Origin of the sequence: Legionella fallonii LLAP-10 (assembly GCF_000953135.1) — a bacterium.
Classification (GTDB): domain Bacteria; phylum Pseudomonadota; class Gammaproteobacteria; order Legionellales; family Legionellaceae; genus Legionella; species Legionella fallonii.
This window is the reverse complement of the sequence record NZ_LN614827.1, coordinates 928,701-1,044,043: the sequence shown is the minus strand read 5'-3', so window position 1 is coordinate 1,044,043 and position 115,343 is coordinate 928,701. Positions and strand designations below refer to the sequence as shown.

The window sequence follows — 115,343 nt, the reverse complement described above, 5'->3', positions numbered from 1 at the left end:
TTGGATTGTTAATTTTTCACTACGGAGAACTTTATGTTACGAAAAATAGGTTTTACCCTTCTTTGCGCAGCAGCTTCTATAAGCGCTCCCTGCTATTCAATGGCAACTCATGCGCTGAGACCAGGAGTCACTTTGGAATACGACTTACCTCCTCACCAACCTCAGCTATTTGTAAATTATATGTTTTGGTCTGTTGAGGCAAATTGTAAAATTGCTATGGAAGATGAGGCGGTTGACTTATTTGCTGAAGCGTTAGCAAAAAAAGGAAAAATAAATGACATTCCTATATTGGCAGGAGACACAAGATTACTTCATGTTCTTGCAGGCGATACATTAAAATTAGCCGCCGATTCTGGAGCGAAAGTTCAAATAACCAATCAGAGCGATCGCATGGTACACGCAACTTGTACTTCTTAATTTCTAATTATGGGTTAATTAAATCCACCCTCCTCAAAAATCAGTGAAACGAGATAATATCTGTTACCTCAATAGCCGAGAGAATCCCCTCATTGTGATACAAAATTTTGCTCTAAGCGGATTCTCTTTTTTTTAAGAAGACTATTCTTTGATAACATGTGTTTTCCTTTTTTAGTTTATTTAAAAATTTTTTATTGCCTATTTTTTCGATTTGATTGCTAATATCGTTTTGCTAATGACCAATAAAATAACGATGTGCTCGCAATCAGTCCGCATTGGAAATGCAATAACACAAGGGAATGTTTATAAGCAACCGATTTTTAAAAAAAATAGAGTAATTGGTTGCGATCAAAGGGCTTTTCTACAATTTAGCCTAGTGTGTTAAATACACTATAAGTTTGGTACTTAATGCTCTTCAGGACGTGTGGATAAGCCATGGATAACGCAAAAAAGATGCGCCACCCACACCGCTTGTTAAGTTGTCATTATTAAAACATTACTCGCCAAAGCTTTAATGCTCTCTGGTCGCATGGAAATCAATTTTTGGATAACGTTCTTCTGCCATTGCTAAATTCACCCGTGTAGGAGCAAGGTAAGTTAAGGTGTCACTACCATCTAAAGCCAGATAATCATAAGCCTTAGTGCGAAGTTCTGTCATCGCTTTTTCATCATCAGAATAAACCCAACGAGCACATGAAACGTTTACCGTTTCATAAATACAATCCACTTTATACTCATGTTTCAATCGATGAGCGACCACATCAAATTGCAGTACACCTACCGCTCCCAAAATTAATTGGTTGCTATTTAATGGTCTAAATACCTGGGTTGCACCCTCTTCAGAAAGTTCAATTAATCCCTTGAGTAAGGCTTTACTTTTTAATGGATCTTTTAAGCGTACTAAACGAAATAATTCTGGAGCAAAGTTGGGAATACCTGTAAATTTTAATTGTTCACCCTGAGTAAAGGTATCACCTATCCGAATCGTGCCATGGTTATGTAAACCAATAATATCCCCTGCTAAAGCCATTTCAGTATGCGATCTATCTCCAGCCATAAAGGTTAATGCATTAGAAACTTGCACCTCTTTGCCAATACGCAAATGACTTAATTTCATCCCTTTTTTATAGGTTCCAGAACAAATACGGACAAAAGCGATTCGGTCTCTATGCTTAGGATCCATATTTGCCTGTATCTTAAATACAAACCCAGTAAATGCTTCTTCTTGAGGGGAAACCATTCGCTCATGAGTAGCTCGAGACTGCGGGCCTGGCGCATATTGGGCAAAATCGTCTAATAACTCCTTAATACCAAAATTATTGATAGCAGAACCAAAATAAACAGGGGTCATTTTTCCTGCTAAATAAGCTTCCAAATTAAACTCATGAGACGCGCCTTTCACTAACTCAATTTCATCACGGAGCTCTTGAGCACTATCCCCTAATAATTCATCTAATTGTGGATTATTTAATCCTTTAATTTGTAACGCTTCTTGTTTTTGAGCATTTTTTCCTGGTTGATATAGATAAACAATGTCCTGATAGCGATGATAAATTCCTTTAAAACGTTTACCCATTCCCACTGGCCAGGTAATAGGAGCACATTGTATGCCCAATACAGATTCTACTTCGTCTAATAAATCAATGGGGTCTCTTCCTTCCCTATCTAATTTATTAATAAAGGTCATTATAGGAGTATCGCGTAAACGACAAACCTCCATTAATTTCACTGTTCTGTCCTCAACACCTTTAGCAACGTCTATAACCATCAATGCAGAATCTACAGCAGTTAACGTACGATAAGTATCTTCAGAGAAGTCTTCATGCCCAGGGGTATCCAGCAAATTCATCACATGCTGATTATGAACAAACTGCATCACTGAGGTCGTAATGGAAATACCCCTTTCTTTTTCCATTTCCATCCAATCGGATGTCGCATGCCGATCTGCTTTACGACCTTTAACTGTTCCTGCTAATTGAATAGCACCCCCAAATAGAAGCAGCTTTTCAGTAACGGTTGTTTTCCCTGCATCAGGGTGCGAAATAATGGCGAAGGTACGTCGTTTATTAAAGTCTTGATAAAAATCAGACATAGTGTTCTCTAATTATAAATAGGATTTGTATGATGAGATGGATTTTAAGTGAAAATATGAAAAGTCACAATTTTTTCCTCGCTTAATTGAACTATAATTTTCTTATGTGTCTTTATGAAAACCTCGCATAACTACTTGCTCCGTCATCTCGATGATGACGTAAAATTTTATTCGGTAATCCTTCGCCATGCTCAGGATGACAGGCAAGGAGAGTCGGATATAAGAACCGAATGATAGAGAAAAGAGCGGATATAAGTACACATAAACTAATGGATTTAATTAAAAAAATAAAAAGGAGTTTGCCATGAGACATAAGTACTTACTTCTTTCTGCACTCTTGCCACTATGTGCTTTTAGCCAATCTAATCTTTCCACTGATACTATGATTTTTTCAGAACAACCAGCAGGTAAACATTCTGTGGTCCACTCCTACTCTAATGAATCTGTACTACCTAATCAAGAAAGTACAGTGGAGCGCAGTATCGACTTCCCAACGCAAATAATCCGTATATCCAGTAGCTTGAAAGACCAACAAGTGGATTGTGATCAAGTGAATCTGATAATAGATAAAATACTAATACAAAATATCACTCCAGATAAATTTACTTATAACATTTACATTGTTTGTGAGTATGACCCAGAGACAAATTTTGCCATTGATTTTAAGCTTCATAGTTATTTTGACCCTATAAATGATAAAGCGGTTGAATACTTGAAATCTTATCTCAGTGAATATAATGGTGCTGATTTCTTAGGAACAAAATTAAACATTGAGTCAGCGAAAGGCTTAGTTATTTCCTTAAATATTATTGCTGGGTTCAAAAAAAACCCTAATACCCCACCTTTTTTAGAATACAGAAAAGATAGAAATAATTTTTATTTTAAAAGTAATTATGAAATGAAAAATAAATTAATTGCGGATATCTATCAGAATTTCTTTAGCAATGATCCTGACGTAATCCTCCCTTTCATTAATAAATGGTTTTATACTTATGCCGACACTATTTATAAAGCGGTGCTTAGAGATGCAAATTATGTTGAATTGCAACCGGAAAGAATCTTTCTTATGGAGAGTGGAAATGAAATTTTTGTATCCGATTTAAAATATTATTTTATCCATAACTGCAATAAGTACGAAAATAAACGATGCTTGGAACAAGGGTCATTGACAGAAGAAACATCACTTTGACTAACATTTAAGAACATCCTGGAAAATTTAATGTTCTTTGAAAAGCAACCGTTCACATAATGGCGTCATAACGTATAGCCCATATTAGCGCAGCGTAATACGGGAATGATCCTTCAATCCGTATTACGATCTCCTCTCATCCGAGTTACAATTATTCTATAAGCTCTAATTCTGTTGAACGCTCAAAATAGTTAACCACCCTATCTTCAGATACCAAGTCTAAACGAGCCGGATTCCATTGTGGATTTTTGTCCTTATCAATTAATAATGCCCTCACTCCTTCATAAAAATCATTATCTTTCATAAAATGACCAACCAAGTCAAAATCCATTTTCAGACATTCAGCTAAGGATAATCCTTTAGCTTTTTGCAGTTGATGCAGCGTTATTTTAAGACTTAAAGGACACTTTTGATTTAAAGTATTATCAATTTTCTCAGCCCAAGCATCCTTACAACTGCTTAATGATTTTCTAATTGACTCTACAGTGGATTGTGAAAAACAACTATTAATTAAAGGATTAATTGAGGTTAATTCTTCTTCACCAAGTACTTTATTGTATTTATTGAGACATTGAGTCACGCGAGTATGGACCTCTTTTGATAAATCAATGCTGAGAAGATCATTAATCACCGATTGCATTTGCTCCGATGCAATCGTGTATTTTACTAAACCGGCTTGCAAGGCATCTTGAGAACCTAATCTATTACCGGTTAATCCAAGATACATACCCAAAGAGCCTGGACAACGAGCTAATAAATGACTGGCTCCAATATCAGGAAAAAAGCCGATACTAGTCTCCGGCATAGCAAATACAAAACGCTCACTGGCCACAGGATGACTACCGTGCAGGGAGATACCTACTCCTCCTCCCATGGTAATCCCATCCATTAAAGAAATATAAGGCTTACCAAATTGGTGAATAAAATGATTTAGTCTATATTCATGCCAAAAAAACTGCATTTGCTCTGCTTGATTGTTGCGCCCTGTATTATAAAGCCAGCGGACATCTCCTCCAGCACAAAAAGCGTTGCCGGAGGTAGCGCGCACAACAACAGCGCAAAGGCTATCATCCTCTTTCCATAACACTAACTGCTTTTGCAGTTCCATAATCATAGATAAAGTCAACGCATTTAATGCTGTAGGTCTATTTAAAGTAATAACCCCTAATTGACCCTCTCGGGTAAAAAGCACTTCATCAGTCATGGTTATTTTCCTTTAAATTCCGCGGAACGTTTTTCAAGAAAAGCGGTTACACCTTCTTTCTTATCTTCTGTAGCACATACTTTAGCAAAATGTATTGCCTCCATATGCAATGCATCGGTCAATGATAGATCATAACCATAATCGATTACTTCCATAACACCCGCTATGGCTAAAGGCCCCATGCTTAAAATACCTTTTAACATATTTTTGCCGTGTTCTATTAACTGTTCTGGTTCAACTACCTCACTGACGAGTCCCCAATTTAGCGCAAGTTCTGCATTAATAAATCGGCCGGTTAAGCACAGTTCTAAGGCTCGACCTTTGCCAATGAGGCGCCCTAATCGCTGAGTGCCGCCATATCCGGGAATAACTCCTAATTTAACTTCAGGTTGACCAAACATTGCCTTAGTCGAAGCAATTCTCATAGTCGCAGAAATAGCTAGCTCACAACCACCGCCAAAAGCAAACCCGTTAACAGCTGCAAGAGAAGGCTTCCCCATAGTTTCCAAAAGTCGGAACGTATTTTGGCCGTGACAAGCGAACTCATAACCTGTTTGAGCAGTGCATTCTGCTAACCGATTAATATCTGCACCAGCACAAAATGCTTTGCCATTTCCAGTAAGAATTAAAGCTTTTACTTTAGAATTTGATTTTGCTGAGTTAAATACTTCCGCCAAAGCATTTAAAAGATCAGTACTTAAGGCATTCAGCTTTTCAGGTCTATTTAAAGTGATTGTTAAAATGCCATCATTATCTAAATTTTGTTCTATTAGGTTCATCAATTAACTCCTTTTATTCAATAGAGAATTCTTCATCCAAACTCGCTTTAGCGATAATTTCACGCATTATCTCATTAGTTCCTTCAAGGATTTGATGTACCCTTAAATCCCTAAATATTCTTTCTATATGATAATCGCGTAAGTAACCATAACCACCGTGTATTTGCATGGCTTTATCACTAATACGAAATGCCACATCGGTAGCCAAGCGTTTGGCCATAGCACAATACATAGGAGCATTAGGATGGTCTTTATCCATAGTACTCGCTGCTCTGTAGACCATTAATCGTGCTGCTTCATAATCAGTTAACATATCGGCAAAATAAAAACGCAAACCTTGCATTTGTGTCAAAGGTTTACCAAATTGTTTGCGCTCCTCCATGTAATTTTGTGTTAATCGCAAACAAGAAAGCGCCCCGCCCAAAGAGCAAGAAGCGATGTTGATGCGCCCTCCATTCAGCGCATTTAAAGCTATCTTAAAGCCCATCCCCTCATCACCAACGAGATTTGCAGCAGGAATTTTGCAATCTTCAAAATAAAGCATACAGGTGGGCTGATTACGCCAGCCTAATTTTTTTTCCAACTTTCCAAAGCTTAGTCCGGGAGTGTCTTTTTCAATTAATAAACAACTAATTCCATGATGAGATTCATCGCCCGTGCGTACCATACACAAATAAACATCACTGACACTAGCGCCAGATATAAACGCTTTTGTGCCATTGAGAATATAATGTTCCCCTTGCTTCACTGCTTTGGTTTTCAAAGATGCAGCATCTGAACCTGAGCTTGGTTCGGTAAGACAATAACTGGCAATAACCTCCATTGAGGTTAATTTAGGCCCCCAATAAGCACGTAACTCTTTTCCTGCATAACGATCAATTAAGGAAGCAACCATGTTATGGATAGAAAGATAAGCGCTTGTGGTAATACAACCCGTGGCTAATTGTTCAAATATAAGAGCGGCGTCCAAGCGTGTTAATTGAGCTCCGCCAATATCCTCTCGAGCAACCATCCCAGCCATACCTAGTTGTGCCGCCTCGCGCAATACATCCACTGGAAAATGACTATGCTCATCCCAATACTCTGCCATAGGGGCTAATTTATTATTGGCAAACTCAGCTGCCATCTCCCTAAATGCCAAATGTTCTTCTGTGAATTCAAAATCCATAAACCATCCTTAGAAAGTTTGTTTATGACACTAAGTCAAAGAATGATATTATTGCGGATTTTCAGCGCCGGCGAAAGAAGAACAAGAATAATCACATGGATATTTTAGCGCAACCTATAGATACAGATAAAAATGCACTGACAGTGTTGAAAAACTATTTCGGTTTTGATTCATTCAGAGCCCCCCAAGAAGAAATCATTAATCAGGTCATCGCAGGACAAGATGTACTTGTGCTCATGCCTACAGGTGGTGGCAAATCGCTTTGCTATCAAATACCGTCTATTGTCAAGACAGGAGTGGGTATTGTTGTTTCTCCTTTAATTGCATTAATGGAAGATCAAGTAGCGGCTCTTAAATTACAAGGTATTAACGCAGCTTATTATAACTCTTCTCTAAGTAGTGATGAAGCCAGAAAAGTATTAGCGCAATTGCATAATAATGAATTAGATTTGCTCTATATTGCCCCGGAACGGCTTATCAGTACTTCTTTCTTAGAGCGATTAGACGAATGCGCTATTGCTTTATTTGCTATTGATGAGGCTCATTGTATTTCTCAATGGGGCCATGATTTTCGCCCTGAATATGCCTCGTTGGGTTTATTAAAAGATCGTTTTCCCTCAATCCCAATTATTGCCTTAACTGCGACCGCAGATAACCAAACCCGCCAAGACATAGTGGTGAAATTAAATTATCAACCACAACAGTATGTTGCTTCTTTTAACAGACCCAATATCCATTACAAAGTGGTTCCCAAGATTAATGCCGTAAAACAGTTGAGTCATTTTTTAGAATCTGAAGTACAACAACAATCAGGCATTATTTATTGTGGTACCCGTAATGGCGTGGAACGTCTTGCAGAAAAATTACAGGACTTGGGGTTTAAAGCGCGGGCTTACCATGCCGGCCTTAGCCATAATGAGCGACGTGAGGTACAAAATTTATTTAGATATGACCGTATTGATATAGTAGTAGCTACTGTAGCCTTTGGTATGGGCATAGATAAACCTAATGTACGCTTCGTTATCCATTATGATTTACCTAAAAACATTGAAGGTTATTACCAAGAAACAGGACGAGCTGGACGTGATGGGTTACCTGCGCGAACACTTTTGCTCTATGATGCAGCCGATAGTGCCAGGTTACGCTCTTGGATAATTAATACTCCTCTTGATGAACAAAGAAGAGTAGAAACGAATAAGCTCAACCATATGCTTGCCTTTGCCGAAGCCTCCCATTGCCGTCGGCAAATCTTATTACGTTATTTTGATGAGCCTTGTGACACTGAATGCAACTACTGTGATGTCTGTGACAATCCGCCTGAAACAGCTGATGCAACAATTGAAGCACAAAAATTATTGTCCTGTATTTACAGGTTGAAACAAAGCTTTGGATTAACACACACCATCGATGTGCTTAGAGGAGCCTCAACTGATAAAATAAAACAATTCGGCCATGATCAGTTAAGTACTTTTGGCATCGGTAAGGATAAATCAGCTAATTATTGGAAGCAATTAGCCTGGCAACTCATTCACAAAGATTATTGTGCACAAGATATAAACCACTTCAATGTGCTAAAATTAAATCCTAAGGCCATCCCATTGTTAAAAGGCGAGGAAAAAATTTCCCTCACCTTACCGCGGAACGATCTGGTAAAAACCAAAAAGAAAACTAAAGAAAAAACTACGTTTACTTCCAGTAATAGTCCCTTATTTGAGATGCTACGTAGTTTAAGACGCCAGCTAGCAGATGAAGAAAATAAGCCGCCATTTATGATCTTTAGTGATGCCACCTTACATGAAATGACTCAGCGAAAACCGCAAACTATGGAACAACTGCTAACAGTATCAGGGGTAGGTCAGCACAAACTGTCCCATTATGGTCATCATTTCCTTAAGGTATTAACAGAATTTAGTGAAGTTGAGTAAATGCTAATGATGTACCAATTACCAAGATCATTCTATGAACGAGATACCATTATCGTAGCGAAAGAACTGTTAGGAAAATACTTAGTACATCATGATGGAGAACAAGAGCGGATTGGAAAAATCGTAGAAGTAGAAGCCTACCTTGGCGAGCATGATTTAGCTGCCCATTCATCAAAAGGATTAACTAAAAGAACTGAAGTAATATTTGGTCCTGCAGGATTTGCCTATGTTTATCTCATTTATGGCATGTATTACTGTACCAATGTGGTGACGGAAACCGCAGGCATAGGTTCGGCGGTATTATTGCGTGCTTTGGAGCCTTTAACAGGCATTGATGGACGAACTCAAGGCCCAGGCTTATTATCCAAAGCCATGGGGATAGATAAAAGATTAAATAGCCATGATTTGATTAGCAACACCTTTTATATTGCAGAAATAAAAGATCAACCCTCCTTTACCATCGTAGAAAGGCCAAGAATCGGTGTTCACTATGCCAAAGATTGGGCTGATAAATTATTACGTTTTTATATAGAAGGAAACCCTTTTGTTTCTAAAAAGTAATTTTAAAGCAACGCCCACATAGATTGTCATCCTGAGAAGCTTGCAACGCAAGATTTCCTGATTATGGCACAATCACTTGCGAGTTCACTGCGTCTTCCAATTAGCCTTAAGTTTTAGTTAGAATTCTATAATAAGTGTGTTTAGGATTCATTCCTCAACCATTCCAGTTGAAGAGGAGCAAAGCAAGAGCCATCAAAGGATCTCGAAGCATTCACGCAAAAGCAAATTAATGGAGTTAAAGTATGTTTTGGGGTTATATTTTTTAATGTGGTGATAAAAGTTATTACACTGGACATACTGATAACTTAGAGGGACGACTTGCTGCCGAAAAGCAAATACAAGGGTGGAGTCGAAGGAAAAAAGAGGCTTCGAGACGGCGTAAACGCCTCCTAGGCCCGAACGGAATTCTATTGAACATTAAGGCAAAAACCCCTTAACTTGACGGCTCTGGGCTAGAAATAGCCCGACACAAGATGTTTTCTTGTTCTTATAAAGTTGGGCTATCTGTTGCCGACATTGCATTTACAGATTATTTACTATAACCAATCTTCAGGTGAACTTGATAATATTTCACTTTATTATCATCAATGAAACCTCTTGTTTCTAGCACTTCAAACCAATCCAACTTACCATGTAATTTTGCCGCTTGGTTAATTGCATTACTAATAGCTTGTTCGATACTGTCCTGAGAAGTCCCTACCAACTCAACCAGTTCATACACTTTATCAGTCATTTTTTTCTCTCCTTAGATCCATTTGCTCCTGTGCTTTAGCAATAGCCTTACGGATGGCTAAAGCCTCCTCTGATTGTTCAGGTGCCAATTGTAATAGTCGTTGCCAATACCCTATAGCATCCTCATAAGCATGGCTCATGAATGCATTCATAGCAAGCATAGCCAAAGCATCAGGTTGCTTAGGATTCTTTTTTAATAGAGTATTAAAAATTTCTATAATTTCTGGATTAAATTGCTGATGATTTAACTGCCATAAACTATGGGCATAATTAACGGCAAACTGTTCTTCTTGAGGTTCAAAATGATAAGCCTTGGCAAAGGCTTGGGCAGCATTCTGCTCATCGTTTTGACTGGTATACAGTCGCCCTAAAAGATACCAACCCTTAGCACTTTCAGGACTATCACTGAGCCTTGCTTTAAGTTTATCAATTAACTCCGCAGGACTTTTTATAGACTTAAGCATTTCTTGTGCTAAAGCCTGAGAGTTTTTTTGCTGAATGTAATTCTGCCATTGAGGAAAACTACCCCAAACAAAATATCCTGCAAATACCAATATTCCAATAAAGGGTACTAATACTATACTTGGCTTAAAATTGAGGCGTAAAGGATAAATAATTAAAACACTTGCTCCCAGCACTAATAAAATCAATACACCAACTAACCACCATTCATTCATAGGACGTTCGCTTAAAACAAGTTCGCCAAAAAATAATACAGCCTAATATTAAAAATAAAAAAGGCCCAAACCAAAGTAATAGAGTTACAGCCTTTACCGGGGGTTTAAAGAGAATAAAATCTCCATAACGTGAGGTAAGATAGTCCCTAATTTCTGTATCTGTTTTCCCATCCCTAACTAATTGATAGACCTGTAATCGTAAATCCTTGGCCAATTCAGCATTAGAGTCTGCCAAATCTTGATTTTGACAGACTAAACAACGTAAGTCCTTTAGAAGATGGTTAAATTGCGCTTCTTTTTTGGCAGTATCTAAGGGATAAATACTGTTTGCATGAGTTACAGAAATCAATAGGCTCATGATAAGTCCCGAAAAGAGGAGGTGAGCTTTTGTCATGACTCCTGCTCCAACTTTTTTATCAAGGGCGAAATATCTTTAGACCATGCCTCTTGATTCATAATGCCTACGTGTCTGTAGCGTATAATACCTTTCTTATCAATGACAAAGGTCTCTGGAGCTCCATAAACACCCAGGTCGATAGCAGCTTTACCTTCTCTATCTTGAACAATCAGTTTATAAGGATTACCCCATTGTACCAACCATCGTAAGGCATCTTCAGGTTTATCTTTATAATTTAAACCATAAATAGGCACCCCTTCACGTGCCAATTGCATCATAAAGACCTGCTCGTCGACACAAGCTGCACACCAACTCGCCCACACATTAAGTAATGCAACTTGGTTACGTAATTGGGTAGAACTAAAAGTAGAATTAGGTTCTTGTAATTGCGGTAAAGTAAAAACAGGTAAAGTTTTACCTAATTGCACTGAAGGCAAACGATGAGGATCTAAAGACAATCCTCGCCATAGAAAAACACTTAAAAGTAAAAAAAGAACTACAGGTACTATCTTCCATCCAATTGTTCTCATGCGTTGAGCTCCTGAGTACAAGTAACAGCAACTTTTCTTTTTTGATAATATCGTCTGTCAGTTAAAGCAAAAAAGCCACCGGCTAAAATGAGAAAACCACCAGCCCAAATCCAACGCACAAAGGGCTTATAATAAAGACGGACAGACCATGAACTATCAGTTAGGGGTTCTCCCAAGGCCACATAAATATCGCGAAATGGGGTAACATCTATTGCTGATTCAGTCATGGCCATTTGACCAATAGTGTAGAGCCTTTTTTCAGGATAAATCAGCTTGCTTTTATCCCCATAGCGTACTTTGAATTGAGTCCTAGTTCCTTGATAATTTGGACCATTTAACGGCTCTTGGCTGATAAACTCAATATTGTATCCGGCCAAATCTACGCTATTTCCAGGCGCCAATTTTACATCATCTTGTACGCCATATGCTGTAGATACCGCAATACCAATAACTGATGCAGCAACACCGCAATGGGCTATAACCATCCCCCAATAAGCTTGTCCAACATCAGCCAACCCCCTGTCTTTGATTCGCTTATAAGCGGCTTGAAAAGTGCTTAAAATGACCCAAGTAGCAAGCATCAAGCCAATAAAGGCTGAATAATTAAACTCTTTAGCCGTACTAATCAACAGAGCAATTGGTAGGAGAAGGCTTAATACAGCAGTACTACCGAGTTTTTTAAATACGGCAGACAAACTGTCTTTATTCCATTTTAAATGAACTCCTATCCCCATCAAAAGCAGCATAGGAATCATTAAAGGAACAAACACCGCATTAAAATAAGGTGCTCCTACTGATAATTTTCCTAAACCCAATCCGTCAACTAATAAAGGATATACAGTCCCCATTAACACCGTCAGCATGATCACGACTAAAAAAACATTATTTAATAATAAAGCACTCTCGCGGGAAAAAGGGCTGGGATTATTGTCTACTTGCAAGGTTTGTGCTCTAAACAGAAATAAAACTAAAGAACCGCCAATAACAGCTAATAGAAAACCTAAAATATACAACCCACGCTGAGGATCCACTGCGAAGGCATGTACCGAGGTCAATACACCTGAACGCACTAAAAAAGTCCCAATAAGACTTAACGAAAAAGCGGCAATAGCGAGCAGCATAGTCCATGCTTTAAACTGCCGACGTTGCTCTGTTACCGCTAAGGAATGAAGTAATGCCGTACCTACTAACCAAGGCATAAATGAAGCATTTTCAACGGGATCCCAAAACCACCAGCCTCCCCAGCCTAATTCTCTGTAAGCCCACCAACTCCCAAGAGTAATTCCTGTAGTTAAACAGCACCATGCGGCTAAAGTCCAAGGTCTAGTCCACTTAGACCAACTGGATTCAACTTTACCAGCCCATAAAGCAGCAATGGCAAAGGCAAAGGCAACTGAAAAGCCAACATAGCCCATATATAACATAGGGGGATGAAATAAAAATCCAGGATCTTGTAATAAAGGATTAAGATCACGTCCCTGGCTATCTAAAATCTGAAATTGGCGTAAAAAAGGATTAGAGGTCGTTAACAGAAATAATATAAAACCTATGCTTAACCAGCCAAGTACGACTAAAACACGTGTACGCATTGCTTTATCAAGACTCGAACTAAAATAACCGACCAAAATCATCCAAACACTAAGAATTGCTACCCACAAAAGCATGGAACCTTCGTGCCCTCCCCAGACGGCACAAAGTTTATAAAACCAGGGTAATAAAAGACTGGAATTAGAGAGCACATAAATGACAGTAAAATCATCTTTTAAAAAGCACAAGGTTAAACAAAGGTAGGCTAAAGCAACAAAGAAAAACTGCAGACTGACATAAGTTCTAGCTGCATCCATCCATTCTACACGCTTTTTTCGTAATCCAATTAATGGGACTATAGCTAACATGATGGCAGCAACTAAAGCCAGTATTAAAGAAAAAAGCCCTATCTCAGCAATCATGACTTCACCTTTTTAGCCAAGGCAGCTTTCACTTCCGGAGGCATGTAGTTAGCATCGTGTTTGGCTAATACCTGTAATGCACGAAAATTAAGATTGTCAGTAAGTAGGCCCTCAGCGACCACCCCCTGCCCTTCACGAAATAAATCAGGAAGAATGCCGTGATAAGTCACGGTAATGCTCTTATCAAAATCGGTTATTTTAAATTGCACGTCCAATCCCTTCTCAGAACGAATAATACTGCCTTTTTCAACCATTCCTCCTACGCGAATTGAGTGGTTGAGAGGGGCATGTCCCTCGACAGCTTGAGTCGGAGTATAAAATAAACTGATATTCTGTCTTAAAGCATATAAGACTAATGCCGAAGCTATGGCTAAAATAGACATAATAAAGAGCAACATCAGCATTTTACGCTTTCTAGCGGGTACCATAGACATTATTTCTTAAACCATCTTTGCAGTTTTTGACGGGTGCGAGTCTTTTGCCACTTAATCCCCAAAATATTCATGACTAATACGACACAAACAAGACCATAAGCTGGCCAAACATAAATGGAGTAGCCTCCCATAGCTAGCCACTCAAACAACTGATTCATTAACATTCGCCCTCAAATTGAGTTCTAACCCAAGATTGTCGTCGCTCACGGATCAATACCTCATTACGAGCCTTTTCTAAAATAATCCACAAACAATATAAGAAAAATCCAACTAAGGTTAAAAGTAAAGGATATAGCATGCTGCCAGCAATTTTAGGTTTTGCAAAAGCAGACAAAGTAGCCCCTTGATGTAAAGTATTCCACCAATACACTGAATAATGGATAATGGGTAAATCAATTAAACCAACTAATGTTAATATGGCAATTATCTTATCCCCATCTTCCTTATTTTTTACTGCTTGATGTGTTGTTAAAATTGCCGCGTAAAGCAACAAAAGAATTAATTCAGAAGTTAGACGGGCATCCCAAACCCACCAGGCTCCCCACATTGGCTTACCCCAAATACTACCTGTTACCAAAGCAAGAAATGCCATACTAGCGCCCACTTGAGCCACTAGACTAATGAGTAAGCCTGCAATTTTGATACGCCAGACTAAAAGCAATACAGCAAGAAACCCCATCCAGGCATAAAGCGCCATCGATAAAAAAGCACTAGGCACATGTATATAGATAATCCTATAAGCTTCACCCTGTTGATAGTCTGGTGGAGCAAATACCAACCCCCATATGATGCCAATGGTTAGAGTCACTGATGCACTCGTAGCTAACCAAGGAATGAGGCGCCCTGATAGAGTATAAAAAATCTTTGGAGAGGCTAATTGATATAAAAACTTCCACATAGGAAACATTAAAATCAGGAAAAGAACGGGATTTTATCACGCCTGAGAACTTTCGCAAAATTTAATAGACTTCTTTCCAAACTCTAATGAAACTCCCCTCCTCCTTCGGCGAGCATCTCATGACCATCATCTGCTTTCAAACCAATAAAAATACCTGCTGAAAGCATTGTAATAATACTCATGGTAAAAAAGGCATGATGAAATACTGTTGTCGTGAGCACTGCATGCGATGAATAAAAGCGCAGCAGAATAGCTCCAAAGGCCACACCAAATGTTTGAGCTAATACTTGAGTAGTGCTAGTAATGCTCGTTAAAGCACTCAAGTCGTCATCATTGATTTCAGCAAAAGCAAGTGAGTTCATCGCCGTAAATTGAGCGGCAGTAAACAAACCGAAAATAAAAGTTAAGCTGGCAATAATATAAGTTGGAGTATCGTTGTTAATTATTTGAAAAGCGCCTAAAACTACTCCCATAAGCAGCGTATTTATTAGCAAATAGCGTTTATATCCAAGCTGACGCAAAATACGAAAAGTAATCAGCTTGGAACAAATAATACCGAAAGCAATAGGAGTTAATAAAAACCCTGATAATTGAGCACTAAAACCAAGGCCGATTTGTTGTAGCAAAGGCAACAAAAACGGCATTCCGCCAAAACCTAATCGTGCGCATAAATTACCGAACACGGAAACACGAAAGGTGCGAAAACGAAAAAGCTTAGTATTGATTACGGGATGAGGATAATTTTTTGCATGAATAAAATAGGAGATAAACATAAAAAGAGAAATCAAAAGCATTAAGACAATTGAATGTATGTTAACCCCTGACTCACTCAATTGAGATAATGAAAAACACAATAATGCTAAACTTCCTCCAAACAGGATAAAACCAAGAGCATCAAAAGGACGTGCTCGTTTTGGAGCCGTATCCTTTAAACCATAAACAGCAAGGATAATGGCCAAAATTCCGGCAGGAATATTAATCCAAAAAATCCACGGCCATGATAAATGTTCCGTAATAACACCACCTACAAATGGCCCTATCATCACCGCAAGAGAAACAACGATAATTACCGTATTCATTGCTTCAACCAATTGATGCCTTTCAAAAGTTCGTGCAACAATTAACCGACCTAAGGAGATCATAAAAGCCCCGCCAATTCCCTGGAAACTGCGAGCAATAATGAGGTCAGACAAAGTATGTGCATAACCACAGCCAAAAGAGCTTAGGGTGAATAGTGCTATCGCGCTGATATAAATTCGTTTAATGCCGTATTTATCGGCAGTCCAACCACTAATAGGAATAAATAACGCCAAACTTAATAAATAACTAATAAGTGCAATTTTTAAATCAACTGGATTGACCGAAAAATCACGTGCCATAGTAGGAATAGCCGTATTAATAATGTTGGTATCCAATACGTCCATAAACAATGCCAAAGAAACAGTAAACATTGTTATAAGTTTTTTAGATCGTGTCATAGTGTTCGTAAATCATCGCTTTAAAACTCTATCCCATTATTGTAGATTGGCTAAGAGAGCAGTTTTGCTATATTGCTTGTAACCTATCACTTTAACAGCATCCTCAGAGTCAGAAAAGAAATTTCATGATATTCCAAGGTAGACATCCCCGGCCACTTTAACAAAATAATAATTATAAGCAATAAGTTATAAGCTACTTGTAGACGAATTATCGGTGCAAACCGGTATCCATTGAAGTTTAAACAACTACTGGATGTCGACTTTCGTCGGCAATTCAAAAATGAGTCATGCAAACGATATAAGCCTCAAATGTTCAAAAATCAACCTATATTATGTAGTGCCTCATTAAAAAACAAAATGATCTCAATGGATATTGACTGACAAATATTTATTCGTGATACTGGGGAAGTAAGAATTAAATTTGTTCAGTATTACAAATATTTGAAACTTACTTTAATCAACAAGGAGGTTCCCATGTTAACACGTGAACACATTCAGAAAATTATTAAAGAATGTCGTGAAATAGGCAATGATGGGCTTGATAATGGAATACACGCATCCATCCCTGATTTGAACGTAGATATAGTAACGCCACCTATTGATTTTCTAGGTGCCGGGGGTAATCCTGCTGTTTTTGTTAATAAAAATACATTTAAACTTTTAGGTTCATTACATCGTGATTGGATTGTAGACCGCACTATTGCTTTAAAAATTAGCTTGTTTAATCAGGCGCCAATTCAAATAATAGGAGCCATCGTCCATGAAACAGGTCATGCGTTTAATGTGGCAGCCCAAATAGATAATACTGAAACAAACGCCTATATATTCGAAATTGAAGCCATCCTCCACTTGCTAAAATCAGGCTACTTACTTTCTTATGGTTGTACGGAAACAGATGTATACTTTTACTTTGACTCTCGATTAAGTTATTACCGCCAGGGAGTTCACGAGAGTAAATATCTGGCCTCTCTAATGGAAAAAATTAAAGTTTCACCAAAGCCAGAACCTGAAGCGTCTCCGCTACCCTCAATAAGCCTAGTTTCTACACCTATTATTGCCTCTACAAATGTTAGTACGCCCCAACGCAATACTCTTTTTGCCCAAAAATTGATTAAGACCTCTCTTCCCAAAGACTCACCATTCTCTGACTGTGAGGAGTTTATAAACGCAGGAAAAACGCTAACAGCGCCTTTTATTAGAAGTAAACTTTAGGTATTAGAAAATAATCGAGGCTCTGGAAAGAGCCTCGAAATTTAAATCGCATACGTTGAATCAATCAACCATAAATAGGTTATCGTTATATTGAAAAACAAAATGGCAGAAATCATACAAAAAAAGAGAATTTTGGTACGCGTACTGCAAATAGCTAAAAAAATATAAATTGCATAATTAGCAAATAAAAACCTGGTAATCCCCATTAAATTCTGTGATAAAACGGCCATTAACCAGCACAAAAGCAGGAAAAGAAACTCATTATATCGTTTTTGTCTATAGAAGTAGAAAATAGGAAGCATAGATAAGATAGCAAACACTGTATCTATTGCATTTCCATGAATTGATTTAATCGCCTTCACGGGATGCAACCAACTGGTATGAAATCGCGCCCATTGTTGTTGAATGTTATAGAAAGCTAAAAAATCACCCGTTTGAAATTTTAAATAAACCATATAAATCAATAAGCCAGATAGAGATAAAACGAGCAGAACCAATAAAGATAGAACACGTTTTTTGGTAAATGCAAAGTTACCGCTTCGTGCATAGCACAATAACAAAGGCAACGACATGGCAGCCCCCTGAACCTTTGTTGCGCTGAGTAAGCCGCAGCAAATAGCTGCAGCAACATATTTGTTATTGGTAATAAGATGAAGGGTTAGTAACGAAAGAAAAATAAATAATGATTCTGTATATAGTGACAATATATAAATATTTTCACTACTAACTCCTAAAATCAATGTAGCAATAAGAGCAATATTTTTTGAATAATTTGAAGCACAAAATTGATACAATAAAATCATCGATGCAAAAAATAGTATTTGATTCAAGACAATAACACTAAATTCGCTATTAAAAATCTGGATAAGACCTCTAGAGATCAGAGGAAATAATGGAAAAAAAGCCCAGTTCGCTTGACCTGAAAACATGCTATCGTCAATAGGATAAGCAACCGTGTCGTATCCATGAGAAATTAAATTCTTATACCATTGACAATCCCAATGACATACGTTGTTTATTAAATTATTTTCAATAATCTGTCCTTGTAACAAAATAAAATAAGTAAAAACATAAAGTAATTTGCCCAAAACAAAGAAAAATACTATAGAAAGCAGATAATGTTGAGACAAAAATTTAATAGCAGGCTGATTGAATTGCCTACATTCTATCTCTCTAAAAAAATTCTGTGGGTAGTGGGTATTGAGTTGAAATGCCATCTTACATTTAATCCATTATTTATCAGTTTAATTTAATCGACATGGCTTATACGAATCACTCCGGCAATAGCATAAGGTAAAAATCCTACTGCAATAACAGACATAGCTAACAGCAAAGCCAAATATCCTTTAATAGGCAAGCCTTGCATAGCAATATTTAAAGTCGCGCTACCAAATATGAGTAAAGGCAGGGTTAAAGGTAATAAAATTAAAGCCATCAAAGCGCCTCGTTGATTGACCCCTACTCCAAAAGCGGCAGCCAGGGCGCATAAAAATAATAAGGCGGGTGTTCCACATAAAAGACTAAGTATTAATATCCAGGTTTCCCATGGACTAAAGGAAAATAGAATAGCAATAAGAGGACATAAAATAACTATGGGTAACAAATTGAAAAGCCAATGAGCTGTTACCTTAGCAGCAACCATAAGATTTAATGGTAGCCCTGAAACAAGCCATTGCTCTATTACTCCATGCTCGTAATCTTGTTGAAATAAACGCTCTGCTGAAAGTAACATCGATAACAACATAGCCATCCATATCAACCCCGGAGCAATAGTTCTCATTAAAGCTAACTCCGGTTTTAACGTCAGTGGAAAAATAAATAACAACATCAAAAAAAATAAACAAGAGTTAACTAAAAACTTAATTTGTCGCACCTGAATAAGTAATTCTCGTTTAAATAACCTTAAAAATAATGAGAACCCGGAAGTCACAAATGATACTCCTGATAATCGGAACTACTCATAGGCAAGCTTTGATGAGAAGTTAATAATACAGCCCCCCCCTGCTTTCGGTGATTCTCTATTTTAGCCATAATAATTGATAAAGCAGCATCATCCAACGCAACCAAAGGCTCATCCAGAAGCCACAATTTAGCATCAGACATCCATAATCGAAGCAATCCCACCTGCCTTCTTTGTCCAGCAGAAAGCAAACCACAAGGGGAATCAAGATGACTTCCCAATTTAAAAATTGAAACCAGTGTATCTATATTGCTATCAACGTCTTGATAATGAAGATCAAAGAAACAATTTTCTCTCAAACTGAGATAAGGATTAATGCCTGTCTTATGACCTACAAAACATATCTGACGCTGATAGGCTGCTAAATGATTTGCTATATTTTGCTTTGCAAAGAGAATTTGTCCTTGTTCCGGTTGATATAAGCCTGCAATTAACTTGATTAACGTGGTTTTTCCAGACCCATTAGCACCTCGCAAGTGCAGCAGTCCCCCAGAAGGCACATGAAAAGTAACCTTTTTTAGCAAAGGCTGCTCTTGGTAGTCAAAATCAAGATCAATAACGTCAAGCATAGGTCAAATCATTCACTTTAAAAGTGGAGACTAACTATAAATAAAAAACAAAACAAGTTTTTTGAATTCAATATCCTAGTTTATCTTGCGAAGTCGTTATAGGAGCGCCATAATCTGTTTTATTTTTTTAAGGGATATGATGGAATTTCTTAGTCAATATGGGTTGTTTCTATTAAAAACAGTCACTCTTGTTATTGCCATATTAGTTCTTATTGCTGGCGTTTTTGCTCTAGGCCGAAAACCTAAGCATAAATTGGATGTTACCTCGCTCAATGAACAATACGAACACATTCATTCACTAATGCAAAAGGAGGTTTTAGGTAAAAAAACTGAGAAAAAGAAAAAAGATAAAAGTAAAAATAAACAGCCCACCCTTTATGTCCTGGATTTTCATGGAGACATTAAAGCATCACAGGTTGAACAACTCAGAGAGGAAGTATCTGCTATTTTAAGCATTGCTAAGCAGGAAGACGAAGTACTTGTTCGACTAGATAGCCCCGGAGGTTCCGTTAACGGCTATGGACTTGCTGCAGCCCAACTGCAACGAATTCGCGAAAAAAATATTCCTTTAACCGTCAGCATCGATAAAGTAGCGGCAAGTGGAGGGTATTTAATGGCCTGTGTGGCAAACAGTATTATTGCCGCCCCTTTTGCAATCATAGGATCTATAGGTGTAGTGGCACAAATCCCTAATTTTCATCGCTGGTTAAAGAAAAACAATGTTGATATAGAGCTGTTAACGGCAGGGGAATATAAGCGCACTTTAACTCTTTTTGCTGAAAACACAGAAAAGGGAAGAAAAAAATTCCAAGAAGATCTGGAAAAAATACATACAGCGTTCAGAGAATATGTTCTATCTAATCGTAGTCAGCTTGACATAGACAAAGTCTCTACAGGGGAACACTGGTTAGCCAAAGATGCTTTTGATCTACGTTTAGTAGATAAATTGGCCACTAGCGATGACTACCTCATAGGAAAAATGGCAAACTTTAAAGCGTTTAAATTAACGATTCAGCCTAAAACTTCTTTAGTAAATAAGCTCATTAAACCAGTAATGAATTTAATGCATCCATGGGCCTAGTCAATTATTTTTACTAGTACTTCTTAGGGGAACTCCCCTAAGAGCTTGTTAATTAATTCGCTAAAAATAGAACAATGCTGTCATTTACGGGCATTGCGGCGCAGTGTACATAGAAATACATAAGCAACGAAGCAGGCTCGTGTTCATTTTTAGTAGAGTTAATTAACAAGCTCCAAGAAATGCCAAAAATTAAATAAAGATATATACTTATTATAAATATATTTTTTTACGAGGAAATAAACCATGAGCGATTTCAAATCTAAATTGCCGGACTTTAAAGAACTAACCTCAATGACCACTAAACTCTATAAAGGCCTCAAAAATAGCGTGCAAGAAATAATTCAAGACTACAAACAAAAAAGAGCCGAAACCGAGGCAACACCTGCTGAAGAAAATAAAGAATCCACAAAACCAGAGGAAAAAAAAGCGACACCTCCAACTAAACCTCAAGAAAAACCAATTACTACTCCAGAAGAAAACAAGGACGAGGTAGAGAAAAACTCCAACAAAGAATAAAAATGATAACTTAATCCAGTCCCAGCGCAAAACCTGAAAATGTGGGGAGTAGAACCCAGAACGATTTAAAAGATTTCTTCCTCTGTATTTTGCTTAAAGCTTATGCGCTGGAAAATGAAGGTATTGAGGCAGAAAAAGAAATGACTGTCTCGAATTATGATATGTAATGCCAACTGATTTTTAATTCTTAACTAATAATTCGTTATAGTAGCAAGCACTGTCCCTGGTGCCATTAGTGTTGCATTGGTAGGATCAAATACAGGGGCAGTAAACTGACCAACAACCAGCTGTGTAGAATAATAACTAGTACTAATTATAGAGTCCGCTGGAGCTTGATAAACCAACCCAATAGGTCCGGCAATCGGAGTAATCGCTATATCTGTTACCGGAGCAACACAATTTTGACCGACACCAGACCAGACAGTAACCGCCCCTTGAAACTGGAGGGTCGTGGTAAAACAAGGTTTTGAAGCACCATTATAAAAAGATAGAGTTACAGCCGTATTAGTCAACCCTCCATTCCCCCCCACAGCACTGTTCCACAATAAATTGACAACATCAATTCGTTGCATTGGCGCATTGGCCAAAGCAAAAAGATTAGTTGACACACCCCAAATAGAGAATGCTGCATAAATCTTCCATTTTTTTTTCATATAAGTCCTTTTTTAACGAAGTTATAACATTAATCTAACAATACCGATCCTATGCTTGTATCGGTATTGCAAAGCAATTATTCACATTAAATGGGTTCGTTTGATCAAGATTGGTAAACACAATATATCCTGTGGATGGATTAGTGAATTTCCCCGCAATAACAGCTATATTATGACCAGGGATTAATTGATCTTGCATGACGTAATTACCGTTAAGGCTATAAGAAATAATAGTACTGGTAGTGTCAGTGAAACTACTGCCTAATAATACATACTGAAATGGATAGGAGGTATCTATATAACAAACCACATTATAGGTAACGGAAGGAACTACTCCATTAAGTGATATGCTTACACTAGTATTTGCAGCCACATTACCACCGCCGCTTAGAGGAACAACAGAACTATTAATAGCCGCGAACCCAGTTGCTGAGGCCAAAACAAACAAAAAAACAGCAATGATATTTTTTCTCATCATTAATCTTCCTTGAATAATTTTATAAAAATCAAGTAAATGATTCTAACTCTGGCAGATATGTGCTCACTACTCCTATTGATCTTCTTTTTTTTCTAATGTCGAAGTAAACAACATGAGAGCCATCCCCATGAGAGCGCCGACAGCAGAACCAATGCCCGGTAATTTTAGGCTGCCTATTATAGCTCCTAAACCCATACCAATAGATAACTCAATGCTAATCCAAAATGCATTGAGCATTACTGCCGATATATTTTCTGGAGAAAGATTAAGTAATTGCAGCGTTCTTTTATGAATTTTATAGACAGTAATCAATCCAGTAATTACCCCACCTAATGCAGCCCCAATAACACCACCAATAAGCACACCAACGGTAATATCTGGATTAACATCAAATAAAGGAGTCATGCACCCGCTGCATACTTTATACGCATAACCAATAAACCCACCGGAAAATACCCCGACAACACCTCCAGTCAAAATCCCAATTAACGAGCCTATTATGGCTGCAACATAGATATTAGGATTATTGATTATACTAAGAATTTTAGTAAAGAAAGATTTAATATGTTTTATAATACTCATATACAGCTCAATTCATTTATCAGTTCAGATAACTTAGCATATCGCATTTCTCTTTAGAGCTACAAGCAACCTTATTTTAATCACTCAACTGAAAGCTGCCAATCAAAGCAAAATATGCTACTTTAGTATCTTGATTTCACGATCAGAATAATGCTTGGAATTTATGTGTGGCAAAAATAATACAAAAAAAATAAACCGTGATACTGTAGTTTTACTCCAATCACTCATCGTATTGTTAGGAGCTCCCTTTTTTTTATTTATAGACAGTCCGTGGATAACTCCATATTGCCCTTATGGACAAGACGTCACTAATATCATTATGGTTTTTATCTACAGTTGGTTTTTATTTGTTGCCCGAGGCAGATTATATTGGATAATATTATTAATGACTATTTCTAGTTTATTTGCCGAGGCAATTGGCTCTTTGCTTTTAACCCTATATCAATATCGTCTAAAAAATATTCCCATGTATATTCCTTTGGGACACGCAGTAATTTACGCCACGGTATATCATGTTTGTAGGCAACCGCTAATTTGGAAACACCACAAAGCGGTTGAAAAACTTTTAGCCAAAGTTATTTTCGTAATAGTATTTATGTCCCTTTTTGTCTTAAATGATGTCGGCGGGTTCATCACCTATATTATATTTTTAATTATCTTTCGCCAAAGAACTCAGCCTATTTTTTATTTAACTATGTTTGTCATGGTTTATTATATAGAATTATGCGGCACTGTTTGTTCTACTTGGGCGTGGTATGTGGTTGTCGGAAATCACCCTTCTTATCCAACAATTGGCTATACTCCTTCGGGTATGGCAGGACTTTATATCCTTATAGATTTGACCAGTAATTCTATCTATTATTATCTGCAGCGAATAAAAAAATATCTGAATACTTTAGGCCTAAATTTTAAATTAGGTAATCGCGCTCAACTAATGGAACCGACTTAAAAGGGATTATTTTTTACGTTTTTTTGTTTGGAAAAATCCGCTCATACATAACTGGGACATACCAACAGCCCCTGAAACAGCAAACATTATTGGAATTAAAAAACTAAAATTAACTCGTGTCAGTTCAAACATTAAAATGATTGTTGTAATAGGCATTTTCTGTCCAGCGGCAAGGAAAGCTGCCGCACCAACAATAGCAAAAGCACTTAATGGAGTTCCAGGCCATAGAAAACTCCAAAGCCCTCCCAAGGCAATAGCTAGTAAAGCGCCATTTGCAAGAGAAGGCGTCAGCAGCCCCCCTTGAGCCCCTGTTCCTAAGCTGCTCCAACAAATTAATGTCCTCAAAACAAGAAGAATCAGACTTAATTCAATTCCTGCTCCATTTTCAAATCCTAGTTGTACAGGACTTTTGCCATTACCTAATAAAACGGGAAAATAGATAGCAAGAAAACCAATAATCGAGAAATTAATAAAACATAATATGGGCATATGCCAATCATGTCGCGCATTAACACGAGCCTTATTCGCTACTAATATAAACCAGTAAGCAGCATATCCAAACAACGGCCCAATTAATATAGACCAAACAACCAATGAATAACTAATATCTAATGGAAGAACATGATAAAGAGGATCATTACCAAGCCCTATCCAGGAAATCACCACAGCAATTGAACTACTTGCCAATGCCGGCAGAAGAACTGACTTTTTGAAAGTACCTAATAATACTTCCATTGTAAATAGTGCTCCACCTAAAGGCACATTATACACCGCAGCCAATCCTGCCCCGGCTCCGCAAGCCAACATAATAGTGCACTCTTCTGGATTAAGCTTAAATTTGGTTGCAAGCCAGTAAGAATAAATGGAGCCAATTTCTCGAGGAGCCACTTCACGGCCTAAGGGAGAACCCAATGCAATAGTTACAATTTGTAGTAACGCATGGAGTATTGTGGCGCCAACAGGCATTTTTTTCTTGGATTGCACGGCGTCAGCAATACTTACTAATGGTTTCCCGTAGTTATAAAGAGCCCACCATCCTATTCCTGCAACTAAACCACATAGCATAAGAATCATAACTCTTCTTTGCGGGGAACATGCTTGCACCCCTTCTAAGAAACTTTCTGGACTAATAATTTGGCTAAGGCTATATCCATAAGCAATATGTTGAATATCATGTAACAACAAGACCAGGAGCATTGCTAAAAAGCCTGAACCTACTCCTACAAAAATAGTAGCAAAAAAAAGATTTGTATATGGGGTAGTGGAGTGCTGAATATTTTTCGAAATTGCATTCATTATTAGCCCACCACGATTAGATTATTCATGTTATGTTTAGGTTAAATCTCAAGATTTTTTATCAAAAGTAATTGCTTTATTAACTTATCGTTCAAGTCTTTCTGGCCGAGTTAATCCATATTTACGCATTTTTTCAACCAGGGTTGTTCTTCGCATATTAAGATAACTGGCTGCATGTGCAACTACCCAATCAGACTCATCCAATGCTTGGCTGATTAAAGCAAGTTCTGTCTTAACCAAATGCTCCTTTAAATCAATTCCATCGCTATTGGGTATTGGCTCTTGGCTAATAATTTGCAGTAAAGTCTCCCGTTCGGAGCCGGATGAGTTAACTTCAACGTAAGATGGTTTATATTCTCCTTGGAAACGGCGAGGAAGATCCTCTTTACAAACAATACCGTTAGGATAAAGAATGGATAATCGCTCTACCATATTGGCTAGCTCTCTAACATTTCCTGGCCAGTTGTATTGAGTTAAAGCATCCATTGCATCGGGCATTAATCTAACTATGGGCCTATTTTCTCCTTCAATACGCGATATAAGCTCATTAAACAGTAGTGGAATGTCACTGCTTCTATTGCGTAAAGGAGGCATTTCTATGGGAAAAACATTAAGCCTATAAAATAAGTCCTCTCTAAATTTTCCCTCTTGAATTGCTACTTCCAAATTTCTATGAGTAGCAGCAATAATTCTAACATTGACCTCAATGCTTTTGTTGGAGCCGACTCTTTCAAAGCAACGCTCTTGAAGAACTCTTAATAGCTTAACTTGCATTGCTAAAGGCATATCGCCTATTTCATCAAGAAATAAAGTACCGCCATTGGCTAACTCAAAACGTCCTTGCCGTGATGTAATAGCTCCTGTAAATGCCCCTTTTTCATGACCGAATAATTCGCTCTCTAATAACTCCCCTGGTATCGCACCACAATTAATAGGCACAAAGGGCTTATTCGCTCGGTATGAAAGAGCATGTATATTGCGAGCAACTACTTCTTTACCTGTTCCTGACTCCCCTAGAACTAATACACTAGCCTCTGTACCTGAAACCTGCTCTATTAATTTACGCACCTGACGTATGCTATCACTATTACCTACTAAACTGCGAAATAACGGAGTTTTATGACTGCTTGCTGTAATTACTTTTACTGCTTCTCTTGCAATTTGGCAGCGATGTAACGCTTCAAGCATTTGTGCATAACTAAATGGAAAAGACAGACAAGCCACCACGTTTCTGTCGACACATTGATTGGTATTTAATTGAGCATCAATGACTAAAACAGGAGCTTTTGAAAATTGTTTCACTAATGAATCAAGTTCATCTAGTGTTTTTTCAAAAGAAGTATGGGCACCTAAAATAATAACACTTGGGTTCACGGTAGTAATGATTTGCCAGGTAGCAAATTTAGTCACCTCTATTGATTGACCAATGAAATTAAATATCGTACGCAACTTATCACAACGATCTTCGTTATCGTCTATGATAAAAATTCTTTCATTGCTACTCATAAACCCATCCTTAAGGTTGAGATGTTTATCTTAATAAATATTGGACACTAATTAAACATCTGTCAAATCCATGACATTAAATAAATGCAACCGTCATAAAAATATCACTAAATTATATTTATGCCAAGGTAACAGAACTGTCTGAAGCCCTTTATTATCTGTAACAAACTATCATTTTAAATGCATTACATTGATTGCCGAAACACAATTGTTGACTGCCAATTGCTTTAGTAGCACTGACTTGAGTCTCTTTAACAAAGCGTTTTGCCTGAATAAAGCCCATTCGACTACAAAAGGAATTTGCGGCCTTGGCACCACAACCATGATTTCGGTCATAACACCAGTCTATGCGATAATCATTATAACGAGGATCTGCGAATCGCTTTTCCCTATAATGATATGGCTTAGGTGGAACATGTGACAAACCTGTCGCGCATCCTATAGTCATAAACCCATTACATCTCCAGCCTTTGCAAGTGGCTCGCTTATCCAAATAATTTGTTAAGCCCACATTATAAGCAATCACATTCTGACTGGAATAATCGTAACCCAATAATTGACAATAACGATCTGCTACAACTTTACCGCATTCATTGCCAACAAAAGTACAATAATCCAAACGCTCACCAAGAAATGTAGGGTGCCAAAAGTTTCTATACGCTTTATTATGTTGATCAGAAGCATTTAATTGGCTATTTAATAAACATAAAAAAAATAGATACCCAAGATACTTCAAACTACGAAAATTGATCATTATAACAATCCGTTAGCAGCAATATGCACATGTTAGCCTAGTATGCCCAATAGGCACAAGAGTGATGAGTGTTGACTGGATCATATATTCAACTTAAAGATTAAAATAAACTCTTATTGAGCCAATTAAAGACCATGACTTAGAGCAAATTTACAACAAGAAAACTCAGGTAAGACAACAAATCGCCCGACGTCATTAGAAAGGTGAACAATATCTTGTCAGGCTCTGTAGTAACCATTTATGTCGTTGAGCAACCGACGTAGCCGTGATGCTGCCAGGAAACGGATCGAGGCAAATCAGGAAGCAATCATTTTATCCCAACCTATATTATCTTCTAGATGGGATTATCACTGTCTAAAAACAAATGCTCCAATTTAAAATAGCTTGCAAGATATTCACCCAAAGCCTGAATTCCATAGCGCTCAGTTGCGTGATGTCCACAAGAATAATAATGAATACCTAATTCTTTAGCTTGATAGTAAGTACGCTCGGAAACCTCCCCGCTAAGATAAGCGTCTACTCCTAATTTCCATGCGTCCTCAATATAGTCTTGTGCAGCGCCGGTACACCACGCTATTGAACTAATTATCTTATCATTTCCTGCAATATGCACAGGTCGGAGGGCAAATGTCTTTTCAAGAAAATCCGCCAATAACGTACCTTGCATTGGCTGAGTTAATGTCCCTGACCAAAGAAGGTTATCCATCTTATTTATTTTATGAGTTTTAAAAGAGTTTATTGGTAATAACTTAGCAAGGCATGCGTTATTACCCAATTCAACATGACAATCCAGCGGTAAATGATATGCAAAAAGATTGAGATTATTTTGTAACAATTTACCAATTCTCTGACGTTTCATTCCAGTAATCACGGATTCCTCGCCTCGCCAGAAATAACCGTGATGTACCAGAAGCGTATCTGCTTGCCAAGCAACTGCTCGTGAAATAACATCCTCAGAAGCAGTTACCGCAGTACAAATACGCTGAATCTGTTCTTCACCTTCAACTTGCAGACCATTAGGCGCATAGTCATTATATGAAGCACAATTCAAAAAATCATGTAGATAATTAGATAAATCTCTACGCCTAATCACCGGTCAGAAACTCGCTTAATATCAGCACCTAATAGAGATAATTTTTCTTCTATGCGCTCATAACCTCTATCCACATGGTAAATTCTCTCTACGGTGGTCTCACCTTCTGCAACCAGACCAGCTAAAATCAAGCTAGCGGAAGCACGTAAGTCTGTGGCCATCACAGGAGCGCCAGTTAATTTCTCCACGCCATTAATAATAGCGGTATTACCATTAAGTTGAATCTGAGCGCCCATACGTTGTAATTCTTGTACGTGCATAAAACGATTTTCAAATATTGTTTCAACTATGGTAGAAGAACCTTCTGCAACAGAGTTCATTGCCATAAATTGCGCTTGCATATCAGTTGCAAAAGCAGGATAAGGAGCTGTAGAAATATTTACTGCTTGTGGACGTGCATTGTGCATGTTTAAGCTAACCCAATCCTCACCAATCGCTAACTCCGCCCCAGCCTCTTCGAATTTACATAATTGTGATAATAGAGTATCAGGACGAACTTTTTTGACAGTAACATGGCCTCGGGTCAATGCCCCAGCAGCAAGATAAGTCCCAGCCTCAATTCGATCTGACATAACAGAATAAGTTCCACCGGCTAAGGCTTCAACCCCTTCAATTTCAATAGTTGATGTGCCAGCACCAGAAATTTTTGCTCCCATCTGGATCAAAAAGTTAGCCAGATCAACCACTTCGGGCTCTCGAGCCGCGTTTTTAATAACAGTCGTTCCTTCAGCAAGAGCAGCAGCCATTAATATGTTTTCAGTACCAGTAACGGTCACCGTATCAAACATTAAGCGTTTGCCTTGCAAACGTCCTTTTTTACAACGGGCATTAATATAACCATTTTTAACAGTAATGTCGGCTCCCATTGCTTTTAATGCTTTCAAATGTAAATCCACCGGTCTGGTACCTATTGCACAACCACCGGGTAAAGACACATCAGCCTTACCATAACGGGCTAACATAGGACCTAACACCAAAATAGAAGCACGCATTGTTTTTACTAAATCATAAGGCGCGACGAACTCATTGACTTGACTAGAATCCACTTGGACGTTCATCTTTTCATCAACGATCAAATGGGCACCCAATTGCCCTAATAGCTCCATCATCGTCGTAATATCTCTCAGATGAGGGACATTTGAAATGGTCACATGGTCACTTGCTAGCAAACTTGCTGCCATAATAGGTAAGGCCGCATTTTTTGCGCCCGAAATAACCACTTCCCCATGTAATGCTTTGCCACCATTTATTAATAATTTATCCATGTTGCTTCCCCCATTCTTCTTTTGTCCAGGTCTTCATGCTGATAGCATGGAGCATGCCAGTGGTAATCAAGTCTTTAAGTTGAGAATAAACCCATTGCTGTCTAGCTACTTTAGACTTATTTAGAAAGATGTCAGTTACTATAATTAGTTGGTATTTATAACCATCACCTTCTACTTTTACATAAGACACATCTTCAATATCATTAAACCTCTGTTCAATTTCTTCGTTACTTAACATAAAGTTAGCTCACTAATTCAAATAAATACAATTTTTTCATACCTCAAATAAAAAAATAAAACGTAGAGCGGGATATACCCCGATCTACGTTTGATAAATAATCATTAGAACCTCTTCTTTCTTCTGTTCATACCGATGCAAAACGGTACTAAGAAGTTTAAATCCTTAAAGAATAAGGGACTATTTTTATTCTAAATTCAGGCCGTTTCTAAAATACTTTTTACCCCACAAAACTCTGCTAATGATCGTGTTTCAGGTGAAATACCTATCACTTGAAACATCTTATTATTCTGCTTGCATAATTTCCGAGCCTCGATAAGTAATGCCAACCCTGCGCTATCGCAATGAGTTACATCACTCAAATCAAGACAAAATTTATCACCATCCACTTCCTTCAATGCTTTATAAAGTGCAGCACGTATGGAGATTACCGACTCAAAAGTAAGTGAAGAACTTGGTTTAAAAGTATCAACTTCCACTTTTAACTAGCCTTTTTCAATTGTTTTTGTTCCATTTGCTTAATAACATCGCTAATACTTGAGTTTTGCAGTGCTTGAGCAAATTGCGACCTGAAACTTTGGAGTAAACTCACTCCTTCAACACTAAGATCATATATTTTCCATTGACCATTTTTAGAAACTAAACTATAGCTTAATGGGATATTTTGGCCTTCCGAACGGACAATCACGCTGTTTACACGCATAAATCGGCTACTCAATGACCCTCTTAAAGGTAGGAATTGTACCGTTTCATCAGAATATTGGGAAAGAGGGCTAGAGTAAGTACGAATCACTAAGCGAGTAAATGCTTTAGAAAATTGCACACGCTCAGCAGGTGTTGCTTTCATCCAAGCCTGTCTCCCCAAAACAGAACGAGACATTCCCGCGACATCAACATTGGGTAAAAGATGTGCTTCTACAGCTTTATAAATAATATCTGGGTGATTTTTCAAACTATTTTTATTTTCCTTAAGTGTTGCAATAATTGCATTAGCAGACTGCTCTAGCATAGGTATAGGTGAAGATTGAGCAAACATAGATTGAGATAATGACATACAAGCAACTAATAAAATTGTTTTAAGTACCTTCATAGTTCACCTATTTTTTTATATTAAATAATAATTGGCCTATAAGATTCTCAAGAATAATTGCTTCTTGAGTCTTTGAAATTACATCTCCGTCACGTAAATAAGGATGCTCCTTATTATCTTCATCCTCAAAGCCAGGAACGATACTAATATAATTAGATCCAAGCAAGCCTTCAGTTAAAATTCGTGCAGAAGAATCCTCATAGGGTATCTTTTTATCACTTCTTAAAGTCATAGTCACTTTAGCATTAAGCTCCCCAGGTTGTAGCTCAATACGCGTAACCTCGCCTATTCTTACGCCAGCAACTGTAACAGGTGCTCGAACCTTTAATCCCCCTATATCAGTAAAATCAGCTGTTACCTGGTAACCTTGATGTGACATGAAATCAGAAATATTACTGACTTTCATTACCATTACGAATAAAGCCAGCAAGCCTAGCAACATAAATATTCCTACACTTATGTCTATATAACGTTGCTTATTCATTTACCAATCTCCAATCATCATTGCAGTCAACATAAAATCTAACCCTAATACAGCAAGCGATGAATACACCACGGTCTTGGTTGTCGCTTGACTAATACCCTCAGCAGTAGGCACACATTCAAACCCCTGGAATACCGCAATCCAGGTTACTACAAAGGCAAAAACAATACTCTTAATAATGCCACTTAAGATATCTATGCGAAAATTAACTGCAGCTTGCATATTAGACCAAAAGCTACCATCATCGACACCTAGCCAATGCACTCCTATAAAATAACCACCATAAATCGCTACTGCAGAAAAAATGAGTGCTAAGATCGGTAAAGAAATAAATCCCGCTATAAAACGAGGGTAAATTACTCTACCTAAAGGATCAACACCCATCATATCCATACTAGACAATTGTTCTGTCGCCTTCATCAAACCAATTTCAGCAGTTAAAGCTGAACCTGCCCGTCCAGCAAACAAAAGAGCGCTAATAACAGGGCCTAACTCCCTCGCAATACTTAAAGCTAATAATTGCCCCAGTTGGCTGCCAGCGCCAAATTTCTGCAAAGTATTATACCCTTGCAATCCAACCACCATACCAATAAATAAGGCAGAGACAACTATAATCAAACAGGATAACACGCCAATAAAATGAAGTTGATGACGTAATAGCGGCCATAATTTAGGAACACCTGGCCGTCTAAATAGCATGGCAAATAAAAATAATCCCGAACTTCCAATACGTTGTAAAATATAAGCCCCTCGACCGCCAAGGCTTGCTATTATATCAAGCATCTAATAACTCCTCGGTATAGGGTCTTGCTGGGTAATGAAAAGGTACTACCCCATCAGCTTCCCCATGCATGAATTGTTTTACTTGTGGCTCTGAAGATTCTATTAATTGTGCAGGAGTTCCTTGTCCTATAATTTTTCCACCAGAAATCAAATAAATATAATCTGCAATCGAGCAAGTTTCCTCAACATCATGAGACACAATAATTGTTGTTGTATCTAATAACTCGTTTAAACGCTTAATTAAACGAACTAAAACCCCCATAGAAATAGGATCCTGCCCTGTAAAAGGCTCATCATACATCATGAGTTGGGGATCAAGCGCTATGGTTCGCGCTAAAGCAACTCTTCTGGCCATACCTCCAGAAAGTTGTTCGGGCATCAAATGCGCCGCTCCACGCAAACCAACAGCTTCAAGTTTCATCAGTACTATATCACGTAACATTGAAGGATTTAATTGAGTATGTTCCCGCAAAGGAAATGCAACATTCTCAAATACGGAGAGATCAGTAAACAAAGCACTGCTTTGAAAAAGCAGTCCCATATCCTTTCTCGCCTCGTAAAGGGCTTTACGGGATAAACGATGTATGTTCTGTCCTAAAACTCGAATCTCGCCTGAATCAGGTGTTAGTTGTGCTCCAATCAATCGCAACAAGGTTGTTTTTCCAGAACCACTAGGCCCCATAATCGCAGTGATTTTACCTTGTTTCACTACCATATCAATACTATCAAAAATGTAACGGCCACCCCGTGTGAAACTCATTTTTTCAATTTCAACCCAATTTTCAGGCATGCTCTCAATTCCACTTTTAATCTGAACCCAGAAGTATATACTGCTTCGCAAAAAAATGCGGTCTTTAATTGTATCAGAATTAAAAAAAAATTAATTCCTCAAAGACCAGTCAAAATTATTTTCTTTTATCATCAATTAGAAGCAATATTTTCTCAACTATTTTTGAATGGGATTCAAATGTTCAGTTAAAAATCGAATACGAGAAAATGCGTATATTTTATTGAAGTGATCAAGTAACTCCCTATTCGAAATGTGATAATGTCAGGCAATTTGTTGTCCGACCTACATGACTTATGTAATATAATGACTTTATCGTTTTGTCTTAATGTGAAAAAATAGGGTTACGGCAATTAGAAACATTGTGTTAGAATGAAAAATACACAAAAACAGAATAAATATGCTATGAATTTTTGCACACTTGGACTAGCAGTTATTGAAACTGAAGCACAAGCTGTCTTTGAGTTAACACAGCGTATCGATAGTAATTTTGAAAAAGCATGTGAATTACTATTAGCTTGCAAAGGCCGTATAGTAGTAACCGGCATGGGTAAATCCGGTCATATTGCCAATAAGCTAGCAGCTACTTTCTCCAGTACAGGCAGCCCTGCTTTTTTTATGCATCCAGGGGAAGCCAGTCATGGTGATCTAGGCATGATCACCCGTCAAGACACTGTTGTTGCTATTTCGCACTCAGGAAATACTCACGAAATTGTTACCTTACTTCCTTTATTAAAAAGATTAGAAGTACCGCTTATTGCGCTGACAGGTAATGTAGAATCTATTTTAGCTAAAACAGCAGATGTAAACTTAGATGTCAGTATCAAACAAGAGGCATGTCCTTTAGGGCTTGCTCCAACGACAAGTACCACCGTCTCTTTAGTGATGGGAGATGCTCTCGCCATAGCTCTTTTACAAGCTCGGGGGTTTAGTGCTGAAGATTTCGCTCTATCACATCCTGGTGGTTCTCTAGGCAAAAGATTATTACTGCATATTGATGAATTATACCATACGGGTGAGCAACTGCCCCTCACCAATCAAAATGCGACTATTAGTGAAGCACTAATTGAAGTCACTGATAAAAAGCTTGGCATGACTTGTGTCATTGATAATCACGGTTATTTAGTGGGCGTTTATACCGATGGCGATGTACGGCGAACACTAACACGCCAATTTGATATCAACACAACGCAACTCAAAGAAGTCATGACGCAAAATGCCAGAACCATTTCTAAAGGTATGCTTGCCGCGGAAGCCTTAGCTATCATGCAGAAATACAGTATTACATCATTAGTAGTCACAGATGATGATAACCGGCCTCATGCTGTACTTCATTTACATGATTTGTTAAAGGCTGGTGTTTTTTAGTATTTAGTGTAGAGAAAGAAATGAATGAATTATTAGAAAAAGCAAAAAAAATCAAATGCCTTATCTGTGATGTCGATGGAGTTCTGACTAATGGAATATTGCACATAGATAATAATGGCAATGAACTAAAGTCTTTCCATGTACAAGATGGTATGGGGTTAAAATTATTGATGGCCGCAGGCATTGAAGTTGCGGTTATTACGACTGCACGTAATGCAGTGGTTGATCATAGAATGCAGCAATTGGGCATAATTCACTATTATAAAGGCCAAGTAGATAAACGTAACGCCTATCAACAACTAAAAGAACATCTCAACCTACAAGATGAGCAAATTGCTTATATTGGTGATGATTTACCTGATTTACCACTCATTCAGCAAGCTGGACTTGGAGTTGCCGTAGCCAATGCAGTACGTCAAGTGAAAGAATTTGCTGACTGGCAAACAGAGGGCTCTGGTGGCTGTGGAGCGGTTAGAGAGCTTTGTGACTTAATTCTAGATGCGCAAGGTAAAGCTGATTCCGCTTTAGCAGGTTATTTAAAGACATGAATGCAGTCAAACAAGCTATTTGGATATTGTTCACTTTTATCATACTGACTGTTTCTGGTTGGTATTATGTCAATATAGAATCAATAGCCAAGCTAGATAGCGACACATTATCTTCAACTGTAGACACTACTGTGTCTCAGTTGACTGTACGGCAATTCAATAGTGAAGGGCTATTAACTAATTTATTAACTACCCCCTTAATGCAGCATATCCCCAAAGGAAACCTTCACTTGTTTCAAACGCCTCATATTATTATTTCTCAAGAAGATCAACCTGCTTGGGAGATTCGTTCAAAAGAAGCGAAATCATATGATGGTGGCCAAAAAATTATTTTTAGCAAACACGTCGTTGTTCACCAAAATCCAGGAAATAAAGCTCAAGAAAGTACTTTAAAAACAGAAGAAGTGACTTACTTCCCTAAGGAGAAAAAGGCAACTACAGACCTTTTTGTTACTTTTGAACAACCTGGCAATGTCATAGAGTCGACAGGGATGAATGCTTATCTCGAAGAAAAACGAGTAGAACTACTCCATCAAGCTAGAGGAAGTTATGCGCCAGCTAAAGGTTAAATGCTTTTTGTTGTCATTTCTTGTAACGGTCTCTACGCTAGGATTTGCATTATCTTCGGATCAGAAAAAGGTAATGCATGTAACAGCAGATTCAGCCAATTTAAATCAATTAAACCATAAAGGTACTTACACTGGAAATGTAGAATTTGTTCAAGGAACTACCAATCTACATGCCAATGATGCCGTAACCCAAGGCAATGCTAAAAATCAACTTACCTTAGCCATAGCCAATGGCTCTAAAGGCAAGCAAGCTCATTATTGGACTCAAACTGATCCTAGTAAACCTATGTTTCATGCCTATGCAGACAGCATTCGCTATTATCCTTTACGCCATCTCATTGAATTAATTGGCAATGCACGCATTGAACAAGGTTCTAATTCTTTATCGGCAGCAAAAATAACCTATGATACTTTGAAGCATCATGTTGTATCGCAAGGTGATAAAAAATCACGAACAGTAATCATTCTCTACCCCGAGAAAAAATCACTATGAGCCAATTAGAAGCCAAAAATTTAAAAAAGTCGTTTAAATCCCGAACTGTTGTTAATGGTGTTAGCATCCACATTAAAAAGGGAGAATGCGTTGGCTTATTAGGTCCGAATGGAGCTGGTAAAACCACCTGTTTTTATATGATAGTCGGCCTACAATCTTGCGATGAAGGCCAAATTATCATTAATAATCATGATATTACCCATGATGCGATGCATCAAAGAGCTCGATTAGGTATTAGTTATCTCCCTCAAGAGGCTTCTGTTTTCCGTAAACTTACAGTAGCTGAAAATATAATGGCTATTCTCGAATTAAGACCTGAATTAAATGAGCAGGCTCGTGAGGAAAAATTAGATCTATTACTCCAAGAATTTCATATTGCCCATCTGACTAATAGTTTAGGTATGGCCTTATCTGGAGGCGAAAGAAGGCGTGTTGAAATTGCACGGGCTTTAGCGATTGAACCCTCCTTCATTTTGCTTGATGAACCTTTTGCTGGAGTAGATCCTATTTCGGTAATAGATATTAAAAAAATAATCCAACACTTATGTAATAAAAATATCGGTGTACTCATCACGGATCATAATGTTAGGGAGACATTAGACATTTGTGAACGAGCTTATATAGTTAGCCAAGGAAAAATTTTATGTGAAGGAACACCTGAGATCATTCTATCAAATAAACAGGTCAGAACTGTTTATTTGGGTGAGGACTTTACTTTATAGGGCGCTCTCCCGCGATTAAAATCCCTTACGTGCCTCTAACTGTTGGCCATTAGGGCCCTCTTTTGAAACACGTTGAACAAATGCCGTTGCTGCTGCAGCTTCAGTCGAACACCAATAAAAATTAAACTCCCCATTATGATCCGCACCGGAATCGATTCAATTTGATTGTTTGCTTTGAATGAGAGGGGCCATTTCCTCCCTTGCACACAACTACTCCTACTAATTGTTGAAAAAAACCAGTGAAAACCAAGCAGATACAGAAAATCTAGGCTATATGTTTAAGTAACAGACATTATTCCAGCATTACTAAATAAATTGAAAAGGAACTCGCTAATAAATGGAAAACGCAAAGTTTTACCGACTGGGAAAATTTATTTATCGCTTTCGTTGGGTTGTTATTATTTTATGGGCCTTGGGTATCTTATCGTGCATTCCTTTTCTGCCTAAACTAATAACTCCATTTAAAACAACAGGCTTTGTTGACGAACACTCCTCCAGTGCGGCTGCAGAGCAATATCTGAATAAAGAATTAGGCTATGATAATAAGAATAACATCCTTGTGATGTATCACAGTTCTAAACTTCTAACCACTAATCCTCTATTTCTCAAAAAAATAAAGCAATCATTAGCTGATTTAGAAGATTTCCCTCTCAAACATGAAATTATTTTCCCAGACAAAAAACAACAAACATCTAAAGACAAACATACTGCCTATGCTGTCATCATGATTAAATCAAATAAGCCAATTTCTGATAACTTATTTGCTCAACTTAAGTCCTCTATAAAAACACCTGCACATATGACAGTACGTACAGGAGGAGAACCTTTTTTTGTAGAAAGTGTAAATAAGCAGACTCAAGTCGATCTGTATAAAGCCGATATAATCGCAACACCAGTAGCGATAATTACTCTACTCTTTGTTTTTGGTTCCTTAGTGGCTGCCGTCCTCCCTATTATACTAGGCGGAGGATGTGCCCTCATCATATTAACTAATCTTTTTTTCATAGGGCATTATTTTACTCTATCCATATTCACTTTAAACATTGCTTTACTATTAGGCCTTTGTCTTAGCTTGGATTATGCTTTATTCGTCATTAATCGTTTTCGTGATGAGATCAATAATGGATTAGACACCATTGAGGCAATTGCCATAACCCAAGCCCGTGCTGGGAAAGCTATTTTTTTCAGTGGTCTTGCGGTCTTTGCAAGCCTTAGCGCTCTATTTTTATTTCCCATTAATATACTTTTTTCTATCGCGGTAGGAGGCGGAGTTGCTGTACTAATAGCCATGTTAATGGCGATTTCATTATTGCCCGCCATCCTCTCAGTATTGGATTCTAAAATTAATTGGTTATCGGTGAGAAAACGCAAAAAAAATGAAGAGAATAGTTTTAGTATCTGGCATTGGATAGCGGAAAAAGTAGTTCATCGCCCGCTTATATCGTTCATTTCTGTCCTTATTCTTTTATTGCTATTGGGATATCCATTTTTAAACGCTAAATTTGGCCTATCTGATTATAAAATATTCCCGGAAAAATCAGCGGGTAGGGAGTTTTATGATACTTATGCCGAGAAATTCAATATTAATGAATTAACACCTATATTGATGATAGTACAATCGCCATCTTCTCCTATTTTATCTAAAAATAATATTTATCATTTATATGATTTAGCACAGAAATTGAAAAAAAATCCAGATATTAAAAAAGTGAATAGCATAGTCACTGGTAATTCTGATTTAACTAAAAAACAATATTATGATCTGTACCATTTAAAACAAAGTAGAGACAGCGATGAGGTCAAAAAATTATTATCTACCACAACTCATAATCATGTTACTGTTATAACTATAGTGAGCAAATATCCAGTCAACTCCCCTGAAACAAAAGAATTAATTACTAAGTTACAACAAATAAAAAAATTCAAAGGATTAAACCTTCAATTAGCCGGAAAACCTGCGAGTAATAAAGAAGTATTAGGAACAATCTATCGCGTACTTCCTTATGCTATTTTATGGATCATGGTTTTTAGCTATCTTATTCTTCTTCTATTATTACGCTCCCTATTCTTACCCTTTAAAGCAATCTTGATGAATTTATTGAGTCTTTCTGCCTGTTACGGGGCTTTAGTTTTGGTATTTCAAGATGGATATTTGTCGCATTTACTTAATTTCCAGCCCCAAGGTTTTTTAGACATTAGTTTATTAGTCATTATTTTCTGTGCTTTATTTGGCTTTTCAATGGATTACGAAGTATTTCTGCTATCTAGAATAAAAGAGTCTTACGAAAGTACTAGGAGTAATACTAAGAGCATTATATTCGGTATAGAAAAAAGCAGTCGAATTATTACTAGTGCAGCACTAATAGTTATTGTTCTGTGTTCTTCATTTTTAGTAGCAGATGTACTCATGGTGAAGGCCTTTGGCCTTGGCATCGCCGTTGCTATTTTTGTAGATGCCTTTTTAATTCGTACTATCTTAGTTCCAGCGACTATGGCGCTTTTAGAAAGCTGGAATTGGTATTTGCCCAAGTTTCTGGACAAAATATTGCCTAAGTTTTAATTAGGCCACTTGATCTGGCAAATGGTGCCTGGATTAGTGTGGTCTACCGTTGTTTTAACGAGAAAATAAGGCATGAAAATAAAAAATATGCTGCAATGCAAAAAAATATATTGACTTATAATTGACTTGTTTGTTTATTTTTACTACAAATAATGTTATGTATAGGTTTTGCTCTTGCAACATGAACGTTACATCTGGCAAAGATTCATTTTCTTGCATCCATGGATGGCCCGCATAAGTGATACCAAGTAGAAGTTTATTCGGTCATGACGAATTATTTATACAGAAAACGAACCAAATTTCAATCCTTTGATTTGTTTGTATGACTATGTGAAAAGCGGCTAATCAAAAAATAATCAAAAATACAGAAAGGAACCGATTTTCGATGAATTAAAATGTTAGCGAGGACAAATGATGCACCCTAAAGATGAATTAGTTAGAATTGCTGTAGTTGGTGTCGGTGGTATCTTTCCTGGAGCACGTAATGCAACCGAATTTTGGAGAAACATTGTAACAGGAAAAGATCTGATTACGGAGGTTCCCCCTGATCATTGGAATATAGCTGATTATTACGATAAAGATCCTAAAGCCGAAGATAAAACTTATTGCCGCCGCGGCGCGTTTATACCTCATGTTGAATTTGATCCCATAGAATGGGGTATGCCTCCACAAAATATAGTCTCCACAGATACCTCTCAACTGCTCGCTCTCATTGTTGCTAAAGAAGTTCTTCAAGATACATTTGATGGAAAATTTTTCGGCGTCGATCTTTCTCGTGCATCAGTAATATTAGGTGCCACCTGTATGCTTGAATCTATTCCTCCAGTGTCAAATCGCCAATATCGTCCACTATGGACAAAAGCCATGAAAGAACATGGCTTAAGTGACAAACAAGCAAAAGAAATTTGTGATCGAATTTGTGAACATCTACCACCCTGGACTGAAAGCACTTTTCCAGGTTTATTAATGAATGTAATTGCTGGACGTATCGCTAACAGATTAAATTTTGGAGGAACCAATTGTACTACCGACGCTGCATGCGCAAGTTCATTAGCAGCGCTGTCTATGGGAATTAATGAACTCAGAGTAAATCAATCTGATCTTGTTGTTATCGGAGGCGTTGATACCTTAAACGATATCCAAACTTATATGTGTTTTAGTAAGACACCCGCATTATCTCCATCAGAGGAATGCCGTCCCTTTTCTGCAAAGTCAGATGGCACTATGCTAGGTGAAGGACTTGGCCTGTTAGCGTTGAAAAGATTAGAAGACGCAGAACGAGATGGAAATCATATTTATGCAATAATTCGTGGCATTGGAACTTCCTCCGATGGCAGATCTAAAAGTATCTACGCACCTCTAGCAGATGGACAAGCGGTAGCATTAAAAAATGCCTATGCTATGGCTGCATATCCACCAAGTACAGTCGACTTAATGGAGGCACATGGTACTGGGACTAGAGCAGGAGATACGGAGGAATTTAAATCCCTGAATAAAATTTTTTCAATGGATAATCCTGAGCAAAAACAATGGTGTGCTCTGGGCAGTATCAAATCTCAAATTGGTCATACAAAAGGTGCGGCAGGAGCAGCCAGCCTATTCAAAATTGTCATGGCGCTGCACCACAAGGTATTGCCCCCTACCCTTAAAGTAGACGAGCCTAATCCTAACCTGGATATTGAAAACTCTCCCTTCTATTTAAATACTTCAACCAGACCATGGATTAAAGATGACACTACTCCTAGACGAGCCTCAGTTAGTTCATTTGGTTTTGGCGGTACCAATTTCCATATTGCCGTGGAAGAATACCAAGGTAGCGGTAAAAAAGCATTGAGGCTCAATTCCTTTGACTCTCATCTGCTTCTGCTTTCAGCCGATAATGCGCCAGCATTAATGACTGAGTGTCGTAAAGTGGTTGATGAAACCCAAACTTATGACGAAGCCTATGTTGCCCACCGTGCTCGCAAGTCTTATCAGGATTTTAATTATCAAAAAAATTATCGTATCGCTATTCTAGCTAAAAATAATACTGAATTAAGAGAAAAACTCTGTAAAGTAATTCAGCAATTAGAGAAGAACTCAGAAAGACCAATAACAGAAAAAGATATTTACTATTCTTCTGGTTCTAGGACAGGAAAACTTGCTTTTATTTTTTCTGGTCAAGGCAGTCAATACCTTAATATGGGGACGGATATTGCCATTAATTTCGATTCCCCTCGAAAAATTTGGGATAAAACAGCAACAATTCAATTGGATAAGAATCGCTTCTTGCATGAAGTTGTCTATCCTAAAGCAGTATTCTCTATAGATGAAAAAAAGAAACAATATGAGCTGATTAACAATACAATTTGGTCGCAACCTTCCATAGCAGCAATGGCTTATTCACAAATTGCTTTATTAAACGAACTGAATATTAAGCCTGATTGTGTCGCAGGACATAGCTTCGGAGAATTAGTTGCTCTTGCCTACGCAGGCTCATATGACTTTGAAACATTGGTAAAAATGGCACGCACACGTGGTGAATTGATGGCTCCACATGGTGGAGCTGAGCCAGGTGGAATGCTGGCCGTATTACACCCTGTAGAAGATACATTAGCGCGCTTAAAAGAATGGCAACTCCCTTTAGTTATTGCCAATTATAACAGCCCCAATGAGCTTATTTTGTCAGGAAAAAAAGAGGATATAAATAAAGCGGTAACTTTATTTAATCAATATAAGATCTCATGTACAGAATTACCTGTTTCTAACGCATTTCACTCCCCTATGATGGAGACCGCAGCAACTGAATTTAGACAATACATAGAAACAATACCATTTAATGCTCTAACCCTACCGGTTTATTCTAATTTGTACGCCAAACAGTATCAAACACCGGAAATAAAAGACACTCTAGCGAATACTTTGGTCAACTCTGTCCGCTTCAGTGAAATGATTACCTCCATGTATAATGACGGAGTTAGAACATTCGTAGAGGTCGGCCCAGGTTCTGTCTTATCTCACTTAACAGAAACAATATTAGCTGGAAAAAATGTCCAAAGTATCGCAATAGATCATAAAAACGATCATGGTGTAATTTCCTTACTACGAGCACTTGGTCAACTAGCAGCCTTAGGCATACCGTTTGATATCAATCAATTGTTTGCAGCATTTACTATGCCACCAGAGCCAGAAATATTGGCCAATAAAAAACATAGAATTCTCATTAATGGTACTAATGTAAAACCTATTGTTCCGCCACTAAAAACACCAGCCAGCCACCCTATGGAACTAGTAGAAAGCCCTGAACCAACTGATAAAGCATACAACATAGAGCCGCCGCTTATTCAGCCCCATATGAATACAGTAAATATTCCCCCTATTGAAACACAAAGGATTACTTCCATGAGTGATACAGATAATAAACATTCTCCCATCATTACCTTACTCGAAGATATTCAAGAAAATATCACGCGAGAATATGAAATTTATCAGAAATCAACCGCAGAATCACATCATGCATTTCTGCAGATAATGGAACAGACTTTACAGCAACTACATCACCATAGGAACGAAAATAGTAACACTCTGATAGAACAAGAATACTTAGCTCAAATAAATGAACTAGCTCAACAGAGAGGAGAACAGCATAATCAGTCAGTAAATGCGTTCACCGCCCCTGTGAAAGAGCCCGAGATCAAAATAAATGTAGAAAACAAGCCCAACAACATCCCCAAACAAAATGAAGAGCCAGATCAACTAGCGAATGCGGTGCTCACAGTCATTGCTCAAGAAACGGGCTATCCCCAAGAGATGTTAAAATTAGACATGGAAATGGAGGCTGACCTCGGTATCGATTCAATCAAACGAGTGGAGATTCTCTCTGTAATTAAAGAAAAAATCCCGAATTTGCCTGAACTTGATCCCATGCAACTATCCACACTAAAAACACTGGAACAATTAAAAAATTATTTGGCAAACCAATCTGATAGCGAACCCAAAATAAAAGCACAATCCTCCGTAATCGCGCCCCATAATGAGGTTGTCACCCCAGCGCCAGTAGGAATATCGCCTGCTACACAAATTCAGCAACAAGATATAACCAAAAGCATTCTCGCAATTATTGCTGAAGAAACTGGCTATCCCCAAGAAATGTTGAAATTAGACATGGAAATGGAAGCGGACCTCGGTATCGATTCAATCAAGCGCGTAGAAATATTCTCAGCAATTAAAGAAAAAATACCCAATCTACCTGAACTTGATCCCATGCAGTTGGCCACACTGAAAACTCTGGAACAATTAAATAATTATTTGGCCAACCAGTCCAATAATCAACAAAATATAGAGATGCAATCAACACTACTTACCTTCCCCGAAACATCGCATAGGCCAATAGCCGAAGCGATACCGGAGGAACCGACAGCAAGACAAGATTTAACACAGAACATTCTTGCAATTATTGCTGAAGAAACTGGCTATCCTCAAGAAATGTTAAAATTAGACATGGAAATGGAGGCTGACCTCGGTATCGATTCAATCAAACGGGTAGAAATATTCTCAGCAATTAAAGAAAAAATCCCGAACCTACCTGAATTTGATCCGATGCAGTTAGCCACACTAAAAACACTAGAACAGTTAAAAAACTATCTAGCCAATCAATCTTATAGTGAACAAAAAATAGAGGTACAATCTACAGTTCTTACCTTCCCCGAAACACCACAGAACAAAGTAGCAGAACCAATACTGGCTGCACCGAAACTGCAACGTGATATAACCCAAGACATTCTCGCAATTATTGCTGAAGAAACTGGCTATCCCCAAGAAATGTTGAAATTAGACATGGAAATGGAAGCAGACCTCGGTATCGATTCAATCAAACACGTAGAAATATTCTCCGCAATTAAAGAAAAAATGCCCAATCTACCTGAACTTGATCCCATGCAGTTGGCCACACTGAAAACATTAGGGCAGCTAAAAGACTATTTAGAAAATCCTGTGGAGGGCCCCCAATTAAAGGAAGAGATAACTCCGCCACTAGTGGATGAAAAGCCCCCGGAAACTGTCCTGAAAAACGATTTTCGTCTTGGACAACACCTCATCCAAGTGCCCTTTAGCCAACAGGTTATGCCCGGATTAATAGGAAATAATTGTTTTATAATCAAAGATAAAAAGGGTATTGCTACACAATTAGCTAACTTTTTACGAAGCCAAGGAATTAATGCAGTTGAGGTAACTCAGCCCAAAGAAATAAGTGGAGAACGCCCCTGTATTATCTATTTGGAGGGCTTAGCTCAGTTTACTTCGATAGAAGAAAGCATGAATGCCAATATAGCCGCATTTAATTTGCTCCAATCTATAGCAACTATGGTGGAACAAGGTGGTTCTATTGTAATTGCCCAAGATACAGGAGGAACGCTGGGGCAAACATCTGCTAATCCGATACGCTCTTGGTCTGGAGGTCTGCTGTCTCTTGCAAGGACAGCTCGATGGGAGTGGCCAAATACTTTCATTAAAGCGATTGATATTGATTGCGCCAATCAATTACCTCAAGATATTGCAAAACGCTTAGCCGAAGAATTACTACTCGGAGGAGAAAGCAAGGAAATAGGTCTTGGACTGGATGGCAGCCGTGTCGCAGTTGAAGATATCTACCTTAATTATGCCCCCCCTCAATCATTATCTTTAGCTGACGGTGATGTGGTTATTGTTACAGGAGGAGGTCATGGCATCACTTCATGGTGTATTGAGGCATTGGCATCTCAATATCATCTGCACTTCATTCTCCTAGGGAGAACAGCATTACAAAGTGAACCTGATTATTGTAAATCAGCTCAAACCCCCGCTGAATTAAAGGGTATTTTATTTCAAAACAAGCAGTCAGTAATAACACCTCGACAACTGGATGAGGAAGCTAAACGCATTTTAACTAATAGAGAAATACGGAAAACACTGGACGCATTAAGCAAAAACGGTAGTAAAGCAACTTATTACTCCTTAGATATTCTAAATGAACAGGAACTTAAAGCGACTATTAATGAAATCACACAAAAACATGGAGTAATAAAAGGCCTAATACATGGTGCTGGAATTTTGCGAGATAAAATGATCACACAGAAATCACCGGAGGAATTCAAAGCCGTTTTCAACACTAAAGTCAAAGGTTTAGCCTTATTAATCAATGCACTTCATTCCCAACCATTACATTTAATTTGTCTCTTTTCATCAGTAGTCGCTCGCTATGGAAATAAAGGGCAATCAGATTATGCTATGGCGAATCAAGTACTTAATACCGTTGCTACAAATGAGGCGATGCAACGCAGTGCTCAATGTTTAGTTAAAGCCATTAACTGGGGAGCCTGGGAAGGAGGTATGGTCACTCCAGAGCTCAGTAAGCAATTTCGTGAACGAGGTGTAAGCTTATTATCTCGAGAACAGGGAGTGACCTTATTTCTTGAGGAACTAGCACAAAAACATCCCATATCTATCGTTCTCGGTGGTCCATTAAATGAGACGAAAGAGAATAAAGACGCCTTAGAACAAGGACGGCATTGTTTCATTATCAATAAAGAAAGTTATTCATTCTTACAAAGCCATGTGATTAAAGATAAGCCGGTTGTTCCAATGTGCCTGATTCTAGAATGGTTCGTGAGCGTTGCTAAAAATAAACTGCCCGATATGCAAAAAATCGTTTGCTCTGATTTAAAAATACACCGGGGCATTAGGCTCGATAATTTAGATAATGAAGCATTTTTTGTGGGAAGTGCTAACGCCCAACAAAATGAGTACGACGATTTACAGATGAAACTTGAAAATGATGAAGGCAAGTTATTCTGTACCATGTCAGTTCTTGTAAATGGTGAAGAAAAATCAAATGGAATAAAACTACTCGCCGACGAAACATCCGGTCAGTGGCCCTGGAGAGCCTCTGATTGTTATGGTGATATGTCAAAACTTTTTCATGGCCCTCATTTTCATCTTATCCATTCCTTAGATGACTATGGAGAAAACACCGCAACAGCAACACTAAGAGGCATTGATACATTAAATTGGCCCGATCATCATCAATGGATAACGGATCCAGGATTAGTAGATGGCGCATTTCAGGTGGCCAGTTTGTTTGGACAGAAACACTTCAAAAGGATCAGTCTTCCAATGAAAGTGAAAAAAATAATTATTCATCATCATGGCGTCATAAAATCTTCAGTGAAATGCTTGCTGCAATGTCTTTCTTGTGATGGTTTTCGTGCAACGTATCACCTTATGCTGCTCGCAGGTAGTATGCAAATCCTAGAAATTCAAGGTTTAGAGATGGTAATTATGCCTTAAAAAGGGGTGCCTCAATCATGGAAAAGTCCAAAAAAGATGATGTAATTATTCAATTACATCATCAGTATATAGAGCAACAAAAGGCTGAATTGTTACATTATCTAAAAGTCATGTCCATGTTAATGAACGTTACCGCTGATATTAAGCTTCTTTCAAAACCCACTGTATCGAGTGAAGTGCGAGGAGAAATGGAGCGCGGAACCGGAGTGGATTCGAGCACCGTACCGACGAAGCAATTCACCGATACATTAACGTTTCGAAAGAAGTCTATTGAACATAGCGATATGTCATTGCTACCCAATGAAAAGCAGGTATTAGAAAAAACAGAGCGTCAAACTGAAGAACATACTTCAGCACCTGAAGATTTTCAGGTCATACCAACAGAGCAGTTACTCTCTAAACCAGAGTTAAAGTCATCAAAAGAATCATTTCTCTTTGATCGTGATCAATTAGTAGAACATGCGACAGGAAAAGTTTCCTCTGTATTTGGTGCAGAGTTTTTACCTATGGATCATTATCCCCATCGCATAAGATTACCCGCGCCCCCATTTCTTATGGTTGATAGAGTACTTGCGATGTCAATCGACCAAACAGGCTCTTCCGTGAGCACCATCACGACAGAAACTGATATCGATACAAGTAAATGGTATCTTTTTGAAAATCGAATGCCTCTAGGATTGATGCTCGAAGGAGCACAAGGACATATGTTTTTGCTATCACAACTTGGCTTGGATTTTATTAATAAACCCAAAGGCCTGCTATACAGAATGATTGGCGGCCAATTCGAAATATTAGGTTCGATGCCTTATTTGGGAGAAACTATTCGTTATGACATTCGTGTATCACCACTGATTGATAAGAAAATTTTCAAAATTGAATACGATTGTTATGTAAGAGATGTACTTATAGCCATAGTAAGAAATGGAAAAGTCGGCTTTTTTTCTAGAGAAGAAATGGAACATTCCAGAGGAATTCAATGGCAACCAAAAAACGAGTCAATCCATCAAGAGCTCACCTTACCTCAAGTTAAATGCACACGCAGTCACTTTTTAAGAGAACATATTGTTGCATTTGCCAATGGTGATCTGTTCTCCTGCTTTGGGTCAGGTTTTGAATTCGGGCAAACACATAGATACAGCCCGCGCATCCCCAACGGAACCTTGTTAATGCTTAATGAAATAAGAGATTTTGATCCTTCGGGAGGACTTTTCCAGAGAGGCTACTTACGTGCAATACAAAAAGTCACTCCTGATGATTGGTTTTTCAAATGCCATTTCTTGAATGATAGCGTGCTCCCGGGAACCTTATCTGTTGAAGCGACAATACAAGCATTGGCATTTTATCTCGCAGGCATGGGACTAACTCTAGACAAAGATGGATGGCGATTTGAAATCGTCACTGAGAAAGAGTACTCCTACTCTGCTCGCGGTCAAGTCACTCCAGCCCATGATAAAGTCATTTATGAACTCCATGTTAGAGAAGTTATTACGGCTCCCTATCCAACTGTGTTTGCAGATATTTTAGCGAAAACCTCTGAGGAGGCAGCAATTTACCATATAAAATCCTTTGGACTGCGATTAGTACCCGATACCCCCCTTTCCCGGGAAACTGAATTGTTAATCACGTCAGAGCAAAGAGATCCTAACGCTCTTATTGATAGTGATGGAATCATACTCGATTACCGCACATTTTTAGAGTCAGCTCTGGGAAAACAAGCAATTGCATTTGGCTCACAATACCATCAATACGATGAAGGTAAAAAAATGGCGCGTTTGCCAGCCCCTCCCTATCAATTTTTGAGCAGGGTGACTGCATTACAAGGAGAAAAAAGCGCCTTTAAAACAGGGACAGAAGTCAGTATGGCATACGATATACAGACTAATGCTTGGTATTTCGAAGAAAACAACTCCCCCATGATGCCTTTTTGTGTTTTCCTTGAAGCGTTGTTACAAGCATCAGGATGGCTTATTTTATATATAGGTACTGTCTTACAAAGTAATAATGAACGCTACGTACGTAACTTAGAAGGCTCCCTACACGTCAAAGACGTGCCGTCTTCTCAATCAGGCACACTGACTACCTCTGTCCATGTAGCCAACCTCTCTTCAGCTGGTGATATGGATATTGAAACCTTCACGTTCAAATCACTCTGCGGGGATCAAATAATCTCCGAGGGTCAAACGACTTTTGGCTTTTTCTCAAAGCAATCTCTTGCTCAGCAAGTGGGTTTACCTACTACTGAAGCACAGTTATCTGTCTTAAACAGACCGTCTAATTTGTCCATAGATTTAAACCATGATCGAGATGGATATAACAAAAACGGTCTTTACATCGCGAAAAATCGCTTGCTAATGATAGATCGTATTACTGGTTATTGGGATCACGAAGGGCAATGCTCCTTAGGATTGCTCAGGGCAGAAAAAGATGTTAAGCCCAATGACTGGTTTTTTAAATGTCACTTCTATCAAGATCCGGTGCAACCTGGGTCATTAGGCTTAGAAGGAATGTTACAGTTGCTGCAATTTTATCTAATGCAACAGACTGGCTGGGACAATTTTACTAACCCCTGCTTCGAGTCCCCTGCAATAGGAACCACGATTAACTGGAAGTATAGAGGACAAGTACTGTCATTCCATAAGCGTTCTATTTATACGATGGATATACTGAGCCTAGAAAAAGGAGGTAATTTCTTGTTAGCAACAGCAAAGGCGTCACTCTGGGTAGATGATAAGCAAATATATGATGCTCATTTTAGCGTTCGCTTGGCTAATAAAAACCAAGATTAATTGTGTGAGGATAGAAAAATGATGATAGTACAACCTAAAATATTCGGCTTTATCTGCACAACAGCACATCCTTTAGGATGTTTTAAAAATGTCGAAGAGCAAGTAAATTACATTAAAAAAGAAGGACAATTTACTGGGATAAAAAATGTTTTAGTGATAGGTGCATCGACAGGTTATGGTCTAGCAAGTCGTATCGCAGCGGCCTTTGGCAGCCAAGCAAAAACTATTGGCATCATTTTTGAAAAACCAGCCGATGAAAAACGTACTGCCTCCCCTGGATGGTACAATACAGCTTCTTTTGAAGAAATAGCCCATGAACACGGTATTTATGCAAAAACGATTAATGGCGATGCTTTTTCTAAAGAAGTGAAACAACAAGCCGCTGATCTAATACGCAATGACTTAAAATCAGTCGACCTCGTTGTTTACAGTTTAGCTTCTCCTCGCCGTACCCATCCGATAACAGGAGAAGTATTTAACTCTGTTTTAAAACCAATAGGTCGTCCTTTTACCAGTAAAACACTTGATCCGTTTAAAGGTGTAGTAAAAGAAGTGACCTTAGAACCAGCTACAGAAGCAGAAATAAATCAAACCATTGCCGTAATGGGAGGTGAAGATTGGGAAATGTGGATAGATTTCCTGCGTGAAGAAAACCTTTTATCCGAAGGAGCAATAACTGTAGCTTATAGTTATATAGGTCCACCAGTATCTCATGCCATTTATAAGGATGGAACCATTGGTAAGGCCAAAGAGCATCTTCAACAAACAGCACATAAACTGAATCAAAAACTTGAGAAAATCAATGGAAAAGCTCTTGTTTCTGTTAATAAAGCAGTAGTCACTCAAGCAAGCTCTGCTATTCCAGTTATTCCATTGTATATGTCCATGCTACTTAAGATTATGCATGAACAAGGAAGTGACGAAAGTTGTATTGAGCAAATAAACAGATTATTTAAAGAACAACTATACTCAGGAGCCCCGCTCCATTTGGATGATGAAGGTAGAACACGATTAGATGACCGGGAATTAACCGACAAGGTTCAAGGGGAAATAAACAGGGCTTGGTCACAGATCGCAACAGAGAACATAAACCAATTGGCCGATGTGCAAAAATATCGTGATGAATTTATGCGTTTATTTGGATTTGCCAATCGCTCCATAGATTACAATGCTGAAATCACCCAATTCATCCCCATAAAATCGCTCACTCAAAGTGAGAATAAAACAGAAAATTACCAACCTGTAATTAAATTAATCGAAACCGAAGAACAGCAGCGTGAGATCGCCGAACTAAGATATAAAGTCTATCAAGAGATACTCAAAATTAATCACCCCTATATGAATCATGAAACAAAACAGTTTAAAAATGATGAAGACGCTAACTTATTACATACATTTGGTGCGTATATTAATGAAAAACTCATAGGCATGATACGTGGAACCTTGTACCACAAAATTTCTGGGCAACAAACCACCTCTCTACTCGCCGAATATCGAAGTCTAGGACGCGATATCCTCTCTTATAATACAGCCTCTTTAGATAACTCAGCAGAGATTTCTGGTTTCATTGTTTTACCTGAATATCAAAAATACGGTGTGGCTCCATTGCTGATGGGAGAAATAATACAACTCGGCATACGGCTCAACCCCAACTTGCAATTTGTCTTTATCGAAACTTACGCCCATCTTGTAAAATACTATCAGTTCTTTCATTTTAGACCGATTATGCAACCGGTGTTTAATAAAAAGTATGGCTGTGAAAAATTTATAATGTGTCTCCATATTGATGATTTAATTGATAAATCACATGCAATCCAAAAACAGCTAAAGTTTAAACTATAACTCAAGGATATACCCGACCTCTTTCAAAACCCTATTGCCTTTCATAGAGGCAATAGGGAACTTAATATCCCAAAAAAAACAACCATTTAAGCACATACAACCCCTTCATTAATTGGAATTACTTAATTTTATTGTCCATACTTTTATTAGGCTTCTTGCACAACAAGCAAAAAGTCTAATAAATCAGGATTTACATAAATCAATTTGTCTCATTTTGTAAGTAAGTCATTGATTTTGTTGTTAATGATGTCCTCGAGAAAAGTTCTTAAAATGAAAAAAACCGGAGGATAGAGTGGATACTCAAAAGACAATACATGGATTATTTGAAGAACAAGCCAAACGCAAACCAAATAATATCGCCATATTATACGGTAAGTACTCCCTTACCTATGATGAGTTAAACAAAAAAGCAAATCAGCTCGCCCATTATTTATTGGCTATGGATATCAAACCCGATACTCCTATTGCTTTTTGTATGGATCGCTCTTTTGAATGTCTAATCACCATCCTCGCTATATTAAAAGTGGGAGCTGGTTACCTACCCTTAGACCCAGCTCATCCGAAGGAACGATTACTATTTATATTAAATAACAGCAATACGTCACTTTTAATCACTAAATCTGAATTAAAAGAACAATTTACTCAATATCAAGGAAAAACGATTTTCCTCGATAGCTCTTACCAAAAGATTGATAAACAACCAACTCACAATCTCAATCTTGTAATAGACGCCAAACAACTCGCTTACGTCATTTATACTTCTGGTTCCACGGGAAGGCCTAAAGGGGTACTTATTGAACATCAATCGGTGGTTAATTATGCACATTGGTTTACTGATTATGCCTCTATTCACACCAAACAGCGCGTTGATTTTTCATCCAATCATACGTTTGATATGGCTGTAACAACATCAATAGCACCACTCATGTTGGGTTTAACCATTGTAATTTGTGATATTGAAACAAAAAAAAATCTACGACATTACCTGACGCATATTAAAAGCTCTAAAATTAATATCATTAAAACGACCCCTAGCTTTTTTAAAGTACTCTTACAGGAAGTAAAAAATAAATTTATTGCCCTTCCCTATTTGAAAACCATTATTTTGGGAGGAGAAAATCTCTCTTCGACAGAGTGTAAAGCTTGGCTTAAGCTTTATCCTAAACATATTTTATATAACGAATACGGTCCTACAGAAACTACGGTGGCAGTATCACAATATAAAATTTCCGTTGACACTGTTGCTGATTTAGAACTCAATGTCCCTATTGGCACAATCGGACATAACATCAATTGCATAATTCTTGATACTCATAATAATCCGGTTGCTAATCAAGAAATAGGTGAGTTACATATAGGAGGTATATGCTTAGCTCGAGGCTATTTGAACCAACCGGAGATAACACAAAGGCAATTTATCCCAGATCCTTTCAGCCAAGAAAAAAATGCCCGACTATATAAAACAGGTGATTTGTGTCTATTGCGTGATGATGGAGTACTTGAGTATTTTGGTCGAACTGACTCTCAAGTAAAAATACGCGGATTTAGAATAGAACAAGGAGAAATTGAACAACATTTAGCGGCACATCCAGCCATAAATGCAGCTGTAGTGATAGCCCAAAAAGACTCTTTAAATGAAGACAGACTATTGGCCTATTACATCTTGAAGGAGCCGACAGGAGCACTTACTTCTGGTGATTTACGAGAATATTTACAAAATCTTATACCAGACTTCATGATTCCATCAGCGTTTATAAGTGTTAGCTCTTTCCCGCTAACAGCAAATGGTAAATTAGATCCAGCCCTACTCCCCACACCACAATTAACCGCCAATCAACCATATAGAGCACCACAAACTGATGTAGAAAAGACTATTACTGCCATTTGGTCAGAAGAATTAGGAGTTAAAACAATTGGCCTTGATGATGACTTTTATGAATTAGGTGGGCATTCTTTATCCGCAGCACGAATTATTTCCAAAATAAATCGTGTCATGGGAACAAACATTAGCCTACGTGATTTTTATTTTGCCACTAATATTGCTCAATTAAGTGCAATCATTACAAAAACCAAGAAAAGAAAGATCATCAAATTAAAACAAAAAAGCACATCGCATTCTATGGGTAAGGATATCCCTCTTAGTGATTTTCAATTCATGTTATGGATAGCCGATACTTTTGAGTCCAAAGCAAAAAAACTAAATATTACTGCGAGAAAACGTTTACAAGGAACACTAGACAAAGCTGCCCTAGAGTTTGCCTTTGATGCAGTACTAAAAAAGCAAGAAATATTATTTTATCGAATTTTAAAACTTAAGCCCGCACAACTAATACAGAAAAATTTATCATTCAAAATTACTGAAATTGATCTGAACTCATTAGGTAAACAAGATAGCGAAAAAGTACTTAAAGACTCTATGGATGAACTCATTAGCTACTATCCATGGCCTAAAGATTCTCCATTAATTATTGCCAAATTATTTCACTTAAAAAATAATGAAATAGAATTGCAAATCAGTATACCTCACATTGTATGTGATGATTTTTCACCTGAGATTTTGTTATCTGATTTATCACAATTTTATCTTCTTTATAAACACCAATCGAACAAAACCTTGCCACAGCAAATACAAAAAGGGGTAGAACTCAAAGATGAACATTCCTTTGCATCACTACATGAAAGCTCAGACAAGCCGTTTCATGTAACCGAATTATCTCAAACAGCAGAAACCAATAAATCCTATAAAGAATATATTTTTAACGAGCAAGATTATGTTCAGAAACATTTAGACAGAGATATTTGTTTTTGGGATAAATACATGAAAGATGCTGGTTTATTTACCTTTTCTCCAGCCCATATTGTAAAAAACATGAAAGCCAAACAAATAGCCTTTTCAACTTATACTCCAATACCAGAATCAACATTACACCAATTCAAACAATTTTGTGCGAGAAGCCATATGAGCCTCAATGAAGGCTTGTCGGCAGCAGTTGCTTTAGCCTTATGTCATTGTACCGATATTACACAACAGCAGACACCTTATACCTATGTTAATATCATAAAATCGACACGAGATAACGAGGTTTATGATGACATAATTGGTTGCTTTTTAAGACTAGAGCCTGTCAAAATCGCCCTAAACAAGACCTCTACTCTAGAAACTATAACCAAACAAATACATCAATCTACAATTGACACCAGCCGTTACCTACAATGCCCTGACTTGGTAAAGCTATCAGCGATTAGCACGTTTCGTCAAAAGAAAAAACTGATTAAAAATTTTGCAATCAACGTTTTTACTTCTCTTTATGCAACTATCTTTTCTTTGCCGGAAATAAATCGGAAAATTTTCAAGCTTTGCAGTAAGCGCTTATCATCGTTTAAACGAACGAATCATTTTCTCATTAATATTAACGTACAAAAAAACTTTATCTCTGCAAAGCAGGAGAATAAATTAAATCTATTCGGCTTGGATGCAACCGACATAAAAAGCTATCAATATGACCTATTACAAATAAATAATGTCTTTGATGTCTGTTTTATACGCGATGAAAATATCAGAACTCCTTATTTAGTCATTTCAGCAAATTTAAAACCCGAATTTCGTGATTTAATTGCAAAGGAAATACTGAGAATCATGGAAACAGCAACATCATCTCCTCATGAACATACAGTTAATATAACCTACATTAATTAACGTGAGTTCGAGCGATTTTCAGGAAATTATTTTTATAAACAGTGCATTACTATTTTAAACGAATTACCGGCGAAAGCCGGTATCCATCTACTTTTAAACGTTTTATAGATACTGACTTTCGTCGGCAATGCAAAAATGGCCAAAGTCGAGTTCATCATAAAAGGCACGGAAATACTTTTTATGGCGCTAAACGAACGTTATCCCGCCAGGCTATCTGGTTATAAATAAAAGCACTTTCATATCAAAAACACGTTATTGAACTTACGTTAGTTAAATAACTACTAAAATTTTTTATAGCAAAGCATGGTTTTTTTTTCATGTTCAAATTAATATGCTGCTCTAAAAATAATATCGGGTCATTAAACCCTACAGCTATTTTCGATATTATGGCTTTTGCATTTTGCAGCCCGTCCTATTTTTTGGTACATTGTTTCGTTCGCTCTTTAAGTTTAACAAGGATTAATAAATGATAAAAAGAATTGTTATTCTCAGTTTGTATCTTTTCAGTCTATCTTCGTTTGCTTGTGACAAAGCATTACCTACTAATGACGTCAATTTTTGCGCCTCTTTTAAAGTTGCTGCAACCTGTTATTGTACTACTTCTGGTTTACCAACAGGCCTGTGTCAAGATATGAATGCATTGTACAATCGGATGATCACTGTATTTGGTACTTTAAGAAAAGCCTGCGAATATCAACGCTACACGAGCACTGAAGATTGTATGGACAATTGGAATTGCTATCGTTTTGGAGGCGTAGATTCTCGTGGTAGATTATGCAGTTCAAACAAACAAGCGTGTAAATAATTTTTAACTTTTCTTCTGGCTCTTCAAAAAAGAAGAGCCGTAATTATTAAAGTATTAAAAGAGTGTTTAATTGTGATTAACCAAAAATCAATACCCTATTTATGTACCCTACTATTTCTTTTCCCTTTTTTTTGTCAGGCTAAACCTATCAATCAATTCAGACATCCTTTTTATGTAGGCGCTTTAGGGGGCTTTGGTTCAACCACATGGTTTGGTCTAGTACCTAGCGAAGACAATCAGAACATAGCCATAACTATGTCTACGCCGATTAATGCGCAGGAAGGCGGCCAAGTTTGGGGTGTTTTAGGTGGTTATGAATTTAGTCCTTTTTTTGCTATTGAAGGTAATTATGTTAGCTATCCTCGGGCTACAGTCGTTTTTGACCCGTTTAGTATTTTTAGCTTTAATAATAATGGAGCAACCTTACTTACTACAGATACCGAGGCCTTAAGTTTAGTGGGCAAAGTAATGCTTGTTATTCCTAAGACAGAGATACGAGTATTTTCGGGTGTTGGAGTCGCTAATGTGCACAGACAAGATATAATCCTTGATGATTGGCGTGCCAGTCCAACTTTTAGTTTTGGAGTTAATTTTCCTATTACAGAACATTTTATGGGAGAGCTTGCAGGAAATTATACCGCTGGCTTCGGAGAATCCCAGCTAGACCCAACAGACTCTTATTTCCCCTTTCTTTACTCAGCAACTCTACGCCTAGCCTATCGTTTTTAATTTTTATTGGCTTCTACACGTAGCCTGGATTAGCGCAGCGTAATCCAGGATTTTAGTACACTATTCGAAGATATTTCCGTATCACACCAGGTGAATACAGGCTACAACACTTTAATCAATACTTATTAATAAAAGCCAAGGCTTCGTCGCGAGTAATAAGCTGGCTTCCATCCGCATCAATCTTATTAAAATTGTCGATTAACTCATTAAGCACCGCATCCTTTTGAGCATCTAAAGTATTAGCATCAGTAATCATTAATTGTGCTTTACTTTCAGGAGCCTGAGGAAGAACTTGAGCTAACGCCTCTTCCGGAGATTGCGTACTCATTTTACGGCTGGATTCAATCAATGAGATGAGGGAGGATATATCATTAGGTTGAGAATTATCGCTTTGATTCGAAATCGCATTATCCTCTGCCTTCTCTTCAATTTTTGCTACGGTATTCACCTGGAAATGCTGAGGTAATTGATTTAAATTTCCATTAATTTGATCCACTTTATCGTCTTTTTTCGTTGAGGCTTCATTCATGGAGGCTGGTTGATTAGCCGGTTTTATAGCCTCAGAGCGTAAAGAATAGTTAAGTGCAGTATAATTTCCATTTATACCTGATAGCATAAGGACTCCCTTTTTTAAGAAACTCTATTTTTAATAATAGCTCATTTTTTACTCATTTTCCTCCACATAAAATAAACTTACTCTCTGTTCGTGGCTAATAAAATCAACTTAATGACCTCGAGATCTGAGGTATCCCCACCGAATTATAACTTCTCTCGAATTACCGTGGCTTGACCACGGTATCCACAGGTCGCATGATTAAATCACCTCTATTTCTTCAATGAAGTGGTTAAAAAAGAAATTTAATCGAGTGTATTTCTTGGTCTTAAACTAACCATTACCCCTCTTGTAGATACCGTGGTCAAGCCACGGTAATTCGATCTTTAATCAATATTTGGGGGGATACCTCCGTTCGAGATGGCACTTGGATTTGGACATTAGAAAGGTATTTCGCCCTTAATCGGACTGCCATGCTCAATTCAGCCTACTCTAAAAATATAATTTATTGAAGATACTCTTGATTTTTGCTTGTTATGTTAAAATAATCCAATTTTAAATCACTTTACTTAAAACTCGACTTGTAGTCTTATGCTTCTAATCATTGATAATTATGATTCTTTTACTTATAACCTGGTTCAATACTTTCAATGTTTGCAACAGGAAGTCATCGTTTTTAAACACGATAAAATCAGTTTGAATGAAATAAAACAACTGAACCCCCGTTATATTGTCATTTCACCAGGGCCAAAATCCCCTGATGAGGCAGGTATTTCTTTGGCTGTTATTCAACAGTTCCATCAGCAGATCCCTATATTAGGCATCTGCCTTGGTCATCAATGCTTGGCACAAGCCTTTGGTGGTAAAATAATCTCAGCCCCTGAAATTATGCATGGAAAAACATCAACCATCCTTCATAATTATCAAGGAATATTTAATAATACTCCCAATCTATTCCAGGCAACTCGTTATCACTCATTAGCAGTTGATGTTGCTAGCCTGCCTCTCTGTTTTTCAATCGATGCCTGGGCAAAAGAAACAATTATGGCAATTTCACATCGTCAATACCCGCTTTTTGGTCTACAATTTCATCCAGAGGCCATCCTAAGTCAACATGGATTACAACTATTAGAGAATTTCTTAAAATATGAAACCCAGTCTCCTATTTGAACAGCTCATAGCTAAAAACAATTTATCGTCCGATCAAATGCAAGAAATAATTCACGCCTGCATGACTGGAGCATTTAATGATATACAAATTGCTACCTTTTTAGCTCTTATGCGTATGAAAGGTGAAACAGTCAATGAATTAACTGCCGCCGCAAAAGTAATGCAGCAACTGGCACACTCCCTAGATCTCGGCCCGGATCTAATCGACATTGTCGGCACTGGCGGTGATGGTAAAAATACATTTAACGTTTCTACAGCCAGTAGCTTTGTAGTTGCAGCAACTGGAATTAAAGTCGCCAAACACGGCAATCGCTCAGTTTCCAGTCGTAGTGGTAGCGCTGATTTATTAGAGCAAGCGGGTTTTACTCTAAATCTTACCGATCTTCAAATCCAAACTTGTATTAATAAGTGCAATTTAGCTTTTCTATTTGCTCCTCATTATCACCCTGCTATGCAACATGCTCGAGCTGCGCGTCAGCACTTAGGCATTAGAACTTTATTTAATTTACTAGGTCCATTAATCAACCCTGCCCGGGTAAAAAAACAGGTGGTAGGCGTTTTTTCCAACTCGTGGACAAAACCCTTAGCGGAAGTATTAGTGAATCTAGGCAGCGAACGTGCCCTAGTTGTTAGCTCTCAAGATGGTCTGGATGAAATTAGTATCGCAGCACCTACGGAAGTGGTTGAATACAAACAAGGAAAATTCAAGGAGTGGCTCATTATTCCAGAAGAATTTGGCATGAAACATCAATCATTAGAAAGCATTATTGTTGACTCTCCACAACAAAGTTTGCAGTTAATCCAAAAAGTACTGGCAGGAGATAAAGGTGCTGCTCGTGATATGGTTCTTCTTAATTCAGCAGCAGCAATTTATTGCGCAAAAGAAGATCTTTCTTTCGCTGCAGCGATAGAAACAGCAAAAACAGCGATTGACAGTGGCAAAGCAGCACAATGTTTTAACCAACTGTGCCAATTAACCCAAAACTTAAATAAAGAATGAAATTATGAATAGCATATTGCAAAAAATCGCCCATCATAAATTAGAAGAAGTTGCAAAGGCAAAAAAGATTAAACCATTAAACTCTCTATTACAGACTCCTACCCTAGCACGACGGGATTTTATTAAAGCACTTCAATCCAACGCTACTCCTGCAATTATTGCTGAAATAAAAAAAGCTTCTCCAAGTAAAGGAGTGATTAGGGAATATTTTGATGTCGCAGAAATTGCAACTGCTTATGCTCAAAATGGTGCTCGTTGCCTGTCTGTATTAACTGATATTGAATTTTTCCAAGGCCATCCTGATTATATCGCCACAGCAAAAAAGCATTGCCCCCTACCTGTACTACGTAAAGATTTTATCATCGACCCTTATCAAATTCACGAAAGTTTAGCTTTAGGTGCCGATTGCATTTTGCTGATTGTAGCCATGTTAGACGATGTGCAATTAACTGACTTTTGTCAATTAGCTCAAGAACTGGAGTTAGCTGTACTGGTAGAAAGTCACACCCGAGAAGAACTCGACAGAGCCCTATTATTACCGACCCCGCTCATGGGAATTAATAATCGTAGCCTGCATACCTTTCATACTAATATTCAGCTCAGTGTTGATCTAAAACCCTATGTTCCTAAAGAGAAAATTATTGTTACTGAAAGCGGTATAAATAATAGGGAAGACATTAAATTCATGCAGTCTCACGGCATTAACACCTTTCTCATAGGAGAAAGCCTCATGAGAGCGGATAATGTAGGCCAAGCATTAGAGAAACTAATGCACGACTAATAATCGTTAGGTTCAGGATCTTGGCTTGGTTCAGGTTCTGGTGTACCAGGATAATCGGGCTCTAAAGGCTCTGTAGTGTCAGGGTATTCCTCGGGCTCAGATGGAAACTCATTGGGCTCAGGTATCTCGCTATCGTTCACATTCATTCCTTTAAATAGTGTTATTGTTTAATTATAGCAAATTGAACCATGGTCACCTAATGGCGTCAATTTAAGCTTTTATCGCGTAGCCCAGAATACGACTTCGTCTAATCCGGGCTACACATCCTTAAGTTGATGCCATTACGTGAACCGTTGCAAGCAATGAAATAGACCTAAATATCTCTTGCATCATGATACATGATTATGCAACAGAACCATGACTCATTAAACCAATGAAAGTATCATTTTTTTCCGTTCAAAGCCTTCCTTACCCCTGCGCCATACTCTTTATCAACCAGATCAAATAACTTCATTTGTCGTTCAATAATAAAATCGGGAACTCCCATCATGCTGTCTGCAATATTGGAATACAGCCTTTGTTTTTGTTCCGCGTCAAACAAATGAAATAAGTTAGCAGGCTGGCTAAAATCGTCAGGATCTTGATGTCTGTCATATCTATAAGCATCACCATCAACAGGAAAAGGAGGCTCAACATATTGATGCTGCTCCTCAGGTCCTGAAAAACTATTAGGTTCATAATATGCATCCGTATGGTCAGTATTGTTATCATAGAATCTCAAGGAACCATCCTTATGATAGTGGTGCACTGGGCATTTGGGGGCATTAACGGGTAACGCTTCATAATGAGTACCTATACGATAGCGATGGGCATCAGCATAAGAGAATATTCGTGCTTGTAACATTTTATCAGGAGAAAAACTAAGCCCAGGAATAATATTGGAGGGAGAAAAAGCCAATTGTTCTATTTCAGCAAAATAATTCTCAGGATTACGGTTAAGTTCCATAATTCCCACTTCAATTAAGGGGAAAGTTCGTTGCGACCAAACCTTAGTTAGATCAAAAGGATTGTGACCTAAATTTTGTGCCTGTTCCTCTGTCATGATTTGTACGCAAAAACGCCATTTAGGATAGTCCCCTTGAGCTATAGCTTGGAATAAATCCTCTTGAGTGGACTCTCTGGTGCGCCCCACGACCTCTGCTGCCTCTTGATTGGTCCAATGCTTGTGCCCCTGCATTGTTTTAAAATGAAATTTAACCCAAAAACGTTCATTTTTAGCATTGATGAAACTATACGTATGGGAACCAAAACCGTCCATAAAACGCACTGACTGAGGTAGCCCTCTATCAGAAAATAAGATGGTCACTTGGTGCAAACTTTCCGGTGATAAAGACCAAAAATCCCACATAGCAGTAGGTGAACGTAGATTAGTTTTTGGATGTCGCTTTTGTGTATGAATAAAATCAGGAAACTTATAAGGATCGCGAACAAAAAATACAGGAGTATTGTTGCCCACCATATCCCAATTTCCTTGACTGGTATAAAACTTTATTGCAAATCCACGAACGTCTCGTTCCGCATCCGCAGCCCCCATTTCCCCTGCCACAGTAGAAAAACGAGCAATCAGTTCTGTTTTTTTCCCTACCTCGGAAAATAGATCGGCTTTAGTATATTCCGTAATATCATGGGTGACAGTAAGAACACCATGTGCTCCCCATCCTTTAGCATGCACGACTCGCTCGGGTATACGCTCACGATTCTGATGAGCCAATTTTTCTATTAATTGATAATCCTGCATTAATAAGGGTCCTCGAGCTCCTGCAGTTAAGGAGTTTTGATTATCCCCGATGGGATTACCGCCAGTGGTAGTGAGAGTGATTTTTTTGGTCACGAATTACTCCTTAATAAGTTACCCATTTCATGAAAAGATTAAGAAACAATAATAGTAGCTTCTCAATAAGTACGGGGAACACTACTTCATTCGGGGTCACATTTTTCCCGGAATTATTGAGAAGTTACCAATAATAATGTTAAGCAAATGATTTTAATAGTTTTACTAAGAATATTAATATGCCACACACCGTATCTACAGTGAACCACAAAGTTATCACTGATTGCTACATCCATACTTTATTTAGTATGATGCGTTCCAATGTTCAGTATGTATATAAAAATGAGGAATTAAGCATGAAGGTCGCTGTAATTACCGGTGCGGCAAACGGCATAGGGCTCGCATTAAGTCTTATTAACCTTCAACAAGGTAAAACAGTCGTTATGGTAGACAAAGATCATGCAAAACTTGCTCATGAGGCCACACAGTTAATTGCTCAATTTCCTAACCAAGTAATTCATTTTTCCTGTGATATTACTCAAGTTAGTGAAGTGAATGACTTAGTTCAACTAATTGAACAACAGTTAGGTCGCATTGATTACATCTATAATAATGCGGGGATTATAGGCACCCTAGCCCCAGTATGGGATTTAACTCCACAACAAGTTGGTCAAGTCATCGACGTTAATGTGCATGGCATGCTTCATATCATTCGAGCATTCATGCCATTATTATTCAAGCAAGACTTCAGGTCCCACATTATCAATATGGCAAGCTTATATGCTCTATGCTCTGGCTCACAGATGGCCTGCTATGCCATGTCAAAGCACGCAGTACTCGCTTTATCTGAATCGCTTCATTTTGACCTTCAACGCCTAGAAAAACCAGTCGACATCTCTGTTGCCTTTCCGTCATTTACAGATACAGGTCTATTGGCAAACACATCAGCAGAAAATACTTCAGCCTTTCATCACTCATTAAACGCGTTGTTAACTCATTCGCGCCCTGCCTTAGATGTAGCTGAGCACATTATTCGAGAAGCAGAACAAAAGCGATTTTATATACTGCCTGACAAAGAGGTTAAGGGATACAGCGAAGAGCGAGTCAAAGCGATAATACAGCAAGAAAATCCCCATATTAATAATATTGAAAAGCTACTTAACTCATTGTTAAGACGTGCAAAAACCGCACTATAATATCCACGTGGCGCGAAAAGTCCCCTCCCCCGCGCGAGGAGTTTTGATTAGAACCCAATACTCAATCGTGGGAGAGGGTCTTAGAGGGATATTTCGTTCTTAGCTTGACGGCTATGGGTCAAAATGACCCAACCTACAATGATTCTTTGATAGACCACGAGCCACAATTTTCGTCTAAAGTTAACGCAACATTTCCAGTAATTCACGCCTAAAAATATGATAATCCACTTCTAGAGCATGGCGTCTATTGGATTTAAAACGGTAATGCGGTTTATTTATTTCTTCGGTAATTTTCTGATGTAACTGCTCCGGTCTTTTTAGGGTTCCCGCAATAATACGCGCCACTATTTTGGACTGATAATCAGCAAGAGGCCAGATACAGCCTTGAGGTTGGCATAAACCGATGAAATAAAGGTTATCAAAGTCAGCATGCATCATTTTCCTATATAAAGGAATTTTGGTCGCATTGCTAAAATCTAGATAATCCTTATCGAAAAAGGGAAAGCTAACCTGATATCCTGTAGCAAAAATCACTGTATCAAATTCCTCTTGGCTACCATCGATAAAATGAACGGTATTTTTTTCAAATTTTGCAATACCAAGACGAGGCATTATCTTTCCATGACGAATAAAATATAACAACTCTGAGTTAATCGTAGGATGTATCTCTAAAGGGCCACAATCCGGTTTCAGCAACTTATACTTAGGGTAGCGTCCTTGTAACACTCTAACTACTAAGGTAATAATTTTCTGTCTTATCCCAGATGGAATCCATTGAATTTTAGCCACTGCATCATCTGTTGGCTTTCCAAAAATAAACTTAGGGAAAATATGATAACCCCGGCGCATACTAATACAAACCCGAGGTGCAATGCGCGATGCTTCAACGGCAACATCACAAGCAGAATTTCCACCACCAACGACAAGAACGCGCTTATCTTTAAAGATTTGAGCCTTCTTATATTGATGAGAATGGAGTATCTCTCCGTCAAACTCTCCAGGATATTCGGGCAAAACAGGATCCCAATGATGACCATTTGCTACTAATAAATAATCAAAGCACTCCTGATGGACTCCTTGCTCATTTTCATAAGTAACATGCCACTGATTACTCTCATCACGCGTCACTTTTAAAACAGTGCTATTAAATCGTACGTACTTATCTAAAGCAAAATGCTGTGAATAGTCTCTAAAGTACTTTAAAAGAAGAGCATGGGATGGATAGTCAGGATAATCCGATGGCATAGGAAAATCGTCAAATTGCGACCAACGTTTAGAACTAATGATATGAGTTGTTTCATACACACTAGAATGCTCATTATGCTCATCAAAAAACCAATTACCGCCTATTTGATTATTTTTTTCAAAAACGACAACATTAGTTAAACCCTGCTCTTGTAGATTTTTAATTGCAGCAAGACCACTTGGACCAGCGCCAATAATGCAAATACGTGGATTTAATCCGTCAAGCCCTTTTTTTATTACCATCAACTAATACCTTCTTCACTTCATCCAATATCATTGCTTGTACAACTTCATTTTTATCAATAGTAAAGTGATTAACACTAACTCCTTTTAAATCATCAACATTAATATTTTCAATTTTAGTCGCTCGAGAATCTACTGCTTTCAATTTAAGCCCACTAAACATAGGAACATAGCCAGTCTTATACAAATTAACTACGTGTTTGACATTTGGGGGTACTATAGTTTGCGATACAGCATCCACAGTAACAAGAAGATCAACTGGAATCCCCGCTGCATTAAGGTTACGAGCTACTTTAATTTGTTCATTAGCCCCTAAAGAATGCCCCACCAAAATAATAGGTCTATGCTTTTTGTGGGTATAATAATAACGTTTTATAGAATAAGCGACGTCACCTCCGTTATACCACATGTTGCTAGAAGCAGATACATTCCCATATTGTTTGGCAATGTCATCACGAACATCACTCATACCCACGCTAAACATACCCAAGCCGCCCAGCATGGTATGAACTTCCCCTTGCGATTTAGAGGCATGAGCCTTAGTTTTATGTTTAACAGGCTTCGTCGAGTAAGAAGCTATTTTCCTTTCCGGGTTCAATTTAGCTCTTGATAAATCAACACACCCTGTCAAACCAATGACAGCAAAACACAAAAAGAAAGAGATTGGCTGTTTCCAAAAATAATTCATTTTATTGCTATTTTTTGTAGTTTTAAGGGCAATCATAACTGATTCTCATGTTTTTTTTCAATACAGGCCTATAGTCGAGATTATATTGGCCCACTTTCACTTTGAATTCTCTAGCAATCTGCTACTATAAACAAATCGTAGCGGCTTGCCTAATTGTAGCTCGGGCGGCTTGCAACTAGGAGTCAGCTTTAAATAACTCTTCTCTCGGTTGCAAACCAACCGGGCTACTGGTGTAGGACGTTTTTTATGTCATCCGAAACATGATGAAGGATGGCATGAAAAACTCCGAAATTCGTCAAACTTGTAGGATTATTTCTCATTATGCCAGAACAATTTTCAATAATATCTGTAAGTCAGCTCAATAAGCAGGTTAAAAGTTACCTGGAAAATGAAATAGGCATAGTGCATGTAGAAGGAGAAGTATCAAACCTTAGCAAACCCTTTTCAGGCCACTTCTACTTTACTTTAAAAGATGCTAACGCTCAAGTTCGCTGTGTGTTCTTTAAAAACCGCCATATTGGCTCCATTGCAACAAAATTGAGTGATGGACAACAAGTGGTAGCAAGCGGAAAATTAAGTCTTTATGAAGCTCGTGGAGATTATCAGCTAATAGTCGAACAATTAACAGAATCAGGGTTGGGTGAACTATATAAACGTTTTGAAGAGCTTAAAAATAAACTTGCGGCAGAAGGATTATTTCTTCAATCTAGAAAAAAAGATCTACCAGCAATACCGCAAACCATAGGAGTGATTACCTCTGCCAGTGGTGCTGCAATTCGCGATATATTATCTACTTTAGCCCGTAGATTTCCTCTAGCTCAAGTGGTTATCTATCCTAGCGAAGTTCAAGGCTCAACCGCGCCTCAACAATTAATTAAAGCGCTGCAATTAGCACATACCGATGCTCGCTGTGATGTGCTTATTCTTGCCCGAGGTGGCGGTAGTCTTGAGGATTTATGGGCATTTAATGATGAACGCTTAGCAAGAGAAATTGCTGCTAGCACTATCCCCATAGTTTCAGGGGTGGGACATGAAACTGATTTCACCATCGCTGATTTTGTAGCCGACTATCGAGCAGAAACACCAACTGCTGCAGCTGCAGCAGCAACTCCCAATTGCATCGAATTGCTCAATATGCTTAACAATGCCATATCGCGTTTGCATATTGCCATGAAGCGAATCATGCATGGTCACCAACTAAGAGTAAAACACCTAAGTGATAAAATATCCTCTCCTAAGCAAAATATAACCGTTTATTGGCAAACTCTTGATTATCTAGAGCGACGGCTCCTCACTAATTTAACTCACTTGATTAGCCAGAAAAAAAATCAATTACACTTGTATTCTAATCAGTTACAAGCACAAAATCCCAAAACGCTGATTCAGCAAACTAAGATGCGTCTAGCGCAAATAACGGCACAATTGACTCAAGAAATACAAATAAAAATCAATCATCTTAAATATAGGCTAAATAATAATCTAGCAACTTTACATGCAGTCAGTCCATTAGCTACACTGGATAGAGGATATGCAATAGCAACGAAAAAGCATAAAGTGCTCTATACTACACAACAATTACAAATTGGTGACACTATAGAAATTCGTTTAGCAAAAGGTAATTTGGAGTGTGAAGTCACTCATATTAAGCCCGAATAATCGGCTCATACTAAGGACTAATTGAGATCATGAATAAAATAACAACGATTACTTTCTTTCTACTCTTCTGTATATCGAATCTTACATTCGCTACAGCGCTTCCAGAAAACCATTCCGTTAACGGTGGATTAACCATTATACCTATTGATATCAATAAACAACCGGAGGCTTATTTTCAAGGCAAACGAGTTCCTGTATTGCCTAGTGACAAACCGAATCAATGGTTACTCCTAGTAGCTATACCATTAAATAGCAAAGACCCCATTCAGTATTTGACTGTAACAAAACCAGTTAATACCACGATACCATTCCATGTAAGTGAAAAGTTTTATAACACTCAATATTTGAAAATCAAAGATATCAGCAAGGTCGATCCACAGCAAGCAGATAAAGTCCGTATAGATAAAGAAACCAAAAGACTCGCTGAAATTTATTCTAGTTATACGGATACCAACCCATTCCAACAACAGTTTAAAGCACCACTTCGTGGCCCTATCAGCAGCTTATTTGGATTAAAAAGAGTCTATAATAAAGAACCTCGCGATCCCCACTCAGGACTGGATATTGCTGCAAAACAAGGCGACCCGATTTATGCAGTAAGCCAAGGCAAAGTAGTAGAAACTGGTGATTACTTTTTTACAGGTAATACTGTGATAATTGATCACGGAATGGGTGTTTTTTCGCTTTATGCTCATCTGAGTAAAATTGACGTAAAACCAGGTGACTCGATACAGCAAGGCCAAGAAATAGGCTTAGTAGGGATGACCGGCAGAGTAACCGGCCCTCATTTACATTGGACAATGATAGTTAACCAAACGTTAGTTGAGCCATTACTTTTTGTACCAGTACGTAATATAGCAACCGTCCCAGCTGTACCAGTAAAAAACCTGGTAAAACCTGCTAGTCAATCTGCGGTAAAATCATGATTAATCAATTGCTCAATAGCCTCAGTTTAATTGTGGTGCAAACACAGCATAATCTATACACATTGGGGATAATACTTCTTATCCCCTGGACAATATTTTTTATTAGCCGGTTCATTAGTAATAAAATTCTACTACTAGGCATTATTCCCAGACGTGCTTATGGAGTACCGGGTATATTATGTGCCCCATTGCTTCATGCTAACTTCAATCATATTTTTTTTAATTCAATCCCATTATTAGTTTTAAGTAATTTTATTTTAATCAATGGACTGAAATATTATCTCATTGTGACATTACTCATTACAGTGCTTAGCGGATTCGCTATTTGGTGCTTTGCCAAACCAGGGCTACATATAGGTGCCAGCGCCCTCATCACCGGTTATTGGGGTTTTTTAGTGTGCAATATATATCAAAATGGTACCCTGACTACAATTATCTTAGGACTACTTAGTCTCTATTACTTTGCCGGTATCTTTCTTGGTATTTTTCCAAAAGAGAAAGGGGTTTCTTGGGAGGGACATTTATTTGGCTTACTAGCAGGCCTTGCCACTAGTTATATATTTAGATTATATCCGCCGGAAACGATGCTGCTTTTATTAACGTAACAGCAATATTCTTTATAATTCAACAGGCATTACAACAGAATAATCTAATAATTTTTAAAACTCTATGTTATTCTAGACTCAACATATATTGAGAGAAATGAAGATGCGCTCCTTTAAACCTCTTTTTCTAGCCAGTGTATTAAATCTAATCACTTCTCCTCTTCTTTTTGCAGAAACTTGCTGTAATAAGATGGGAGGAGTCAATTATTGTGACTCTTCTGCAGGACGTCTTGTTTGTAATAATGGTTTTTATTCTGCCTGCTATTGTACCCCTCACGCAGTTATGGACCTACAGCTATTGAAAGGATGTTGCTTATGGCATGGCGGTGTATTGCCTACCTACGACACCTCTGGCTTGGTTGTTTGTAATGATGGCTCTATTTCAGAAGAGTGTACATTAGGAACTCCTGAAGAAAAAGTTGCCGCGTGGTAAAACCTGTTGTTCGTTAATGAGTTGTTATGAATAATGATTTTTATAAGTTAATGTTAGTCACACATCGAGAAGACTGTTCTTTAACTGATTATCTAGACTTTATTAAAAAATGCGTTAGCTCAGGCGTTACCTGTGTTCAGCTAAGGGAGAAAAATGCTGAACCCGCGTTTAAACTACAATTTGCTCAACAGCTCAGTCAACTCCTAGCCCCCTACCATACTCCATTAATCATTAATGACGATCTCGATCTTGCAATACAAGTAAATGCTGATGGAGTACATCTTGGTCAAACGGATGGTTCACCACAAACAGCGCGAGAAAAACTAGGTAACAAAAAGTTTATTGGTTTATCTATTGAATCGGAAGATGAATTAATACAAGCGAATACTTTAGATTTAGATTATGTAGCTGCCAGTGCCGTGTTTCCTACTCAAAATAAGAAAAACTTAAAAACTATCTGGGGAATAGATGGCGTTCACCAATTATGCAAACAGACAAAACATCCTCTAATCGGTATAGGCGGAATAACTGAAAGCAATTTAGCCCATGTAATGGAGGCTGGTGCTCATGGAGTTGCCATCATAGGCGCCTTACACGATGCGCTTGATCCTGTTAAAATGACTTTAAAATTACGCAGAATTATTGATAATAGGCGTCTTCGGAAACTCGTTGAGGGGGATGAAGTGCGCGGAGAGACGGCTCGCAGAACCGAAATGTCCACGCAAGTACATAAGGATTCGAGCACCGAAGCGACGAAGCTAGAGCTTCCCAAGAAGTCTGATGAAAATTAGGGGCTGTTTACATGATAGAACAAATTAAATCTTCTTTATTTCTTCTTAGAGAAAAAAAACCTTTAGTTTTATGTTTAACTAATTATGTCACTATGGATCTTATGGCAAACAGTCTTCTTGCCTTAGGAGCGGCACCACTCATGTGTGAATCCATAGACGAGATTGAAGAGTTAGTAAATATTAGCCATGCACTTTATATTAATATAGGTACCCTAAATAAAGTATTCATGGATCGGGCTATTCTTGCGGCCCAAACCGCAAATTCACTCAATAAACCCGTCATTCTAGATCCAGTTGGAGCAGGTGCCAGTAAGCTAAGAACATCCGCTGCCCTCCAACTGCTCCCTCTAGCGAATATAGTCCGAGGCAATGCTAGTGAAATTATTTCTTTATCTGGTGCTAATGGTGCCACCAAGGGCGTAGAAAGTATGCACCCTGTTGAGAAAGCAATGAGTATGGGTAATACTTTAGCTAAAAACATGAACAAAACCATTATTATTACTGGCCCGGAAGATTATATAACGGACGGCAGCGAAGCTTTAACCCTCCCCTTTGGCTCCCATCTAATGCCACTAATTACGGGAATGGGATGTACGTTGACGGCAGTCATTAGTGCTTTTACTAGTAATAATTATACTCATTTCCAAGCAGCAGCTTATGCTACCGCTTATTTTGGTTTGTGCGGACAATTAGCCCAACAACAATCACAAGTACCAGGCTTTTTTAGACAGATATTTATAAATAATTTGTTTCATCCTGATTGGGATTATTTTAAAGCTGAATTTTGCAAGACATCTATTACATAACCAATAGGTTTTGTTTGCATGCAAGGCATGGGGGCTTATAAACGCTGAATTTACATACGAGTAAATGAAGTGGGCTCTTAATTGCATCAACTTAAGCTTTTATACGTGGATGTGTAGCCCGTCTGTGGCTACATTCCCGGATTATGCCGCGCTAATACGGGCTACGCAAAAAGCAACCGACTCATAGAGGATACTAAATTAAATGCCCTACAAAGTTTTATCCATTGCCGGTTTTGATGGCTCCGGTGGCGCCGGTATACAAGCAGATTTAAAAACTTTTTCTGCCCTTGGTTGTTATGGTATGACCGTTTTAACTGCCTTACCGGTACAAAATACTTGTGGCGTAAGGACATGTTATGATATTCCCCTACAAGCAATCGAAGAGCAGCTTCATGCTATTTTTGATGACATTATTCCTGACAGCATTAAAATAGGTATGCTATTTAATAGCAAGATTGTCGAATTAGTCGCTTCATTCCTAAAAGAAAAAGCGATAGATATTCCTATTGTAGTGGATCCAGTAACACTGGCTAAAAGTGGTGATCCCTTATTAGTTCCCGAAGCAGTAGACACCTTAATTTCATTGCTTATGCCTCTAGCTACAGTAATAACCCCTAATATTCCTGAAGCATGTACTTTTACTGGTATCAATGCTGAGAATAATGAACAAATGATAATGGTCGCACAAAAATTACTTGAATTTGGCCCTAAATACGTACTTTTAAAAGGAGGGCATTTGAGTTCTTCTGAATCTAATGATTTATTATTAGGTGCCGACGGAGTCCAACAATGGTTCACTAGCCCTAGAATCGACTCGAAGAACACTCATGGCACGGGATGCACTCTTTCCTCAGCAATAGCCTCATTCCTTGCGCAGAAGATGAATATGATTGATGCTTGCAAACACGCAAAGAGCTATTTATTCCATGCCATACTCGCTGGTAAAAATGAACAGATAGGTAAAGGAAATGGGCCCGTACACCATTTTTATCATTTATGGCCGTCTTTATCCTATATGGATAAGCTATAAATAGTGACTGTACCTTATTCATCAACTTAAGAAGTAGGCTCGAATATCTAATAGCCCAACCGCCCCTACCAGAGGAACCAAGGTCGGACAACTATTGGATGCAGTTACAGTTGATACTTTTATTGAGGCGCCAACAAATTAATGACTAGCTCTTCCTCTTTCGCCCTTTTACTCGCATGCTTTTCAAGCAGTTCCCCCAAAGACAAAGAGCTCATTAGAATTAATATAAAGCCAGCCGTTGAAAAACATAAAATGGTATCGGAAAGAGAACCTATGCCAAATGCTATCAAAATACCTAAAAGTATCGGTCGAGTTTCCTGAAGTTTAAATGCAGTAATCAATAGGCTGCCTAAAAAGAACACCAGCAACCCTAGACCAATTAGCCCTTGTTCTGCGAGGATCATCCAATATTGACTATGAGGGTCAGTCAACACTCTTCCCCATGATGGAATAGGATTATCATTAGCAAAACTATACTTAAAGCCACCAGTACCTATGCCTATCAGTGGATGGCTAGCCCATAATGACTTGGCGTAATTATGAAATTGTATTCTATAGCCTAGTGAAGTGTTTTCTTTATTTTGCTGCAAGAATTTAATATCACTTGCCAGATTTTTGGCTCCAGTTTGCATAATTGCACTTTCATGATAAACAAGAGCCATTACCCCACAAAATAACAAGATTCCAACAGCCGCTTTTTTAAAAGATAGCTGTTGTAATAGTAATAAAGACATTAATATAAAATAGATAAAATAACCTGTTCTACCAGTATTTATAAATAACACTTGGTAACTAGTGATTAGGGTAAGAATTATATAAACAACTCGGGACTTTCCTGTAAAGCGAAAAGCGAATAATCCGGCTAAATAAGAGGCAAAAGCCACCATAAATCCGGTGATAATGTGGTTATAAAATATATCTCCAGGATCACCTACTAAAAAAATTCCTTTTGATTTTAAGGCCGAAAGAACGCAGGTAACCACTATCGCTGCTAAATAGCTATTGATACATACTACTCGTAGCTTGGGGTGGATAAAACCGATTGCCAAGATGGGGGAGTAAAGTAATTTAACGTATTTCTCAACAACCGTAATTTGCAAGGAATAAGGCGCTTGACTCCAAAAACAAGCCATTAAAACATAAAAGAATAAAGCAATTCCCGCCCATCCCCATAAGGTGTTCACTGCAGAAAACAAATGTCTATTATAAGAAGGGGTCAATATAATAAGCAGAAGGTAACCGATTAAGAAAACTGACCTTATCGATGCACTAATTGGCAAAAAAAATGTAAACAGAGCAATCAATATTCCCGTGATAAAAACTACTTTAGATTGTACTGCAAATAACCTCACAATATATCCTCGCTCTCTTTTGCTAATTTAGGTAACTTATCTATATTTTTATCTCTATATAATTGCTTGATGCCACGATAGAAAGTCCCTTGAGCACTAAAAAGAGCAAATAAAAATCCGAGTTTTCCGTCCAAAAATCCTCGTTGCAATATAAAACATCTAAAAAACATCCAACCAGTGCCAATAAAGATACGAATAAATCCGGTTTCTTTTCCTGACTCAATGCGAATTTTAGCACTGTAAGAAGAATACTTATTAAGCTTATAAAGAACGTGAGTCACGTCTCTATAGGAATGATGCATAATTCCGTTTTTTAGTTTTTCTACTTTAGCATTCGGCAGCAATAGAATTTTTTCATGAACGATGTCCTTACTATAAGATGCATTAGCCCTTTTAAATAAACGAATATGTCGTTTTGGACTAGCCGAATACTTTAACGGTTGATTGTAAAAAATCATCTGTATAGGAATTCTATATCCGTCAGCATCTCCGGAGGCTATTGCTTCTTTAATTTCCTCCTGTAACTCTGGACTTACTGACTCATCAGCATCAAGGTTTAGCACCCAATCTCCTTTCGCCCTTGATAAAGCTCTTTGTTTTTGGATACCGTAACCAGGCCAGTCAGTAGAAAAAACATTATCCGTATATTGTTTGGCTATAGCTACTGTATTATCAGTGCTTCCTGAGTCAAGAACTATAATTTCATCGGCAAAACTTACCGATTTCAAACATTGTCCTATGTTCGCTTCTTCGTTTTTAGAAATGATAATAACAGTTAGCATGATCCGTTAATTTAGTAATTAAAACAAATATTATATATAGAATTAGATAGGATTGTAACGGGGACAGAATCATACTTTAATCAAATTAAGAGAATATTTAATTTGTTCTTAGAAAACTATCGTATTATCCTATCGTTTATTTTGCTATCGGGTATAAGGAACGACGGTGGGTAAAGAATATATAAGTGACTTACATTGCCATCTTAACGGAAGTTTCAGCTTAGCGTTTTTAAAGACAACAGCCGAAAAGCATAAGTGTCCTGAATTATATGAGCAATTTATCCAATTAAGAAAAGAATACCTTGATCAAACTCAAAAACAACCCGAATCGGGTTATCCTAAAGAATTATTAGATAAAGTTTGGAAACTATTCGGTTTGATTCATAAAATAGTCCAGGATCTGGAGGATATTACCCTTGGCACTGTCTCTGTTGCTACGAGCTCTTCTGCCCAATATATAGAAATTCGAACTACTCCAAAATCTGTTGCCAATCAACCCGTAGATGCTTATATAGACGCTTTTGAAGCTGGATTAACGCAAATTAAGCAAGATAAAAAAATTAACAAAGAGGTTTATGGATTATTGAGTCTAGACAGAACAGCCCATGGAGTTTCTGATGCAAAACACTTTATTCAACGCATATTAAATAGTCCTAACAAAGTTCTAGTTGGTCTAGATATATCAGGTAATCCTATAGGGCATAGAACATTATCAGGTACTGATTTAGCTCAAGTAGTCACCCTGGCTTTAAATAGTAATGTTGGTATCGCCATTCATATGGGTGAGGCAGATAGCGACATTGAAAGGCAAGATACTGATGCCGTTTTAAATGCATTAGAACAATGGCGAAATGAACAACCAACACAAGAAAAAAATCTATTCATCGGAAGAGTACGATTAGGACATTGCATCTATTTAACTCAAGAACAGAAAGACAGAATTCGTGAATTAGGTCTACCCATAGAAGTCTGTCCAACTTGTCATAGACTACTCAACTGGCATCTTGAAAATAGCTCTCATCCCATTACAGAAATTTATGATGATGTGGGTGAAAATCTTGTTGTAGGAACTGATGATGATGTAATTTTTGGTAGCCCTATAGAAATGGAATTTAATAAATTTCTTAACCTTTTCAAAAACAAGATGCAAATGTCTAAAAAAGAAATAGAAATCTATCAATCGCAATTCCGCTTTAGTGGAACTATTCTCCCAAAATTAAAGAACGTCATAAAAAGTGATGAGCCAGTAGTGAGGCTTCCCTGCCCAACTATAAATGAGATACGTCTCTATGCTCAAAGTACCCTGTGCTTTAATCCTTTATATTCACAAGCTCTTTTCAACTATATTAATTTTGTAGAAGAGGCGCTAAAAAAGAATAAAAATGCGGTTGTAATCATAGAACAACTAAACGTTACTAATTTAAGCGTCAAGGCGGCTTTACAGGAAAATAATCCACAAGCCCTACTAGCAACAGCTAACGAAGCGTATAATAATAACTCACTGCCCAAAAAAATCGGAATGACCCTTTGCGGTAACCTTTGTATTTTAGCGGGAGTAATAGGAGTGGCGCTTGCAGCTGTTGCAATGACAGCAAGCCATGGTTTCAACAGGCCTCTGGCTCTATGGGGGATCCTACTCTGTGTTAATCTTATTATCATGGGAGGAGGTTTAGTTAGTGGTAATAGTACTCTCGGATTTTTTAGTGCAATACGCGACAAAGGTACGGTAACTGCAACGGAAGGAATGTCTGAGGCTATTACTGCATCCAAATCTTTTAAACATCGCCTGCAACAAATACTCGATCAAGAAACAGGCTTAAGTCCGGCATAGTTGGCAGTATGTACGGCCTGGTTACACTTTTATAAAGTAAATACAACACGATCATTGCGGTGTTCAGTCCAAATTTTTTCACCTTCGCTCATTGGAATGGCGGTTGCATCAACAGTTAAGCCGATTTTTTTTGCTACTTGAAAAGCTTCGCTAATCACCTTGAGCAATTCCAAATTACTAACGCTTCCCAAGCCTGTTCCCATCATGACGAGTCCTGATGCACGCAACGGAAATGCGGGCATATTAATTGTTGTTCCAGCAATGGTCCCAATCTGAACATAACGAACAGGACGGTCACTATGAGTATTACCAACAGTGTTAATAATTGACTCAGCCGATGAGCCCCATAGGTAATCAAGCACTATAGAAATTTCCTCTATAACTGCCGTTATACGCTCATTAAAACCGTCTCCTAATGTAATAACTTCATCTGCCCCCAATGAGATTAATTTATCAGGATTACTCTCCTTACGACCGGTAACAATGACTCGTCTAGCTCCCAAATGTTTGGCTATCCGAATCGCCATTTGGCCGGAGATACCTGTAGCCCCATTAATTAAAACCGTTTCACCAGGCTTAAGGAGAGCCCGTCGAGTAAGAGCAGCCCAAGAAGACATTGCAGGATTTGAAATGGATGCAGCCGAAACGTCATCAAGATCATCCGGTAATGGAATAAGAAACTCCCTCTTAACGACTGTCTTTTCTGCCAGTGAGCCAAATGGTTTGCGTTTGCTAAAGAAGAAAACGCGCTGGCCGTTTTCCATTCTGCCAGTCCCCTCATCACCGGGAACAAATGGAATCGAATCGCCTTTAACCGAGTAGTGTGTGCCATTAGATTGACCTTTCACTAAATTAGTTAATGCTACAGCAGAAACATTCACAATCACTTCATCCGATTCAGTCTTTGGATCTGTAAAATCTGTCCACTGAGGAGACTCTTTAAAATGACTTACTAAGGCTTTCATAACGCTCCTCTTTTTGTAAATGCTTCTGTTTTTGATTCCAATTTGCTTTTATCTACTCCTTAATTTAACCCATTTTTGCTATTCATTAAACAATATTAAGGGCATCGAATTTAAGATCCTCTGATATTTCCCTCTCAAAATGCACACAGACGAGAAATTGCGGTGTCAGGAGCTACTAAAGTAACATCCATAGGAACGTTATATCTGCTGTTTTTTAACTTACCGTTTAGGCTCAAGAGTCCTAATTAGCGCGCTACCACTATCTTCCATTGTCGCCATTTTATATGAATGCTTATGGTTATTATTGATAGGCTTAATAGAATTAAGCCCCTAAAATAACCCAGAATCATCTTTTTACCTGAGTTATTCTAGAGGCTCTATTTTAACTTTCAGCTACATAATAGTCTTAAAATACCCCTTCACGATGATCTTGACTATCGAAATGTAACTTACCATCTTTGACTTTTAACGTGACATGTCCGCCGTGCATTAATTTGCCAAACAACAGCTCATCAGCAAGTGGTTTTTTGATGTTTTCTTGAATCAATCTGGCCATAGGACGAGCACCCATTGTTTTATCATAGCCATGTTCTATTAACCATTCACGGGCTGACTTATCAACAGTAAAGGTCACTCCTTTATGACTTAATTGTTCATCCAACTCCATAATGAATTTATCTACTACTAATCCAATAGTCTCAGCATCTAATGGAGCAAAATTAATAATGGCATCCAGTCGGTTTCTAAACTCCGGACTAAACTGCTTTTTGATTACATCAAGACTATCACCAGAGTTATCTTGCAACGAGAAACCAATAGAGTTACGCACAATTTCAGTTGCACCAGCATTACTAGTCATCACCATAATGATGTGTCTAAAATCAGCTTGACGTCCATTCGTATCAGTTAAAGTACCGTGATCCATTATTTGTAGTAATAAGTTAAACACGTCAGGATGCGCCTTCTCTATTTCATCAAGCAATAGAACCGCATGAGGATGTTTACTTACTGCTTCAGTTAACAAACCGCCTTGATCATAGCCCACGTATCCAGGAGGAGCTCCAATCAAACGAGAAACAGTGTGTTTTTCCATATACTCTGACATATCAAAACGTAGCAGTTCTATGCCTAGAACGTTAGCTAACTGCCTAGTCACCTCTGTTTTACCAACACCAGTAGGACCAGCAAATAAGAAACAACCAACAGGTTTTTGAGGCTCTCGAAGACCTGAACGCCCTAGTTTAATTGCTGAGGCCAGAGCAGTAATTGCTTGATCTTGTCCATAGACTAGCAATTTCAAATCACGTTCCAAACTCTTCAGAGTATCTTTATCTCGAGCAGAAACCTTCTTAATTGGTATACGTGCTATTTTCGCAACAACACTCTCAATTTCAGTAACGCTAATTATTTTCCTGCGTTTATTTGCCGTTAATAAATTCTGATAAGCGCCCGCTTCATCAACCACATCTATCGCTTTATCTGGTAAAAATCGGTCATTAATATATTTGGCAGATAATTCTGCAGCAGCTCTTAATGAAGGAATAGAAAATTTCACGCCATGATGCTCTTCCAAACGACCTTTCAGTCCTTTTAATATTTCAAAAGTCTCATCAATGCTAGGTTCAGCAATGTCTATTTTTTGGAAACGTCTGGCCAACGCTCTATCTTTTTCAAAAATGCCTCTATATTCTTGATAAGTTGTAGAACCGATACACTTCAATTCCCCATTGGCCAATAAAGGTTTAATAAGGTTAGAAGCATCCATAACGCCACCAGAAGCAGCTCCAGCTCCAATAATGGTGTGAATTTCATCTATAAATAAAACCGCACCATCTTGCTGTCCTAATTGTTTTAACACCGCTTTTAGACGTTTTTCAAAATCTCCCCGGTATTTAGTTCCGGCCAACAGAGCACCAAGATCCAATGAATAGACAATGCATCCACGTATGGAATCAGGAACTTCACCATCAACAATGCGTCTAGCCAATCCCTCAGCTATCGCTGTTTTACCAACACCAGCCTCACCAACAAGTAAGGGGTTATTTTTGCGACGTCTACACAATATTTGTATAGTACGTTGTATTTCTTCATGACGACCTATTAGAGGATCAATTTTGCCTTGTTTTGCACGTCGATTTAGATTAGTGCAATAGCTATCAAGTGGAGATTCATTGCTTTCGGTCGACATCATTTCTTCATCCATAGACGAATTCATATGATCATGCATATCATTATTTTGATACTTAGAAACACCATGAGAAATATAATTAATGACATCGAGACGAGTTATATTTTCACGACGTAAAAAGTATACCGCTTGACTCTCTTGTTCACTGAAAATTGCGGCGAGCACATTCGCGCCTGTAACTTCAGTTTTTCCAGCAGATTGCACGTGAAATACCGCACGTTGCAAAACACGTTGGAATCCAAGAGTTGGTTGAGTTTCTCTATCTAACTCGTCCTCTGGTATCCTTGGAGTCGTTTCATCGATAAACTCAATCAAATCACGTCGTAAAGACTCAATATTAGCGTCACACGCTTGCAGCACATTACCTGCTGACGGATTATCAAGCAATGACAACAGCAAATGTTCTACGGTCATAAACTCATGACGCTTCTCTTTTGCTTCCTTGAAAGCTAGATTCAAGGTGAATTCTAGTTCTTTATTTAACATTGTCGTTGCTCCTTTCCGGCCCACACCACCAGTTATTCGGGTTCCATGCTAGATAGCAATGGATGTTGATTCATTCTGGCGTATTCATTAACTAGGGCAATTTTTGTTTCTGCTATATCCCGGGTAAACACCCCGCACACGCCTTTGCCTTGAAAATGAACTTGTAACATCACCTGAACAGCACTTTCTTCACTTAGATGAAAAAAATGTTTCAGCACCTCTACCACAAAATCCATTGGTGTATAATCATCATTGAGCAATATAACTTTGTACTTTCTCGGCATTTTTATATCTGTACGACTTTTGGTCTCAGATACAGTATGCCTAACAATTTCCTCTAAATTTTGCCCGCTCATAACATACAACCTCTTACTATTTTTATAGACTCCCCACACGCATTTGGCCAGTAAAATTAACTATTTTTAAATAAATATTTAGCTATTGAAATAATCGATAGCATATTGATTAGATACAACTCACTCAATTGTAAATTTATTGCAATTAATTATAGTATATCAAGAGCCAATGAATCTTGATTATGGCAAATGAAGGAAGTGTAACTATTCATCAAAAGGGTTCATTATCGATGAATAGTTACTTTAAACCTAGAAATTACATATGCTTAATTATGGCATCACCAAAGCCAGAGCTGCTAACCAAAGTAGCTCCATCCATACCTCGCTCAAAGTCATAAGTAACTGTTTTAGCGCTAATAGCCCCTTCCATACCTTTAACAATGAGATCAGCTGCTTCGTGCCATCCCATATGACGCAACATCATTTCAGCGGAAAGAATGATGGAGCCTGGATTTACTTTATTTTTACCCGCATATTTGGGCGCAGTTCCATGAGTTGCTTCAAATACAGCAACTTCATCACTAATGTTTGCTCCTGGAGCAATACCAATACCGCCTACTTGAGCAGCTAAAGCATCAGAAATGTAATCACCATTTAAATTCAAGGTAGCAATGACACTATATTCTTCTGGTCTAAGAAGGATTTGTTGTAAAAATGCATCAGCAATAACATCATTTATAATGATTTGTTTACCAGTTTTAGGATTTTTGAACTCCATCCATGGTCCACCTTCATATTCTTTAGCACCAAAAGAGTCACGAGCAACTTGATATCCCCACTCTTTGAATGCACCTTCAGTGAACTTCATAATGTTACCTTTATGAACTAAAGTAACTGTTTGTCTATCATTATCAATAGCATACTGAATTGCAGCTTTTACCAAACGAGTAGTACCTTCTTTGGAAACAGGCTTAATCCCTATACCGCAATGTTCTGGGAAGCGAATTTTCTTAACCCCCATTTCTTTAGTAAGGAATTGGATTACTTTTTTAGCTTCAGCAGTGTCAGCCTGCCACTCGATACCCGCATAAATATCTTCAGAGTTTTCTCTAAAAATTACCATATCCGTTTTCCATGGTTCTCTAACTGGGCTAGGAACTCCATCAAAATAACGAATAGGGCGTAAACAGGTGTACAGATCCATGTCTTGACGAATAGCTACGTTCAATGAACGAATACCACCACCAACAGGCGTGGTTAATGGACCTTTAATGGACACAATGAATTTTTTCATTGCATCTAAAGTTTCTTTAGGTAACCATTGATCGCTACCATAAACTTTAGTTGCTTTTTCCCCTGCATAAACTTCCATCCAGGCAATTTTTCTCTTACTACCATAAGCTTTTTCAACTGCTGCATCAACAACATGAATCATAGGAGGTGTTACATCAACGCCAATACCATCCCCCTCAATAAAAGGAATAATGGGGTTATTAGGTACACGAAGAGAATGATCAGCAGCAAGTGTAATAGCTTCGCCTTGAGAAGGTACTTTGATTTTATCGTATGTCATTGACTACTCCGGAAATTTAGAGAGGATTATCATAGCATGTGATAATAGGTAATCCCAAATAGGAATTTAAAAGAAAATGAAGAAGTTATTATTTGCCTAACTTAGACTGTAGCTCAAACTCTGGGCTAGTAGATAGATGATAATTAAGACTATGACTTTTCTCTGAAAAAAACTCTTAAATTTCATTCACACCCGGTATAGAATGAACGACCTAATAAATTCTTCGACTATATTTTATGGAGTAATTATATTGATTTTAAGCAAAAGGAAGTGCCAACAATTTTTGTTCTTGTTGACGGGGGTTATATCACCAGCAGTATTTTCCTTTATTAACCAACCAGGAAATAATAGTTCTTCTCTAACCTCTTCGAATAACGTTCAATCGAATTTTTCTCAAACACTCCAAATTAATACGCAGAAACCTCTTTCACCATTCGCGGCTAAGGAACAAGAGATTGGAGGAACAGAGCGCAGAACAGGGGTGTATACGCCAGATACGAAAACAGCACAATTATCTTCAGTAGGATTTCAAAAGAAAGCGTATAAAGATCCCTTCGTAACTATAGCTAAAGCGGTATGGGGTAAGCCTACTAGTTCCCGCCTTATTTTCCTCCCTTTTGGTTATCATGTTATTCAAAATCCTTGGGGAGAGAATAATAATCAATGGCTTGTTGATATAACATTTCGTGGTATTGCTGCCGGAACATTCATCAACTCGTGTAAAAGTAGAGTCTATTATGGTGGTGTAGAAAGAGACATTTATTCTGTACAGCAAGTTACCTTTCACTACGTTCTTGGAATCATGCATGGGTATAGAGGTAAATGTGGTATAGCAGAAGCCTTAGGCCCTGTTATAGGACATGATCCAGGTCCCATTATTGGTTTAGGAGCTAGTTGGTCTCCGGCCAAACACGTTTCTCTTGACTTAGTGAGTTATGGCGTAGGGGTTTTGGGGGGATTTAGTTATATTTTTTAAAAAGTTGATCGAAAAGAATAGACTAATCTCAACATTTTTCTGATTTCGGTATTATGTACACTGTTCCAATTGCTTATTGCCCCTATTACATCAGAGCGTTCAATGCTCAATTGAACCCTCAGGTTTTCTATAGGCCTTATCGAAACCCAAATAGCAGAGTCTATCCTTTGATCATTGATCCTAAGCTGAATAGACTCAATTTGCTCACACCACTTCCCGCAATCGCCTTTTTCAGTAACAGAACGGTTATTTAAACCAAAACGAGTTCTTTGTGGCATAAGACTTGCGTTTTTGTAGTAAATAGACCCTCCTACATCAATAGGACCAACCTGTCCTTTGATCCATCCATTAATACTGTAGCCAGCGCCATAATAGTAATTGTAATTTTTAAGCACTGATTGTAAATTACTAATATCATGAGTTGCTGCATACAGAGGAAAGGCAGAAGCCTGCATCATCGAAAAATCACCGTAAACATCAAATACGCAACGAATACGTGCACTATGAAAATATTGTGTTAGATCGAGAGTACTCCCTAAAACATGAATAACAGAATAAAAATTTTCATTAAGGACTTCTCTATTTTCTTTCTTAAAATCTACAGCGACACTAGGCCCGATGAACAGATTGTAGCCATTAAGCCTGTCCTCGAGATCTGCTTTTAAATCTTTCTTATAATAAGCACCTAGAGTTGTTTTGGCAAAAAGTGAGAATCGGCTAAAGTCTGCCTCGCCAGTATCGTTCCATAAAGTAAGCTGAGTAAAAACATCATCGGTTAAAATCTCATCGATAGACCCGGGTTGCTCAAACATTGGTATATCGATCAACTGAGCATCAACACCAAAGTTTTTAGCTACCCCATGTTGCTGTATTGTTTTAGGACTATAGGACTCAGTGTAAACACCAGCATAAATATCGAGCTTTGCCCAAACATCAGGTTTAAAATCAAGTGGATAATAAGGCGATTCCTTAGCAACCCAGTCATTAAATTCATAGATGGCCTCAAATACATATTTGAAGCTATTATTGAGAAAATTATTGGGCCCAGACTGAAAAATTTTTAATAACTCATGAATTGTTTCACCAATAATGAAACCACCCCATATTGTATTAATTTCATCATTAATACTAATAACCTCGCGATACTCCACTAATGATTCCCAAGCAGTCGAAGCTACAAAATTGTATAGGAATGAACTGAATCGATTCAATCCATTAGATCTTGCTATAGTATAATAAGCCGCTCCAGCGGTTACATGATCAAGATTTGTTTGAAAATCATTATCGTCAAATCTAATAGCACTTCCATTTAAGCGAGCTTTTATTGACGAGTGTAAATTATAATCTGCATCTCGATTATTAAACTCAATCATTTTGTAATAGCCGGCAGCCCCCAACCCTACTCCAATCACCTCTTCGACAGCAGCTAATATATAATTAGGACTATGCCCCGGGGTATGTGAATAGGCGAATGCTTCGTCAAACAATATTTTATTTTTATCTATGCTTTTTGTTTTTTGAGTATTCGACGAGTCAGCCGAGGAAGATTGTACGTTTGATGATATTTGGGGTGGATGGGAAGTATTTGAAGCATTTGTTTTAGGAGCTGGAGTAACAACTTTAAAAAACAAAGATATAGCAAGCCAGGCAATACAGTGAAATAAAGTAGTGCTCATGAAAAACAATTTTCCGTTTTAGCCTGCTGCTGCTTCAACAAATAAGTCCCTTTATTCTTTAACAATGCTTACATCCCTAAGTTACTCAAAAAACCATTACCACGACGCATAAATTATTATTTATTGTTTAGGCACGCTGTAACATTTTAATTTGTTCCATTAATTGATCAAAACCGGCCTCAACATTAATGTACTCTTGTCGAGCAAGATAAATAGATAAAGAACCATCGTCGGTTGCTGAGGGTTTTTGTAAAATACCGTTAAACCCCTCCAATTTTAACCGCAAATAATCACGGAATTTAGTTACTAAGTAAAAATTTCTAAAATAATTATTAGGATCCATATGCAAGGCTTTAGCATCGTGAGCTAATTCATGTCCTGGTAAATAATCCTTTAATGAATAAGACGAATTATTATGAACGGCAATTATCTTCCCCTTGGGTAATAATTGTTTAATTTTTGTTGATAATTTTTTCACTTCTTGATGCGCCTCAGGACTATAGGCACCAAACTGTGTCAGTGTTTTTTTAATTCCGGTATCGGTATAAATACGATTGGGATCAAACTCATACCTCTTGTTGTTCAAGTGAAATACTATATTACGTCCCCCAGAATGAACAAGAGTAATCAAACTACCGCCCTCTCTATTGACAACAGTTTTAGCAGCTTTTAACGCAGTTTGCTCGTTATGATGGACATGAATAAAATGTTTACCTTTTTTTCCCACTACTGTTTGCTGAATTACTACTCTCTCATCGCCCACCATGACTTTATGGTTAATGGCACAACCAGCTTGAGCCAAAATGAGTAGTAAAGAGATTAAGTACTTCATCAACAAACACCACTTAAAATAATAAATTTGCCTCATTGTATATGATATAAGCCCTAAAAGACAAATTGAGGCAGTGGTATGGAAAAAGTCAAATATATTGCAGCTGACTCCTATTCCTTCTACCATAAGCACCTCAAATAACGATGCAGATCAAACTCAATGACCCAATTAATCCTCTTTAACAAACCCTATGGTGTTTTGACTCAGTTTTCCGGAGATGTTCATGAACAAACTCTTGCTGGATTTATTACAATACCCAATGTTTATGCGGCTGGACGTTTGGATAAAAATAGTGAAGGTTTATTATTGTTAACTGATGATGGCGCTTTGCAACATCAATTAACGCATCCTAAATTTGATAAGAAAAAACATTACTGGGTTCAAGTGGAAGGCATACCTTCTGAAACCGATCTTGAAGCTTTAAGAAAAGGACTAAAGCTTAAAGATCTGTCTTTTCTTCCTGCCGAAGTTCATTTAATTGATGAGCCCTTGCTCTGGCCGCGTAATCCTCCGATTCGTTTTAGAAAAACTGTTCCCACCTGTTGGTTAGAAATTATATTAAGGGAAGGAAAAAATCATCAAGTTAGAAAAATGACTGCAGCTATTGGCTATCCTACATTAAGACTGGTAAGACATAAAATTGGCGATTGGGAGCTCGGTAATTTGCAACCAGGAGAGTATAAATCAGCGGTAATTCGGGCGAATCAACAAAGAACTATCCCCAAGCAGACGAATCCAAGGCCAAATAAACATACTTAAAGCCGCACTAGCAAAAGGCATAAATAAGCTATAATTGAAGCCTAATAAAGCGTCAATAAAAGAAATGATCGCTTCGTAAAGGAAACAAAAGAACCCCACTAAACAAATTTGTTGTAACATAGAAAAGAAACGAAATCGCCGTGATTTACTCGATGCAATCCAAGTTACTAGTAACAAAGCAAATGAGTGCTCACCGATCACTGTAGACAGCAAGGCATCTAAAAGTAAACCAACTATTAATAAAGCGGTTAATTTGAAAACACCAGGTAAATAATATTCTATATATAAAACTACAAGCAAAACCCACGAAGGACGAAAAGCAGAAATTAATTCAGGCATGGGTAAAATAGATAAAATCAATGCGCCAATAAACCCAGCCCAAAGTCGCAAACGGAGGCTAATCATTCAGCAATTCCCTCTGAGTTCAAACGCTCATTAATTTGAGCCGTTAATTGCTCCTGCTCCAGATCAGGCCAAATGAGTAATACTAATCGATTCTTATTAAGTAAAGCTATCGGACTTACAATCACTTTAACAAAATCCTCTCCTGGGAGGCTTTTAACTTCCAATACACGTCCGACGGGATAACCTTCTGGATATCTTCTCCCTAACTCAGAGGTTACCAATACATCACCAGCCTCAATAGAAGAAGTTTTAGGTAAGTTAATTAATGATAATTGTTCCATATTATTAGTACCGACAAGAATAGCTCGCTCACCGGTACGATTATTGCGTACAGGGACAGCGCTTTTAGAGTCAGATATCAATAATACGGTGCTGGTCATTGGCCCCACATCAATGACCTGTCCCATTACCCCCTTAGCATCTAGAACAGGCTGTCCTGAATAGACCCCATCACGTTTACCTTTATCCAAAACTACAATTTGACGGGCATGGCTAGTATCGACAGCAAGAATTTGTGCTGCCATGGCACGCATGTCTGCTTTTGAGGAGGTTAGTAATAATTCTTTTAATTGCGAATTTTCTTTCTGAATCACCAACAATTTCTGCAACTCAGCTTCCAACATCGTTTGCTGATAACGCAACCTCATGTTTTCATCAATTAACGCCTTTTTCGCACTCACGAGGGATTGTACCCATCCCACGACGCGGACAGGATAATCAACTGCATATTGCAGAGGAGAAACGACTAAAGAAAAACCATTCCTAACAATATCTAAATATTTGTAATGGTAATCAGCAAACATGAGAACAATAGAAAAAAGGAGAGCAACTGCAAATCCTATAGGACTGTGCCCACCTTTTCTAAATAATCGTTCGTGCGCATTATTCTGTTGAGAGGAAATCACCGCCGCGTAAATCCATGGTTTCTAAAGCTTTACCACCACCACGTGCAACGCAGGTTAATGGATCTTCAGCAATTAATACAGGTAGACCAGTTTCTTCCATTAGCAAGGTATCTATGTTTTTTAACAAAGCACCGCCTCCAGTTAAAACCATACCACGCTCAGCAATATCTGCAGCTAATTCAGGCGGAGCTAGCTCTAAGGCGGCTCTTACTGCGCCTACAATGCCTGATAAAGGTTCTTGTAAAGCCTCTAAAATTTCAGCGCTAGTTAGAGTAAAACTACGAGGAACACCTTCGGCAAGGTTTCTTCCGCGAACTTCTATTTCAAACAAATCACGGCTTGGGAAAGCAGAACCAATTTCATGCTTAATACGTTCCGCAGTTGTTTCACCAATCAAAGTTCCATAATTACGACGAACGTAAGATACAATGGCATCATCAAATTTATCACCACCAATACGCACTGATTGGTGATAAACAATGCCGCTTAAAGAAATGATTGCTACTTCTGTGGTACCACCACCGATATCAACGACCATTGAGCCGCTAGCCTCTTCAACTGGCATACCTGAACCCAGCGCTGCGGCCATTGGCTCTTCAATAAGGAACACTTCGCGCGCACCCGCACCCATTGCTGATTCACGAATTGCACGTCGCTCAACTTGAGTAGAACCACAAGGAACACAAACAAGAACACGAGGACTGGGACGTAAGAATTTATTTTCATGCACTTTATGAATGAAATGCTGCAACATTTTCTCAGTGACAAAGAAATCAGCAATAACGCCGTCTTTCATCGGTCTAATCGCATTAATATTACCAGGAGTTCTTCCTAGCATGCGCTTAGCTTCCAGACCAACGGCAGCAACACGCTTCTGCCCTGACTCGCTACGCAAGGCAACTACGGATGGTTCGTTAAGAACGATTCCCTTATCCCTTACATAAATCAATGTATTGGCGGTTCCAAGATCTATGGACAAATCGTTAGAAAAAACGCCCCTTAATTTTCTGAACATAACCAACACTACCTCGTTCTTTTTTAGGTGGTACTTTATCCTATATTTGAGTAAAAATCGACAGTTGTATCACAAGAATTACAAATAAAATTATAAAATTTAAACAGAATGATTTTATTAAATTGATCAAATTTTAACTAATCGTCATTATTTTATAAAAACAAATAACATTTTGAGCTGTCTTTTCTTCCCCTTGGAACAAATGAGTTTTGGAGGTTTAGAAAAAAGGTTTTATAAATATCCTATGACAGGATTTCTCTTGATACTAGTTGGTATTCGAATAGATTTCTTTCGAAAGAAATCTAATGCCTACCCAAATGTAAAGACAATAGACAATGCATTTGCTCTATTTGCCAAAAGACCATTTATTGACTAATGCGCTCCAAATTTATACCGCATTGCCTCATAAACAACTCTACGAGACGCCAAGAAATGAAAAGACGATTCATCTACCAATCCTGATATTAAAAATCGTAAGGAGATTTTAGAAGACTTAGCTCAAAAAGAAAGAGCAATCCAAATCAAGTATCAACGTGAGCGAATTATCTCGTCTTATAAAGAAAATAAAGAATTAGAACGACTACTAACAGAAAAAAGGAATTATTGTCAGAAAAAAGAGCGAGTGCAGCATCCATATCTCATAAGAAAAAACACTCTGCACTATTGGAGCAGTATACCAATAGCCCACCGCATGAAGATGAGATGATCAGCCCCTCCGAACATTCTAGTAGTATAAAAAGAAGTAAAACTACTCATTTAGAATCCAACGCTCCATTACAACAAGAAGCAGTATCATCTACAGGAAAAGAAAAAGAGGCAACTGTTCCACAAAAACTTCCGCCTATTTTCACTGCTCATCAAAAGGAATTGATTGCTCAAAATAAAACTAACCTTATTAGAAGCATAAGTGCTTTAAAAGAAGCGCCTCTTAGCATTAGCACTCTATCTCGTTTACAAGCACGGTATAATTTGGCTAATAATACGCCATTAACTGTGGTCCCAAGACTTACCAAAAGCCTAAAAGCTCCCCCGCTGAGAAAAAAACCAGTCAATATAAACGCTATCCTAATAGCTACGTTAAACAACCGCTAACTACTTTGCATGCGGGTTCAAGAGGAGCCATGAGACTGAATGTTCTTCCTGGCCCTAAAGGCGCAGAAAAGGATAAATTGGCTCTGGCTCAATATGCTTCTGTAGCCAGCATTCCTTCCAGCCAAAATCGAAGAGGAAAAGGTGGCGCTAAAAACCTTACTAAACAAAATGAAGCTGAAGCGCTGTATGAAAAACGTAATGCTTATCAAGGTAGCTAGACATCTGAGATCTTATTCAAAGGTCTAGGGCATTAACAGAGCCCGATAATTGTATCCTAGGTGCTAGCATACCCCAGGAATGGTATAGCGGCAACAATCAGGATCAACACGGCATTAGAACTTCTTTATTAATCAGGTGCAATATAGTCTATCTTGATCCTGGGTTACGCTAACGCTGCACCCAGGCTACAACTCTTATCCGAAACTTATGTTAATTTACGGTAAAAACTTCCTTCAGTTTCTCTTTATTTACATCAAGAAAATGCTGGCCAAATCCTTTGACAGAAGCTAGTTCCTCAATGGCTTTAAAGCCGTGATGACTCTCCCTATAAGCAATGATGGCTGCGGCACGCTTTTTTCCTATCCCTTTAAATGATCCAGTAAGAGCAGACAGGTCAGCTTTATTAAGATCAATTTTATTTTTGACTACAGCAGCTTGTTTTGTGGAAGAGGGATTTTGACTACTCGCGGCATGGACTGAGGGGATTATTATAAATAATGACAAACACAAAGCAGTATATTTTGCTTTCATAATTTTCTCTCCTAATTGTTGGACTAAGTGGCTCGTTCCAGAGCCGAAAGCAAGTATCCCAATATTTTTTGCAACTGTCGATAATATTTTTAATTATTTTTTATTCTTAACAAAGGATATTAAGGCAAGGTAGCAACTGTCTTGAAGTACATCCAATAATTGTTACTTTTGCCCTGATACTCTGAACAATTAATTGTAGGTTGGATCGTTTTGATCCATAGGCGTCATGCTAAGGAGAAAATGGAGTAAATTTCCCCCCTCTCCCTCAATGGAGAGGGAATAAGAAGCGAAATACTATTCAGATAGCACAAACAATTCCCTCTCCCGCGAAAGAGATTTTGATTAAGAATAGATGATCAACCGCGGGAGAAGGTTAGAGGGAGGGCCTTAGAATGATATTTCGTTTTTAGCTTGACGCCTATAGGTTGTTTTGACCCAACAAATTCCTCGAAAATCTTAGTGTTGGGTCAATACTCATTGGGAATTTACACTGGAAAAACTATAGAGAACGTAGGAAACGCAAGCCGTTAATTTCTTAACCATATCCAGGTGTAAGAACTCATTTGGCCCATGAGCGTTGGAATGAGGACCCAATACTCCCGTAATCATAAACTGAGCATCGGGGAAACGCTCACCCAACATCCCCATAAAAGGAATAGTACCTCCCTCCCCCATGTAAGCTGCGGATCGATTATAGTAAGCCATTGAAGCCTCATTCGCCGCTTTTTCCAACCACTCGGATAACTGTGGTGCATTCCATCCTTGAGAGCCATCCCCTACATCAAAACTTACTTTAGCATTATAAGGAGGATTACTAATCAGAGCATCACGCATAGCAACAACAGCTTTTTTAGGATTTACTAAAGGAGGAATACGCATAGATAGCTTGAAAGCCGTTTGGGGACGCATGACATTTCCCGCATCGGCAATAGCAGGAAAACCATCTGCTCCAGTTACTGTCAATGCAGGGCGCCAAGTTCGATTCAAAATCAATTGTTGCTCGTCTTCCACGACAGGCTGTACATCCTCATGCCAAGGAAATTCACTATAAACTTGTTCATTTAGTATTTGAGAACATTGTAGTGCTTGTTTTTTTCTTTCTTGAGGAATATCACAATAAAGCTCAGGTAATTTTATTTCCCCCGTCGCCTCATCCTCAATACGACTAATTAATTGTCTAGCTACTCTAAAACTATCGGCAACAATACCGCTCGCAGCACCCGAATGAACCCCCTCACTAATCAACTCAACAGACAACTCCCCTACCACGTTGCCACGTAACGAAGTAGTCATCCATAGTTGTTCATAGTTACCAGCGCCTGAGTCAAGGCAAATAATGAGGGCTGGTTTACCAATGCGTTCTTTTAATAATTCAATATAATAAGGTAAATCATAACTGCCGCTTTCTTCACAAGCTTCAATAATTAAAACACAACGAGGAAATGGTAATCCTTGCTCTTCCAAAGCTCGAATTGCAGTCAAAGAAGCATAAGCTGAATAGCCATCATCAGCACCGCCACGTCCATATAAAAGACCGTCTTTTAATACGGGTTTCCATGGATGCAAATCATCATGCCAACCAGACATCTCTGGTTGTTTATCCAGATGACCATAGAGAAGAACGGTTTCTTGAATTTGCCCTGGTATCTCCATAAAGATTAGCGGTGTTCGCCCCTCTAACCGCATAATCTCTAATTTCATTCCTTTAGGAGCATGAGCTTGACACCAGTTGGCAATGTGATTCACAGCCTGTTCCATATACCCGTGTTCCTGCCATGAAGCATCAAAATGAGGTGATTTATTAGGTATTTTTATATAATCACATAAGCTGGGCAATATTTCTTCTTGCCATTGCTGACTAATAAACTCATACAGTCCTTGGGGATTGAACATGGGCTTGCTCCTTGATAATAGCCACAATTTTATCAGCGGCAGACTCAATATTTAATGCTTTGATTTTGCCATCAATATCTTTTTTATTCAGCATGACTTCTTGCAACGCCTTTAGCAGTGTATCTGCATTCAAAGCTTGGTCTTGAATCACGACACTAATACCTAACTTCTGAAAATATTGAGCATTTTGAATTTGATCACCACGACTTACTTGAGAAGAAATGGGAATTAAAATATGCGCTTTACCCAAAGCTAATATTTCATAAAGTGAATTAGCACCTGCACGAGAAATCACCACTGAAGCAGCCGCAAATAAGTGTGCTAAGTCATCATTAACATATTCAAATTGACAATAACCTGGTGTTCCATTTAAAGAGCTATCTAACTTTCCTTTACCACAAATATGAATCACCTGAAATTCTTTTGTTAATTGCGGTAGTGCATTGCGTATACTATGGTTAATTGAACCAGCACCTAAACTTCCACCAATTGCTAAAAGACAGGGCTTTTCCGCGCTAAATCCACATAAATGAAGACCTTTAGCAGCATTTCCAGCAAATAACTGCTGCCTAATAGGGGTGCCTGTCACCTCAATTTTTTCCTGCTTCTTAAAATGCTTTTTCCCTGCATCGAAAGTAAGGCATATTTTATTAACGAAGGGATAAGACAACCGATTAGCAAGACCAGGACTCATATCTGATTCATGGGCAATGACAGGAATACGATGTAACCAAGCACCAACGACAACAGGAAATGCAACAAAGCCACCTTTAGAAAATACTACATCGGGCTTTAATTTATGAAACAACCAAAAGGATTGCATAATCCCTAGAACAATTTTAAAAGGATCTAATAGATTCTTAAGGCTAAAGTATCGACGTAACTTACCACTACTGACTGCGTGAAATGGAATGCCAATGGTTTGAATCATTCCCTTTTCAATGCCATCGCCGGAACCAATATAATCAATGCTCCAACCTTCTTGCTTAAACTCATTAATTAAAGCAACATTAGGAGTCACGTGACCTGCAGTACCCCCACCTGTAAAAACAATACTTGGAGTCATAATACTTCCCTCACCAATAAACTCAAGTCTATAGCTTTAATGGATTTGGTAATTGCGCCTACCGAAATGAAATCAACGCCCGACGTCGCTATTTCCGCAATATTGTCTATGCTAATTCCACCAGATGCCTCTAATTCACAGTATTTAGGTTGATTCATTTTAACTGCCTGCTCCAACATCTCTTGGCTAAAATTATCTAATAATATTCTATCAGGATGAGCATCAAAAGCCTCCCGTAATTGGACTAGATTCTCAACCTCTATTTCCACTAAAAGATGTTTATGTGTTTGTCTCGCTAAGGCAATAGCCCCTGCCACTGAACCACAAGCTTTAATATGATTTTCTTTAATTAAAAAGGCATCATATAACCCCATCCGATGGTTCACTCCACCGCCACATCGAACAGCATACTTCTGGGCTATCCTAAGGCCAGGTAGAGTCTTACGTGTATCTAATAATCGAGTCTGGCTTCCCTTAAGCTTTTGTGCATAAAAATAAGCCTGTGTTGCCGTTGCTGACAGCGTTTGTAAAAAATTTAGTGCAGTACGTTCAGCAGTTAAAATAGGGCCTGCAGTTCCATGAATGGTACATAAGGTGCTTGGGCTGGGTAACCAATCTCCTTCTGCGACCAGCCATTCAATCTCAATTTTACTATCTATCTGATGAAACGCCTCATTAACCCATGGCTGTCCACAAACTAGCATCGGTTCGCGAGAAATTATTTCTGCTTCAACAACAAGATGGAGTGGCAATAAAGCAGCTGTAACATCCTCATTACCAACATCTTCCAGCAAAGCACGCTGTACATCAGATGATACCTGTGATGGATTAATGTTCATGCTTTAATCTCCTTTTGTAGGCATAACGAGCCTTTAATAAAGGTGGTGCAATAAAGGTAGTAATCATTATCATCAAAACGATTGCAGAAAATAAATCATCAGAAATCACGCCTAAAGTTCGACCAATAGAGGCAAAAACCAATCCTACCTCTCCGCGAGGCAACATACCTATGCCTATTAATAAACGATCATCTTTACGATTTGCTCCTAAACCACTAATCAATTTGCCCAAAATGGCAGCCAATACTAAACCGCTTGCTAGAATAATGACATTCCAGCTAAAAAATGTCTCTAATTTTACTTGAATGCCTATCACTATAAAAAACATAGGAGCCAAAATAGACTCTAATGGGGAAACTAAATGGCTAATGCTGCGCTCTTCTTTTTTATAGGATGTACTCGACTTAAAATAACCATCATGAAGAATAACCCCGGCAGCAAATGCACCAATAATGGCGGCCAGTTGAATAAATGACGCCAGCCAAGCCAAAGCCATGATAAAGAGAAAAGAGATGAATAATTTCGACTCCCAGGGTTCAAGAAAACGAAAGAAATGAACTGCCTGACGTAAGAGAATAGGGCCTAACCATAAAGCCCCTATAAAAAAAAGCAAAGAAAAAACAATGATACGTACCACTATAACCATATCCACAGTACCATTAATCACAATACTGCTTACCACCGCTAAGATGATCAAACCCAATATATCATCCATCATGGCCGCGCCAAGAATGGTCCTTGCTTCTCTAGTACGCAGTTTATTCATCTCAGATAAAACCCGCGCAGTAATTCCTATACTGGTGGCACTTAAAGTAGCTGCAATAAATAAATCCGCTTGATAACTTGCATTTGGCATTAAGAAATAGGCCACTCCAAATCCCAAAACCATAGGGGCAATGACCCCAATCAAAGCAACAAATATGGACTCACGACCTGTATGTTTGAGCTCTTCAACAGAACTCTCCAGCCCTACCATAAACAATAAAAAAATGACCCCATATCGTGAAAAAATATCAATGGTATAAGCAATTTTGAGATATTCTGTTCCATTTGAACTACTAAGGGCTTGACTGACTTGTTGCGCGTAGAAAGGATTGGTAATAGAGGAGTGTACTGCCTGATTTAATGACGTGCCTACTAGCAACTCTTTCATTATATTAAAAATTGAAGAGCCTTCGCGCAAAATAATGATTAATTGAGATCCAAAAAAATAACACAAGTTCCCTATAAAAACCCCCATCAATAATTCACCCAAAACCCCCGGTTGGTTAAGGCGCTTTGCTATATAACGGCCGATGATAGCAAAGAAAAAAATGGTGGTTACACCCAAAATTACTGAAGCGATAGGATCGCTGTGATCACCACCAGAGGCAAAGGCAAATGTAGGGCATAGACCAGCTAAAATTAGCCACCACTTTAAACGATGCATGATACTATGCCCTCTGCAAAATAAAATTATTGCTTGGCCAAGAAGAGACAAGTTTCCAATACTGAATCAGGATTCAAAGAAACACTATCAATTCCCTCTTTCATCAACCACTGAGCAAAATCTTGGTGATCTGAAGGCCCCTGTCCGCAAATTCCTATGTATTTATTTTCTTTTTTGCAAGCAGCGATAGCCATGTGCAGTAAAGCTTTAACAGCATCATTACGTTCGTCAAATTGTGCTGCCACTAGACCAGAATCTCTATCTAATCCTAAAGTTAGCTGAGTTAGGTCATTAGAACCAATAGAAAATCCATCAAAATACTCTAAAAATTGATGCGCAAGCAATGCGTTAGACGGTAATTCGCACATCATAATAATGCGTAAACCATGTTTACCACGTTGAAGTCCATGTTGCTTTAAAACCTGAATCACATTACTGGCCTCAGACACTGTTCTTACGAAAGGAATCATCACCTCAACATTAGTTAATCCCATGTCTTCTCGAACCCGTCTCACTGCTTTACATTCAAGAGCAAAACACTCTTCGAATGAAGGGGAAACATAACGTGAAGCCCCTCTAAAACCAAGCATAGGATTTTCTTCATGAGGCTCGTATAAAGTACCACCAACCAGATTTGCGTATTCGTTGGATTTAAAATCAGACAATCTTACAATAACCGGTTTGGGATAAAACGCCCCCGCAATTGTCGCAATTCCCTCTTTCAAACGCTCAATATAATATTCTACTGGAGAAGCGTAAGCAGCAGTTTTCTCCATAATAAATTTTTTAAGATTTTGATCCTCTAAAGTATCAAAATCTAATAAAGCTCTGGGATGAATCCCTATAGTATTCGATATTAAAAATTCCAAACGCGCCAAGCCTACGCCAGCGTTAGGTATGGACTGAAATGCAAACGCCCTTTCAGGATTACCCACATTCAACATCACTTTCATCGGTAATTCAGGCATAGTATCGACATCTAAGCTTACTCGCTCAAAAGGTAAAATGCCCGCATAAACAAAACCTGAGTCACCTTCAGCACAACTGACGGTAACTTCATCTCCATCGGCTATTGTTTTAGTGGCATCACCACACCCTACAACTGCGGGAATACCTAATTCACGAGCAATAATTGCTGCATGACAAGTTCTTCCGCCTCGGTTAGTTACAATAGCGGAAGCACGTTTCATCACAGGCTCCCAATCAGGATCGGTCATGTCAGAAACCAGAACATCACCTGGTTGAACTTTGTGCATTTCACTAATGTCTTTAATAACTCTCGCCTTACCCTGGCCAATCCGCTGACCTATGCTACGGCCTTCAGCTAAAACGGAGCCTCTTTTTTGTAAGGTGTAGCGTTCCAATACCTGTTTATTATCGCGGCTTTTCACAGTCTCAGGACGCGCTTGGAGAATATATAATTTGCCATCTACGCCGTCTTTCGCCCATTCAATGTCCATAGGACGACCATAGTGCTTTTCTATAATTAATGCTTGTTGGGCGAGCTGCTCAATCTCTTTCTCATTCAAAGAAAACAATAAGCGCTCATTGATCTCTACATCGACAGTCTTTACACGTCGCTCAAGATTTGGATCATCACAATAAACCATCTTTAAGGCTTTAGAGCCTAGATTTTTTCGAATAACGGCCGGTTTATTGGCTCTAATCCCTGGCTTATGTACATAAAACTCATCAGGATTTACCGCTCCCTGCACTACCATTTCCCCCAAGCCATAAGAAGAAGTAATAAACACGACCTCGTCAAACCCTGATTCAGTATCCATAGTAAACATAACACCACTAGCTGCTAAATCACTACGAATCATTTGCTGAACACCAGCAGATAAAGCCACTTCATTATGAGCAAAGTTGTGATGCACCCGATAGGCAATAGCCCGATCATTAAATAAAGAGGCGAAAACATGCTTTATTGACAGCAATACGGCCTCAATACCTTTAATATTTAGAAATGTCTCTTGTTGTCCTGCAAAAGATGCATCTGGTAAATCTTCAGCAGTTGCAGAAGATCGCACAGCCACACTAAAATCATCATGGCCAATTTGTTGAGTTAATTTTTGATAAGCCAGACGAACTGCTTGTTCAAATTCAGGAGTAAATGGGGTATTTACTATCATATCCCGAATTTGTTTCCCTACTATGGCTAATTGGCATACATCTTCGATATCCAAAGCAGATAATTGTTCATATATTTTTTTATCTAGACCACCGCGCGATAAAAACTCTCTGAATGAATCTGCTGTAGTAGCAAAGCCCCCAGGAACAGCAACGCCCGCTGATGATAAATGACTAATCATTTCACCAAGGGAAGAGTTTTTACCACCAACTTGCTCCAGGTCATGCATGCCTACTTGCGCTAGGTCAATAGTATGTGCTTTAACTGTCATAGTTACCCCAAATCCATAAAATGATTGTCATTCTACTTAAATTGTGGGCCTATTGGAATTAGAACATTTAATGTTTGCTTAAATGATTTAAAATAATGCCAGCAAGCCATAAAAGACAGGGCAATACCTTATAACATTATCTCATGCTCATTAAACCTCTTTCCAAACTCGCTGCAGAAAGTAAATGAGCATCGGAGAAACGCTTACAACGCAACAAGAATAGAAAAGCTTCAGTTCGCGTAGCCCGGTTGTAAACAACCAGGCTATACTACAAATTGATACACGTAACGTAACCCATGCTAAGCTAATAGAACTATTGTTGTAACAATGGAGGCTTTCTTGGTTCGGTATAACCCTCTTCCTTTTGGTTGGAAGAATTATTATGACTTGCGGCAAGAGCTTGTGAAAATTCTTTATAAAAATTGTGCTCACCAATTAATTGAATCAGTCCCATTTTACGTAACTTGCCTTCCACTAAAGAGTTAGCACCACATAATATTACTTTTACTCCACGTTGATGCAGTCCTTGAATCGCTTCTTCCAGAGTTTGTAACCCTGTAATGTCGCTAAAAGGAACCCAACGCATCCTTATAATCAGAGTCTTAGGATCAGTATGGGTCACTGCTAAAGCACGTTGAAAAATCTCTGTAGCCCCAAAGAAAAAAGGACCATCAACTGAATAAACCAATACATCTTTGGACAAGGCTGTTATATTTTGTTGGCTCAGTTCTTGAGATATTTGCTCTTCGGTCATTTGCTGAACTTCTACGCTAGAAGCCATACGACGCATAAAATGCAGAATAGCAATAATCACCCCTATGTTTACCGCGATCACCAAATCAACAAACATCGTTAGGAAAAACGTTACTAATAGAACAAGGATATCAGATTTCGGAGCAATTTTTAGTAATTTAACAAAATGCTTCACTTCACTCATATTCCAGGCAACTACAAACAAAATTGCGGCTAGAGCAGCTAGAGGTACATTAACTGCTAAAGGGGCTAGAAATAGAACGATAAGAATTAAAGTGACAGAGTGAATCACTCCTGATAATGGGCTATTACCACCATTTCTAATATTAGTTGCTGTTCTAGCAATAGCACCAGTTGCAGCAAAGCCGCCAAATAACGGAGCTAATATATTAGCTACCCCTTGTCCTACAAGCTCTCTATTAGAGTCATGTTGCGTACCGGCCATACCATCGGCAACCACAGCAGATAAAAGAGATTCAATTGCCCCTAACATAGCAATAGTAAACGCAGGGCCTATTAATTCAATTAATTGATCAACAGTAACATCTGGTACAGAAAAACTAGGTAATCCTTGAGGAACACCACCAAACATACTACCTATAGTCGCGACCCCATCAAATTGAAATAAAGATTGCAACACGGTGGCAACCACCAAAGCGACTAAAGGACCCGGCACTCGTTTAAAACCAGGAAGCTTATTAGAAAAAAGAACTAAGAATAAAGCAAAAAGACCAAAACAAGTGGTTGATATATTGAATTGCGGGAAAGATTGAATTAAATGCCATAACTTCTCATGAAAATGAGCACCAGTCGCGGCGGGAAGACCAAAAAAATATTGCCACTGCCCGACCCAAATAACCACCGCAATTCCTGAGGTAAAGCCAACTATCACCGGGTTAGGTATAAATTTAATAATACCCCCTAAACGTGCTAAACCAAAAAACAGTAGTATAATCCCCGCCATCAAAGTCGCTATTTGCAAACCAGAAATACCATATTGAGCGGTAATACCAGATAGTACGACAATAAAAGCTCCCGTTGGACCAGCTATTTGCAAGCGACTGCCACCAAAGAGAGAGACGATCAGGCCCGCAACAATGGCAGTGTATAGACCCTGTTCAGGTTTAGCTCCAGAAGCGATAGCAAAGGCCATAGCCAGAGGTAAGGCAACCACGCCAACAATGATTCCAGAAATAATATTTTGTAACCAATATTTCTTTTGAAATAGTCCTGCGCGATAAGATTCAATAATTGTTTTCATAATTCAGGGCTAACTTAATGCGAAGATGCAGTTATTATACGCACGTGGAACAAAAAAGTGTTAATTTTGCTATAAAATTTCTGAATTTTGTTGGATATCTTATCCGAAACTGACGTTTACTTAATAGACTTCTTTCAAAACTCCCTGTATCGAGTGAAATGTGAGGAGAAACAGAGTCCAGTTCCGGAATGTACACAAAAGCCACATGAGGATTCGAGCGCCATAAGTTGACACCATTAAAGGTTCACATATTACCTTGCATTAAAACAAATACACTAACAATAGACTTTACTTAGCAACAAAGAAGTGCTGAGAACACACAATATAGGGGAAAAAATCACAGAAAATAAAGGCTATTGTTCATTTTTAGTAGAATTTGTTGACAAGCTTTAATATCATATACGCTTTCTTATTTGAGCCAGTTTACCATGACACTTACTCCTTTAAACGCAATTTCCCCCATAGATGGCCGTTATGTTAATAAAACAAGGGCTTTAAGCCCTTATTTTAGTGAATTTGCTCTGACTTATTATCGATTAATGGTTGAAATAAGATGGCTTGAAGCTCTAGCTGCTAATGGAACTATTGAGGAAGTTCCACCTCTTGATGCTGAATCCAAGAAGTTTTTATCTGATCTCATCGCCAACTTCGATGAATCAGAGGCCGAAAAAATAAAAGACTTTGAAAAACAAACCAATCATGACGTTAAGGCTATAGAATATTACTTAAGAGATAAGTTTAAAAACAATGATGCCTTAAACGCGATTGGGGGATTCATTCATTTTGCGTGCACCTCAGAGGATATTAATAATTTAGCGTATGCGTTAATGGTCAAACAAGCTATTGCCCAAGTGATACAACCCACCCTGGCTGAAATTATGGGAGGTATTACTCTCCTTGGTAAACAACATGGTGATGTAGCAATGTTGGCTAGAACCCACGGTCAGCCAGCAACCCCAACAACCATGGGCAAAGAGTTGGTCAATTTTGTCGCTCGCCTGAAAAGGCCACAACAGCAATTAGCAGAGGTGCTGATCCCAGGTAAATTTAATGGTGCTGTTGGTAATTATAATGCACATGTTATCGCCTATCCTGAAGTAGATTGGCGAAAGCATTGTGCCAATTTCGTTACTTCCTTAGGTTTATCTTTTAACCCATACACCACACAGATTGAACCTCATGATGGTCTTGCCGAAGTGTCGCAAATCATGGTGAGAATCAATAATATTCTCCTAGATTATACCCAAGATATTTGGAGTTATATTTCTTTAGGATATTTCAAGCAAAAAACCGTTGCGGCTGAGGTGGGCTCTTCAACCATGCCGCATAAAGTAAATCCCATTGACTTTGAAAATGCCGAAGGAAATTTAGGCCTGGCCAATGCTTTATTTATTCATTTTACCAACAAACTGACCCAATCTCGTTTACAGCGAGACCTATCGGATTCAACAGTATTACGCAATATAGGGGTAGCGTTTTCCTATAGCTTAATTGCCTATCATTCTATAGCGAAAGGTAATGATAAATTGCAAATCAATAAACGTGCTCTTGAGCATGACTTGAATGAGAACTGGGAAGTTTTAGCAGAGGCGGTACAAACGGTAATGCGTCGCTTTAATGTTCCAGAAGCTTATGAACAGCTAAAAACCTTAACTCGTGGACAAGGTGTTGATGCTGAAAGTCTTAAAAACTTCATCAACAATTTATCCATTCCTGATGAAGCAAAAGCGCAATTGCTTACGTTGACGCCCGCAACCTATACCGGACTTGCTGTTCAATTGGTCAAGGCATTTTCATGAGTGATACATTCTCCCAGGAAGGGAAAACTTTTGAATTTGATGTTTTAGTGATAGGAACGGGGTTGGCTGGTTTGCACTATTGTTTGCAAATACTGACCATGCAACCCCACCTTAAAATTGCCTTAATCAGCAAGGCAGAGGCCACAGAATGTAATAGTCGTTATGCTCAAGGGGGTATAGCCGCGGTACATTCTCCTGAAGACTCTCTGGAGTCTCACATTGAAGACACTCTGATTGCAGGTGATGGTTTATGTTACGCACCAGCGGTAGAATTTATTATTCGCCAAGGGCCTCAAATAATAAAGCAACTGAGCGAATATGAGGTTCAATTTAAACGTGATAGTAGTGGCAATTTTCATTTGGCCCAAGAAGGTGGACATTCTCATAGACGCATTTTCAACTGCGGCGATCAGACGGGTTTAACCGTTACTCAAACCCTGAACCACCTAACTCGACAAAAGCAACAAATTCATTTTTTTGAGCATCATATTGCGGTGAACTTAATTACCCAGTATCACCCCCATAGGACCGATAACCAAGGAGAGGTTCTTGGCGCTTATATATTAGATTGCAACAGTAACCACATTCATACCTTCATAGCCAATTGTGTTGTTTTAGCTACAGGTGGCGCAGGTAAAACCTATCGTTATACCACCAATCCCATGGTTGCAACGGGAGATGGCGTCGCTATGGCTTATAGAGCAGGGGCTCGAGTTGGAAACATGGAGTTTTATCAATTCCATCCTACCCTATTACACCACCATACCCTGAATAATTTTTTAATTTCTGAGGCAGTTCGTGGCGAGGGAGCTATACTGAGAATACCAGAGACTGGCGAACGTTTTATGCAACGTTATGCACCAGATAAACTTGAGCTTGCTACCCGAGATGTGGTGGCTCGGGCTATTTTTAGTGAAATAGAACGAAGTCAGGCAGGTTATGTTCATTTGGATATTACCCACCAAAGTAAAGCTTTTTTGAAAAAACGTTTCCCACAAATTTACAATACGCTGTTATCTATAGGCATAGACATGAGCCAGGATATGATCCCAGTTGTTCCTGCAGCTCACTATCAATGTGGCGGCATTCTTACTGATATAGATGGACGCACGGACTTAAAAAGACTATATGCCATAGGAGAAGTAGCTTTTACAGGACTTCATGGGGCTAATCGGCTTGCAAGTAACTCCTTACTTGAAGCATTGGTTATGGGAGCTAATGCTGCTCATTGCTCTCTAAAAGACAGTGTTAGCCCAATAAAATTTATAAATAGCGTATCTAATTGGAGTGCTCCAGGAGAAGTTAATGCCAGGCGCGCCAGTCAAATCAACGCGCAATGGAGAGGTCTAAGAGGAGAAATGACTTCTTATGCCGGCATTGTGCGTACTGAAGCTGGATTACAAGATCTGCTACAATTAATTATGAAACGCAAAAAAATAATTGATGAGTATTATTGGAAGCATTGTATTACCAGAGACTTTATTGAACTAAGAAACATCATCCTGAATGCAGAGCTAATTGTTAGAGCTGCTCTATCAAGAAGGGAATCGCGTGGTGGACATTATAGAGAGGACTTTCCTCATAAAAATGCTAAAGCACAGGAGAGTATAGCAAAGCTAGGTGCTGTGGATAGTTCATTGGACTAACAACTTATACTCCAAGGAATTAAAATGGCCTAAAGGCAAAGGAAAAACATCTTCAAAATGTTGACGTAGTTCGTGTACACTGCGCCATTTCAAATGTTTCTTTCTTCGACATTGTTTCTTTGCTGATTATTTCGTAAGAAAGCTAAATGAAACAGGATTTACGCAAAACAAGACTAAGCTGGCTTTTAATCAGGCGGAGCGTGTTTAATGTAAATCCGTAGAATAATTGAGGTCTATGTGATGTTTAATAGTTCCACGGCTTACCAACCCGAAACGACATTAATGCATATCAATAATGATATGAGCATTTGCCAAAGTGATTATCCTATTGACTGGTATCAAGAAGAGTTTATTCCTTATGCACAAGAATATCAGGCTCTTCCTGATCGTAAGCTAACTACTGTTCTTGCGTGGATGAAGCCTTACCTGAAAAAAGCCCAAGATCACTTTGGTGATCAACTATTATTACTAGCTCATTATTATATGGGTGGCGACATCGTCAGATTAGTCGAACAGTTCGGTGGCAAAATTGGAGACTCTTACCAACTGGCCTTAATGGCGGCAAGCCATCCAGAAAAATCAGTGATTATTGAATCGGCCGTACATTTTATGGCGGAATCCATTAGTATATTGGCCCATAACAACCAGCAGGTCTACATTACTAACCCCAAATCTGGATGCACCATGGAAATGCTGGCCAAAGATTTTATGGTTGAACCCGCGTTTCTTGATTTAAACGAACGCTATGGGGCGGAAAATATTTTACCCGTTTGCTATATGAATACCTCCGGACGAGTTAAGGCAATGACTGGAGCTCAAGGTGGCGCAGTATGTACTAGCTCTAATGTAAAGAAAATATTCCAATGGGCACAAAAGCAAAATAAAAAAATACTCTTCATTCCCGATCAACACATGGGAGAAAATGTGGCTTATTGGTTAGGAATTAAAAATCTAGCGTATTGGCCAGGAGGAACTGCTGGCGCACACTACTCTCTTCCTGATCAAGATAAAAAGACACTGGATCAGTTTGATAAAGCCGAATTAATCCTATTTTCCAGCCACTGTGCCGTTCACACTGTCTATCAACCGGAAATGTGCGACTACTGGCATAGTCAACAATACACCACTATAGTCCATCCTGAGTGTCGAAATGAAGTCATTCGCGTTGCCCAACATTCGGGCTCTACTGCATTCATATGGGATTATGTGGTTCATGATAAAGCAGGAACCAAGCAATATGCCATAGGCACAGAAAATCATATGGTGGAAAACCTCAAGCAACACTGTAAATCATTAGGAATCAAGGTGGTCAATCTGGCAGAAGCCCCAAAAAATCATGAGGAAAAAGGAATTGGTTGTGGCTGTGCCACCATGTCACGCAATGATCCTCCCCACCTTGTAGCGCTTGTTGATTTACTGCGTCAAGGTAAAGCCATGCCTTACAACGAGGTAAAGGCTGGTGACGTAGTGAATGAATTTACCGGTGTTAGAAACAGATTGACAGTAAATGATCAACAATGGGTCATTGATAATGCCAAAAAATCCCTGGAAATGATGATTAATATTACCGAAGATAGGATTTGAGATGCTTGTAGGTGCCGGGCAATCTGTTGCCCGACAACTACAAACTACTTTTTTTCAATTGTTAAACCAGGGTACCAGCGCCCCAAATTGGTTCATCTATGTCGCAATAATATTTTATTAACGATGGAAACCTCCACCATGGAAACCACCGCCATGGAAACCACCGCCATGGAAACCGCCGCCATGGAAACCGCCGCCATGGAAACCGCCGCCATGGAAACCGCCGCCTCCGTGGCCCCAACCACCGCGACCCCAACCTCCTCGGCCCCAGCCTCCGTTACCCCAACCCCCTCCGTAATAGCCGCCACCAAAGCCAACCAGGTTAACCAGGCCTAAGCCATAACCAAGTCCATCATCAACCCCATAGCCAAGTCCATAATCATCAATGCCATAACCTACAGGAGAGACATAGCTTGTACTATAACCGGGAGAATAAGCATAGCCAGGGGAATAGGCAGTTTCAGTAACACAACCAGTCAAAAAGGTTAAAGGCACAACTATTAATACCGCTAAAAATGTTTTTTCCATGATAACATCCCTGAACGAACTGTATTATAAGTATACAACACGTATCCTATATTAACCTTGCTCGCCGGGCCTGTGTGCAGTGAATTGCTGACCTATCCTCTAAATTAAGGCATTCTTTGTTAGTATAAAATTCATATTTTTCAATTAAGTTAATCAGCCACGCCATTGAATGATTTTTTTAAAAATATCTTTTTTAGATAATAACCTGGCAAATTCATCAGCTGTTAAGGGTTGACTAAATAAGTAGCCCTGTATTTGATCACACTGATAAGCCTGTAGGAATAATAGTTGATTAGAATTTTCAACCCCTTCAGCAAGACAAACTAGCCCTAAAGATTTAGCCATTGCAACTATTGTTCTTACCATCACTGCATCATGTGTATTTGAAACCATCTGTTTTATAAAAGATATATCGATTTTTAATGTTTTTAGGGGCAAATTCTTCAGGTAGGAAAGTGAAGAATATCCCGTGCCAAAATCATCTAATGAAAATGTAATCCCTAATTTAAAAATAATATTTAAATTTTCAATTATATCTTCTATGTTAATTAAAGAGGACTCTGTGATTTCTAGATCTAAATATTTTGCACGCAATTTTGATTCTTGTAATATTTTCTTTACATCTTGAGGAAAATCTTTCTTCATTAATTGTTTTTTGGAAACATTTACTGAGATAGGTATAGGCCTCAATCCTTGAGATTGCCATTCCTTATTTTTTTTGCATGCTTCCTTTAATACCCATTCTCCTAATTGGATAATTATATCGGATTGCTCTGCAATCAAAATAAACTCTGTCGGTGAAATCGAACCATAAGTAGGATCATTCCATCGACACAATGCTTCAACGCCACAAATTAATCCAGATGATATATCCACTTTAGGTTGGTAGTATAGTTCAAGGGCATTTGTTTCTATTGCTTTTATAAGTAAATGTTCCAGCTCAAATTGCTTCGTTAATTTCGTAGTAGCCTCTTCAGAAAAAAAACGATAAGGAGGCTTACTATCAGATGTAAGCAACCGCATAGCATAAATTGCATTCTCTACTAATTGATTTGCATCATGGCTGTCATTAGGGAAAATACTAATGCCTATATTAGTAGATAGTGAATATTTTTCCTCTTTAAATTCAAATTTATCTTCTAATGTATTCAATATATTTTCCAATTTCATTAAAAGAGACGAAGTCTGAGGATTGATAGTAATAAAAAGAATAAAATGATCCTCTTCCCATAGAGAAATACCATCAGATTTCATAAGCGTTTTTTTTAGCCGTGCACTGGTTTCATTGATAATGCAACTAATCACCTCATCTCCAGCAGAGCTTTTTAACTCTTGAAGTTGGTTAATTTTTAAAGAAATTACAGCAATTTGCTGAGGATATTGCGCCACTTCAACAGCTTGTCCTAATCGTTCTTTTAATATATGGCGGTTAGGTAGTCCCGTTAAAAAATCATTAAATGAAGAACTCTCAGTATCGATTCGAATTTTATTATTGTAGTAGGAGTAACATAATTCACGCTCAACTAACCGAGCAAATTGAATTAATTGTTGTTGCTTTCGAGAATTGAATTTTCGAGGTCTCTTATCAATAATAGATAATGCTCCTATTGGTTTTCCTGTTGGGCCTCTCAATAAAGCTCCCGCATAAAAAGAGATATGGGGCTTATTCAAAACTAAATGGCTTCCTTCAAAGCGGGGATCTTTTTTTGCATTATTAATAACTAAAATTTCTTTTTCATATAGTGTATGGGCACAAAAGGATATATCCCGAGGTATTTGATTTATTGATATTCCCGTATAAGATTTAATCCATTCTCTATGTTTATCAACCAGGCCAATTAAGACAATAGGCACATCAAACAGATCTGAAATTAGATCTGTAAATCTATCAAAACGTTCTTCTTTGCCTGTATCTAAAATATTTAATTCGTAGAGTTCTTTTAAACGAGATATTTCAAAATCTGCTTCTGGTATAAAGTGCAAATTCTCCATAATAATTTTATTCCTTAAATAAAGAGTGAATAAATTCCATCTTTATTAATAAGTTGAGACTTAGGAGCCATCTCATGAATAATGTAAATCTTTAATACCTGAAAGTGTCATATTACGCAATCGAAGACATTAGGCTGATGAAGAACGGCATAAGAGAAAAACCTAATATTAAGAGGCTAATGAGCCTTTCGGTATTTTGGCGGGTACTCTTATGCGGTGTAGTCTCTTAATGTAAGTATAGTAAAGATAGGGGATCCGGGAAGGAAATTATCCGTTTATGCTGCGGCATATTATACGAATAAATGATTCTATTAATTACTGCAGAGTAGTAATGGTTAGGTTCAAATATTTAGCTTATTGATTCAGCCGCGCCAATGAGTGATTAAAAATGCTTAACAATTTCTTCGTATCAAATAGAACCTTTTTACTATTTGCTGTTTGCATTGAATGTTTTCGCATGAATGCTATTGCATAAAACAACCTATAAAAATCAAGTCTGGTTTGTGCTGACTTATCAAGATGCAAGGCTTCTGCCCAGTAATCAGTATATATAGTATCAAAACCTTCGAGTTCAAGACACGTACTGGTCAGCGCAATCACTAATAATGGATCACCAAAACACATTTCATCAACGTCTACAATACCTGCAATCTTGCCATTGTATACAAGTACATTTCGTTCGCTGGCATCCCATAAAAAAGGCATTGGCCGAATTATTCTAAAACTTTCCTCCATATCTTTAGCTACATCAAGAACTTCTGTAACCAGTTCTGGGTTAAAAAAGGCATTGTTTGTTATATGCTCTTTGTATAATTCTAATCTTTTTGACAAAAATTCATACCATGTTTTTTCTGCTGAAATATCATGATAACTATCAAGAATACCAAAACCAAGGCCTTCAGGAAGCCTGTTACATAGAGCTTGTATGTTCATCATCTCATTAGCTAAATTTTTCTTATCTACATCGGTAAGATGTCGATAGACATTAATGAGATCATCGCCAGGCAGGCGCATCATCAGTAATGCTGGATAAGGGGAGTACTCAGCATCTAAATCTGATTTAATAAATTCAGCAAGCGGAACTCCTAGTGGGAGTAACATTTTCTGCCATGCAATAGCAGCGTGAAATTTATGTTTGTGACTGATATCAGTCATACGGAGAATATATTCTGCAGTAGGAGTCTTTACGGCATATACAAAATTTTGCTCTCCTGTTGCCATTCGTGCCACAGATAGCACCTTCTCTCCTGTCATTGAATGTACGATAGAAGATGTAATTTGTTCATTTGGTGTCTTCATTGGTCTAAGTTCAACTTAATTCAAATATATTTTCTATGGAGTATCGATGCTATTCTTTTACAACTGATTTAGTAAAATCAATCGTAAAGGAAGCGGTAATTATATTTAGTATAATATATCAAAACGTTTATCCCTGTCGCTAAAAACCTGTTTTTCGTACGGCACGATATTTTCCTCAGCGAATATCTCTATGAACACTCGAACTAAGAACTCTTTACGCATGGCAGCAACGCCGGGCAATTTGTCGCCCGACGTAGGCGGGCTTTTTTTTCTTTGATGAAGAGCGGAAATTGTTTTCTTTTATCCAGGCAATCACAAAACCCGCTTTTGTATAAAAAGGTGTTTCAAAATCAACTGTTGACATAATAGCTCCCTATTATTGTTTGTTATTGACTGGTGCGCAGCTATTAGCGATGGATTTTGACTAATCCTTAGTAAACTCAAGCAGTGCGTTACGGAAATCAGGGCAGTTTGCCCAAGATGTGCGACTCACCCTATAATTCCTAACTCAATAGAATGCGTTATATTTCAAAACGCAGTTAATTAATACAAAACATAGCAATTTATATTGAAATGCTATATTATTCGTTTTTTTGGAGAACAATATGGGTATAGTAAAAATTTCCGATGAGTTACATGAAGCGACTAAACTGATGGCAAGGGCTATGAGTCGTTCAATTAACTCCCAGGCAGAATATTGGATTAGAGTAGGAAAGTTGGCGGAAGAAAATCCGTCTATTACTTATTCTGATATTCTCAAAATTTTGGTAAATCAAGCATCATTAGGTGAAATAAACGATGTTAGTGAAAACTCCTGAAGAGATAAAAAAAATGAGGATTGCTGGTAATTTAGCCGCATCTGTACTTCAAATGATAGAGCCTTATGTGATTGCCGGTATAAGCACCAATGAGCTGGAGCAAATATGCCGTCAATATATTCTTAAAGATTTGAAAGCAATTGCCTCTACATTAAACCATTATGGATTTCCTGCATGTATTTGCACCTCCATTAATCATGTTGTCTGTCATGGCATACCCTCAGATAAAATACTTAAAAATGGTGATATTATTAATATTGACGTTACTGTACAAAAAGACGGTTATATCGGTGATACCAGCAAAATGTTTCTCATTGGCGATGTACAACCTTTTGCTAAAAAATTAGTAGAAGTTGCTCAAGAATGTCTCTATAAAGCCATTTCAATAGTGCGTCCAGGTACTCGACTTGGAGAGATAGGCTACATAATTCAGAAACACGCAGAACAAAATAGATACTCAGTAGTTCGGGAGTATGGTGGCCATGGTATTGGTAGATCAATGTGGGAGGAGCCTCACATCGCGCATTTTGGCAAGCCAAATACAGGATTACAATTACAAGAAGGAATGACCTTTACCATTGAACCAATGATTAATTTAGGTCGTAAAGAGATCAAAACTTTAGGTGACGGGTGGACAGTTGTTACAAAAGATCGCAAATTATCTGCGCAATGGGAACATACAATTTTAGTCACTAATAATGGATATGAGGTACTGACCTTAAGGTCAGATGAGCATTTAGGAGTATCCCCTTAGCTTACTTTTTTAAGGTAATATTTTAGTATTTTAGGGACGGTCCGGGACGTCCCCTATTTGAGATGATACACATTGGCTGATATACATTATTAGAGCTTGCAATGGAACTCCTATCTAATGACTTACCCCTTGTGCTTTTTTTATTAATAGGGAAAACCATTCAAATGATATGAGCCAATTTTCTCATAACAGCACACCCTGGGCAAAGTGGTGTTTAGGCTCCCCAATTTCTATCTTTCACAACAAAATAAAAATCATTAACTAAGTGCACAACGGATGGGATTATGAGATATTACTACAAGTAAACGTATTTTACTCATATCATTCAAGGATACGAATATGTATGTTTTCCACCAAATTGGCGGATTCATAATCAAGACCGTGGATTCATGTTTATTATTTTTACGCTTCTTAGGCCATTTATCTTGCAGTTTAATCAATGTGTTATTGAGACGCCATTCCATTTCACGGCATGCCGTAATAAGAACGATATTTAACTCAGGAGTTAAGCTTGCTGTACCGTTGATACTTACCAGTTCATTAATGGGTATGGCAATCATATATACCATCATTAGTGCCCTAAAAAAATATAATTTGCAACATCAGGCTTGGATTTTTGCCCAGGACATTATAACTCAGAATTTAGTCCCTCTTTTAATTGCCCTTTTTTTATGTATTCAATCTTCGTTAACATTAATTAGTGCCCGCGAAGACCAATCACAGCAGATATCAGAGAATGTTGTTCTTGACCATGTTTTACCCATAATGATTGGGATGAATATAGCTGGAATACTATTATACATTTATTGCATTGCTGCGTTTTATTTCAGTGTTTATTTCTTTGTTCTCTATGTTTTTCAACATAACCCACAACACTATTTCATTCACTTAAGAGAATATCTTACGCTCTCTAACTTTATCTCCTCAGTGCTAATTACCGGATTCTATTGCACCTTTGTGAGCCTCTCTATAGGCTATTACTATTATGTAGTTGCTTATAAAAATCGTCCAATAAGCAAAGCCATGTCGCAAATCATAACCTGGGGGCTTGTCTGGCTGGCAATATGTGGTGCTAGTGTTAGTTTTATTATTTTTTAGGGGTTGTTAATGGTGCATGAACGGTATTATACATTCGTTGGTGTTTTTGTGGTGGTCGCACTAAGCTTGTTTGTCCTCGGATTCGGTTATTTATATCATCAGTATGAAGAAACAAAGAACCAAACCTATGTTATGTTTTTTAATGGATCATTAACAGGCATAAGCGCCTCTTCAGCAGTCGCCTATCGTGGAGTTAAGATTGGTGAAGTAAAACTCATTGAAATTACTGAAAACGAAGCTAAAACCAATGTTGAAATTCCTGTTTACGTCAATTTTTATGTTGAAACGAGACTCGGTATTACAATACGACCGATTGAACTATTAATAAAGAAAGGCGTTGTGGCCAACATATCACAACCTAGTTTACTGTCAGGCGCGGCTCAAATTGATCTTATTGAAACAAATTCACCGGCCACAGGCCAACAGAAATATTACCGAAAAATTCCTATTTTCCCAACAAATGCTGTTGAAAATCCAACAACCTTTAATGATACTTTAAAAACCATAAGAACGACCGTCAAAGAATTTGGTGATTTTATACATTCAAAGGAAGTTCGCGACACCATTGATTCGGTAAAATCCATGACAGATAGTTTAGAAATATTAGCCAATACAATTAATCAAAATTCTACTCCTTTTTTTAGTAATTTTGCTCAAACACTGGCGCAGGTTTCTAAAACAGCGAATTCATTGCAGAATTTATCCGATTATTTATCGCGACATCCTGAATCGCTAATAAGAGGCAGACCGTGAAAAAATACGAAATGGGTATAATTTTAATGGTTGTTTTTAACCTAGTGGCTTGTGGACGAAGTAAAAATCCAGATTATTATATTTTAAATCCGATTCCTCTCTCCAAAACATCTACAAATATCTACCACAACTTAAGGATAGGGATAGATAAAATCAGCGTACCTGCTTATATTGAAAAACCTCAATTAATCATTAATTACACCCCACACCGAATGCAATTAGAAGAAGATGAGCAATGGATTGAAGGCTTAGACAAGAACATTGCTCGTGTCATTGTCACTAATCTTTCCACCCTCTTACCGGGAGCTATTGTAAATACTTCACCTTGGGAAATTATTTTTAAACCGAATTATCACTTAGAAATAAATATCTCACAATTTACTATTGATGTTTCAGGAAATAGTGTCCTACGTGCTGACTATACTATTTATCAGGATGAGCATTTAATTGGAAAACATAATTTTTATACGGTTCAAAAAATACCCGTTGTTAACACTGAAAACCTGGTTATTAGTATGAATAGTAATTTAAATCACTTAACGCAGGATATTGCTAGATATTTTAAGCATAATCACAAAAACGCATAGGTTATGCGTATTCCACTGATACCAATCAACGATTCCATCGCTGGATAGAGTCAAATAATTCTGTTGGGTTTGCTAATGGCTTCATATAAATAGTGTATTCTCTATTAGGGTCTGTTGACAATTCACCGCCCGCCTACGTGCCGCGGCTTGTCCGCGGCATCCAGTAGATCTCAATCATTGGCCAATTTTTGAAACGTTTTTCACGGCGAGCTGCTTCAATATACAACTCATGCACTTCACCACCTGTTATTTGAAAATCAATAGGTAATCCGTGAGCATCAACCGCCATATGAATTTTTGTTGTATTCCCTGCAACCGATATACCAATGCCTTGTTCTTCTTTATTGGGTAGACCTGCACTATGTTGGTGAGCTTTGACAATACTGCCATCAATAAAGCGCCATTCTAAATCCGGCCCTTGTACAAACGTTTTAAAAATATCCATTAATTTATTCTTAGATGACCATCGATTAAATTGTTGATAAATTGAATTCCAGCATCCAAAATCTGTCGATAGGTCTCGCCAAAGACAGCCCTCACGCATACGATACAACATCGCCTCAACTATTATACGAAGATTAGGCTTGTCATAAATTCCATGCTGTAGCATGATCTCCCTCAGCTTAAACCATAGCTCATCTTTGAGCATTAGTCTATGCATTTTATACTTGGCGTCAGAACCGGTATATTATGAGTTTGCTCTTATTAATCAATGCATTAACAAGAACATATATTTTAATTCGACCATCTACTGGATGCTGCGGACAAGCCGCGGCACGTAGGCGGGCGGTGAATTGTCAACAAACCCTAGCAAAACAAGGGCTACCGAACATATCAGACCTAACTCTGACTCAAACAAATACGATATCAACGTGAGTTCGCAATAAGACCCCATGGACGTACGGTTCTCGGAACGAAGTTTCATTTATCAATTTATTTCCAGTTGCATCAATTAAGAAACTTGATGAGCAATATTAATGGTAAAAATATAAAGTTTGCTGATTCTGAAAAAAACATTTGCATTTAACTCAAAATTTATATTAATCTGAAAGAGACTCACAAGGAAAAGGAGATCACCATGGGTAAAAATGCTACAGACACTCAATTAAAAAAAGGAAATGAGAAATCGATACAATCTTATTCTAATCAGGGATCACCGCTTTTTTTTAGTCAACAACACACCCCCCCATCAACTGAAGTACAGAAAACCGAAAGAACACAGGAAACACAACAACCGGCTCAAGAAATAAACTTACAGACAACTACGGACATTTTATTAGCTGCAATTTTACAAGAATTAAAAACCCAGAATATGCTTGCACTCATGAATCTAAAGATCCAGCAAGAACAAGAACAAGAGAAGTTGCAAGAAGCTGAGAAAATGCAAGAACACGATAGTGCTAGATTCGAAGAAGTCCGATATACAATGTACTCTTGATTCAATATTTTATATTCCTTCTAGCCAATTAACTGATGACTCGTTAATTGGTTTTTTACTTTTTTCAGATTTCAAAGACTAATTCAGATTATTCTGTGCTTTGCTTTCATCAATTGCATTTTTGAGGATTGCTTGTTTATTTGGCCATTGTTGAATTAATGACTTATTCAATTGGGAACAATGTTCAGCAAGCCACGGACCAAACTGCATCAAGATCAAAGGAATTCTAGGTTTGACACATGCTTCGAATTCTTTTCGCACTTCCTTTTTACACAGATCATTGTTTCCAAGACAGTTTTTTATAATATCATCGGCTAATTGCTGCCAGTTTTCTGGCGGCGTCACCCCAAGGAATGATTCAGTCATGATTTTTGGCAGGATATTTTGACTAATAGAAACCAACTTTTTGGGCTCAACTTTTTCTTCGCAAAATTCATGCTGTAAGAATGCATATATTTCTTTTCCAATACGCTCGACTTCATGCATGTTAAAACATGGGATTGCATTAGAGCCAGATTGCGTCCCCTGACTTGCAATAAGTAAATTGCTGCATAAAACAAGAGTCAAACAAATTAATATTCTTTTCATTATTTCATCCTTGATACTTCATTATAAATATAACTATAGAAGAAAAAACCACTACCTAGTTGTAGTTAAATGGCTGCCAGGGATTGATTTTTATTGAGCAAGGTTGTCGCAGTAACTAGACTGATGCATGCCATAAAAAATAGATAATATGATGGAGCTAAACTATTTATATTGTCTATTAGCAAAGTAACAATTACTGGCGTCGTTCCACCAAACAACGCGTTACCAAGATTGTAAGAAAAAGCGATACTACTATAGCGTACATTTTCAGGGCAATTTTCAACGGCCGCTGTTAACGTGTTACTTTGATCTAATGAGCTAAGTATGGTTGCTATAGCCAAAGCTAAGGCCGTTAATGATAATGACTTAGACTGTAATAAATAAATACAAGGAAAAATTAAGAAAAGAATTGCTATCGATGTGAGTATCATAATTCTTTTTCGACTAAAATAATCACCCAGTAGACCACCTAGCGGAACAACAAATAACATTCCAATTAACATCATGCTTTGAAAGAATAATCCCGTTTTTAGCGAAAATCCCATATAACGCTCTAAATAGGTGGGAATATAGCCTACAAAAAAATAATAAAATGTTGAACTCATACAAGTAAGTCCCAAAATTTTAATTAATTGCAGCGGAGCAACTTTGAACGCGGTTATTAAGGGATGCTCTTTGAGAAGGTGAAATCGTTTTAAACGCAGATATACTGTGGTCTCAGTTAATTTAAAACGATAATATATAATGAATGCTCCTGGTATTCCCACAAAAAGAAAAGGTAATCGCCAAACCCAATCTTTAATCATCTCTTCAGAAAAACTAAGAGTCAGCAAAATACACATTAACGTTGCCAATAAAAAACCTAAATTTGCTCCTGTTGCGGCAAAGC

Annotated in this window: 105 protein-coding genes and 1 pseudogene (1 of these 106 only partly in view); 45 read left to right on the top strand and 61 right to left on the bottom strand. The window is 38.1% G+C overall.

Annotated elements, in window-relative coordinates:
- The first annotated feature begins 33 nt into the window (after positions 1 to 33).
- Positions 34 to 417 (top strand): hypothetical protein, encoded by a 384-nt coding sequence (locus LFA_RS04170; protein ID WP_045095052.1) that lies wholly within the window; start codon positions 34 to 36, stop codon positions 415 to 417.
- A 511-nt stretch (positions 418 to 928) separates the two neighbouring features.
- Here LFA_RS04170 and LFA_RS04165 read toward each other — a convergent pair.
- Positions 929 to 2,509, bottom strand: a complete 1,581-nt coding sequence (locus LFA_RS04165; RefSeq protein WP_045095051.1) for a peptide chain release factor 3 — start codon at positions 2,507 to 2,509, stop codon at positions 929 to 931.
- A gap of 304 nt (positions 2,510 to 2,813) precedes the next feature.
- Here LFA_RS04165 and LFA_RS04160 point away from each other — a divergent pair, with 304 nt between their 5' ends.
- Positions 2,814 to 3,698: an Lpg0189 family type II secretion system effector gene (locus LFA_RS04160; RefSeq protein WP_045095050.1), complete on the top strand. Its 885-nt coding sequence runs from the start codon at positions 2,814 to 2,816 to the stop codon at positions 3,696 to 3,698.
- A gap of 151 nt (positions 3,699 to 3,849) precedes the next feature.
- On the opposite strand, the gene LFA_RS04155 is transcribed toward LFA_RS04160, so the two are convergent.
- From LFA_RS04155 to LFA_RS04145, 3 genes are read right to left on the bottom strand one after another with little or no spacing between them, the layout of a single operon-like run.
- A complete protein-coding gene (locus LFA_RS04155) occupies positions 3,850 to 4,902 on the bottom strand; it encodes an enoyl-CoA hydratase/isomerase family protein (RefSeq protein ID WP_045095049.1) in 1,053 nt (350 codons plus the stop codon).
- Between the two features lie 2 nt (positions 4,903 to 4,904).
- A complete protein-coding gene (locus tag LFA_RS04150) occupies positions 4,905 to 5,681 on the bottom strand; it encodes an enoyl-CoA hydratase/isomerase family protein (protein WP_045095048.1) in 777 nt (258 codons plus the stop codon).
- A 13-nt stretch (positions 5,682 to 5,694) separates the two neighbouring features.
- The gene (locus LFA_RS04145) at positions 5,695 to 6,849 is read right to left on the bottom strand and encodes an acyl-CoA dehydrogenase family protein (protein ID WP_045095047.1); all 1,155 of its coding nucleotides are present in this window, start codon (positions 6,847 to 6,849) and stop codon (positions 5,695 to 5,697) included.
- Positions 6,850 to 6,944: 95 nt separating this feature from the next.
- On the opposite strand from LFA_RS04145, the gene recQ reads away from it, so the two are divergent.
- Positions 6,945 to 8,774, top strand: coding sequence for a DNA helicase RecQ (gene recQ / locus LFA_RS04140; RefSeq protein ID WP_045095046.1), 1,830 nt, complete (start codon positions 6,945 to 6,947; stop codon positions 8,772 to 8,774).
- A 9-nt stretch (positions 8,775 to 8,783) separates the two neighbouring features.
- Positions 8,784 to 9,335: a DNA-3-methyladenine glycosylase gene (locus LFA_RS04135; protein WP_157010414.1), complete on the top strand. Its 552-nt coding sequence runs from the start codon at positions 8,784 to 8,786 to the stop codon at positions 9,333 to 9,335.
- Between the two features lie 529 nt (positions 9,336 to 9,864).
- Here LFA_RS04135 and LFA_RS04130 read toward each other — a convergent pair.
- The 9 genes from LFA_RS04130 to LFA_RS04090 all read right to left on the bottom strand — a co-directional run bounded on the left by LFA_RS04130 (position 9,865) and on the right by LFA_RS04090 (position 16,430).
- The gene (locus LFA_RS04130; RefSeq protein ID WP_045095045.1) at positions 9,865 to 10,068 is read right to left on the bottom strand and encodes a dodecin; all 204 of its coding nucleotides are present in this window, start codon (positions 10,066 to 10,068) and stop codon (positions 9,865 to 9,867) included.
- Positions 10,061 to 10,744: a tetratricopeptide repeat protein gene (locus LFA_RS04125; RefSeq protein ID WP_045095044.1), complete on the bottom strand. Its 684-nt coding sequence runs from the start codon at positions 10,742 to 10,744 to the stop codon at positions 10,061 to 10,063. The genes LFA_RS04130 and LFA_RS04125 overlap by 8 nt, the downstream gene beginning before the upstream one ends.
- A complete protein-coding gene (locus LFA_RS04120; protein ID WP_045095043.1) occupies positions 10,737 to 11,138 on the bottom strand; it encodes a cytochrome c-type biogenesis protein in 402 nt (133 codons plus the stop codon). Before LFA_RS04120 ends, LFA_RS04125 begins: the two co-directional genes overlap by 8 nt.
- Complete coding sequence (locus LFA_RS04115) at positions 11,135 to 11,671, bottom strand: DsbE family thiol:disulfide interchange protein (RefSeq protein ID WP_045095042.1); 537 nt, start codon at positions 11,669 to 11,671, stop codon at positions 11,135 to 11,137. Before LFA_RS04115 ends, LFA_RS04120 begins: the two co-directional genes overlap by 4 nt.
- The gene (locus tag LFA_RS04110; RefSeq protein WP_045095041.1) at positions 11,668 to 13,620 is read right to left on the bottom strand and encodes a heme lyase CcmF/NrfE family subunit; all 1,953 of its coding nucleotides are present in this window, start codon (positions 13,618 to 13,620) and stop codon (positions 11,668 to 11,670) included. The genes LFA_RS04115 and LFA_RS04110 overlap by 4 nt, the downstream gene beginning before the upstream one ends.
- A complete protein-coding gene (gene ccmE / locus LFA_RS04105) occupies positions 13,617 to 14,048 on the bottom strand; it encodes a cytochrome c maturation protein CcmE (RefSeq protein WP_045097414.1) in 432 nt (143 codons plus the stop codon). The genes LFA_RS04110 and ccmE overlap by 4 nt, the downstream gene beginning before the upstream one ends.
- Positions 14,049 to 14,053: 5 nt before the next feature.
- Positions 14,054 to 14,212: a heme exporter protein CcmD gene (ccmD, locus tag LFA_RS04100; RefSeq protein WP_045097413.1), complete on the bottom strand. Its 159-nt coding sequence runs from the start codon at positions 14,210 to 14,212 to the stop codon at positions 14,054 to 14,056.
- A complete protein-coding gene (ccmC, locus tag LFA_RS04095) occupies positions 14,212 to 14,952 on the bottom strand; it encodes a heme ABC transporter permease CcmC (protein WP_045097412.1) in 741 nt (246 codons plus the stop codon). The genes ccmD and ccmC overlap by 1 nt, the downstream gene beginning before the upstream one ends.
- An 83-nt stretch (positions 14,953 to 15,035) precedes the next feature.
- Positions 15,036 to 16,430 carry an MFS transporter gene (locus LFA_RS04090; protein WP_231865904.1) on the bottom strand — a complete coding sequence of 465 codons (1,395 nt, stop codon included), beginning with the start codon at positions 16,428 to 16,430 and terminating at the stop codon, positions 15,036 to 15,038.
- 474 nt (positions 16,431 to 16,904) lie between these two features.
- On the opposite strand from LFA_RS04090, the gene LFA_RS04085 reads away from it, so the two are divergent.
- On the top strand, positions 16,905 to 17,642 hold the full coding sequence (locus LFA_RS04085) for a hypothetical protein (RefSeq protein WP_052673851.1): 738 nt from the start codon (positions 16,905 to 16,907) through the stop codon (positions 17,640 to 17,642).
- Positions 17,643 to 17,683: 41 nt separating this feature from the next.
- On the opposite strand, the gene LFA_RS04080 is transcribed toward LFA_RS04085, so the two are convergent.
- From LFA_RS04080 to ccmA, 3 genes are read right to left on the bottom strand one after another with little or no spacing between them, the layout of a single operon-like run.
- A complete protein-coding gene (locus LFA_RS04080; RefSeq protein ID WP_045095040.1) occupies positions 17,684 to 18,859 on the bottom strand; it encodes a glycosyltransferase family 39 protein in 1,176 nt (391 codons plus the stop codon).
- A 32-nt stretch (positions 18,860 to 18,891) separates the two neighbouring features.
- Positions 18,892 to 19,572, bottom strand: coding sequence for a heme exporter protein CcmB (gene ccmB, locus LFA_RS04075; protein WP_045095039.1), 681 nt, complete (start codon positions 19,570 to 19,572; stop codon positions 18,892 to 18,894).
- Positions 19,569 to 20,171: a heme ABC exporter ATP-binding protein CcmA gene (gene ccmA / locus LFA_RS04070; RefSeq protein ID WP_045095038.1), complete on the bottom strand. Its 603-nt coding sequence runs from the start codon at positions 20,169 to 20,171 to the stop codon at positions 19,569 to 19,571. Before ccmA ends, ccmB begins: the two co-directional genes overlap by 4 nt.
- 139 nt (positions 20,172 to 20,310) lie before the next feature.
- Here ccmA and sohB point away from each other — a divergent pair, with 139 nt between their 5' ends.
- Positions 20,311 to 21,252, top strand: coding sequence for a protease SohB (gene sohB, locus LFA_RS04065; RefSeq protein ID WP_045097409.1), 942 nt, complete (start codon positions 20,311 to 20,313; stop codon positions 21,250 to 21,252).
- Positions 21,253 to 21,495: 243 nt separating this feature from the next.
- A complete protein-coding gene (locus LFA_RS04060) occupies positions 21,496 to 21,768 on the top strand; it encodes a hypothetical protein (protein WP_045095037.1) in 273 nt (90 codons plus the stop codon).
- A gap of 191 nt (positions 21,769 to 21,959) precedes the next feature.
- Here the strand turns inward: LFA_RS04060 and LFA_RS04055 are convergent, their stop codons facing one another.
- The 3 genes from LFA_RS04055 to LFA_RS04045 form a co-directional block, all read right to left on the bottom strand.
- Entirely contained in the window at positions 21,960 to 22,421 is a 462-nt protein-coding gene (locus LFA_RS04055; protein WP_045095036.1) for a hypothetical protein, read from the bottom strand.
- A 49-nt stretch (positions 22,422 to 22,470) separates the two neighbouring features.
- Positions 22,471 to 22,899, bottom strand: coding sequence for a hypothetical protein (locus LFA_RS04050; protein ID WP_045095035.1), 429 nt, complete (start codon positions 22,897 to 22,899; stop codon positions 22,471 to 22,473).
- A gap of 72 nt (positions 22,900 to 22,971) precedes the next feature.
- Positions 22,972 to 23,481, bottom strand: a complete 510-nt coding sequence (locus tag LFA_RS04045; RefSeq protein WP_045095034.1) for a hypothetical protein — start codon at positions 23,479 to 23,481, stop codon at positions 22,972 to 22,974.
- Positions 23,482 to 23,644: 163 nt separating this feature from the next.
- Here LFA_RS04045 and LFA_RS04040 point away from each other — a divergent pair, with 163 nt between their 5' ends.
- Entirely contained in the window at positions 23,645 to 24,430 is a 786-nt protein-coding gene (locus LFA_RS04040; RefSeq protein WP_052673850.1) for a hypothetical protein, read from the top strand.
- 6 nt (positions 24,431 to 24,436) lie between these two features.
- Here LFA_RS04040 and LFA_RS04035 read toward each other — a convergent pair whose 3' ends face one another.
- The 11 genes from LFA_RS04035 to LFA_RS03985 all read right to left on the bottom strand — a co-directional run bounded on the left by LFA_RS04035 (position 24,437) and on the right by LFA_RS03985 (position 33,729).
- Positions 24,437 to 25,726: a chloride channel protein gene (locus LFA_RS04035; protein WP_045095033.1), complete on the bottom strand. Its 1,290-nt coding sequence runs from the start codon at positions 25,724 to 25,726 to the stop codon at positions 24,437 to 24,439.
- Between the two features lie 84 nt (positions 25,727 to 25,810).
- Positions 25,811 to 27,232, bottom strand: a complete 1,422-nt coding sequence (locus LFA_RS04030; RefSeq protein ID WP_045095032.1) for a sigma-54 dependent transcriptional regulator — start codon at positions 27,230 to 27,232, stop codon at positions 25,811 to 25,813.
- A gap of 154 nt (positions 27,233 to 27,386) precedes the next feature.
- A complete protein-coding gene (locus LFA_RS04025; RefSeq protein WP_045095031.1) occupies positions 27,387 to 27,986 on the bottom strand; it encodes a hypothetical protein in 600 nt (199 codons plus the stop codon).
- 334 nt (positions 27,987 to 28,320) lie between these two features.
- Entirely contained in the window at positions 28,321 to 29,079 is a 759-nt protein-coding gene (locus LFA_RS04020) for a Nif3-like dinuclear metal center hexameric protein (protein WP_045095030.1), read from the bottom strand.
- Positions 29,076 to 30,344 (bottom strand): UDP-N-acetylglucosamine 1-carboxyvinyltransferase, encoded by a 1,269-nt coding sequence (gene murA / locus LFA_RS04015; RefSeq protein ID WP_045095029.1) that lies wholly within the window; start codon positions 30,342 to 30,344, stop codon positions 29,076 to 29,078. Before murA ends, LFA_RS04020 begins: the two co-directional genes overlap by 4 nt.
- Positions 30,337 to 30,582: a BolA family protein gene (locus LFA_RS04010; RefSeq protein ID WP_045095028.1), complete on the bottom strand. Its 246-nt coding sequence runs from the start codon at positions 30,580 to 30,582 to the stop codon at positions 30,337 to 30,339. Before LFA_RS04010 ends, murA begins: the two co-directional genes overlap by 8 nt.
- 197 nt (positions 30,583 to 30,779) lie before the next feature.
- Entirely contained in the window at positions 30,780 to 31,061 is a 282-nt protein-coding gene (locus LFA_RS04005) for an STAS domain-containing protein (protein WP_045095027.1), read from the bottom strand.
- Between the two features lie 2 nt (positions 31,062 to 31,063).
- Positions 31,064 to 31,672: an MlaC/ttg2D family ABC transporter substrate-binding protein gene (locus LFA_RS04000; RefSeq protein ID WP_045095026.1), complete on the bottom strand. Its 609-nt coding sequence runs from the start codon at positions 31,670 to 31,672 to the stop codon at positions 31,064 to 31,066.
- 7 nt (positions 31,673 to 31,679) lie between these two features.
- Positions 31,680 to 32,156: an outer membrane lipid asymmetry maintenance protein MlaD gene (gene mlaD / locus LFA_RS03995; protein WP_045095025.1), complete on the bottom strand. Its 477-nt coding sequence runs from the start codon at positions 32,154 to 32,156 to the stop codon at positions 31,680 to 31,682.
- Entirely contained in the window at positions 32,157 to 32,939 is a 783-nt protein-coding gene (mlaE, locus tag LFA_RS03990; RefSeq protein WP_045095024.1) for a lipid asymmetry maintenance ABC transporter permease subunit MlaE, read from the bottom strand.
- The gene (locus tag LFA_RS03985) at positions 32,932 to 33,729 is read right to left on the bottom strand and encodes an ATP-binding cassette domain-containing protein (protein ID WP_045095023.1); all 798 of its coding nucleotides are present in this window, start codon (positions 33,727 to 33,729) and stop codon (positions 32,932 to 32,934) included. The genes mlaE and LFA_RS03985 overlap by 8 nt, the downstream gene beginning before the upstream one ends.
- 402 nt (positions 33,730 to 34,131) lie before the next feature.
- Between LFA_RS03985 and LFA_RS03980 the strand changes: the two genes are divergently transcribed.
- The 12 genes from LFA_RS03980 (at position 34,132) to LFA_RS03925 (ending at position 57,147) form a co-directional block, all read left to right on the top strand.
- Positions 34,132 to 35,094, top strand: a complete 963-nt coding sequence (locus tag LFA_RS03980; protein ID WP_045097407.1) for a KpsF/GutQ family sugar-phosphate isomerase — start codon at positions 34,132 to 34,134, stop codon at positions 35,092 to 35,094.
- Positions 35,095 to 35,114: 20 nt separating this feature from the next.
- Positions 35,115 to 35,642, top strand: a complete 528-nt coding sequence (locus LFA_RS03975) for a KdsC family phosphatase (protein ID WP_045095022.1) — start codon at positions 35,115 to 35,117, stop codon at positions 35,640 to 35,642.
- The gene (gene lptC, locus LFA_RS03970; RefSeq protein WP_045095021.1) at positions 35,639 to 36,211 is read left to right on the top strand and encodes an LPS export ABC transporter periplasmic protein LptC; all 573 of its coding nucleotides are present in this window, start codon (positions 35,639 to 35,641) and stop codon (positions 36,209 to 36,211) included. Before LFA_RS03975 ends, lptC begins: the two co-directional genes overlap by 4 nt.
- Positions 36,192 to 36,704, top strand: a complete 513-nt coding sequence (lptA, locus tag LFA_RS03965; RefSeq protein WP_045095020.1) for a lipopolysaccharide transport periplasmic protein LptA — start codon at positions 36,192 to 36,194, stop codon at positions 36,702 to 36,704. Before lptC ends, lptA begins: the two co-directional genes overlap by 20 nt.
- Positions 36,701 to 37,426 carry an LPS export ABC transporter ATP-binding protein gene (lptB, locus tag LFA_RS03960; protein ID WP_045095019.1) on the top strand — a complete coding sequence of 242 codons (726 nt, stop codon included), beginning with the start codon at positions 36,701 to 36,703 and terminating at the stop codon, positions 37,424 to 37,426. Before lptA ends, lptB begins: the two co-directional genes overlap by 4 nt.
- 337 nt (positions 37,427 to 37,763) lie before the next feature.
- Positions 37,764 to 39,986 carry an MMPL family transporter gene (locus LFA_RS03955; RefSeq protein WP_045095018.1) on the top strand — a complete coding sequence of 741 codons (2,223 nt, stop codon included), beginning with the start codon at positions 37,764 to 37,766 and terminating at the stop codon, positions 39,984 to 39,986.
- A gap of 411 nt (positions 39,987 to 40,397) precedes the next feature.
- Positions 40,398 to 47,288, top strand: a complete 6,891-nt coding sequence (locus tag LFA_RS03950; RefSeq protein ID WP_084602110.1) for a type I polyketide synthase — start codon at positions 40,398 to 40,400, stop codon at positions 47,286 to 47,288.
- Between the two features lie 17 nt (positions 47,289 to 47,305).
- Positions 47,306 to 50,074 (top strand): hotdog family protein, encoded by a 2,769-nt coding sequence (locus LFA_RS03945; protein WP_052673849.1) that lies wholly within the window; start codon positions 47,306 to 47,308, stop codon positions 50,072 to 50,074.
- A gap of 18 nt (positions 50,075 to 50,092) precedes the next feature.
- Positions 50,093 to 51,916, top strand: a complete 1,824-nt coding sequence (gene fabV / locus LFA_RS20465) for an enoyl-ACP reductase FabV (protein WP_065814358.1) — start codon at positions 50,093 to 50,095, stop codon at positions 51,914 to 51,916.
- Between the two features lie 292 nt (positions 51,917 to 52,208).
- Positions 52,209 to 55,613, top strand: a complete 3,405-nt coding sequence (locus LFA_RS03935; RefSeq protein WP_045095016.1) for a non-ribosomal peptide synthetase — start codon at positions 52,209 to 52,211, stop codon at positions 55,611 to 55,613.
- 466 nt (positions 55,614 to 56,079) lie between these two features.
- The gene (locus LFA_RS03930; RefSeq protein ID WP_045095015.1) at positions 56,080 to 56,418 is read left to right on the top strand and encodes a hypothetical protein; all 339 of its coding nucleotides are present in this window, start codon (positions 56,080 to 56,082) and stop codon (positions 56,416 to 56,418) included.
- A 72-nt stretch (positions 56,419 to 56,490) separates the two neighbouring features.
- Entirely contained in the window at positions 56,491 to 57,147 is a 657-nt protein-coding gene (locus LFA_RS03925; protein ID WP_045095014.1) for a hypothetical protein, read from the top strand.
- Positions 57,148 to 57,262: 115 nt separating this feature from the next.
- Here LFA_RS03925 and LFA_RS03920 read toward each other — a convergent pair whose 3' ends face one another.
- Positions 57,263 to 57,763: a hypothetical protein gene (locus tag LFA_RS03920; protein ID WP_045095013.1), complete on the bottom strand. Its 501-nt coding sequence runs from the start codon at positions 57,761 to 57,763 to the stop codon at positions 57,263 to 57,265.
- 528 nt (positions 57,764 to 58,291) lie between these two features.
- On the opposite strand from LFA_RS03920, the gene LFA_RS03915 reads away from it, so the two are divergent.
- From LFA_RS03915 to trpC, 3 genes are read left to right on the top strand one after another with little or no spacing between them, the layout of a single operon-like run.
- On the top strand, positions 58,292 to 58,870 hold the full coding sequence (locus LFA_RS03915) for an anthranilate synthase component II (RefSeq protein WP_045095012.1): 579 nt from the start codon (positions 58,292 to 58,294) through the stop codon (positions 58,868 to 58,870).
- Complete coding sequence (trpD, locus tag LFA_RS03910) at positions 58,848 to 59,870, top strand: anthranilate phosphoribosyltransferase (protein WP_045095011.1); 1,023 nt, start codon at positions 58,848 to 58,850, stop codon at positions 59,868 to 59,870. Before LFA_RS03915 ends, trpD begins: the two co-directional genes overlap by 23 nt.
- A 4-nt stretch (positions 59,871 to 59,874) precedes the next feature.
- Positions 59,875 to 60,651, top strand: coding sequence for an indole-3-glycerol phosphate synthase TrpC (gene trpC / locus LFA_RS03905; RefSeq protein WP_045095010.1), 777 nt, complete (start codon positions 59,875 to 59,877; stop codon positions 60,649 to 60,651).
- Here the strand turns inward: trpC and LFA_RS20025 are convergent.
- Together LFA_RS20025 and LFA_RS03900 are read right to left on the bottom strand one after the other, a co-directional pair.
- Positions 60,648 to 60,791, bottom strand: coding sequence for a hypothetical protein (locus LFA_RS20025; protein ID WP_172653439.1), 144 nt, complete (start codon positions 60,789 to 60,791; stop codon positions 60,648 to 60,650). The two genes, trpC and LFA_RS20025, sit on opposite strands and share 4 nt — an antisense overlap.
- Positions 60,792 to 61,033: 242 nt before the next feature.
- A complete protein-coding gene (locus LFA_RS03900; RefSeq protein WP_045095009.1) occupies positions 61,034 to 62,482 on the bottom strand; it encodes a catalase in 1,449 nt (482 codons plus the stop codon).
- 296 nt (positions 62,483 to 62,778) lie between these two features.
- Here LFA_RS03900 and LFA_RS03895 point away from each other — a divergent pair, with 296 nt between their 5' ends.
- Positions 62,779 to 63,618 carry an SDR family NAD(P)-dependent oxidoreductase gene (locus LFA_RS03895; RefSeq protein WP_045095008.1) on the top strand — a complete coding sequence of 280 codons (840 nt, stop codon included), beginning with the start codon at positions 62,779 to 62,781 and terminating at the stop codon, positions 63,616 to 63,618.
- Between the two features lie 180 nt (positions 63,619 to 63,798).
- On the opposite strand, the gene LFA_RS03890 is transcribed toward LFA_RS03895, so the two are convergent.
- Positions 63,799 to 65,106 (bottom strand): flavin-containing monooxygenase, encoded by a 1,308-nt coding sequence (locus LFA_RS03890; RefSeq protein ID WP_045095007.1) that lies wholly within the window; start codon positions 65,104 to 65,106, stop codon positions 63,799 to 63,801.
- Positions 65,084 to 65,794 carry a hypothetical protein gene (locus LFA_RS03885; RefSeq protein WP_045097404.1) on the bottom strand — a complete coding sequence of 237 codons (711 nt, stop codon included), beginning with the start codon at positions 65,792 to 65,794 and terminating at the stop codon, positions 65,084 to 65,086. Before LFA_RS03885 ends, LFA_RS03890 begins: the two co-directional genes overlap by 23 nt.
- A gap of 321 nt (positions 65,795 to 66,115) precedes the next feature.
- Between LFA_RS03885 and xseA the strand changes: the two genes are divergently transcribed.
- The 7 genes from xseA to thiD all read left to right on the top strand — a co-directional run bounded on the left by xseA (position 66,116) and on the right by thiD (position 72,041).
- Positions 66,116 to 67,450, top strand: a complete 1,335-nt coding sequence (gene xseA / locus LFA_RS03880) for an exodeoxyribonuclease VII large subunit (RefSeq protein ID WP_045095006.1) — start codon at positions 66,116 to 66,118, stop codon at positions 67,448 to 67,450.
- A gap of 29 nt (positions 67,451 to 67,479) precedes the next feature.
- Positions 67,480 to 68,376: a M23 family metallopeptidase gene (locus LFA_RS03875; protein ID WP_045095005.1), complete on the top strand. Its 897-nt coding sequence runs from the start codon at positions 67,480 to 67,482 to the stop codon at positions 68,374 to 68,376.
- Positions 68,373 to 68,981 carry a rhomboid family intramembrane serine protease gene (locus LFA_RS03870; protein ID WP_045095004.1) on the top strand — a complete coding sequence of 203 codons (609 nt, stop codon included), beginning with the start codon at positions 68,373 to 68,375 and terminating at the stop codon, positions 68,979 to 68,981. Before LFA_RS03875 ends, LFA_RS03870 begins: the two co-directional genes overlap by 4 nt.
- A 103-nt stretch (positions 68,982 to 69,084) precedes the next feature.
- On the top strand, positions 69,085 to 69,414 hold the full coding sequence (locus LFA_RS03865; protein WP_045097403.1) for a hypothetical protein: 330 nt from the start codon (positions 69,085 to 69,087) through the stop codon (positions 69,412 to 69,414).
- Positions 69,415 to 69,440: 26 nt separating this feature from the next.
- Positions 69,441 to 70,205, top strand: coding sequence for a thiamine phosphate synthase (gene thiE, locus LFA_RS03860; protein WP_052673848.1), 765 nt, complete (start codon positions 69,441 to 69,443; stop codon positions 70,203 to 70,205).
- A gap of 11 nt (positions 70,206 to 70,216) precedes the next feature.
- A complete protein-coding gene (thiM, locus tag LFA_RS03855) occupies positions 70,217 to 71,011 on the top strand; it encodes a hydroxyethylthiazole kinase (protein WP_045095003.1) in 795 nt (264 codons plus the stop codon).
- A gap of 202 nt (positions 71,012 to 71,213) precedes the next feature.
- On the top strand, positions 71,214 to 72,041 hold the full coding sequence (gene thiD / locus LFA_RS03850) for a bifunctional hydroxymethylpyrimidine kinase/phosphomethylpyrimidine kinase (protein ID WP_045095002.1): 828 nt from the start codon (positions 71,214 to 71,216) through the stop codon (positions 72,039 to 72,041).
- A gap of 119 nt (positions 72,042 to 72,160) precedes the next feature.
- Here thiD and LFA_RS03845 read toward each other — a convergent pair whose 3' ends face one another.
- Positions 72,161 to 73,393 (bottom strand): O-antigen ligase family protein, encoded by a 1,233-nt coding sequence (locus tag LFA_RS03845; RefSeq protein WP_045095001.1) that lies wholly within the window; start codon positions 73,391 to 73,393, stop codon positions 72,161 to 72,163.
- A complete protein-coding gene (locus LFA_RS03840; protein ID WP_157010274.1) occupies positions 73,390 to 74,175 on the bottom strand; it encodes a glycosyltransferase family 2 protein in 786 nt (261 codons plus the stop codon). Before LFA_RS03840 ends, LFA_RS03845 begins: the two co-directional genes overlap by 4 nt.
- A gap of 166 nt (positions 74,176 to 74,341) precedes the next feature.
- On the opposite strand from LFA_RS03840, the gene LFA_RS03835 reads away from it, so the two are divergent.
- Complete coding sequence (locus LFA_RS03835; RefSeq protein WP_045094999.1) at positions 74,342 to 76,006, top strand: amidohydrolase family protein; 1,665 nt, start codon at positions 74,342 to 74,344, stop codon at positions 76,004 to 76,006.
- A 29-nt stretch (positions 76,007 to 76,035) separates the two neighbouring features.
- Here LFA_RS03835 and LFA_RS03830 read toward each other — a convergent pair whose 3' ends face one another.
- The 4 genes from LFA_RS03830 to icd form a co-directional block, all read right to left on the bottom strand.
- On the bottom strand, positions 76,036 to 76,971 hold the full coding sequence (locus LFA_RS03830) for a quinone oxidoreductase family protein (RefSeq protein WP_045094998.1): 936 nt from the start codon (positions 76,969 to 76,971) through the stop codon (positions 76,036 to 76,038).
- Between the two features lie 406 nt (positions 76,972 to 77,377).
- Positions 77,378 to 79,645: an ATP-dependent Clp protease ATP-binding subunit ClpA gene (gene clpA, locus LFA_RS03825; RefSeq protein ID WP_045094997.1), complete on the bottom strand. Its 2,268-nt coding sequence runs from the start codon at positions 79,643 to 79,645 to the stop codon at positions 77,378 to 77,380.
- 32 nt (positions 79,646 to 79,677) lie between these two features.
- Positions 79,678 to 80,001, bottom strand: a complete 324-nt coding sequence (clpS, locus tag LFA_RS03820; protein WP_045094996.1) for an ATP-dependent Clp protease adapter ClpS — start codon at positions 79,999 to 80,001, stop codon at positions 79,678 to 79,680.
- Positions 80,002 to 80,257: 256 nt separating this feature from the next.
- Positions 80,258 to 81,514 carry an NADP-dependent isocitrate dehydrogenase gene (gene icd / locus LFA_RS03815; protein WP_045094995.1) on the bottom strand — a complete coding sequence of 419 codons (1,257 nt, stop codon included), beginning with the start codon at positions 81,512 to 81,514 and terminating at the stop codon, positions 80,258 to 80,260.
- A gap of 250 nt (positions 81,515 to 81,764) precedes the next feature.
- On the opposite strand from icd, the gene LFA_RS03810 reads away from it, so the two are divergent.
- Positions 81,765 to 82,490, top strand: a complete 726-nt coding sequence (locus LFA_RS03810; protein ID WP_045094994.1) for a hypothetical protein — start codon at positions 81,765 to 81,767, stop codon at positions 82,488 to 82,490.
- Here LFA_RS03810 and LFA_RS03805 read toward each other — a convergent pair.
- Both LFA_RS03805 and LFA_RS03800 read right to left on the bottom strand, forming a co-directional pair.
- Positions 82,487 to 84,166: a DUF3943 domain-containing protein gene (locus LFA_RS03805; protein ID WP_045094993.1), complete on the bottom strand. Its 1,680-nt coding sequence runs from the start codon at positions 84,164 to 84,166 to the stop codon at positions 82,487 to 82,489. The two genes, LFA_RS03810 and LFA_RS03805, sit on opposite strands and share 4 nt — an antisense overlap.
- A gap of 127 nt (positions 84,167 to 84,293) precedes the next feature.
- Positions 84,294 to 84,998 carry a protein tyrosine phosphatase gene (locus LFA_RS03800; protein ID WP_157010273.1) on the bottom strand — a complete coding sequence of 235 codons (705 nt, stop codon included), beginning with the start codon at positions 84,996 to 84,998 and terminating at the stop codon, positions 84,294 to 84,296.
- Positions 84,999 to 85,157: 159 nt separating this feature from the next.
- On the opposite strand from LFA_RS03800, the gene LFA_RS03795 reads away from it, so the two are divergent.
- The gene (locus LFA_RS03795) at positions 85,158 to 85,757 is read left to right on the top strand and encodes a pseudouridine synthase (RefSeq protein ID WP_045094992.1); all 600 of its coding nucleotides are present in this window, start codon (positions 85,158 to 85,160) and stop codon (positions 85,755 to 85,757) included.
- Here LFA_RS03795 and mreD read toward each other — a convergent pair.
- From mreD to LFA_RS03780, 3 genes are read right to left on the bottom strand one after another with little or no spacing between them, the layout of a single operon-like run.
- On the bottom strand, positions 85,683 to 86,162 hold the full coding sequence (mreD, locus tag LFA_RS03790; protein WP_045094991.1) for a rod shape-determining protein MreD: 480 nt from the start codon (positions 86,160 to 86,162) through the stop codon (positions 85,683 to 85,685). The two genes, LFA_RS03795 and mreD, sit on opposite strands and share 75 nt — an antisense overlap.
- On the bottom strand, positions 86,159 to 87,067 hold the full coding sequence (mreC, locus tag LFA_RS03785) for a rod shape-determining protein MreC (protein WP_045094990.1): 909 nt from the start codon (positions 87,065 to 87,067) through the stop codon (positions 86,159 to 86,161). Before mreC ends, mreD begins: the two co-directional genes overlap by 4 nt.
- Entirely contained in the window at positions 87,045 to 88,082 is a 1,038-nt protein-coding gene (locus tag LFA_RS03780) for a rod shape-determining protein (RefSeq protein ID WP_045097400.1), read from the bottom strand. The genes mreC and LFA_RS03780 overlap by 23 nt, the downstream gene beginning before the upstream one ends.
- Positions 88,083 to 88,685: 603 nt before the next feature.
- Here LFA_RS03780 and LFA_RS03775 point away from each other — a divergent pair.
- Together LFA_RS03775 and LFA_RS03770 are read left to right on the top strand one after the other, a co-directional pair.
- The gene (locus LFA_RS03775) at positions 88,686 to 89,174 is read left to right on the top strand and encodes a hypothetical protein (RefSeq protein WP_045094989.1); all 489 of its coding nucleotides are present in this window, start codon (positions 88,686 to 88,688) and stop codon (positions 89,172 to 89,174) included.
- Positions 89,175 to 89,203: 29 nt separating this feature from the next.
- Positions 89,204 to 89,392, top strand: a complete 189-nt coding sequence (locus LFA_RS03770; RefSeq protein WP_045094988.1) for a hypothetical protein — start codon at positions 89,204 to 89,206, stop codon at positions 89,390 to 89,392.
- A gap of 211 nt (positions 89,393 to 89,603) precedes the next feature.
- On the opposite strand, the gene LFA_RS03765 is transcribed toward LFA_RS03770, so the two are convergent.
- The 7 genes from LFA_RS03765 to LFA_RS03735 all read right to left on the bottom strand — a co-directional run bounded on the left by LFA_RS03765 (position 89,604) and on the right by LFA_RS03735 (position 99,570).
- The gene (locus tag LFA_RS03765) at positions 89,604 to 89,924 is read right to left on the bottom strand and encodes a ComEA family DNA-binding protein (RefSeq protein ID WP_045094987.1); all 321 of its coding nucleotides are present in this window, start codon (positions 89,922 to 89,924) and stop codon (positions 89,604 to 89,606) included.
- 474 nt (positions 89,925 to 90,398) lie between these two features.
- Positions 90,399 to 91,817 carry a M20 family metallopeptidase gene (locus LFA_RS03760; protein WP_045094986.1) on the bottom strand — a complete coding sequence of 473 codons (1,419 nt, stop codon included), beginning with the start codon at positions 91,815 to 91,817 and terminating at the stop codon, positions 90,399 to 90,401.
- Complete coding sequence (locus LFA_RS03755) at positions 91,792 to 92,883, bottom strand: undecaprenyldiphospho-muramoylpentapeptide beta-N-acetylglucosaminyltransferase (RefSeq protein ID WP_045094985.1); 1,092 nt, start codon at positions 92,881 to 92,883, stop codon at positions 91,792 to 91,794. The genes LFA_RS03760 and LFA_RS03755 overlap by 26 nt, the downstream gene beginning before the upstream one ends.
- Positions 92,880 to 93,722: a carboxylating nicotinate-nucleotide diphosphorylase gene (gene nadC / locus LFA_RS03750; RefSeq protein WP_045094984.1), complete on the bottom strand. Its 843-nt coding sequence runs from the start codon at positions 93,720 to 93,722 to the stop codon at positions 92,880 to 92,882. Before nadC ends, LFA_RS03755 begins: the two co-directional genes overlap by 4 nt.
- The gene (locus LFA_RS03745; RefSeq protein WP_045094983.1) at positions 93,712 to 95,151 is read right to left on the bottom strand and encodes a cation:proton antiporter; all 1,440 of its coding nucleotides are present in this window, start codon (positions 95,149 to 95,151) and stop codon (positions 93,712 to 93,714) included. Before LFA_RS03745 ends, nadC begins: the two co-directional genes overlap by 11 nt.
- 26 nt (positions 95,152 to 95,177) lie before the next feature.
- Entirely contained in the window at positions 95,178 to 97,556 is a 2,379-nt protein-coding gene (ppsA, locus tag LFA_RS03740; protein ID WP_045094982.1) for a phosphoenolpyruvate synthase, read from the bottom strand.
- A 313-nt stretch (positions 97,557 to 97,869) separates the two neighbouring features.
- Complete coding sequence (locus LFA_RS03735; protein ID WP_045094981.1) at positions 97,870 to 99,570, bottom strand: SulP family inorganic anion transporter; 1,701 nt, start codon at positions 99,568 to 99,570, stop codon at positions 97,870 to 97,872.
- A 428-nt stretch (positions 99,571 to 99,998) separates the two neighbouring features.
- Here LFA_RS03735 and purB point away from each other — a divergent pair, with 428 nt between their 5' ends.
- From purB to nadA, 3 genes are all read left to right on the top strand, one after another.
- Complete coding sequence (purB, locus tag LFA_RS03730; RefSeq protein ID WP_045094980.1) at positions 99,999 to 101,369, top strand: adenylosuccinate lyase; 1,371 nt, start codon at positions 99,999 to 100,001, stop codon at positions 101,367 to 101,369.
- The gene (gene nadB, locus LFA_RS03725; RefSeq protein WP_045094979.1) at positions 101,366 to 103,015 is read left to right on the top strand and encodes an L-aspartate oxidase; all 1,650 of its coding nucleotides are present in this window, start codon (positions 101,366 to 101,368) and stop codon (positions 103,013 to 103,015) included. Before purB ends, nadB begins: the two co-directional genes overlap by 4 nt.
- 240 nt (positions 103,016 to 103,255) lie before the next feature.
- Complete coding sequence (nadA, locus tag LFA_RS03720) at positions 103,256 to 104,599, top strand: quinolinate synthase NadA (RefSeq protein WP_045094978.1); 1,344 nt, start codon at positions 103,256 to 103,258, stop codon at positions 104,597 to 104,599.
- Between the two features lie 117 nt (positions 104,600 to 104,716).
- Here the strand turns inward: nadA and LFA_RS18745 are convergent, their stop codons facing one another.
- The 4 genes from LFA_RS18745 to LFA_RS19745 all read right to left on the bottom strand — a co-directional run bounded on the left by LFA_RS18745 (position 104,717) and on the right by LFA_RS19745 (position 108,782).
- Positions 104,717 to 105,127, bottom strand: a complete 411-nt coding sequence (locus LFA_RS18745) for a hypothetical protein (protein WP_052673847.1) — start codon at positions 105,125 to 105,127, stop codon at positions 104,717 to 104,719.
- Positions 105,128 to 105,280: 153 nt separating this feature from the next.
- A complete protein-coding gene (locus LFA_RS03710; RefSeq protein ID WP_052673846.1) occupies positions 105,281 to 107,119 on the bottom strand; it encodes a sensor domain-containing phosphodiesterase in 1,839 nt (612 codons plus the stop codon).
- A 354-nt stretch (positions 107,120 to 107,473) separates the two neighbouring features.
- The gene (locus tag LFA_RS03705) at positions 107,474 to 108,340 is read right to left on the bottom strand and encodes an aminoglycoside phosphotransferase family protein (protein WP_231865922.1); all 867 of its coding nucleotides are present in this window, start codon (positions 108,338 to 108,340) and stop codon (positions 107,474 to 107,476) included.
- Positions 108,341 to 108,632: 292 nt separating this feature from the next.
- A complete protein-coding gene (locus LFA_RS19745; RefSeq protein ID WP_157010272.1) occupies positions 108,633 to 108,782 on the bottom strand; it encodes a hypothetical protein in 150 nt (49 codons plus the stop codon).
- 241 nt (positions 108,783 to 109,023) lie between these two features.
- On the opposite strand from LFA_RS19745, the gene LFA_RS03700 reads away from it, so the two are divergent.
- Together LFA_RS03700 and map are read left to right on the top strand one after the other, a co-directional pair.
- The gene (locus tag LFA_RS03700) at positions 109,024 to 109,236 is read left to right on the top strand and encodes a ParD-like family protein (protein ID WP_045094976.1); all 213 of its coding nucleotides are present in this window, start codon (positions 109,024 to 109,026) and stop codon (positions 109,234 to 109,236) included.
- Positions 109,217 to 109,990, top strand: coding sequence for a type I methionyl aminopeptidase (map, locus tag LFA_RS03695; protein WP_045094975.1), 774 nt, complete (start codon positions 109,217 to 109,219; stop codon positions 109,988 to 109,990). Before LFA_RS03700 ends, map begins: the two co-directional genes overlap by 20 nt.
- Before the next feature lie 257 nt (positions 109,991 to 110,247).
- Here the strand turns inward: map and LFA_RS20250 are convergent, their stop codons facing one another.
- Entirely contained in the window at positions 110,248 to 110,550 is a 303-nt protein-coding gene (locus LFA_RS20250; protein WP_231865947.1) for a hypothetical protein, read from the bottom strand.
- On the opposite strand from LFA_RS20250, the gene LFA_RS03690 reads away from it, so the two are divergent.
- Genes LFA_RS03690 through LFA_RS03680 form a run of 3 tightly spaced genes read left to right on the top strand, consistent with a single transcriptional unit; the run spans position 110,432 to position 112,428 of the window.
- The gene (locus tag LFA_RS03690) at positions 110,432 to 111,088 is read left to right on the top strand and encodes an ABC transporter permease (RefSeq protein ID WP_231865921.1); all 657 of its coding nucleotides are present in this window, start codon (positions 110,432 to 110,434) and stop codon (positions 111,086 to 111,088) included. The genes LFA_RS20250 and LFA_RS03690 overlap by 119 nt on opposite strands.
- 9 nt (positions 111,089 to 111,097) lie before the next feature.
- Positions 111,098 to 111,841 carry an MlaD family protein gene (locus LFA_RS03685; RefSeq protein ID WP_052673845.1) on the top strand — a complete coding sequence of 248 codons (744 nt, stop codon included), beginning with the start codon at positions 111,098 to 111,100 and terminating at the stop codon, positions 111,839 to 111,841.
- A complete protein-coding gene (locus LFA_RS03680; RefSeq protein WP_231865902.1) occupies positions 111,838 to 112,428 on the top strand; it encodes a PqiC family protein in 591 nt (196 codons plus the stop codon). The genes LFA_RS03685 and LFA_RS03680 overlap by 4 nt, the downstream gene beginning before the upstream one ends.
- 226 nt (positions 112,429 to 112,654) lie before the next feature.
- Here LFA_RS03680 and LFA_RS03675 read toward each other — a convergent pair.
- Positions 112,655 to 113,089, bottom strand: a pseudogene (locus tag LFA_RS03675) (IS5 family transposase); the annotation flags it as partial.
- A 417-nt stretch (positions 113,090 to 113,506) separates the two neighbouring features.
- On the opposite strand from LFA_RS03675, the gene LFA_RS03670 reads away from it, so the two are divergent.
- Complete coding sequence (locus LFA_RS03670; protein WP_045094973.1) at positions 113,507 to 113,866, top strand: hypothetical protein; 360 nt, start codon at positions 113,507 to 113,509, stop codon at positions 113,864 to 113,866.
- 78 nt (positions 113,867 to 113,944) lie between these two features.
- Here the strand turns inward: LFA_RS03670 and LFA_RS03665 are convergent, their stop codons facing one another.
- Both LFA_RS03665 and LFA_RS03660 read right to left on the bottom strand, forming a co-directional pair.
- Positions 113,945 to 114,454 carry a hypothetical protein gene (locus LFA_RS03665; RefSeq protein ID WP_045094972.1) on the bottom strand — a complete coding sequence of 170 codons (510 nt, stop codon included), beginning with the start codon at positions 114,452 to 114,454 and terminating at the stop codon, positions 113,945 to 113,947.
- 65 nt (positions 114,455 to 114,519) lie between these two features.
- A protein-coding gene (locus LFA_RS03660; RefSeq protein ID WP_045094971.1) for an MFS transporter crosses the window boundary here: on the bottom strand, positions 114,520 to 115,343 show its 3' portion. The gene runs 433 nt beyond the window's last position; only the last 824 of its 1,257 coding nucleotides appear in the window; its start codon lies off the right edge, out of view — the gene reads right to left on this strand; the stop codon is at positions 114,520 to 114,522.

Coding starts and splice junctions, on each gene's coding strand:
- LFA_RS04170 (WP_045095052.1), top strand. CDS start 34: ATGTTACGAAAAATAGGTTTTACCCTTCTTTGCGCAGCAGCTTCTATA.
- LFA_RS04165 (WP_045095051.1), bottom strand. CDS start 2,509: ATGTCTGATTTTTATCAAGACTTTAATAAACGACGTACCTTCGCCATT.
- LFA_RS04160 (WP_045095050.1), top strand. CDS start 2,814: ATGAGACATAAGTACTTACTTCTTTCTGCACTCTTGCCACTATGTGCT.
- LFA_RS04155 (WP_045095049.1), bottom strand. CDS start 4,902: ATGACTGATGAAGTGCTTTTTACCCGAGAGGGTCAATTAGGGGTTATT.
- LFA_RS04150 (WP_045095048.1), bottom strand. CDS start 5,681: ATGAACCTAATAGAACAAAATTTAGATAATGATGGCATTTTAACAATC.
- LFA_RS04145 (WP_045095047.1), bottom strand. CDS start 6,849: ATGGATTTTGAATTCACAGAAGAACATTTGGCATTTAGGGAGATGGCA.
- recQ (WP_045095046.1), top strand. CDS start 6,945: ATGGATATTTTAGCGCAACCTATAGATACAGATAAAAATGCACTGACA.
- LFA_RS04135 (WP_157010414.1), top strand. CDS start 8,784: ATGTACCAATTACCAAGATCATTCTATGAACGAGATACCATTATCGTA.
- LFA_RS04130 (WP_045095045.1), bottom strand. CDS start 10,068: ATGACTGATAAAGTGTATGAACTGGTTGAGTTGGTAGGGACTTCTCAG.
- LFA_RS04125 (WP_045095044.1), bottom strand. CDS start 10,744: ATGAATGAATGGTGGTTAGTTGGTGTATTGATTTTATTAGTGCTGGGA.
- LFA_RS04120 (WP_045095043.1), bottom strand. CDS start 11,138: ATGACAAAAGCTCACCTCCTCTTTTCGGGACTTATCATGAGCCTATTG.
- LFA_RS04115 (WP_045095042.1), bottom strand. CDS start 11,671: ATGAGAACAATTGGATGGAAGATAGTACCTGTAGTTCTTTTTTTACTT.
- LFA_RS04110 (WP_045095041.1), bottom strand. CDS start 13,620: ATGATTGCTGAGATAGGGCTTTTTTCTTTAATACTGGCTTTAGTTGCT.
- ccmE (WP_045097414.1), bottom strand. CDS start 14,048: ATGGTACCCGCTAGAAAGCGTAAAATGCTGATGTTGCTCTTTATTATG.
- ccmD (WP_045097413.1), bottom strand. CDS start 14,212: ATGAATCAGTTGTTTGAGTGGCTAGCTATGGGAGGCTACTCCATTTAT.
- ccmC (WP_045097412.1), bottom strand. CDS start 14,952: ATGTGGAAGTTTTTATATCAATTAGCCTCTCCAAAGATTTTTTATACT.
- LFA_RS04090 (WP_231865904.1), bottom strand. CDS start 16,430: ATGACACGATCTAAAAAACTTATAACAATGTTTACTGTTTCTTTGGCA.
- LFA_RS04085 (WP_052673851.1), top strand. CDS start 16,905: ATGTTAACACGTGAACACATTCAGAAAATTATTAAAGAATGTCGTGAA.
- LFA_RS04080 (WP_045095040.1), bottom strand. CDS start 18,859: ATGGCATTTCAACTCAATACCCACTACCCACAGAATTTTTTTAGAGAG.
- ccmA (WP_045095038.1), bottom strand. CDS start 20,171: ATGCTTGACGTTATTGATCTTGATTTTGACTACCAAGAGCAGCCTTTG.
- sohB (WP_045097409.1), top strand. CDS start 20,311: ATGGAATTTCTTAGTCAATATGGGTTGTTTCTATTAAAAACAGTCACT.
- LFA_RS04060 (WP_045095037.1), top strand. CDS start 21,496: ATGAGCGATTTCAAATCTAAATTGCCGGACTTTAAAGAACTAACCTCA.
- LFA_RS04055 (WP_045095036.1), bottom strand. CDS start 22,421: ATGAAAAAAAAATGGAAGATTTATGCAGCATTCTCTATTTGGGGTGTG.
- LFA_RS04050 (WP_045095035.1), bottom strand. CDS start 22,899: ATGATGAGAAAAAATATCATTGCTGTTTTTTTGTTTGTTTTGGCCTCA.
- LFA_RS04045 (WP_045095034.1), bottom strand. CDS start 23,481: ATGAGTATTATAAAACATATTAAATCTTTCTTTACTAAAATTCTTAGT.
- LFA_RS04040 (WP_052673850.1), top strand. CDS start 23,645: ATGTGTGGCAAAAATAATACAAAAAAAATAAACCGTGATACTGTAGTT.
- LFA_RS04035 (WP_045095033.1), bottom strand. CDS start 25,726: ATGAATGCAATTTCGAAAAATATTCAGCACTCCACTACCCCATATACA.
- LFA_RS04030 (WP_045095032.1), bottom strand. CDS start 27,232: ATGAGTAGCAATGAAAGAATTTTTATCATAGACGATAACGAAGATCGT.
- LFA_RS04025 (WP_045095031.1), bottom strand. CDS start 27,986: ATGATCAATTTTCGTAGTTTGAAGTATCTTGGGTATCTATTTTTTTTA.
- murA (WP_045095029.1), bottom strand. CDS start 30,344: ATGGATAAATTATTAATAAATGGTGGCAAAGCATTACATGGGGAAGTG.
- LFA_RS04010 (WP_045095028.1), bottom strand. CDS start 30,582: ATGTTAAGTAACGAAGAAATTGAACAGAGGTTTAATGATATTGAAGAT.
- LFA_RS04000 (WP_045095026.1), bottom strand. CDS start 31,672: ATGAAGGTACTTAAAACAATTTTATTAGTTGCTTGTATGTCATTATCT.
- mlaD (WP_045095025.1), bottom strand. CDS start 32,156: ATGAATAAGCAACGTTATATAGACATAAGTGTAGGAATATTTATGTTG.
- mlaE (WP_045095024.1), bottom strand. CDS start 32,939: ATGCTTGATATAATAGCAAGCCTTGGCGGTCGAGGGGCTTATATTTTA.
- LFA_RS03985 (WP_045095023.1), bottom strand. CDS start 33,729: ATGCCTGAAAATTGGGTTGAAATTGAAAAAATGAGTTTCACACGGGGT.
- LFA_RS03980 (WP_045097407.1), top strand. CDS start 34,132: ATGAATTTTTGCACACTTGGACTAGCAGTTATTGAAACTGAAGCACAA.
- LFA_RS03975 (WP_045095022.1), top strand. CDS start 35,115: ATGAATGAATTATTAGAAAAAGCAAAAAAAATCAAATGCCTTATCTGT.
- lptC (WP_045095021.1), top strand. CDS start 35,639: ATGAATGCAGTCAAACAAGCTATTTGGATATTGTTCACTTTTATCATA.
- lptA (WP_045095020.1), top strand. CDS start 36,192: ATGCGCCAGCTAAAGGTTAAATGCTTTTTGTTGTCATTTCTTGTAACG.
- lptB (WP_045095019.1), top strand. CDS start 36,701: ATGAGCCAATTAGAAGCCAAAAATTTAAAAAAGTCGTTTAAATCCCGA.
- LFA_RS03955 (WP_045095018.1), top strand. CDS start 37,764: ATGGAAAACGCAAAGTTTTACCGACTGGGAAAATTTATTTATCGCTTT.
- LFA_RS03950 (WP_084602110.1), top strand. CDS start 40,398: ATGATGCACCCTAAAGATGAATTAGTTAGAATTGCTGTAGTTGGTGTC.
- LFA_RS03945 (WP_052673849.1), top strand. CDS start 47,306: ATGGAAAAGTCCAAAAAAGATGATGTAATTATTCAATTACATCATCAG.
- fabV (WP_065814358.1), top strand. CDS start 50,093: ATGATGATAGTACAACCTAAAATATTCGGCTTTATCTGCACAACAGCA.
- LFA_RS03930 (WP_045095015.1), top strand. CDS start 56,080: ATGATAAAAAGAATTGTTATTCTCAGTTTGTATCTTTTCAGTCTATCT.
- LFA_RS03920 (WP_045095013.1), bottom strand. CDS start 57,763: ATGCTATCAGGTATAAATGGAAATTATACTGCACTTAACTATTCTTTA.
- LFA_RS03915 (WP_045095012.1), top strand. CDS start 58,292: ATGCTTCTAATCATTGATAATTATGATTCTTTTACTTATAACCTGGTT.
- trpD (WP_045095011.1), top strand. CDS start 58,848: ATGAAACCCAGTCTCCTATTTGAACAGCTCATAGCTAAAAACAATTTA.
- trpC (WP_045095010.1), top strand. CDS start 59,875: ATGAATAGCATATTGCAAAAAATCGCCCATCATAAATTAGAAGAAGTT.
- LFA_RS03895 (WP_045095008.1), top strand. CDS start 62,779: ATGAAGGTCGCTGTAATTACCGGTGCGGCAAACGGCATAGGGCTCGCA.
- LFA_RS03890 (WP_045095007.1), bottom strand. CDS start 65,106: ATGGTAATAAAAAAAGGGCTTGACGGATTAAATCCACGTATTTGCATT.
- LFA_RS03885 (WP_045097404.1), bottom strand. CDS start 65,794: ATGAATTATTTTTGGAAACAGCCAATCTCTTTCTTTTTGTGTTTTGCT.
- xseA (WP_045095006.1), top strand. CDS start 66,116: ATGCCAGAACAATTTTCAATAATATCTGTAAGTCAGCTCAATAAGCAG.
- LFA_RS03875 (WP_045095005.1), top strand. CDS start 67,480: ATGAATAAAATAACAACGATTACTTTCTTTCTACTCTTCTGTATATCG.
- LFA_RS03870 (WP_045095004.1), top strand. CDS start 68,373: ATGATTAATCAATTGCTCAATAGCCTCAGTTTAATTGTGGTGCAAACA.
- LFA_RS03865 (WP_045097403.1), top strand. CDS start 69,085: ATGCGCTCCTTTAAACCTCTTTTTCTAGCCAGTGTATTAAATCTAATC.
- thiE (WP_052673848.1), top strand. CDS start 69,441: ATGAATAATGATTTTTATAAGTTAATGTTAGTCACACATCGAGAAGAC.
- thiM (WP_045095003.1), top strand. CDS start 70,217: ATGATAGAACAAATTAAATCTTCTTTATTTCTTCTTAGAGAAAAAAAA.
- thiD (WP_045095002.1), top strand. CDS start 71,214: ATGCCCTACAAAGTTTTATCCATTGCCGGTTTTGATGGCTCCGGTGGC.
- LFA_RS03840 (WP_157010274.1), bottom strand. CDS start 74,175: ATGCTAACTGTTATTATCATTTCTAAAAACGAAGAAGCGAACATAGGA.
- LFA_RS03830 (WP_045094998.1), bottom strand. CDS start 76,971: ATGAAAGCCTTAGTAAGTCATTTTAAAGAGTCTCCTCAGTGGACAGAT.
- clpA (WP_045094997.1), bottom strand. CDS start 79,645: ATGTTAAATAAAGAACTAGAATTCACCTTGAATCTAGCTTTCAAGGAA.
- clpS (WP_045094996.1), bottom strand. CDS start 80,001: ATGAGCGGGCAAAATTTAGAGGAAATTGTTAGGCATACTGTATCTGAG.
- icd (WP_045094995.1), bottom strand. CDS start 81,514: ATGACATACGATAAAATCAAAGTACCTTCTCAAGGCGAAGCTATTACA.
- LFA_RS03805 (WP_045094993.1), bottom strand. CDS start 84,166: ATGAGCACTACTTTATTTCACTGTATTGCCTGGCTTGCTATATCTTTG.
- LFA_RS03800 (WP_157010273.1), bottom strand. CDS start 84,998: ATGAAGTACTTAATCTCTTTACTACTCATTTTGGCTCAAGCTGGTTGT.
- LFA_RS03795 (WP_045094992.1), top strand. CDS start 85,158: ATGACCCAATTAATCCTCTTTAACAAACCCTATGGTGTTTTGACTCAG.
- mreD (WP_045094991.1), bottom strand. CDS start 86,162: ATGATTAGCCTCCGTTTGCGACTTTGGGCTGGGTTTATTGGCGCATTG.
- LFA_RS03780 (WP_045097400.1), bottom strand. CDS start 88,082: ATGTTCAGAAAATTAAGGGGCGTTTTTTCTAACGATTTGTCCATAGAT.
- LFA_RS03770 (WP_045094988.1), top strand. CDS start 89,204: ATGAGACTGAATGTTCTTCCTGGCCCTAAAGGCGCAGAAAAGGATAAA.
- LFA_RS03765 (WP_045094987.1), bottom strand. CDS start 89,924: ATGAAAGCAAAATATACTGCTTTGTGTTTGTCATTATTTATAATAATC.
- LFA_RS03760 (WP_045094986.1), bottom strand. CDS start 91,817: ATGTTCAATCCCCAAGGACTGTATGAGTTTATTAGTCAGCAATGGCAA.
- LFA_RS03755 (WP_045094985.1), bottom strand. CDS start 92,883: ATGACTCCAAGTATTGTTTTTACAGGTGGGGGTACTGCAGGTCACGTG.
- nadC (WP_045094984.1), bottom strand. CDS start 93,722: ATGAACATTAATCCATCACAGGTATCATCTGATGTACAGCGTGCTTTG.
- LFA_RS03745 (WP_045094983.1), bottom strand. CDS start 95,151: ATGCATCGTTTAAAGTGGTGGCTAATTTTAGCTGGTCTATGCCCTACA.
- ppsA (WP_045094982.1), bottom strand. CDS start 97,556: ATGACAGTTAAAGCACATACTATTGACCTAGCGCAAGTAGGCATGCAT.
- LFA_RS03735 (WP_045094981.1), bottom strand. CDS start 99,570: ATGAAAACAATTATTGAATCTTATCGCGCAGGACTATTTCAAAAGAAA.
- purB (WP_045094980.1), top strand. CDS start 99,999: ATGACACTTACTCCTTTAAACGCAATTTCCCCCATAGATGGCCGTTAT.
- nadB (WP_045094979.1), top strand. CDS start 101,366: ATGAGTGATACATTCTCCCAGGAAGGGAAAACTTTTGAATTTGATGTT.
- nadA (WP_045094978.1), top strand. CDS start 103,256: ATGTTTAATAGTTCCACGGCTTACCAACCCGAAACGACATTAATGCAT.
- LFA_RS18745 (WP_052673847.1), bottom strand. CDS start 105,127: ATGGAAAAAACATTTTTAGCGGTATTAATAGTTGTGCCTTTAACCTTT.
- LFA_RS03710 (WP_052673846.1), bottom strand. CDS start 107,119: ATGGAGAATTTGCACTTTATACCAGAAGCAGATTTTGAAATATCTCGT.
- LFA_RS03705 (WP_231865922.1), bottom strand. CDS start 108,340: ATGGCAACAGGAGAGCAAAATTTTGTATATGCCGTAAAGACTCCTACT.
- LFA_RS19745 (WP_157010272.1), bottom strand. CDS start 108,782: ATGTCAACAGTTGATTTTGAAACACCTTTTTATACAAAAGCGGGTTTT.
- LFA_RS03700 (WP_045094976.1), top strand. CDS start 109,024: ATGGGTATAGTAAAAATTTCCGATGAGTTACATGAAGCGACTAAACTG.
- map (WP_045094975.1), top strand. CDS start 109,217: ATGTTAGTGAAAACTCCTGAAGAGATAAAAAAAATGAGGATTGCTGGT.
- LFA_RS20250 (WP_231865947.1), bottom strand. CDS start 110,550: ATGATTGCCATACCCATTAATGAACTGGTAAGTATCAACGGTACAGCA.
- LFA_RS03685 (WP_052673845.1), top strand. CDS start 111,098: ATGGTGCATGAACGGTATTATACATTCGTTGGTGTTTTTGTGGTGGTC.
- LFA_RS03670 (WP_045094973.1), top strand. CDS start 113,507: ATGGGTAAAAATGCTACAGACACTCAATTAAAAAAAGGAAATGAGAAA.
- LFA_RS03665 (WP_045094972.1), bottom strand. CDS start 114,454: ATGAAAAGAATATTAATTTGTTTGACTCTTGTTTTATGCAGCAATTTA.